This is a genomic window from Streptomyces sp. NPDC059201 (assembly GCF_042754585.1).
Lineage (GTDB): Bacteria > Actinomycetota > Actinomycetes > Streptomycetales > Streptomycetaceae > Streptomyces.
Genome location: NZ_JBHZBB010000014.1, coordinates 55,229 through 167,267, shown reverse-complemented (window position 1 = coordinate 167,267; position 112,039 = coordinate 55,229). Strand labels below are relative to the sequence as shown.

At 72.9% G+C, this 112,039-nt stretch carries 105 protein-coding genes (1 of these 105 only partly in view); 57 read left to right on the top strand and 48 right to left on the bottom strand.

Translation table 11 applies throughout. The annotated features are described in order from the left end of the window. Positions 1-17: 17 nt before the first annotated feature. Genes ACFXMG_RS34485 through ACFXMG_RS34470 form a run of 4 tightly spaced genes read right to left on the bottom strand, consistent with a single transcriptional unit; the run spans position 18 to position 5,011 of the window. Complete coding sequence (locus ACFXMG_RS34485; RefSeq protein ID WP_383827948.1) at positions 18-1,358, bottom strand: O-antigen ligase family protein; 1,341 nt, start codon at positions 1,356-1,358, stop codon at positions 18-20. Between the two features lie 2 nt (positions 1,359-1,360). Continuing rightward, the gene (locus tag ACFXMG_RS34480) at positions 1,361-2,818 is read right to left on the bottom strand and encodes a sugar transferase (RefSeq protein WP_383827950.1); all 1,458 of its coding nucleotides are present in this window, start codon (positions 2,816-2,818) and stop codon (positions 1,361-1,363) included. After that, positions 2,815-3,987, bottom strand: a complete 1,173-nt coding sequence (locus tag ACFXMG_RS34475) for a glycosyltransferase (protein WP_383827952.1) — start codon at positions 3,985-3,987, stop codon at positions 2,815-2,817. The genes ACFXMG_RS34480 and ACFXMG_RS34475 overlap by 4 nt, the downstream gene beginning before the upstream one ends. Then, the gene (locus ACFXMG_RS34470; protein WP_383827954.1) at positions 3,953-5,011 is read right to left on the bottom strand and encodes a DUF3344 domain-containing protein; all 1,059 of its coding nucleotides are present in this window, start codon (positions 5,009-5,011) and stop codon (positions 3,953-3,955) included. The genes ACFXMG_RS34475 and ACFXMG_RS34470 overlap by 35 nt, the downstream gene beginning before the upstream one ends. 379 nt (positions 5,012-5,390) lie before the next feature. On the opposite strand from ACFXMG_RS34470, the gene ACFXMG_RS34465 reads away from it, so the two are divergent. The 6 genes from ACFXMG_RS34465 to ACFXMG_RS34440 all read left to right on the top strand — a co-directional run bounded on the left by ACFXMG_RS34465 (position 5,391) and on the right by ACFXMG_RS34440 (position 9,701). Further along, positions 5,391-5,630, top strand: a complete 240-nt coding sequence (locus tag ACFXMG_RS34465) for a chaplin (protein WP_383827956.1) — start codon at positions 5,391-5,393, stop codon at positions 5,628-5,630. A gap of 274 nt (positions 5,631-5,904) precedes the next feature. Further along, positions 5,905-6,711, top strand: coding sequence for a hypothetical protein (locus tag ACFXMG_RS34460; protein ID WP_383827958.1), 807 nt, complete (start codon positions 5,905-5,907; stop codon positions 6,709-6,711). 243 nt (positions 6,712-6,954) lie between these two features. Beyond that, positions 6,955-7,227 (top strand): hypothetical protein, encoded by a 273-nt coding sequence (locus ACFXMG_RS34455; protein ID WP_351844552.1) that lies wholly within the window; start codon positions 6,955-6,957, stop codon positions 7,225-7,227. 161 nt (positions 7,228-7,388) lie between these two features. Beyond that, positions 7,389-8,441, top strand: a complete 1,053-nt coding sequence (locus ACFXMG_RS34450; RefSeq protein ID WP_384120185.1) for a hypothetical protein — start codon at positions 7,389-7,391, stop codon at positions 8,439-8,441. A 123-nt stretch (positions 8,442-8,564) separates the two neighbouring features. Beyond that, positions 8,565-9,077, top strand: a complete 513-nt coding sequence (locus ACFXMG_RS34445; protein ID WP_383824271.1) for a hypothetical protein — start codon at positions 8,565-8,567, stop codon at positions 9,075-9,077. 348 nt (positions 9,078-9,425) lie between these two features. After that, positions 9,426-9,701 carry a chaplin gene (locus ACFXMG_RS34440; RefSeq protein ID WP_383824269.1) on the top strand — a complete coding sequence of 92 codons (276 nt, stop codon included), beginning with the start codon at positions 9,426-9,428 and terminating at the stop codon, positions 9,699-9,701. 82 nt (positions 9,702-9,783) lie between these two features. Here ACFXMG_RS34440 and ACFXMG_RS34435 read toward each other — a convergent pair whose 3' ends face one another. Continuing rightward, positions 9,784-10,650 carry a tyrosinase family protein gene (locus ACFXMG_RS34435; protein WP_383824266.1) on the bottom strand — a complete coding sequence of 289 codons (867 nt, stop codon included), beginning with the start codon at positions 10,648-10,650 and terminating at the stop codon, positions 9,784-9,786. Continuing rightward, positions 10,634-11,026, bottom strand: coding sequence for a tyrosinase family oxidase copper chaperone (locus ACFXMG_RS34430; RefSeq protein ID WP_383824263.1), 393 nt, complete (start codon positions 11,024-11,026; stop codon positions 10,634-10,636). Before ACFXMG_RS34430 ends, ACFXMG_RS34435 begins: the two co-directional genes overlap by 17 nt. Positions 11,027-11,175: 149 nt before the next feature. Here ACFXMG_RS34430 and ACFXMG_RS34425 point away from each other — a divergent pair, with 149 nt between their 5' ends. The 3 genes from ACFXMG_RS34425 to ACFXMG_RS34415 are packed head-to-tail and all read left to right on the top strand — an operon-like array spanning position 11,176 to position 13,374. Continuing rightward, on the top strand, positions 11,176-11,679 hold the full coding sequence (locus tag ACFXMG_RS34425; RefSeq protein ID WP_383824260.1) for a DUF5949 family protein: 504 nt from the start codon (positions 11,176-11,178) through the stop codon (positions 11,677-11,679). 17 nt (positions 11,680-11,696) lie between these two features. Then, a complete protein-coding gene (locus tag ACFXMG_RS34420; RefSeq protein ID WP_383824258.1) occupies positions 11,697-12,356 on the top strand; it encodes a vitamin K epoxide reductase family protein in 660 nt (219 codons plus the stop codon). Between the two features lies 1 nt (position 12,357). Further along, the gene (locus ACFXMG_RS34415) at positions 12,358-13,374 is read left to right on the top strand and encodes a glycoside hydrolase family 26 protein (protein ID WP_383824255.1); all 1,017 of its coding nucleotides are present in this window, start codon (positions 12,358-12,360) and stop codon (positions 13,372-13,374) included. Here ACFXMG_RS34415 and ACFXMG_RS34410 read toward each other — a convergent pair. Further along, positions 13,340-13,936 carry a TetR family transcriptional regulator gene (locus ACFXMG_RS34410; protein ID WP_383824252.1) on the bottom strand — a complete coding sequence of 199 codons (597 nt, stop codon included), beginning with the start codon at positions 13,934-13,936 and terminating at the stop codon, positions 13,340-13,342. The two genes, ACFXMG_RS34415 and ACFXMG_RS34410, sit on opposite strands and share 35 nt — an antisense overlap. 17 nt (positions 13,937-13,953) lie before the next feature. Continuing rightward, entirely contained in the window at positions 13,954-14,652 is a 699-nt protein-coding gene (locus ACFXMG_RS34405; protein WP_383824249.1) for a hemolysin III family protein, read from the bottom strand. A 197-nt stretch (positions 14,653-14,849) separates the two neighbouring features. Here ACFXMG_RS34405 and ACFXMG_RS34400 point away from each other — a divergent pair, with 197 nt between their 5' ends. After that, positions 14,850-16,667, top strand: coding sequence for a phosphoenolpyruvate carboxykinase (GTP) (locus ACFXMG_RS34400; RefSeq protein ID WP_383824247.1), 1,818 nt, complete (start codon positions 14,850-14,852; stop codon positions 16,665-16,667). Between the two features lie 137 nt (positions 16,668-16,804). On the opposite strand, the gene ACFXMG_RS34395 is transcribed toward ACFXMG_RS34400, so the two are convergent. The 6 genes from ACFXMG_RS34395 to ACFXMG_RS34370 form a co-directional block, all read right to left on the bottom strand. Then, positions 16,805-17,395: a hypothetical protein gene (locus ACFXMG_RS34395; RefSeq protein ID WP_383824245.1), complete on the bottom strand. Its 591-nt coding sequence runs from the start codon at positions 17,393-17,395 to the stop codon at positions 16,805-16,807. Continuing rightward, positions 17,382-18,953 (bottom strand): substrate-binding domain-containing protein, encoded by a 1,572-nt coding sequence (locus ACFXMG_RS34390; RefSeq protein ID WP_383824243.1) that lies wholly within the window; start codon positions 18,951-18,953, stop codon positions 17,382-17,384. The genes ACFXMG_RS34395 and ACFXMG_RS34390 overlap by 14 nt, the downstream gene beginning before the upstream one ends. Further along, positions 18,950-20,206: a toxic anion resistance protein gene (locus tag ACFXMG_RS34385; RefSeq protein ID WP_383824241.1), complete on the bottom strand. Its 1,257-nt coding sequence runs from the start codon at positions 20,204-20,206 to the stop codon at positions 18,950-18,952. Before ACFXMG_RS34385 ends, ACFXMG_RS34390 begins: the two co-directional genes overlap by 4 nt. Then, a complete protein-coding gene (locus ACFXMG_RS34380; RefSeq protein WP_383824238.1) occupies positions 20,203-21,327 on the bottom strand; it encodes a hypothetical protein in 1,125 nt (374 codons plus the stop codon). The genes ACFXMG_RS34385 and ACFXMG_RS34380 overlap by 4 nt, the downstream gene beginning before the upstream one ends. A gap of 155 nt (positions 21,328-21,482) precedes the next feature. Then, positions 21,483-21,872, bottom strand: a complete 390-nt coding sequence (locus ACFXMG_RS34375; protein WP_383824235.1) for a hypothetical protein — start codon at positions 21,870-21,872, stop codon at positions 21,483-21,485. Between the two features lie 123 nt (positions 21,873-21,995). Then, positions 21,996-23,207 carry a pyridoxal phosphate-dependent aminotransferase gene (locus ACFXMG_RS34370; RefSeq protein ID WP_383824232.1) on the bottom strand — a complete coding sequence of 404 codons (1,212 nt, stop codon included), beginning with the start codon at positions 23,205-23,207 and terminating at the stop codon, positions 21,996-21,998. Positions 23,208-23,369: 162 nt separating this feature from the next. On the opposite strand from ACFXMG_RS34370, the gene mptB reads away from it, so the two are divergent. After that, on the top strand, positions 23,370-24,770 hold the full coding sequence (gene mptB, locus ACFXMG_RS34365; RefSeq protein ID WP_383824230.1) for a polyprenol phosphomannose-dependent alpha 1,6 mannosyltransferase MptB: 1,401 nt from the start codon (positions 23,370-23,372) through the stop codon (positions 24,768-24,770). Here mptB and ACFXMG_RS34360 read toward each other — a convergent pair. Beyond that, on the bottom strand, positions 24,767-26,392 hold the full coding sequence (locus ACFXMG_RS34360) for an amidohydrolase family protein (RefSeq protein WP_383824227.1): 1,626 nt from the start codon (positions 26,390-26,392) through the stop codon (positions 24,767-24,769). The two genes, mptB and ACFXMG_RS34360, sit on opposite strands and share 4 nt — an antisense overlap. Before the next feature lie 13 nt (positions 26,393-26,405). Next, positions 26,406-27,674, bottom strand: coding sequence for an alanine racemase (locus tag ACFXMG_RS34355; protein ID WP_383824225.1), 1,269 nt, complete (start codon positions 27,672-27,674; stop codon positions 26,406-26,408). 141 nt (positions 27,675-27,815) lie between these two features. Here ACFXMG_RS34355 and ACFXMG_RS34350 point away from each other — a divergent pair, with 141 nt between their 5' ends. The 4 genes from ACFXMG_RS34350 to ACFXMG_RS34335 are packed head-to-tail and all read left to right on the top strand — an operon-like array spanning position 27,816 to position 30,610. Then, on the top strand, positions 27,816-28,913 hold the full coding sequence (locus ACFXMG_RS34350; protein WP_383824222.1) for a sugar kinase: 1,098 nt from the start codon (positions 27,816-27,818) through the stop codon (positions 28,911-28,913). Beyond that, the gene (locus tag ACFXMG_RS34345; RefSeq protein ID WP_383824219.1) at positions 28,910-29,683 is read left to right on the top strand and encodes an IclR family transcriptional regulator; all 774 of its coding nucleotides are present in this window, start codon (positions 28,910-28,912) and stop codon (positions 29,681-29,683) included. The genes ACFXMG_RS34350 and ACFXMG_RS34345 overlap by 4 nt, the downstream gene beginning before the upstream one ends. Continuing rightward, the gene (locus ACFXMG_RS34340; protein WP_383824217.1) at positions 29,680-30,102 is read left to right on the top strand and encodes a RidA family protein; all 423 of its coding nucleotides are present in this window, start codon (positions 29,680-29,682) and stop codon (positions 30,100-30,102) included. The genes ACFXMG_RS34345 and ACFXMG_RS34340 overlap by 4 nt, the downstream gene beginning before the upstream one ends. 43 nt (positions 30,103-30,145) lie before the next feature. After that, a complete protein-coding gene (locus ACFXMG_RS34335) occupies positions 30,146-30,610 on the top strand; it encodes a hypothetical protein (protein ID WP_383824214.1) in 465 nt (154 codons plus the stop codon). Positions 30,611-30,617: 7 nt separating this feature from the next. Here ACFXMG_RS34335 and ACFXMG_RS34330 read toward each other — a convergent pair whose 3' ends face one another. Both ACFXMG_RS34330 and ACFXMG_RS34325 read right to left on the bottom strand, forming a co-directional pair. Continuing rightward, positions 30,618-31,961 carry a M14 family metallopeptidase gene (locus tag ACFXMG_RS34330; protein WP_383824212.1) on the bottom strand — a complete coding sequence of 448 codons (1,344 nt, stop codon included), beginning with the start codon at positions 31,959-31,961 and terminating at the stop codon, positions 30,618-30,620. Positions 31,962-32,202: 241 nt separating this feature from the next. Then, positions 32,203-33,942, bottom strand: coding sequence for a chitinase (locus ACFXMG_RS34325; RefSeq protein WP_383824210.1), 1,740 nt, complete (start codon positions 33,940-33,942; stop codon positions 32,203-32,205). A 426-nt stretch (positions 33,943-34,368) separates the two neighbouring features. Between ACFXMG_RS34325 and ACFXMG_RS34320 the strand changes: the two genes are divergently transcribed. From ACFXMG_RS34320 to ACFXMG_RS34265, 12 genes are all read left to right on the top strand, one after another. Further along, a complete protein-coding gene (locus tag ACFXMG_RS34320) occupies positions 34,369-35,097 on the top strand; it encodes a hypothetical protein (RefSeq protein ID WP_383824277.1) in 729 nt (242 codons plus the stop codon). Positions 35,098-35,133: 36 nt separating this feature from the next. Continuing rightward, the gene (gene cpaB / locus ACFXMG_RS34315; protein WP_384119906.1) at positions 35,134-35,847 is read left to right on the top strand and encodes a Flp pilus assembly protein CpaB; all 714 of its coding nucleotides are present in this window, start codon (positions 35,134-35,136) and stop codon (positions 35,845-35,847) included. A gap of 9 nt (positions 35,848-35,856) precedes the next feature. Further along, entirely contained in the window at positions 35,857-37,116 is a 1,260-nt protein-coding gene (locus ACFXMG_RS34310) for a CpaE family protein (RefSeq protein ID WP_384338831.1), read from the top strand. A gap of 3 nt (positions 37,117-37,119) precedes the next feature. Continuing rightward, the gene (locus ACFXMG_RS34305; protein ID WP_383824205.1) at positions 37,120-37,488 is read left to right on the top strand and encodes a TadE/TadG family type IV pilus assembly protein; all 369 of its coding nucleotides are present in this window, start codon (positions 37,120-37,122) and stop codon (positions 37,486-37,488) included. Continuing rightward, positions 37,485-38,033 (top strand): TadE/TadG family type IV pilus assembly protein, encoded by a 549-nt coding sequence (locus ACFXMG_RS34300; RefSeq protein ID WP_383824202.1) that lies wholly within the window; start codon positions 37,485-37,487, stop codon positions 38,031-38,033. Before ACFXMG_RS34305 ends, ACFXMG_RS34300 begins: the two co-directional genes overlap by 4 nt. Beyond that, positions 38,030-39,385 (top strand): CpaF family protein, encoded by a 1,356-nt coding sequence (locus ACFXMG_RS34295; RefSeq protein ID WP_383824199.1) that lies wholly within the window; start codon positions 38,030-38,032, stop codon positions 39,383-39,385. The genes ACFXMG_RS34300 and ACFXMG_RS34295 overlap by 4 nt, the downstream gene beginning before the upstream one ends. Positions 39,386-39,394: 9 nt before the next feature. Beyond that, complete coding sequence (locus ACFXMG_RS34290; RefSeq protein ID WP_383824196.1) at positions 39,395-40,336, top strand: type II secretion system F family protein; 942 nt, start codon at positions 39,395-39,397, stop codon at positions 40,334-40,336. Positions 40,337-40,351: 15 nt separating this feature from the next. Further along, a complete protein-coding gene (locus tag ACFXMG_RS34285) occupies positions 40,352-41,239 on the top strand; it encodes a DUF5936 domain-containing protein (protein ID WP_383824274.1) in 888 nt (295 codons plus the stop codon). 184 nt (positions 41,240-41,423) lie between these two features. Continuing rightward, positions 41,424-41,621: a Flp family type IVb pilin gene (locus ACFXMG_RS34280; RefSeq protein ID WP_383824193.1), complete on the top strand. Its 198-nt coding sequence runs from the start codon at positions 41,424-41,426 to the stop codon at positions 41,619-41,621. Positions 41,622-41,623: 2 nt separating this feature from the next. After that, positions 41,624-42,277 carry a pilus assembly protein TadG-related protein gene (locus ACFXMG_RS34275; protein ID WP_383824190.1) on the top strand — a complete coding sequence of 218 codons (654 nt, stop codon included), beginning with the start codon at positions 41,624-41,626 and terminating at the stop codon, positions 42,275-42,277. Between the two features lie 14 nt (positions 42,278-42,291). Continuing rightward, positions 42,292-42,864, top strand: coding sequence for a hypothetical protein (locus ACFXMG_RS34270; RefSeq protein WP_383824188.1), 573 nt, complete (start codon positions 42,292-42,294; stop codon positions 42,862-42,864). Between the two features lie 15 nt (positions 42,865-42,879). After that, positions 42,880-43,500: an OmpA family protein gene (locus tag ACFXMG_RS34265; protein ID WP_383824185.1), complete on the top strand. Its 621-nt coding sequence runs from the start codon at positions 42,880-42,882 to the stop codon at positions 43,498-43,500. Between the two features lie 38 nt (positions 43,501-43,538). On the opposite strand, the gene ACFXMG_RS34260 is transcribed toward ACFXMG_RS34265, so the two are convergent. From ACFXMG_RS34260 to ACFXMG_RS34245, 4 genes are all read right to left on the bottom strand, one after another. Continuing rightward, a complete protein-coding gene (locus ACFXMG_RS34260) occupies positions 43,539-44,384 on the bottom strand; it encodes a hypothetical protein (RefSeq protein ID WP_383824182.1) in 846 nt (281 codons plus the stop codon). A 119-nt stretch (positions 44,385-44,503) separates the two neighbouring features. Next, positions 44,504-44,845 (bottom strand): hypothetical protein, encoded by a 342-nt coding sequence (locus ACFXMG_RS34255; RefSeq protein WP_383824179.1) that lies wholly within the window; start codon positions 44,843-44,845, stop codon positions 44,504-44,506. Positions 44,846-44,847: 2 nt separating this feature from the next. Beyond that, positions 44,848-45,384: a DUF6232 family protein gene (locus ACFXMG_RS34250; RefSeq protein ID WP_383824176.1), complete on the bottom strand. Its 537-nt coding sequence runs from the start codon at positions 45,382-45,384 to the stop codon at positions 44,848-44,850. A 67-nt stretch (positions 45,385-45,451) separates the two neighbouring features. Beyond that, positions 45,452-46,351 carry a hypothetical protein gene (locus ACFXMG_RS34245; protein WP_383824173.1) on the bottom strand — a complete coding sequence of 300 codons (900 nt, stop codon included), beginning with the start codon at positions 46,349-46,351 and terminating at the stop codon, positions 45,452-45,454. Between the two features lie 229 nt (positions 46,352-46,580). Here ACFXMG_RS34245 and ACFXMG_RS34240 point away from each other — a divergent pair, with 229 nt between their 5' ends. The 3 genes from ACFXMG_RS34240 to ACFXMG_RS34230 all read left to right on the top strand — a co-directional run bounded on the left by ACFXMG_RS34240 (position 46,581) and on the right by ACFXMG_RS34230 (position 49,278). Continuing rightward, entirely contained in the window at positions 46,581-46,922 is a 342-nt protein-coding gene (locus ACFXMG_RS34240; RefSeq protein ID WP_383824170.1) for a hypothetical protein, read from the top strand. A gap of 96 nt (positions 46,923-47,018) precedes the next feature. Then, positions 47,019-48,077: a hypothetical protein gene (locus ACFXMG_RS34235; RefSeq protein WP_383824168.1), complete on the top strand. Its 1,059-nt coding sequence runs from the start codon at positions 47,019-47,021 to the stop codon at positions 48,075-48,077. A 43-nt stretch (positions 48,078-48,120) separates the two neighbouring features. Further along, entirely contained in the window at positions 48,121-49,278 is a 1,158-nt protein-coding gene (locus ACFXMG_RS34230) for a hypothetical protein (RefSeq protein ID WP_383824165.1), read from the top strand. On the opposite strand, the gene ACFXMG_RS34225 is transcribed toward ACFXMG_RS34230, so the two are convergent. Next, entirely contained in the window at positions 49,250-49,651 is a 402-nt protein-coding gene (locus ACFXMG_RS34225; RefSeq protein WP_383824163.1) for a DUF192 domain-containing protein, read from the bottom strand. The genes ACFXMG_RS34230 and ACFXMG_RS34225 overlap by 29 nt on opposite strands. 29 nt (positions 49,652-49,680) lie before the next feature. Here ACFXMG_RS34225 and ACFXMG_RS34220 point away from each other — a divergent pair, with 29 nt between their 5' ends. Then, the gene (locus tag ACFXMG_RS34220) at positions 49,681-50,418 is read left to right on the top strand and encodes a prepilin peptidase (protein ID WP_383824160.1); all 738 of its coding nucleotides are present in this window, start codon (positions 49,681-49,683) and stop codon (positions 50,416-50,418) included. Positions 50,419-50,752: 334 nt separating this feature from the next. On the opposite strand, the gene mgrA is transcribed toward ACFXMG_RS34220, so the two are convergent. Beyond that, positions 50,753-51,790, bottom strand: coding sequence for an L-glyceraldehyde 3-phosphate reductase (gene mgrA, locus ACFXMG_RS34215; RefSeq protein WP_383824157.1), 1,038 nt, complete (start codon positions 51,788-51,790; stop codon positions 50,753-50,755). Positions 51,791-51,919: 129 nt separating this feature from the next. Between mgrA and ACFXMG_RS34210 the strand changes: the two genes are divergently transcribed. From ACFXMG_RS34210 to ACFXMG_RS34190, 5 genes are all read left to right on the top strand, one after another. Then, complete coding sequence (locus tag ACFXMG_RS34210; RefSeq protein ID WP_383824154.1) at positions 51,920-52,681, top strand: isoprenyl transferase; 762 nt, start codon at positions 51,920-51,922, stop codon at positions 52,679-52,681. Between the two features lie 288 nt (positions 52,682-52,969). Continuing rightward, positions 52,970-54,295 carry a PhoH family protein gene (locus tag ACFXMG_RS34205; protein WP_383824152.1) on the top strand — a complete coding sequence of 442 codons (1,326 nt, stop codon included), beginning with the start codon at positions 52,970-52,972 and terminating at the stop codon, positions 54,293-54,295. 398 nt (positions 54,296-54,693) lie between these two features. Beyond that, complete coding sequence (locus tag ACFXMG_RS34200) at positions 54,694-55,431, top strand: transglycosylase SLT domain-containing protein (RefSeq protein ID WP_383824149.1); 738 nt, start codon at positions 54,694-54,696, stop codon at positions 55,429-55,431. Between the two features lie 100 nt (positions 55,432-55,531). Next, a complete protein-coding gene (locus ACFXMG_RS34195; RefSeq protein ID WP_383824146.1) occupies positions 55,532-56,995 on the top strand; it encodes an AI-2E family transporter in 1,464 nt (487 codons plus the stop codon). Next, on the top strand, positions 56,992-57,666 hold the full coding sequence (locus tag ACFXMG_RS34190) for a hypothetical protein (protein WP_383824143.1): 675 nt from the start codon (positions 56,992-56,994) through the stop codon (positions 57,664-57,666). The genes ACFXMG_RS34195 and ACFXMG_RS34190 overlap by 4 nt, the downstream gene beginning before the upstream one ends. A 66-nt stretch (positions 57,667-57,732) precedes the next feature. On the opposite strand, the gene ACFXMG_RS34185 is transcribed toward ACFXMG_RS34190, so the two are convergent. Together ACFXMG_RS34185 and ACFXMG_RS34180 are read right to left on the bottom strand one after the other, a co-directional pair. Continuing rightward, the gene (locus ACFXMG_RS34185) at positions 57,733-58,266 is read right to left on the bottom strand and encodes an alkyl hydroperoxide reductase (RefSeq protein ID WP_383824141.1); all 534 of its coding nucleotides are present in this window, start codon (positions 58,264-58,266) and stop codon (positions 57,733-57,735) included. A gap of 2 nt (positions 58,267-58,268) precedes the next feature. Further along, positions 58,269-58,823, bottom strand: coding sequence for a peroxiredoxin (locus tag ACFXMG_RS34180; protein WP_362472773.1), 555 nt, complete (start codon positions 58,821-58,823; stop codon positions 58,269-58,271). Positions 58,824-58,956: 133 nt separating this feature from the next. Here ACFXMG_RS34180 and ACFXMG_RS34175 point away from each other — a divergent pair, with 133 nt between their 5' ends. Beyond that, the gene (locus ACFXMG_RS34175) at positions 58,957-59,931 is read left to right on the top strand and encodes a LysR substrate-binding domain-containing protein (RefSeq protein WP_383824138.1); all 975 of its coding nucleotides are present in this window, start codon (positions 58,957-58,959) and stop codon (positions 59,929-59,931) included. A 110-nt stretch (positions 59,932-60,041) separates the two neighbouring features. Here ACFXMG_RS34175 and ACFXMG_RS34170 read toward each other — a convergent pair whose 3' ends face one another. Genes ACFXMG_RS34170 through ACFXMG_RS34160 form a run of 3 tightly spaced genes read right to left on the bottom strand, consistent with a single transcriptional unit; the run spans position 60,042 to position 63,597 of the window. After that, entirely contained in the window at positions 60,042-62,405 is a 2,364-nt protein-coding gene (locus ACFXMG_RS34170) for an ABC transporter permease (protein WP_383824135.1), read from the bottom strand. Then, positions 62,393-63,076 carry an ABC transporter ATP-binding protein gene (locus tag ACFXMG_RS34165; RefSeq protein ID WP_383824132.1) on the bottom strand — a complete coding sequence of 228 codons (684 nt, stop codon included), beginning with the start codon at positions 63,074-63,076 and terminating at the stop codon, positions 62,393-62,395. Before ACFXMG_RS34165 ends, ACFXMG_RS34170 begins: the two co-directional genes overlap by 13 nt. Next, positions 63,073-63,597, bottom strand: a complete 525-nt coding sequence (locus ACFXMG_RS34160; RefSeq protein WP_383824129.1) for a PadR family transcriptional regulator — start codon at positions 63,595-63,597, stop codon at positions 63,073-63,075. Before ACFXMG_RS34160 ends, ACFXMG_RS34165 begins: the two co-directional genes overlap by 4 nt. Before the next feature lie 326 nt (positions 63,598-63,923). On the opposite strand from ACFXMG_RS34160, the gene ACFXMG_RS34155 reads away from it, so the two are divergent. Further along, positions 63,924-66,230, top strand: a complete 2,307-nt coding sequence (locus ACFXMG_RS34155) for a transglycosylase domain-containing protein (RefSeq protein ID WP_383824126.1) — start codon at positions 63,924-63,926, stop codon at positions 66,228-66,230. Positions 66,231-66,301: 71 nt separating this feature from the next. On the opposite strand, the gene ACFXMG_RS34150 is transcribed toward ACFXMG_RS34155, so the two are convergent. The 3 genes from ACFXMG_RS34150 to ACFXMG_RS34140 form a co-directional block, all read right to left on the bottom strand. Next, positions 66,302-68,251: a SpoIIE family protein phosphatase gene (locus ACFXMG_RS34150; protein ID WP_383821671.1), complete on the bottom strand. Its 1,950-nt coding sequence runs from the start codon at positions 68,249-68,251 to the stop codon at positions 66,302-66,304. Between the two features lie 309 nt (positions 68,252-68,560). Beyond that, complete coding sequence (locus ACFXMG_RS34145) at positions 68,561-69,235, bottom strand: DUF402 domain-containing protein (protein ID WP_383821668.1); 675 nt, start codon at positions 69,233-69,235, stop codon at positions 68,561-68,563. Positions 69,236-69,334: 99 nt separating this feature from the next. Further along, positions 69,335-70,738 carry a class II fumarate hydratase gene (locus ACFXMG_RS34140; RefSeq protein WP_383821665.1) on the bottom strand — a complete coding sequence of 468 codons (1,404 nt, stop codon included), beginning with the start codon at positions 70,736-70,738 and terminating at the stop codon, positions 69,335-69,337. Positions 70,739-70,897: 159 nt separating this feature from the next. Here ACFXMG_RS34140 and ACFXMG_RS34135 point away from each other — a divergent pair, with 159 nt between their 5' ends. Then, positions 70,898-72,424, top strand: a complete 1,527-nt coding sequence (locus ACFXMG_RS34135) for a ricin-type beta-trefoil lectin domain protein (RefSeq protein WP_383821662.1) — start codon at positions 70,898-70,900, stop codon at positions 72,422-72,424. A 90-nt stretch (positions 72,425-72,514) separates the two neighbouring features. Here the strand turns inward: ACFXMG_RS34135 and ACFXMG_RS34130 are convergent, their stop codons facing one another. Then, positions 72,515-73,150, bottom strand: a complete 636-nt coding sequence (locus ACFXMG_RS34130; RefSeq protein WP_383821659.1) for a lipoprotein — start codon at positions 73,148-73,150, stop codon at positions 72,515-72,517. A gap of 103 nt (positions 73,151-73,253) precedes the next feature. Between ACFXMG_RS34130 and ACFXMG_RS34125 the strand changes: the two genes are divergently transcribed. Then, positions 73,254-73,754, top strand: a complete 501-nt coding sequence (locus ACFXMG_RS34125) for a hypothetical protein (protein ID WP_383821656.1) — start codon at positions 73,254-73,256, stop codon at positions 73,752-73,754. Between the two features lie 16 nt (positions 73,755-73,770). On the opposite strand, the gene ACFXMG_RS34120 is transcribed toward ACFXMG_RS34125, so the two are convergent. From ACFXMG_RS34120 to ACFXMG_RS34105, 4 genes are all read right to left on the bottom strand, one after another. After that, the gene (locus ACFXMG_RS34120; RefSeq protein WP_383821653.1) at positions 73,771-74,427 is read right to left on the bottom strand and encodes an HAD family acid phosphatase; all 657 of its coding nucleotides are present in this window, start codon (positions 74,425-74,427) and stop codon (positions 73,771-73,773) included. 178 nt (positions 74,428-74,605) lie between these two features. Continuing rightward, the gene (locus ACFXMG_RS34115) at positions 74,606-76,276 is read right to left on the bottom strand and encodes a fumarate hydratase (protein WP_383821651.1); all 1,671 of its coding nucleotides are present in this window, start codon (positions 76,274-76,276) and stop codon (positions 74,606-74,608) included. Positions 76,277-76,421: 145 nt separating this feature from the next. Next, the gene (locus ACFXMG_RS34110; protein ID WP_383821648.1) at positions 76,422-79,025 is read right to left on the bottom strand and encodes a S8 family serine peptidase; all 2,604 of its coding nucleotides are present in this window, start codon (positions 79,023-79,025) and stop codon (positions 76,422-76,424) included. Between the two features lie 765 nt (positions 79,026-79,790). Then, positions 79,791-80,588: a LuxR C-terminal-related transcriptional regulator gene (locus ACFXMG_RS34105; protein ID WP_383821645.1), complete on the bottom strand. Its 798-nt coding sequence runs from the start codon at positions 80,586-80,588 to the stop codon at positions 79,791-79,793. 235 nt (positions 80,589-80,823) lie between these two features. Here ACFXMG_RS34105 and ACFXMG_RS34100 point away from each other — a divergent pair, with 235 nt between their 5' ends. Both ACFXMG_RS34100 and ACFXMG_RS34095 read left to right on the top strand, forming a co-directional pair. Next, positions 80,824-81,657, top strand: a complete 834-nt coding sequence (locus ACFXMG_RS34100) for a DUF1707 domain-containing protein (RefSeq protein ID WP_383821642.1) — start codon at positions 80,824-80,826, stop codon at positions 81,655-81,657. 151 nt (positions 81,658-81,808) lie between these two features. Continuing rightward, the gene (locus ACFXMG_RS34095; protein ID WP_383821639.1) at positions 81,809-82,180 is read left to right on the top strand and encodes a WhiB family transcriptional regulator; all 372 of its coding nucleotides are present in this window, start codon (positions 81,809-81,811) and stop codon (positions 82,178-82,180) included. A 113-nt stretch (positions 82,181-82,293) separates the two neighbouring features. Here ACFXMG_RS34095 and glpX read toward each other — a convergent pair whose 3' ends face one another. Next, positions 82,294-83,325 (bottom strand): class II fructose-bisphosphatase, encoded by a 1,032-nt coding sequence (glpX, locus tag ACFXMG_RS34090; protein WP_383821636.1) that lies wholly within the window; start codon positions 83,323-83,325, stop codon positions 82,294-82,296. A 126-nt stretch (positions 83,326-83,451) separates the two neighbouring features. Between glpX and ACFXMG_RS34085 the strand changes: the two genes are divergently transcribed. Next, the gene (locus ACFXMG_RS34085; protein ID WP_383821633.1) at positions 83,452-83,976 is read left to right on the top strand and encodes a DUF4245 domain-containing protein; all 525 of its coding nucleotides are present in this window, start codon (positions 83,452-83,454) and stop codon (positions 83,974-83,976) included. Between the two features lie 85 nt (positions 83,977-84,061). Here ACFXMG_RS34085 and ACFXMG_RS34080 read toward each other — a convergent pair whose 3' ends face one another. The 4 genes from ACFXMG_RS34080 to ACFXMG_RS34065 form a co-directional block, all read right to left on the bottom strand. Further along, positions 84,062-84,652, bottom strand: coding sequence for a malonic semialdehyde reductase (locus tag ACFXMG_RS34080; protein WP_383821630.1), 591 nt, complete (start codon positions 84,650-84,652; stop codon positions 84,062-84,064). Positions 84,653-84,816: 164 nt separating this feature from the next. Then, on the bottom strand, positions 84,817-85,050 hold the full coding sequence (locus ACFXMG_RS34075; RefSeq protein WP_383821684.1) for an exodeoxyribonuclease VII small subunit: 234 nt from the start codon (positions 85,048-85,050) through the stop codon (positions 84,817-84,819). Positions 85,051-85,106: 56 nt separating this feature from the next. Beyond that, positions 85,107-86,312, bottom strand: coding sequence for an exodeoxyribonuclease VII large subunit (gene xseA / locus ACFXMG_RS34070; RefSeq protein ID WP_383821627.1), 1,206 nt, complete (start codon positions 86,310-86,312; stop codon positions 85,107-85,109). Between the two features lie 119 nt (positions 86,313-86,431). Beyond that, positions 86,432-87,811: an APC family permease gene (locus ACFXMG_RS34065; protein WP_383821624.1), complete on the bottom strand. Its 1,380-nt coding sequence runs from the start codon at positions 87,809-87,811 to the stop codon at positions 86,432-86,434. A 54-nt stretch (positions 87,812-87,865) separates the two neighbouring features. Between ACFXMG_RS34065 and ACFXMG_RS34060 the strand changes: the two genes are divergently transcribed. Then, positions 87,866-88,903, top strand: a complete 1,038-nt coding sequence (locus ACFXMG_RS34060) for a 4-hydroxy-3-methylbut-2-enyl diphosphate reductase (RefSeq protein WP_383821620.1) — start codon at positions 87,866-87,868, stop codon at positions 88,901-88,903. A gap of 29 nt (positions 88,904-88,932) precedes the next feature. After that, a complete protein-coding gene (ppgK, locus tag ACFXMG_RS34055; protein WP_383821617.1) occupies positions 88,933-89,688 on the top strand; it encodes a polyphosphate--glucose phosphotransferase in 756 nt (251 codons plus the stop codon). Between the two features lie 24 nt (positions 89,689-89,712). On the opposite strand, the gene ACFXMG_RS34050 is transcribed toward ppgK, so the two are convergent. Next, positions 89,713-90,408, bottom strand: a complete 696-nt coding sequence (locus ACFXMG_RS34050) for a DUF6542 domain-containing protein (protein ID WP_383821614.1) — start codon at positions 90,406-90,408, stop codon at positions 89,713-89,715. 190 nt (positions 90,409-90,598) lie between these two features. Here ACFXMG_RS34050 and ychF point away from each other — a divergent pair, with 190 nt between their 5' ends. After that, a complete protein-coding gene (ychF, locus tag ACFXMG_RS34045) occupies positions 90,599-91,687 on the top strand; it encodes a redox-regulated ATPase YchF (RefSeq protein ID WP_383821612.1) in 1,089 nt (362 codons plus the stop codon). A 57-nt stretch (positions 91,688-91,744) separates the two neighbouring features. Here ychF and ACFXMG_RS34040 read toward each other — a convergent pair whose 3' ends face one another. Together ACFXMG_RS34040 and ACFXMG_RS34035 are read right to left on the bottom strand one after the other, a co-directional pair. Continuing rightward, the gene (locus ACFXMG_RS34040; RefSeq protein ID WP_383821609.1) at positions 91,745-92,008 is read right to left on the bottom strand and encodes a type II toxin-antitoxin system RelE/ParE family toxin; all 264 of its coding nucleotides are present in this window, start codon (positions 92,006-92,008) and stop codon (positions 91,745-91,747) included. Continuing rightward, entirely contained in the window at positions 92,001-92,270 is a 270-nt protein-coding gene (locus ACFXMG_RS34035; RefSeq protein WP_383821607.1) for a type II toxin-antitoxin system Phd/YefM family antitoxin, read from the bottom strand. The genes ACFXMG_RS34040 and ACFXMG_RS34035 overlap by 8 nt, the downstream gene beginning before the upstream one ends. Positions 92,271-92,453: 183 nt before the next feature. Here ACFXMG_RS34035 and ACFXMG_RS34030 point away from each other — a divergent pair, with 183 nt between their 5' ends. From ACFXMG_RS34030 to ACFXMG_RS34015, 4 genes are all read left to right on the top strand, one after another. Then, positions 92,454-95,111, top strand: coding sequence for a BTAD domain-containing putative transcriptional regulator (locus tag ACFXMG_RS34030; RefSeq protein ID WP_383821682.1), 2,658 nt, complete (start codon positions 92,454-92,456; stop codon positions 95,109-95,111). A gap of 113 nt (positions 95,112-95,224) precedes the next feature. After that, positions 95,225-95,968 carry a DUF4232 domain-containing protein gene (locus tag ACFXMG_RS34025; RefSeq protein WP_384120208.1) on the top strand — a complete coding sequence of 248 codons (744 nt, stop codon included), beginning with the start codon at positions 95,225-95,227 and terminating at the stop codon, positions 95,966-95,968. 355 nt (positions 95,969-96,323) lie between these two features. Next, the gene (locus ACFXMG_RS34020) at positions 96,324-97,898 is read left to right on the top strand and encodes a S8 family peptidase (RefSeq protein WP_383821603.1); all 1,575 of its coding nucleotides are present in this window, start codon (positions 96,324-96,326) and stop codon (positions 97,896-97,898) included. A gap of 214 nt (positions 97,899-98,112) precedes the next feature. Continuing rightward, positions 98,113-99,303 carry a DUF4190 domain-containing protein gene (locus tag ACFXMG_RS34015; protein WP_383821601.1) on the top strand — a complete coding sequence of 397 codons (1,191 nt, stop codon included), beginning with the start codon at positions 98,113-98,115 and terminating at the stop codon, positions 99,301-99,303. A 243-nt stretch (positions 99,304-99,546) separates the two neighbouring features. Here ACFXMG_RS34015 and ACFXMG_RS34010 read toward each other — a convergent pair whose 3' ends face one another. Beyond that, entirely contained in the window at positions 99,547-100,893 is a 1,347-nt protein-coding gene (locus ACFXMG_RS34010) for a glycoside hydrolase family 18 protein (RefSeq protein ID WP_383821598.1), read from the bottom strand. A gap of 236 nt (positions 100,894-101,129) precedes the next feature. Here ACFXMG_RS34010 and ACFXMG_RS34005 point away from each other — a divergent pair, with 236 nt between their 5' ends. The 5 genes from ACFXMG_RS34005 to ACFXMG_RS33985 all read left to right on the top strand — a co-directional run bounded on the left by ACFXMG_RS34005 (position 101,130) and on the right by ACFXMG_RS33985 (position 106,128). Further along, the gene (locus tag ACFXMG_RS34005) at positions 101,130-101,882 is read left to right on the top strand and encodes a GntR family transcriptional regulator (RefSeq protein WP_383821596.1); all 753 of its coding nucleotides are present in this window, start codon (positions 101,130-101,132) and stop codon (positions 101,880-101,882) included. Positions 101,883-102,169: 287 nt separating this feature from the next. Further along, positions 102,170-102,346 (top strand): SPOR domain-containing protein, encoded by a 177-nt coding sequence (locus tag ACFXMG_RS34000; RefSeq protein WP_383821594.1) that lies wholly within the window; start codon positions 102,170-102,172, stop codon positions 102,344-102,346. A 21-nt stretch (positions 102,347-102,367) separates the two neighbouring features. Then, the gene (locus tag ACFXMG_RS33995; RefSeq protein WP_383821591.1) at positions 102,368-102,814 is read left to right on the top strand and encodes a (deoxy)nucleoside triphosphate pyrophosphohydrolase; all 447 of its coding nucleotides are present in this window, start codon (positions 102,368-102,370) and stop codon (positions 102,812-102,814) included. Positions 102,815-102,975: 161 nt separating this feature from the next. Continuing rightward, positions 102,976-103,398, top strand: a complete 423-nt coding sequence (locus tag ACFXMG_RS33990) for an ATP-binding protein (RefSeq protein ID WP_383821588.1) — start codon at positions 102,976-102,978, stop codon at positions 103,396-103,398. Positions 103,399-103,542: 144 nt separating this feature from the next. Then, entirely contained in the window at positions 103,543-106,128 is a 2,586-nt protein-coding gene (locus ACFXMG_RS33985; RefSeq protein ID WP_383821584.1) for a SpoIIE family protein phosphatase, read from the top strand. Positions 106,129-106,151: 23 nt separating this feature from the next. Here the strand turns inward: ACFXMG_RS33985 and ACFXMG_RS33980 are convergent, their stop codons facing one another. Beyond that, positions 106,152-106,862, bottom strand: a complete 711-nt coding sequence (locus ACFXMG_RS33980) for a PspA/IM30 family protein (RefSeq protein WP_383821581.1) — start codon at positions 106,860-106,862, stop codon at positions 106,152-106,154. Positions 106,863-106,897: 35 nt separating this feature from the next. Then, positions 106,898-108,982: a TPM domain-containing protein gene (locus tag ACFXMG_RS33975; protein ID WP_383821678.1), complete on the bottom strand. Its 2,085-nt coding sequence runs from the start codon at positions 108,980-108,982 to the stop codon at positions 106,898-106,900. Between the two features lie 45 nt (positions 108,983-109,027). On the opposite strand from ACFXMG_RS33975, the gene ACFXMG_RS33970 reads away from it, so the two are divergent. Both ACFXMG_RS33970 and ACFXMG_RS33965 read left to right on the top strand, forming a co-directional pair. Continuing rightward, positions 109,028-110,167 carry a hypothetical protein gene (locus tag ACFXMG_RS33970; RefSeq protein ID WP_383821578.1) on the top strand — a complete coding sequence of 380 codons (1,140 nt, stop codon included), beginning with the start codon at positions 109,028-109,030 and terminating at the stop codon, positions 110,165-110,167. Between the two features lie 683 nt (positions 110,168-110,850). Then, positions 110,851-112,039, top strand: partial view of an ABC transporter family substrate-binding protein gene (locus tag ACFXMG_RS33965; protein ID WP_383821576.1) — the 5' portion only. 1,151 nt of this gene lie beyond the right edge of the window; only the first 1,189 of its 2,340 coding nucleotides appear in the window; the start codon lies at positions 110,851-110,853; its stop codon lies beyond the right edge, outside the window.

Sequence of the window (112,039 nt, the reverse complement as noted above, 5' to 3'; positions counted from 1 at the left end):
GCGGACCGGCCCACGGGTCACGCACCGCGCACCTCCAGCGGGCCCTCGGGGCGCGGCGCCAGCGCCCACCAGGCCGCGAGGCCGAACACCACCGACATCAGCACCGTCGACGGGCCGCCGATGTCCGCGTAGAAGAAGTCGATCAGCTGCCAGGACAGCAGCCCGCCCGCGACCAGCGCGCACTCCGCGCCGGACCGGCGCCGCCGCAGCGCGCCCACCAGCAGGGCCAGCCAGCTGCCCGCCAGCGCGAGGAGCCCGATCAGCCCCTGCTCGCTGAGGACCAGCAGGTACATGTTGTGCGGGGAGAGCAGCGGCTGCCGCTGGAAGCCCGCGCCCGCGCCGGCCGTGTCGCTGCCGGACGACAGCGCCACCGAGGCGTTCGAGTCCCGGTGGTGCGGGAAGCCCTTCAGCCCCACCCCGGTCAGCGGCTCCGAGCGCCACATCCGACCGGCCGCCGCCCACATCGTGTACCGGTCCGTCACCGACTGGTCCGGCGCCGCCGTCACCCGCGTGATGCTCGTGACCCGCTCCTTCACCATCTCGGAGCCGAGCCCGAGGCCGCCGACCAGCACCACCGCGAGCGCGCCCACCGCGAGCACCACCCGCACCGCCCGGCGCACCCCGCCCAGCAGCAGCTGGATCCCGCAGGCCAGCACGGTCGCGATCCACGCGCCCCGGCTGAAGGACAGCAGCAGCGGCACCACGAGCAGCCCCACACAGACCAGCGCGGCCGTGCGGACCCGGCCGGCCGGACTGCCGAGCGCGATCCCGGTGACGATCACGAGCCCGTACGAGACCACCGTCGCCATGCCCATCACGTCGGTCGCCCCGAAGGTGCCGACCGCCCGGATGTCCTCGCCCTGGTACGAGGCGCCGGTCCCCGTCAGGAACTGCCCGACGCCCACCGCGCCCTGGAGCAGCGCCAGCGCCACCAGCCCCCACGCCACCACCGCGAAGTCCCGCCGGTCGCGGATCATCAGCAGCACCGCCGCCGGGACCAGCACGAACACCTGGAGGTAGCGGGCGACGCCCGGCAGGCTCGACGCCGGATCCCCCGACGTCACCGCGGCCAGGCAGATCCCGAGCACCGGCAGCCCGAGGACCACCGCCGCCGTCCGGGTCAGCGGCCGGGCGCCGCCCCGCAGGAGCCGTACGAGACAGATCAGCACCAGCAGACCGGAGGCCGCGTCGGCGAGCGTGCCGGTGCCGCCCGTCCCGCCCTGCGACCCCTCGGGGCCCGGCACCAGGAGCAGCGCGATCACCGCGAGGACCGGGGACAGCACCCCGGCCCGGCGGGCCCAGTCCCGGACGTCCGGCGTCCCCGTGAGGACCGGCGCCGTCGACACGGCCGTGGCCATCCTCAGCTCCCCGTCGGTCGGACGAGCCCGGCGGCCGTGCGCACCAGGATGCAGACGTCCTGCCAGAGCGACCAGTGGTCGATGTAGTGGTTGTCGAAGCGGCAGCGGTCCTCGATCGAGGTGTCGCCGCGCAGCCCGTGCACCTGCGCCAGACCGGTCAGCCCCACCGGCATCCGGTGGCGGGCCGCGTACCCCGCGTGGATCTTGCTGAACTGGGCGACGAAGTACGGGCGTTCGGGCCGCGGCCCGACCAGGCTCATGTCGCCGCGGAGCACGTTCCACAGCTGCGGCAGCTCGTCCAGCGAGGACTTCCGCAGGAAGCCGCCCGCCGCGCTCATCCGCCGGTCCCCGGCCACGTTCCACCGGGTCGCCGACTCCGTCTCGTCGGACGGGCGGAGCGTACGGAACTTCAGCAGCGTGAAGTGCCGCCCGTGCTGGCCCACCCGCTCCTGCCGGAACAGCACCCCGGGCCCGTCCGAGAGCCGCACCGCCAGCGCGCACACCGCCAGCACCGGCAGCGCGAGCGCCAGCGCCGGACCGGCCAGCGCGATGTCCAGGGCCCGCTTGGCCAGCGCCCCGGGCCGCTCGGTCGCCGGGATCAGCCGGCGGCGGGCGTACCCCCACACGTGCTCGCCCATCGGCCCCTCGCGCCGCTCCCCGCCGACCCGCCAGGTCGCGCAGCCGTAGTGCTGGAAGAGGGTCACCAGCTCCGGCTCGTCGGAGAGGAACACCGCCTCGCGGACCGTGTTCTGGATGACCGCCCGGCGGATCTCCTCCGCCGTCGTCAGCAGCGGCAGCCCCGGCTCCAGCGGGCGCTGCTCGCCGACCGTCCCCTCCGGCAGCCCCACGACACCCACCGGCCGCATCCCGTACTCCGGGTGCTGCACGGCTGCCGCCGCGAACCGGCGGGCCGCCGCCGGCGGACCCACCACCAGGGCCGACCGGGGCCGCTCCCGGGCGATCCGCCGCCCGCGCGCGAGCAGCAGCGCCCGCAGCAGGGCCGCGACGCCGACGTGCGCGGCGTACGCCCCGCACAGCCGCAGCGGCCCGATCGCCAGCTCGGTCGACCAGGCGGCGGCAGCGGCGGCCGCCACGCACCACACCACCCCGGCCCGGGAGGCCAGCGCGGGCAGCTCGTCGAGCAGCCGGACGTGCGCCGGAGGCCGGTAGAGCCCGCCACGCCCGTCGAGGACGAGCAGCAGCGCCGCGACCGGCAGCAGCAGCCGCGGGTCCTGATGGGCGGGGGCGAGGAACGCGGCACCGGCGAGCACGGCCAGGCAGTCGACGGCCCGCAGCGTCACCGCCCCGGGGCGCGGCCGCGCGTCGGCCGGCTTGTGACGCGGCAGCGCGAGCCGGCCGGACAGCCGCCGCCGGGGGGCGAGCGAGGCCGACCCGAAGGCCGGACCCGCGACCGGCCACGGGCCGGGTGAGGAGGGAACGCTCGTACTTTCCGTGGTCACTGCGCAATCGGCTCTCTGTGCTCGGTGCCCCGCACTCCGGCCAGCTCGCGGTAGATCTCCGCGACGGCCGCGCCGGTGCGCCGCACATCGAAACTGCTGAGGACGTGCTCGTGGGCCTCACGGCCCAGGCGGTGCCGCAACTCCGGCCGGCCGAGGAGGCGGCCGAGGGCTGCGGCGAGGGCGGCCGGGTCCTCGGGCGGGACCAGGCACGGGGCTTCATGGCCGGGCGGCAGGCTCTCGCGGGCGCCGTCGACATCGGTGACGACGACCGGCCGGCCCGCCGCCATCGCCTCCAGCGGCGCCAGCGCCATGCCCTCCCAGCGGGACGGCAGCACGACGACGTCCGCCGCCCGGTACCAGGGCACGGTGTCGCCGACGGCGCCGGTGAACCGCACCGAGGGCCCGGCGGCGGCCCGCAGCGCCTCGCCGTCCGGCCCGTCGCCGACCAGCACCAGACGCGCGTCCGGCACCTCGGCGAGGACCGCCGGCCAGGCGGCGAGCAGCACGTCCTGGCCCTTCTGCCGGCAGAGCCGGCCCACGCACACCACGGTCGGCGCCGGGTTCCCGGCGGGCCCGTCGGTCGCGAAACGCGCCACGTCCACGCCGTTGTGCACCACCGACCAGGCCGCCTCGACCCCGGCCTCCTCGCCGGTACGCCGCTCCGCCCCGCTCACGCACAGGATCCGGTCGGTCCAGCGGGCGCCGAACCGCTCCCAGCGGCGGGCGAGTTCGGCGGTGGCGCCGGTGACGGCCTCGAAGGACCAGGCGTGCGGCTGGTAGACGGTCGGGATCCGGCCGCGCACCGCGAGCCGGGCGCACAGGCCCGCCTTCGCCGAGTGCGCGTGCACGAGCGCGGGCCGCACGGCCCGGACCACCCGGGCCAGGTCGCGGGTCTCCCGGACCAGCGCGCGGCCGGGGTCGCGCCCGGCCCGCCAGTCGTGGACCTCGGCGCCCTCGGCGCGCAGCTCCGCGGCGAGCGCGGTGCCGGGCGGGCAGGCGACGACGGGCCGCAGCCCGGCCGCGCGCTGGGCGCGCACCAGGTCGACGACGACCCGGGCGACGCCGCCGTCGCCGGGCTGGACCGCGTGCAGGACGGTGACGGACCCGGGGTCCGCCTCGATCGGGGCCCGCACGTCAGCGCCGTACGTCCGCCTGCAGGAAGAGCGCACCGAGCCAGACGGTGTCCTGACGGCTGCCCAGCCGGACATGGACACGGTCGGCCCCGTGGTGCAGCGCCCCCCGCAGATCGAACACGTCGGAGTCGTACCCCAGGGTGTTTCCGGCGGCGGGGAAGCGCGTGGTCCCGGCCTTGCCGAATTCGGTGATGCTGGAGTTCAGGACGTCGTTCACGGAATTGGCGGAATCGCCCAGCAGAGTGGACTTCTGACGACTCGTCCGCACCTCCAGGTAATCCCCGGAAGTTCCCCGGTCGCCGTCATAGGCGATCACTCCGAGCCGCCCCTCGGCGCCCTTCGGATATCGGTGCCCGTCGAGTGCGACGCGCAGCTCGCCGGCGCGCGGGCCGACCGTCTCGAAGCCGTCCCAGACACTCAGCCGGCGCAGTGGTTCGCCGTCCTTCTCGTACGCGGCGACCAGCGTCCAGCCGCCCCAGCCGCCCACCGCGCTGCGGCCCATGGCGACGTTCACCTGGGCGACCGTCCACTGCCCGGGCTCGGCCCACCGGACCAGTTCGGTGACGTCGGCGCTCGCCTGGAAGGCGTCGGCGCCGTCGGCGGTGCGGTGGCCGACCAGGGTGTCGGCGAGGAGCGCCTTGTACCGCCCGCCGGGCTCCGCGATCAGCACCCGCCCGTTGTCCTTCGGCGGCTTCTGCTCGCCCACCCGCAGGTTGCCGCCCCAGTAGAGCCGGGCCCAGGCGACCCGCGCCCCGGCGGGCACCGGCAGTTCGGCGCGGCTGGAGTTGTACGTGAGGGGGTCGTCGTCCACGTCGACGTAGCCGACCGACGCCCCGTCGTTGGAGGTCTCGGTGCCCTGGGCGCCCTTCGCCGAGGCGTTGGCGGCGCGCACGATCCCGCCGTGCAGTTCGGCCTGGTAGCGCGCGGCGAAGGGGACCCGGGACGCCTCCCCGGGCGCGGGCGGCGGGGCGGCGGAGGCGAGCGGCGCGGCCGTCAGAACCGCGCACGACAAGGCGCACAACACGCTGCGACGCACAGCAGGAACCGCTGAATTCCGCATACAGGTTCTCCGCTTTGATGAGAGAAGGAAGGGAAGACCCGTGAAGACCGGGGGAGGGGAAGGTGTCGTCCGCACGAAATGGGTGAACGCGCGGCGGGCCCGGAAGCAACGTTCGGGAACGTTATAACCCCGGCGCGGAGCGATAGTAAGCATTAGATGCTCGGAAACGCTAACTCCCGTATCCACGCTGCCGGTTCCTCGTTGTGCGTGTTGCGCCATTCCCCGGCCCGTCGCTCGAATGGCCCTCACACAGCCCAAAGATCGGTTGAACGTCACCCGTTCGGGAGAGCAACCGATGGAAAACCGAAGCGTTGTTGAGGGAGCCGGGCCGAACAGTCCGCGCAGTCCGAGTTGGAATTCGATCGAGGAGAACTTCTCCATGTCCCGTATCGCGAAGGCCGTAGTCCTGACCGTGGGTGCCGCCGCCGCGGTCGCCGGTGCCGCCGGTGCCGCCGCCGCCGACTCCCTCGCCGAGGGTGCCGCCGTGAAGTCCCCCGGTGTCGGCTCCGGCAACGTCGTGCAGGTCCCGGTCCACGTGCCGGTCAACGTCTGCGGCAACACCGTGAGCGTCATCGGCGCGCTGAACCCGGCCTTCGGCAACTTCTGCGCCAACTTCTGATCCCTTCACGTCGGATCGGTCCTTCCGAAGCCGGTGCGCCCCCCGTCGGGTGGGCGCACCGGCTTTTTCCCTTGCGGTCACTGGGTCGGTACTCGTTCGGACGCACCCCCGCGCGCCGCCCGGTGCAACGGCGTACGCCCCTCGGAGGGGCAGGCCGGAGGGCGGATTCACTCGAACGGAGGCGTGGCGCTCAGTAGTTCCCCGGTTGCGGAGGGCTATACCCGCAGGCACGGTGGGAGAGCAGTTGTCCGACGCATAAGGAAAAGGAACACATATGCGTCCCCTGGCTTCACGCCGATTCACCGCCCTGGCGATATCCGCCGCCATCACCCTCGGCACGGCGGGACCCGCCATCGCCGACGAACACCATCCGTCCCGCGCGGCCGACCTGGCCGCCCACGCTCCGCTCCCCGACGCGGCCGCGCTGCTGAAGCAGACGAAGGCCCTGAGTGACGTCGGCGGGGTGACGACCCCCGTGACCGAACTCGTCGCGGCGGCCCTCAAGGCCGACGAGGGTCAGGTCCCCGCCGCCGACGCGGAGGCCCTGAAGGCCAAGATCCAGGCCGCCGTCGACCAGGCCAGACAGGCCGCCCCCGCCCCGCTGCCGGAACCCCCGGTCACCCCGCCGGTGGTGGACGCGCCCGTCACCCCGCCGGCCGTGGAGGCCCCCGTGGCTCCGCCGGCCGAGCTTCCCGTGCAGCCGCCGGGCGCGCTGCCCGTCGCGGTGAAGAGCGGGAAGGCCGTACCCGCGGATCTCGTGGGCGACGCGCTCGCCACCGTCGAGAAGGCCGTCGCCGGACTGGTCGCGGCCGCCACCTCCGGGGACGCCGCCGGGGTCACCCCGCAGGTCACGGCGACGCTGACCTCCCTGGTCAACCTCGCCGTCGCCGCCGTGCTCGGCAGCGGCCTGCCCGCGCCGGACCTGGCGGGCCTGCCCGCGCTGCCGGCGCTGCCGGTCGAGGCACCGGAGCTGCCCGTCGAACCGCCGGTCGAGGCGCCGGAGCTGCCGGTCGACGCGCCGGTGAAGCCGCCGGTGGCCGCGCCCGAGCTGCCGGTGAAGCCGCCGCTGCCGGTCCGCTGAGCAGAGCGCACCACTCCCGACCCGTACCGGTCCGGCCTCCCGCCGGGCCGGTACGGGCATGTGTGCGCCCGGTCATCCGGAAATAGCACTGGTCGCCTTCGATCGGGTGCCTTGTCGAGAAATCCTTCCTCCTGGAGTTTCCGGGGAGCGAACCTCTCGTTACAGAAGACAGAACGACGCACGGGAATTCCCAAGAACCCTGTGTGGAACGCGAGTTGAAAGTACAGAGGAAGGATTCTCCCCATGAAGCCCACCAAGGTCGCCGCGGTCGTCGCCGGTTCGCTCATGGCCCTGGGCGCCGCCGCCCCCGCCATGGCCCAGCAGGCGCTGACGCCGACCAGCCTGAACGGCGGCCTGGAGGCGATCGCCGCCAACGGGCTGAAGTCGGACGTGCTCAGCAGCACCACCGAGGGCTCCCCGGTCAAGTCCGTCACCGACACCGCGACGCAGCTGAACCAGACCGGGAAGGGCCTCCCGCTGGTCGGCGGTCTCCCGGTCAACCCGCTCGGCGGCTGATCGAATGATTTTCTGACCGGTCGCCGTGTGGCCTCGACTCCACACGGTGTGCCGCTCCCTACTCTCGGGACCGTCCCACGCGAACCGTCAGCGGGGACTCGGCCGGACGGAGCGAGGGGGGATCCTCGCCGGTCTCTCCCTTTCTCCCGAGGAAGAGCGGTATGCGGTCCATCATCAGCAGGAAAGTACTCACCGCGGCGGCAGCGACCGGCTTGCTGTCGCTGACCGGCGGCTTCGCTCTGGCCGCGAACGCGCAGCCCGGCTCGGGCGACACACCCGGACCCGGCAACGGCCAGGCCCACGCCCCCCTCCCGCCGGAACTCTGCGGCGCGGGCATGGACGTGAGCGGATACGTGGCGTCGGCCGTCGGAGACCTCTGCGCCCACGCGACGGAGGAACCCGACGGCGGCTACGGCGAGGAGCCCGGGGAGCCGTCCGAGCCCCCCACGCACCCGCCGACGAAGCCCCCCACGCACCCGCCGACGAAGCCCCCCACGCACCCGCCGACGAAGCCCCCCACGAAGCCGCCCACGACGCCCCCCACGCATCCGCCGACCGAGCCGCCGACGACCACTCCGCCGACGACGACCCCGCCCACGACCACTCCGCCCACCTACCCGCCGGGCGAGTGCGAGGCGCCGGCGCCGGGCGAGGAGCCGGAGCCCGGGTGCGAGGAGCCGACGGAGCCGCCGACCACGACTCCGCCGACCACTCCGCCCACGTCCCCGCCGTGGACCCCGCCCACGAACCCGGACGAGCCCCCCGAGTGCGAGGAGCCCGAGCCGGGTGAGGAGCCGGAGCCCGGGTGCGAGGAGCCGACGGAGCCGCCGACCACGACTCCGCCGACCACTCCGCCCCACACGACTCCGCCGACCACGACTCCTCCGCACACGACCCCGCCCACCACCCCGCCGACGACTCCGCCGACGTCCCCGCCGTGGACTCCACCCACGAACCCGGACGAGCCGCCCGAGTGCGAGGAGCCCGAGCCGGGTGAGGAGCCGGAGCCCGGGTGCGAGCCCACCGCGCCGACCACCACGCCTCCGACCACGGCCCCCACCACCCCGCCGCACGGGCCCGACAAGCCCGAACTCCCCGACACGGGCAGCGATCCCGCCCTGTGGGGAGCGGCCGCCGTCAGTGCCGCCCTCATCATCGGCGGCACCGTCGTCCAGCTCCGGGGCGGCCGCCTCGTCCGGAGCCGTCGCCACTGACGTACCGAAAGAGCTGATGAGGCGTCAATCCAGGCCCCCGCCGTGACCGGTGGGGGCCTGGGGCGTTGCTGCACATGGGGGAAGCAGGCGCGACGTTTCGGCCAAGAGGCTCGTTCACACGGCATGACTCTGCGCTCTCACGCCGGCATGGGACTCCTCATGACCGCGCTCGCCTCCGCCGCCATGGCCGTTCCGGCCGCCGCCGTCGAGGCTCCGGTGATCGTCCCCCTCCAGGGCCTCGACCCGGTCCTGCCGATGGACGCCCCCACCGTCGCGTCCGGCGTCCCGGTGCCGGTCCCCGGCGCCCCCACCGGCTTCCAGAAGGGCCTCGGCGCGCTGCCCGACGTGACCCTGCCGAGCGTCCCGCTCACCGGCACCCTGCCCGAGACCGTCGTGGACGCGCCGCTCCCCGAGGTCCTCGACGGCAGCCGGCCCGGCCGGGCGCTCTTCGCCAGCCCGCACTCCGAGATGCGGGCCTCCACCCCCGGCGCCACCCTCGGCAACCCCGTCGAGGCCCCCGGCGGCGACGGCCTGGCCGGTCTGCCCGACCTGCACGCGCCGGAGCTCGGCCTCGCCTCCCCGATGCTCAGCGGCGGCCTCGACTCCCAGCTCGGCCTCGCCCCCGAGGCGCGCTGACCCGAACCGCCTGCCACAATCCGCGCCGACGACCCCCATTTCGGAATTCTGTGCGGGAGCGGTCCGCGCGGGTGAAGGCACGATTCTTCCCCGCTACCGCACGGGCTTTTCGTCGTTGCACCGGAAGGCTTGTCGCATGGCCGCGGCCCGCGGTCCGGTGGGTCGCCCGTCGTATCCGACGGCGGGCGGTCACCGGGCCGCGGACCATCCCCTTCCCCACCCCTCGCGGGATTTTCCGATTTCCCCCTCCCGTTCGGCCCAAAGGCCGTGACCCGGCCCGTGGTACGGCGTTGAACGGAAGTGACGGCCGTGATCCCTGCGGTCGCTCGACCCATTCAAGGAGTTCTGATGTCTCGCATCGCCAAGGCTGCCGCCGTTCTGGCCGGCACCGGTGCCGTCGCCCTCACCGGAGCCGGCCTGGCCGTCGCCGACTCGGGCGCCGAGGCCGTCGCCGCCCACTCGCCGGGCGTCGCCTCCGGCAACGCCGTCCAGGTCCCGGTCCACGTCCCGGTCAACCTCTGCGGCAACACCGTCAGCGTCATCGGCCTGCTGAACCCGGCCTTCGGCAACAGCTGCGCCAACATCGACACCCCGCACCACCAGGACGGCGGCTACGGCGGCTGACCCGGCCCCCGCGCAGCCCCGGACGTCCCCCCGGCCCCACCAGGGCCGGGGGGACGTCCACGTCCGGGGGCCGCCCGCCCCGTCAGGCGTACCGGTAGATCCCGCTGTGGTCGAACATCTCCGCCGGCGTCACGCCCCACGGCGCCATCGGCTGGTGCCGCGCCACCACCTTCCGGTACTGGGCGTCGCCCAGCGGCGGCGGCTCCGCCGGCAGGTACGCGGCCCCCGGATTGCGCTGCTGCCACCGCGACCACACCAGGTCCACGAACGAGTGGTGCAGCCAGAACACCGGGTCGTTCACCGAGCCGCCGCCCAGCATCAGACCGCCCACCCAGCGGTGCACCCGGTTGTGGATCCGGAACCGCTCGTTGCCCGAGCCCGGCGCCCACCCCTCCAGCCGGTTGCGGAAGCCCGAGGCGCTGGTCGAGTTCCAGGGCGCCGTGTCGTACGCCCGCTCCCGCATCACCTCGTCCAGCTGGGCCGCGGTCGGCAGCGCGACCGGATCGCGCGGGCGGCCGAAGTCCCTGGTCAGGTACGAGATTTCGGTCATGGCGTGCTTCACCGTCCACTTCCCCCTGGCGTACGCGAAGGGGCCGGTGGTCACCTGGAGGTCCGAGCGGCGCCCGTTGCCGCCCAGGAAGTCCTCCGCCCAGAGCGAGGACGCCGGGGTGGAGTCCCGGGTCCAGTCCCAGTACGGAACCGTCACCGCCGCGTCGACCAGGCGCAGCGCCCGCTCGAACTCCAGCAGGAACTTCCGGTGCCAGGGCAGGAAGCTCGGCGCCATGTGCGCGGTCCGCAGCCGGCCGGCGCCGTCGGCGGTGTAGTGGTCGATGTGCGTGCGGACGAACTCGTCGTACGTGCCGCGGCGCTTCAGTTCGAGCACCGCGGCCACGAACCTTCGGCGCTCGGCCGTCGTCAGGTCGCGCTGGTTCTTACGCGTGTACACCACGCGGGTTCCCTCCCGTCGGGTCGGAGTGGAGGCCGTGCCCCGCCGCGTACCGGGACAGCGGGGCCGGTCCCGCCGCGTCCACGGCCGCCCGGGTGGCGGCGAGCGGGGTCGGGCAGGACTCGTAGTGGTCGAGCGGGGTCACCCAGCCGCCGTCGGCGCACCGCATCAGGTGCAGCGGCCGGCCGTCCACCAGGGCCACCGGCTCACCCCCCGGACCGGTGAGCCCGCGGATGCGGCGGCCCGCGTACATCTCGTCGAAGGCGTACGGGTCCGCTGCCGGGGAGCGGGCGGCGATCCGGCCGAGGGCGCCGCCGGTGGCGGCGGTGACGGCCAGCGCGAACAGGGACCGGAGGGCGACACGGCGCGGGAAAGGCATCGGCGATCTCCTGGCGTCGACAAGGGGCCTCAGGGCACAACGATGAAAACCCGTGTTCGTTGCGGCCGGGAGTTCGAGCGGGCGAATGTCGGCCGGATGAGTGAATTCGGTACGGGGAAAGGGTGGTTGCCCCACTAGCATCCCCTTCCATGACCACTCCCCACGTCCTTTCCGAGGCGCGCAGCGTCTCTCCGCTGGGCACGCTCACGGTGATTCCGTGGTCCAGCGAAGTCACCGAAGACTCCGCCGGCACGCCTTTCCTCATGGCGTATTCGCTCGGCGACGGCCGCGACGGGCCGGAAGCCGGTCAGCAGGCGATGCGCGCGGCCCTGGAGTCCATGGGCCTCTCCGTCGGCGACCGGCTCTTCGACCTGGAGAAGGACGCGGGGATCAGCGCCACGCTGCTCGTCGAGGCCGGTACCGCGGTGCTCACCCTGCCCTTCCTCAAGGTGCAGTGTCCGGTGCCCGCCGAGTGGCAGACCGCCGCCCGCGAGACCGGCAAGGTCTACTTCCTCTGCTCGGTGCGCCCCTGGGCCGAGGGCGTCCCCGGACAGCCCGTGGACGAGGACAAGCTGCGCGCCTTCGTCTCTGACGAGGAGATGCTCGGGGACTGCGCCCACGTCCTGATGCCCGTCCGGCGCGTGCAGGGCTGAACGGAAGGGGCGGCGCGATGACGACGCTCGGGGTACGGGGCGGTGTGCCCGGCCAGCGGCAGCAGGACGGGCCGGCGGAGACGGGGCGGCGGGAGGACGGGACGGTCGGCGCGGGCCGCGGGCTCGGCTGGCTGCTGGTCGTCACCGGCGCGGCCGGGATCCTGGCCGCGTGGGTGATCACGATCGACAAGTTCAAGCTCCTGGAGGACCCGGGCTTCCAGCCGGGGTGCAGCCTGAACCCGGTCGTGTCCTGCGGGAACATCATGAAGAGCGAGCAGGCGGCGGTCTTCGGCTTCCCCAACCCGCTGCTCGGCCTCGTCACGTACGGCGTCGTCGTCGCCGTCGGTGCCGGGCTGCTCGCGGGGGCCCGGCACCGGGGCTGGTTCTGGCTTGGGCTGAACGGCGGGATGCTCTTCGGCGTCGGCTTCTGCACCTGGCTGATGCAGCAGTCGCTGTACGAGATCAACGCGCTCTGCCTGTGGTGCTGCCTCGCCTGGACGGCGACCATCACCATGTTCTGGTACGTCACCGCGCACAACGTGCGGACCGGGGTGCTGCCCGCCCCGGCGGCCGTGCGGGGCTTCCTCGGCGACTTCGCCTTCGCCCTGCCCGTCCTGCACCTCGGGATCATCGGGATGCTGATCCTGACCCGCTGGTGGGAGTTCTGGACCAGCTGACGTGAGCCGCCTCCCCTCGTGGCCGCGGGCCGCACTCCTGGTGCTGCTCGCGGCCGTTCTCGCGCTCCTGGTGGTGCCCGGCCGGCTCGCGCCCGGCGAGCGGCACACCGGGACCGGCGCCGTGCCCGAGCCCTCGCCGCTGCCCGGGGTGCCGTCCGGTTTCTTCACCGGCTCCGACGAGGAGGGGGTGCGGCGGATCTCCGGGGTGGAGGCGTGGCTGGGCGGCGGCGAGCTGACGGTCGGGCACACCTATCTGCCGGGCGACCAGTGGTCCAACATCGAGGGCCATCCGGCGCTCTTCGCGCCCTGGGCGCGGTGGAAGGCGGAGCGCCCGGGGCGGCTCTTCGTGCTGAACGTGCCGATGATGGACCGCAACGAGGCCGGGCTGACCGACGCGGAGGTCCGGGACGGGCTGCGGCGCGGCGCGGCCGGCGCGTTCGACGGGCACTTCGAGACGCTGGGCCGGGGGCTGGTGGAGCACGGTCTCGGGGACGCGATCCTGGTGCTCGGCTGGGAGATGAACGGCACCACGTACGGGCACCGCTGCGGGCCGGACCCGGCGGCCTGGAAGGCGTACTGGCGCATGGCGGTCGGGGCGCTGCGCGGGGTGGAGGGGCAGCGCTTCCGCTTCGACTTCACGCCGAGCCGGGGGCGGGACGCGGTGCCGTGGCCCGAGTGCTATCCGGGGGACGACGTCGTCGACATCATCGGGATGGACGCCTACGACCAGCCCGAGGGCGTCTCCTTCGAGGAGCAGGTGAGCGAGGAGTACGGGCTCGCGCACCACGTGGCCTTCGCCGCCGAGCACGGCAAGCCCATCTCGTACCCGGAGTGGGGGCTCTTCCGGAACGGGGACAACCCGGCGTACGTACGGGGGATGCTCGACTGGTTCGCGGCGCACCGGCCCGTCTACCAGACGGTGACCGACTACTGCCCGCACGGGGTGTGGGGGTGCCGGGACAATCCGCGCTCGGCCGAGGTGGTCAGGGGCGCGCTGGGAGCGCCGGCCCGGCCTTGAGGGTGTCGACCGTGCGGTGCAGCAGCGCCGTCAGGTCCTCGGTGAGGCCGCGCTCCGCCCAGTAGAGGGTGGCCTCGCGCAGGGCGCCGAGGACGGCGGCGGCGAAGACCCGTACCTCCAGGTCGTCGGGGGCGCGGCCGGTGCGGTCGGCGAGGGCGCGGGCGAGCCGGCGGCCGGTCTCGGCGGTGGTCTCGGTGAGCCGGGCGCGGACGGCGGGGGTGCCGGCCATCAGACGGGCGCGGAGCCGGAACTCCTCGGGGTCGGCCTCCAGGGCCGTGCCGACGGCCTCGACGAGGACCGCGCGGAGGGACTCCAGGGGCTCCTCGCCGGCCGGGCGGGCGCGCAGCAGGGCTTCGAGGTGCTCGTCGTTCTCGTCGGTGAGGACGATGTCCTCGCGGACGGGGAAGTAGCGGACGACGGTGGAGGGGGAGACCTCGGCCTCGGCGGCGATGCGCTCGATGGTGGCCGCCTCCCAGCCGTGGGAGGCGGCGATGCGGCGCGTGGCCCGGCGGATCGCCGCGCGGGTCCGTTCCTTCTTCCGTTCCCTCAAGCCCTTGGACATGGGGTCATTCTGCCTGGTCAGGACTGGTAGGCGACGAGCGAGATGCCGACGTAGTGGACGATGAAGGCGGCCAGGGTGAGCGAGTGGAAGACCTCGTGGAAGCCGAAGTAGCGCGGGGACGGGTTCGGGCGCTTCATGCCGTAGATGATGCCGCCGGCGCTGTAGAGCAGGCCGCCGACGACGACGAGGACCAGGACGGCGATGCCGCCGGTCCGCATGAAGTCGGGGAGGAAGAAGACGGCGGCCCAGCCCATGGCGATGTAGCAGGGGGTGTAGAGCCAGCGGGGGGCGCCGACCCAGAAGACGCGGAAGGCGATGCCGGCGAGCGCGGCGGCCCAGACCGCCCACATGAGCGGCTTCGCGGTGGAGTCCGGGAGCAGCAGCAGGGTGAGCGGGGTGTAGGTGCCCGCGATGATCAGGAAGATGTTGGCGTGGTCGAGGCGGCGCAGGACGGCCTCGCCGCGCGGGCCCCACTCGCCGCGGTGGTAGAGCGCGCTGATGCCGAAGAGCAGGCAGGCGGTGAGGACGTAGATCCCGCAGGCGATGCGGGCGCGGGGCGTGTCGGAGAGGGCGACGAGGACCAGTCCGGCGACGATCACGGCGGGGAACATGCCCGCGTGCAGCCAGCCTCTGAGCCGTGGCTTGATCGGGAGCGACGGGGCCTGGGCGGTCGTGTCGGGCTCGACCGGGGTCACTTCCGGTGTGGCTGCAGTCATGACACCGCATCGTACCTACGCCCCCGTAGGTCCCGGATATGAGTGGCGATGCTCACGTGTGCACCCCCCTGGACATATGGGCGTTTCCAGCGCATGATCAAATGAGTGCGGTCGGCACCGGATGAGCAGCTACGACGCATCCGGGTCGCAGCCCCCACGGGGCATACAGAAATAAAACCCCTCAACAAGGAGCAATCGTGGCGCGCGACAACGCGGCTCCCCTTCCCACCCAGCACCAGGAGCTCGTCTCCTGGGTGAACGAGATCGCCGAGATCACCCAGCCGGACAGCATCGTCTGGTGCGACGGCTCCGAGGCCGAGTACGAGCGCCTGTGCGAGGAACTCGTCGCCAAGGGAACGTTCACGAAGCTCGACCCGGTGAAGCGCCCGAACTCGTACTACGCCGCCTCCGACCCCACCGACGTCGCCCGCGTCGAGGACCGCACCTTCATCTGCTCCGAGAAGGAGCAGGACGCCGGCCCGACCAACCACTGGAAGGCGCCGGCCGAGATGAAGGAGCTCTTCGCGGGCTCCGACGGCATCTTCCGCGGGTCGATGAAGGGCCGGACCATGTACGTGGTCCCCTTCTGCATGGGTCCGGTCGGCTCCCCGCTCTCCGCGATCGGCGTCGAGATCACCGACTCCGCCTACGTCGCGGTCTCCATGCGCACGATGACCCGCATGGGCCAGGCCGTCCTCGACGAGCTCGGCACCGACGGCTTCTTCGTGAAGGCCGTCCACACCCTCGGCGCCCCCCTCGTGGAGGGCCAGGAGGACGTGCCGTGGCCGTGCAACTCCACGAAGTACATCTCGCACTTCCCGGAGACCCGCGAGATCTGGTCGTACGGCTCCGGCTACGGCGGCAACGCGCTCCTCGGCAAGAAGTGCTACGCCCTGCGCATCGCCTCCGTCATGGCCCGTGACGAGGGCTGGCTCGCCGAGCACATGCTCATCCTCAAGCTCACGCCGCCGCAGGGTGAGGCCAAGTACGTCGCCGCCGCCTTCCCGTCGGCCTGCGGCAAGACCAACCTCGCCATGCTGGAGCCGACCATCCCCGGCTGGACGGTCGAGACCATCGGCGACGACATCGCCTGGATGCGCTTCGGCGAGGACGGCCGCCTCTACGCGATCAACCCCGAGGCCGGCTTCTTCGGCGTCGCGCCCGGCACCGGCGAGCACACCAACGCCAACGCCATGAAGACCCTGTGGGGCAACTCCGTCTTCACCAACGTCGCGCTCACCGACGACGGCGACGTCTGGTGGGAGGGCATGACCGAGGACGAGCCCAAGCACCTCACGGACTGGAAGGGCAACGACTGGACGCCGGAGTCCGGCACGCCGGCCGCCCACCCGAACGCTCGCTTCACCGTCCCGGCCGCCCAGTGCCCGACGATCGCCCCCGAGTGGGAGGATCCCAAGGGCGTCCCGATCTCCGCGATCCTCTTCGGCGGCCGCCGCGCCTCCGCCGTGCCGCTGGTCACCGAGTCCTTCGACTGGAACCACGGCGTCTTCCTCGGCGCCAACGTGGCCTCCGAGAAGACCGCCGCCGCCGAGGGCAAGGTCGGCGAGCTGCGCCGCGACCCCTTCGCCATGCTGCCGTTCTGCGGCTACAACATGGGCGACTACATGGCCCACTGGGTCAAGGTCGGCGCCACCGCGGACGCCGCCAAGCTGCCGAAGATCTACTACGTCAACTGGTTCCGCAAGAACGACGCGGGCAAGTTCGTCTGGCCCGGCTTCGGCGAGAACAGCCGCGTCCTCAAGTGGATCGTCGAGCGCCTCGACGGCAAGGCCGAGGGTGTCGAGACCCCCATCGGCGTCCTGCCGACGAAGGACTCCCTGGACACCGACGGCCTGGACCTGGCCGACGAGGACCTGGAGTTCCTGCTCACCGTCGACAAGGACGTGTGGCGCGAGGAGGCCGGCCTGGTCCCCGCGCACCTGGAGACCTTCGGCGAGCACACCCCGAAGGAGCTGTGGGACGAGTACAAGGCGCTGGTCGAGCGCCTCGGCTGATCCCGTAGCGGCACCGAGACTCGTGGTGGGCTGCCCCGACATACCGCCCTGACCAGTGGGGTCACGACGGTCCATCACGACGCATCCGGCCCCGGAGCCCCCTCAGGCTCCGGGGCCGGCGCATGTCCCCGTACGGCTCAGGTGCCCCGGTCCTCCAGATAGCGGGTGTGCGCCCGCTGGCGCAGCTCCTCCGCCTCCTGGAGCGCCGAGGCGATCTCGCCCGCCTCCTCGCGCAGGGCGGCCAGCTGCCGCTCCAGATGCCGCTCGGGCGGCTCCGAGCCCGGGTTCACGCGGGACCACCAGCGGGTGCGTACGAAGGCGTCGACCGCCTCCGGCACGTCCTGGCGCACCGCGCGGGCCAGCACGTGGAGGTGCTCCGGGTCGCTGACCCAGCCCGGCTCCAGCAGCGCCTCGAAGAGGGTGTCCAGCTCGTCGAGCCGCTTCCGCGCCGCCTCCGGCAGCTCGACCTCGGCCAGATACTCCCGCAGGGTGACGTGGTCCGCGCGCAGCGACTCCAGCTGCTCGTCGGCGCTCGGGAAGTCCGGGGTGTCCGGCCGCTCGGGCGGGGCGATCAGCGCGCCAGCGCCGTACAGGCCGAGCACCACCAGCGGCCAGAGGCCGCCGGCCGCGCCGGTGAGGCCGATGCCGAGACCGGCCAGACCGCAGAGGCAGCCGGTCAGGTTCTTGCGGGACTCCGCGTAGCGGAGCACGGGGTTACTGGTAGCCACGGATCTCCTCGAAGGCGCCGTTCAGGGAGCCCTTCGTCGCCTCGAAGAGCTTGCCGCCGGTCAGGTCCGCGATGTGGTCCAGCTCGACCCGGTCGGAGTCGCCGAAGAGGATCGGGAAGACCGGGGTGCGCCGCTCCTCGGCGGGCAGGGCGGCGAAGAAGGCGTCGAAGCCGGCGGCCCGCATGCCGTCGGTGTTCTCCCCGTCCGTCATGAGCACGACCGAGGTGAAGGTGTCGCGGGGGGAGGCGCCCAGGCTGCGGTACGCCTCGGTGAGGCTGGAGTAGATCGCGGTGCCGCCGGAGGCGGTGAGCTTCCCGGCCTCGGCGCGCAGCGCGTCCCGGGCCTTCGCCGGGTCCTTCGGGTCGACCGTGTACGTACGCACCTCGCCGGTCTTCACCGCGCCGCCGAAGGGCATCAGGGTGACCTCCTCGCGGTCCCGGAAGTCCTCGGTCAGTTCGGCGATGGCCTCCTTGAGGCGGGCCAGCCGGTCGCCGGCCATCGATCCCGAGGTGTCCAGGACGTAGACCGTGCGGGAGGGCCTGCGGAGCGTGTTGTCGTACGCGTCGAGCAGGCCGTCGGCGACGGACCGGCTGCCGGGGAAGGGCAGTTCGCGCCGCAGACCGCGGTCGAGCCGGGGCGAGGGGGCGACGCCGGCGACGACCGGGCGGCGCAGGGTGGTCTCGGTGATCCTGCGCTGCGCCTCCGGGGTGCGGAGGTAGGTGGTGAGCCGCTGGGCGGAGTCCTTGGCGGCGGCGGAGGCGGCGGTGAGGAGGGTGAGGGGGTAGTCGGCGGTGACGACGCCGTCGGAGGGGCGGATCACGGTGAGTTCGCCGGGCGTGGAGAGCAGTACCGACTCGTAGTTGACCAGCGCGTCGATGTCGGTGCGGCGGCTGTAGGCGGCGGCGAGCCAGCCGGAGGAGCCGGAGGTGAGCTTCTGGCCGGTGAAGAACGCGCGGAGCTTCGGCGTCGCCTTCTCCACGTCCTGGTCGCTGAGCGCGGACTGGGCGCCGGAGAGTCCGGAGGCGACCGAGACGAGCGCGGCGAAGCCGGAGTTGGAGCGCTTGGGGTCGGTCATGCCGTACGTCAGCTTCCCCGCGGCGACCGCCTCGTGGAGCTGCGACCAGGTGACCTTCGCCGGGTCCCAGCCGAGCCGGGTGACGACCTCGGGGCGGACGCCGAGCGCCACCGGGGAGGTCATCACCGGGGTCTCGTTGGTGATCCGGCCGGAGGTGTCGGGGCGCAGCCGGAGGTAGTCGTTGGAGGAGAGCCAGACGGCGTCGTACTCCTTCTCGGCGCGGCCCGAGGCGATCTGCTCGACGGCGTCGAGGGTGCCCGCGTAGGTGGTGCGGACGGTGACGCCGGTGGCCTCGCGGGCGTCCTCCAGGACCGGTGCCATGTCGGCGAGTTCGGAGGAGGCGAGGACGCGGAGGGTGCCGGGCGCGGCGGGCGCGGGGGTGGGGCTCTTCGCCGGGGTGTCGTCGGGCGAGCAGGACGCGGCGGTGGTGGTGAGGGCCAGGCCGAGGGCGAGGGCGGTGAGCAGTCTCGTACGGGTTCTCATGCCGAGGGGCCGCCTTCCAGTGCGCTCGTGCGGCGGCTGCGGTCCAAGTGGGCGCTCGCTTCCTGGAGTTCGCTCGTGAGGGAGGAGACGGTCGCGGCCATCGCCTCGGTCGCCCGGACCTTGTAGGTGTCGATGGCGTCGAGCGTGCGGTAGATCTGCTGGAAGGCGGTGCGCAGGGTCTCGGCGCCGACCGCCGGGTCGGCGGCGATCCGCTGGATCTCGCCGGCCTGGGTGGAGAGCATCTCGGCGTTGCCCCGGATCAGGTCCTCGGTGGTCGAGCGGAGCACGTTCACCTGCTCGGTGACCTTGCGCTGGTTCTCCAGGGCGGAGGCGAGCATGACCGCGATCCGCAGCGCCGACAGGGTCGTCGTCGCGGCCCGGTCGACGCCCTTGATCAGCTCGTCGTTGTTCCGCCGGACGACGTCCATCGCGAGGTAGCCCTGGGCGCAGACGGCGAGCTGGGTGAGGAGGTCCTGGTGCTTCTGGCGGACCGGGAAGAGGACGTCGGCGCGCAGCGCGTCCGCCTGGGCCGCGTCGGGGGTCTCCGCGATCCGCTGGGCCACGGCCGCGTCGAGGGCCTCGGTGAGGACGGCGAACTCCTGGAGCTTGCCCATGGTCTCCCACAGCCGGGCCCGCTCGGTCTGCAACGCGGCGTTGTCGCGCCGCAGTTCGTCCTGGCCGCCGCGGAGCGAGCCGACGATGCGGTTGAGGGTGGCCTGGGAGGAGGCGTACTTGGCGACGTGGTCGCGGAACCGGTTGCCTCCGGGCAGCTTGGCGAGGAGGCGCCGGGCGCCGCGGCCGGGGGTGTCGCGCGGGTCGAGGTCCTCGACGGTGCGGCGCAGCTCCACCAGGGAGGAGCCGACGCGGGACGGGGCGTCGCCGCCGCCCTGGCCGAGGGAGCGGACGGTGCGGTCCAGCATCCGGTTCGACTGCTGCGCGGCGGCCCGCATCTCTCCGGAGCCGAGCCCGGCGATCTCGCCGATGCGGCCTGCGAACTCGGGGGAGCGCGGGTCGAGTCCGGCGAGCGAGCCGACGTACTCCTCGGCCCGGCGGGACATCTCGGTCCGCACCGACGCGTCCAGCGGCACAAGCCCGGACGCCTGCTCGGCGCGGACCACCGGGGCCGGTGCGGGCGGGGTGAGGACGAGCGGGGTGTCGTGCTCGGGCGGGGTCAGGAGGAAGGTGCTCTCCGGCGGGCCCGCGTACGGGTTCCGGGGCTGCCCGCCGGCCCGCGGGTCGGTCTGCTCGGTCATGCGGTGCCCCCCTGGTCCCGGGCCCGGCGCGCCATGTCGCGCAGCACCGCGCCGGTGGGCACGGGCGCCTGGCGGACTCCGGTGAGTGTCTGGTTGAGGTATTCGCCGTACTGGTTGGTGGCCTCGGTGAACTCGGGCGCGGCGCCCTGCGGCCGGAAGCCGTGCCGGACGGCGAGGCGGCGCAGTTCCGGGTCCTCGGAGAGCAGCCGGCCCAGCTCCTTGCCGCCCTCGGAGAGGGGGACGAGGGTGTGGTCGCTGTTGACCGTGGTGTCCGGGTAGAGCACGACGAGGTCGCCCATCGGCCGGCCGGCGAGGAGCTGGGACGCGACCTGGGACTCGTAGACGAGGACCAGCGGGTTGCCGACGCCGCTCACGAAGTCCCGGAAGGGGGCGTCGGAGCCGGTCTGCTGGGCGCCCTGCACCTGGGTCAGCTTGCGCAGCAGCGGGGCGGTGCGGCCGACGGCCGCCTTGCCGTCGGCGACCCGGCCGCCGTCGGCGACGTAGCTGGCGGCGGCGAGGTAGAGCGCGCCGGAGTTGGAGGCGACCGGGTCGGTGGAGGTGATGAAGAGGGTGCCGCTCAGTTCGGCGTGCTTGTCGGCGCCCTTGAGCTGCTGCCAGGTGCGGTCGGCGCGGACGGCGGCCAGATAGGCGTCCATCCTGAGGATGCCGCTGGTGCCGCGGGCGCCGAGGGTGGCCAGGCCGTTGCCGGCGAGGACCCGGGCGGCGTTGCTGTGCGCGACCACCACCAGCGGCGAGTAGAAGGGGCGCAGCGGCGCGCCGACGGCCTTGCCCGCTGCCTTGGCGCGCAGCTCGTCGGCCGGTCCCTTCGAGGACGGGAACGCGAAGTCGTAGCCCTCCAGGGGCAGTTGCTCCATGTCCCAGGACCCGGAGGTCTCGGTGCTCACGGTGAGGCCCTTGGCGCGCAGGGCCTTCACGACGTCGGGGTCGGTGAAGAACTCGCTCTTCTCCGAGCCGATGACTCCTCGCACGGTCTTCGTTGCCGTGCCCTTGTCCTGATCGCCGCCCGTCACGAGGACGGCGGCTACGCCGCCGAGGAGCAGGACGGCCAGGACGATTCCCAGAATGCGTCTCACGCGGGCAGAGTGCTCGCGGAAACCCACATTCCAGGGGGAGTTGGGTGGACGGGCGGTGAAGGACCGATCCCGGTAGGGAACCGGAGGGGGACCCGCCGGAACGGCCGGGTGGCGACCGGGTGGAGGGCGGCCGGGTGGAGGGCGCCCGGGCCGCGCGGTTCGTGCCGCGCGACCCGGGGCCGTCAGGGGGCGGCGACCAGGGGGGTCCCGGTCAGGGCCGCGGTGTGCGCGTCCATCCGCTCGGCGGCGAGGATCGCGGCGGAGGTGTCCGCGCGGGAGGCGGCGACGACCAGGGCGCGGCCGGCCAGGGCGTGCGCCTTGCGGTGCAGGTCCTCGGGGGTGGCGCCGCTCAGTCCGGCGTGGCGGGCGGGCGGCGCGCCGCGCAGCCGTGCCACCTGCCGGGCGATGAGCTCTCCGCCCTCGCCGTCGCCGAGCTCGTCGGTCACGGCGAGCAGGGCCGAGAGGTGGCCGGCGAGCTGGATGTCCAGCTCCTCCTCGCGGGAGCGGTGCGGATACCCGCCGGGGTCGGCGCCCGTCGTGTGGACCGACTTGGTGCGGATCGGTTCGTACATGGGGACGGCCTCCTGACTGCTCGAAGGCCATCCTAGCTTAGATTCTGTCTAAAGTTGATGATCGTCCGGTTCAAGTGCGGGTCAAGGCTCGCCGCGCGCGGGTCCAGGCCGTCCGCGCACGGGTCAAGGCTGGCTGTAGCCGTCCAGGAAGCGGCCGATCCGCGTCACCGCGTCCGTGAGGTCCGCGACCGACGGCAGCGTCACGATCCGGAAGTGGTCCGGCTCGTGCCAGTTGAAGCCCGTCCCGTGCACCACCATGATCTTCTCGGCCCGCAGCAGGTCCAGGACCATCTGCCGGTCGTCCTTGACCTTGTAGACGTTCGGATCCAGCCGCGGGAACAGGTACAGCGCGCCCTTCGGCTTCACGCAGGTCACGCCCGGGATCGAGGTCAGCAGCTCGTACGCCGTGTTCCGCTGTTCGAGCAGCCGCCCGCCCGGCAGCACCAGGTCCTCGATCGACTGCCGCCCCTGGAGCGCGGCGGCCACCGCGTGCTGCGCCGGCATGTTGGCGCACAGCCGCATGTTCGCCAGGATCGTCAGGCCCTCGATGTACGAGGAGGCGTGGTGCTTCGGGCCGCAGACCGCCAGCCAGCCCGAGCGGAAACCGGCCACCCGGTAGTTCTTGCTCATCCCGTTGAAGGTCAGACAGAGCAGGTCCGGGGCGATCGCGGCGGTCGGCGTGTGGGTCGCGCCGTCGTAGAGGATCTTGTCGTAGATCTCGTCCGAGCAGACCACGAGCCCGTGGCGGCGGGCGAGGTCCGTGAGCCCCCGCAGCATCTCGTCGTCGTAGACGGCGCCCGTCGGGTTGTTCGGGTTGATGATCACGATCGCCTTGGTGCGGTCGGTGATCCTCCGCTCGATGTCCGCCAGGTCCGGCATCCAGTCCGACTGCTCGTCGCAGCGGTAGTGCACCGCCGTACCGCCCGCGAGGGAGACCGAGGCCGTCCACAGCGGGTAGTCCGGGGCCGGGACGAGGACCTCGTCGCCGTCGTCGAGCAGCGCCTGCATCGACATCTGGATCAGCTCGGAGACGCCGTTGCCGAGGTAGATGTCCTCGACGGACAGGTGGATGCCCTTGGTCTCGTAGTGGCTCATCACCGCGCGGCGGGCCGCCAGCAGCCCCTTCGCGTCGCCGTAGCCGTGCGCCTCGGAGAGGTTCCGGAGGACGTCCTCCAGGATCGCGGGCGGGCACTCGAAGCCGAAGGCGGCCGGGTTCCCGGTGTTCAGCTTGAGGATGCGATGACCCGCGGCTTCGAGCCGCATCGCCTCTTCGAGCACCGGGCCCCGGATTTCGTAACAGACGTTGGCGAGCTTCGTGGACTGGATCACCTGCATGACGAGAGCTTACGGCGGGGGGCCGCGCGATGCCTCGTGTTCTCGGACACGTCGGGCAGCTCGGGCACGCCCGGAACACCGGGATACGCCCGGCGTACGCCCGGGGTACGGCGGGGTACGGCCGGGTCCCGGACGTCCGCGCGAAGGGTAGGTTGGCTGCTCATGTGGGTTTTTCGTGCCGCCGGGTGCCGGTGGCTGGGGGCGGGCGGATCGCTCGCCGTGGCCGCCGGGGGATACGCGGCCGGGGCGCTGCCCGTCGTCGGCGGAGGCTCCCTGTGGGCGCCGCGCGGCTCCGCCGCCGAGACCGCCGGGGCCGTCGTCGCCGCGCTCGGGCTGACGCTGCTCGTCGCCGCCTGGTGGCGGTACGGCGTCCTCCTCGCGCGCGGGGCGGCGGACGGCGTCCTCGGGACGCTCGCCGCCTGGGGCGCGCCGCTGCTCCTCGCGCCGCCGCTGCACAGCGCCGACGTGTACAGCTACATCGCGCAGGGCGCGATGGTCCTGGAGGGGTACGACGTCTACGGCGCCGGGCCCTCGGTGCTCGGGCCCGACCAGCTCGGGGCGGACGCGGCGGCCAGCGTCGGCGGGAACTGGACCGACACCCCCGCCCCGTACGGCCCCGTCTTCCTGCTGATCGCCGAGGCGGTGGTGAAGCTGACCGGCGGCGCCGTCGTCCCGGCCGTCCTGCTGCTGCGGCTGGTCGCGGTCGGCTCGCTGGCGCTCATCGTCTGGGCGGTGCGCGGCTTCGGGCGGGGCGACGGAGCCCTGTGGCTCGCCGCGCTCAACCCGCTGCTGCTGATCCACGTCGTCGGCGGCGTCCACAACGACGGGCTCATGATCGGACTGATGCTCGGCGGGGTGCTGCTCGCCGTGCGCGGCCGGTGGGTCCTGGGCAGCGTGCTCGTCGGCTGCGCCGTCATGGTGAAGTCGCCGGCCGCCGTCGCGCTCCTCTTCATCGGCGTCCTCGTCGCCCGGCGGGCCGGCGGCGGGCCGCGCGGGATCGCGAAGGGGCTCGTGCTGCCGGGGGCCGTCGCCGGGGCGGTCGCCGCCGGGGCCGGCCTGCTCTCCGGGACCGGGTTCGGCTGGCTGGGCACGCAGTCCGTCGCCGGGGCCATCCACACCCCGCTCTCGCTCACCAGCGACCTCGGGCTCGCGCTCGGCACGCTGGTCGCGGACGACCCCGAGCCGGTCAAGGCCGTCGTCCAGAAGCTGGGCCTGCTCGCCGCCGCCGTGATCATCGCGGTCCTCGCGCTGCGCGCGTACCGGGGCCGCCTCGACCCCGTCCTCGGGCTCGGCTACGGGCTCCTCGCGCTGGTCGCGCTCTCGCCGATGGTGCAGCCCTGGTACCTGCTGTGGGGCACGGTCGTCGTCGCGGCCGTCGCCTGGCACAGCCGGGCCGGGCAGGTGCTCGCCGTGCTCTCCGCCGCGCTCGTGTACGAGACCCAGCCCTCCGGCAGCACCCCCTGGTACGGCTTCGTCGCCGCCGGTCTCGTCCTCGCCCTCGGCGCCCTCTGGCTCCGGCGGGACCGCTGGCCCGCCGCGGCCCCGCTGCCGGACCGGCCCTAGCGGGGCTCCGGCGGGCCTTCGCCCCGGACGGGTGTCCGGCGGATCGCGCGGCCCGCGAGGACGTCCGTGCGGCGGCCGTCCTCGATCACGAAACGGCCGTCGATCAGGACGTGCGGGATGCCCGTCGGGAGGGTGCGCGGGGAGTCGTACGTGGCTCCCGCCGCGACCGTCGCCGGATCGAAGAGCACCAGGTCCGCCACGTACCCCTCCCTCACAAGCCCCCGGTCGGGCAGCCGCAGCCGGGCCGCCGGGCGCGAGGTCAGATGGGCCACGCACTCCTCCAGGGAGAGCACGCCCTCCTCGCGGACGTAGCGGCCCAGGTACTCGGGGAAGGTGCCGTAGGCGCGCGGATGCGGCTTGGCGCCCTGGAGGATGCCGTCCGAACCGCCGGTGTGGACCCGGTGCCGCATGATCGCCCGCACGTTCTCCTCGTGGCCGACGTGCTGGAGGATCGTCGAGCCCAGCCGGTCCGCGAGGAGCAGCGCCCGCGCCTCCTCCCAGGTGGCGAGCCGCCGGCCCACCCGCTCCGCCAGGGACGGGTCGGAGGTCCCCGAGATCTCGATCGTCGACCAGTCGACCGGCACCCCGTGGCAGCCGTCCGAGCCGGTCACCTCCAGGTCGTGCCGGATCCGCTCCGCCGCCGCCCCGTCCACGAGCCGCGCGAGGACCGCCTCCGGACCGCCCTCCTGCGCCCACGACGGCAGCAGCGCGAGCAGCGTCGTACAACCGGGGGTGTACGGATACGTGTCGAGGCTGAGGTCGGCGCCCGCGTCGAGCGCCCGGTCGAGGAGCGCCAGCAGCTCCGGCGCCCGGCCCTCGTTCTCGCCGAAGTTCAGCGTGGCGTGGGCGAGATGGAGCGCGCAGCCCGCCTCCCGGGTGAGCGCGATCATCTCCTCGTACGCGCGCAGCGCCCCCGCCCCGTAACTGCGGTGGTGCGGGCAGTAGTAGCCGCCGTACCGCGCCACCACCCGGCACAGCTCGGTGAGTTCGGCGTCGGGGGCGTACATGCCGGGGGTGTACGTCAGCCCGGAGGACATGCCCACCGCGCCCTGCGCCAGGCCCTCGGCGACCAGCCGGCGCATCCGGTCCAGCTCGGCCGGGGTCGCCGGGCGGTCCTCCCAGCCCATCGCGTACATCCGGACGGTGCCCTGCGGGACGAGGTACGCGGCGTTCACCGCGATGCCCGCGCCGCCGTGCGCCCCGTCGAGCCGGTCGAGGTACCCGCCGACCGTCCGCCAGTCCAGGTCCAGATCGGAACCGTCGCCGTTCCAGCCGGTGATCGCCCGCCGGACCTCCTCGCGGGTGCGGTCGTCCACCGGCGCGTACGACAGACCGTCCTGGCCGAGGACTTCGAGCGTCACGCCCTGCGCGGCCTTCGCGCTGTGGTCCGGGTCGCGGAGCAGCGCGAGGTCGCTGTGGGCGTGCATGTCGACGAAACCGGGGGAGAGGGCCAGGCCCTCCGCGTCGACGGCCCTCCTGGCCGTCGGCCGCTGGCAGCCCGCCGCCGCGGCCTCCTTCACGATCGAGACGATCCGGCCCCCGGCCAGGGCCACGTCGGCCCGGTAGGAGGGCGCGCCCGAGCCGTCGACGACCTCGGCGTCCCGGAGGACGAGATCCATCATGCCCCGGCCCCCGTCAGAAGAAGGTGCGGACGTAGTCGACGACCGTGCCGTCCGCCTCGACCAGCGGGATCAGCTGCCACTTGTCGAAGGACGTGCACGGGTGCGACAGGCCCATCCCCACCCAGTCGCCGACCTCCACGTCCGCGCCGTCCTCGGTGCTCAGCCACGCGTGCTGGTCGGACAGGGCGGTCACGGCGACCCCGTCGGCCGGGCGGACCTCGCCGGTCCGGGCGGAGCGCACCACCTGCGCCTCCGGCAGGTGGAGGTCGTACGCGGCGTCCCGCTTGCCCGCGTTGGTGAACGCCTGCCCGGCGGACGGGCGCGACACCACCTGCGACCAGAGCCGGAACGCCGGCTGGAGGACGCCCTCCTCGGGGACCCGGTTGAACGGCGTCTTCTCGCGGTACTGCCCGTCGTCGTGCGACACGTACGCGCCCGAGCGCAGCAACTTCAGCACGGGGAGCGAGAGTTCGGGGATCTCCGCGAAGACGTCGGCGACCGCGTCGAACCAGGCGCTGCCGCCCGCGCTCACCACGATCTCGCCCACGGACGCGTCGAAGCGCCCGTCCTTGTCGAAGGCGGCGGCGAGCCCGGTGAGCCGGCGCAGCCAGCCGCGGACCGACTCCGCGTCGGCGCCCGGCACCTCGGCCTCGTAACCGGCGACACCGACCAGCCGGAGGGTGGTGGTCGCGGCGATCGCGTCCGCGACGGCCGCGCACGCGGCCTCCGTACGGGCGCCGGTACGGGCCCCCTCGCCGGCGCCCAGCTCCACCACCACGTCCAGCGGGCGCCGGGCCCCGGCCGCCCGCAGCGCCTCGTCCATCAGCTCGACCCCGCGCACCGAGTCGGCGTAGCAGACCAGGCGGAACTCCGGGTGCGCGTCCAGCTCGGCGGAGAGCCAGCGCAGCGCCACCGGGTCGACGACCTCGTTGGCGAGGAAGATCCGGTCGACGCCGTGGGCGCGGTAGACGCGGACCTGGTGGGGGACGGCGGCGGTGATGCCCCAGGCGCCGTGCTCGATCTGGCGGCGGAAGAGGACCGGCGCCATCGAGGTCTTGCCGTGCGGGGCGAACGCGAGGCCGTGCCGCTCGGCGTACTCCTCCAGGGCGCGCAGGTTGTGCTCGACGGACTCGGCGGAGAGGGCGAGGACCGGGGTGGTGAAGCCGCCGGTGAAGAGGGAGCGGCGCTGGGCGGCCAGCTCGCCGACGGTCAGGCCCTCGGCGTCCGGCGGCAGGCCCTTGAAGCGGTGGTCGACGCGCTCGTCCGACAGGTCGGTCGGCATGATCCCTCCTCCAGGGCGTTGCATGGTGTGCAACACCCATTGCTTATATCGCTCACCGCTGTCTAACATCCGGGCCGAGGCCGGGTCAATGGACACGGGCCCTGACGACCTTCAGCCCCGATGACCCGCAGGAGCGTGACCATGGCCGGACCACCGCCCGAGGTCGTCTGCGTGGGCGAGTCCATGGTGACCTTCCTGCCCTCCCGGCCCGGCCGCCTCGCCGACGTCCCCGCCTTCACCCGCGCCATCGGCGGCGCCGAGTCCAACGTCGCCTGCGCCCTCGCCGCCGCCGGACACCGCACCCGCTGGGTCGGCCGGGTCGGCACCGACGGCTTCGGCGACCACCTGCTCGACACCATCGCAGCGTACGGAGTCGACACCCGCGCGGTCCGCCGCGACCCGCACCGGCCCACCGGCGTCTACTTCCGCACCGACGCCGACCGGGCCACCGACGCCCACGAGGTCGTCTACTACCGGGCCGGCTCCGCCGCCTCCGCCATGTCCCCGGACACCGTCCCGTACGCCACCGTCGGCGACGCGAGGATCCTGCACCTCACGGGCATCACCGCCGCGCTCTCCCCCGACTGCCGGGCCCTCCTCTACGCGCTGACCGAACCCCGCCCCGACCGCCCCCTCGTCTCCTTCGACGTGAACCACCGCCCCTCGCTCTGGCGCGACGACCGCGCCCCCGAGGTGCTGCGCGAGCTCGCCCGCCGCGCCGACCTCGTCTTCGTCGGCGCCGACGAGGCGGAACGCCTCTGGGGGGCCACGGACCCCGCCGCCGTCCGCGCCCTGCTGCCGGAACCGGCGGTGCTGGTGGTCAAGGGCGGCGAGGGCGCGGTGGTGGCGTACGAGAGGCTGGGAGCGACGGACGAGGGGGAGCGGCGGGTGGACGAGGCGAGCCGGGGGGTGGACGAGGCGAGTCGGGGGGCGGACACCGTGACCAGCGTGCCGGCGCCCCGGGTGGACGTCGTCGCGGCCGTCGGGGCCGGGGACGCCTTCGCCGCCGGGCTCCTCTCCGCCACCCTCCGCGGACTCGGCACGCGCGCACGCCTCCGCCACGGGCACCTCGCGGCCGCCGCCGCCCTCACCGTCCCCGGGGACCTCGCCGCCCCTCCCCGGCGCGCCCACGCCGACCGGCTCGCCGCGCTCGACGACGACGCCTGGGGGAGACTGCACCTCGGCCCCGGCTGGACGTCGGCCGACACGGAGGCCGACCAGGAGGTACGTACCCGATGAGCCAGACCGTCGACCGCGCGCTCAGCATCCTGCCGCTGCTCGCGCAGGGCCCCGCCGACCTGGGCCAGGTCGCCGAGCGCCTCGGCGTGCACAAGTCGACCGCCCTGCGGCTGCTCCGCACCCTCCACGAGCACGGCCTCGTCTACCGGCAGCGGGACCAGCGCTACCGCCTCGGCGCCCGCCTCTTCGCCCTCGCGCAGGAGGCCGTCGAGAACCTCGACGTCCGCGAGATCGCCCACCCCCACCTCGCCGCCCTCAACGAACGCACCGGCCACACCGTCCACCTCGCCGTCCACGAGGACGGCGAGGTGCTGTACATCGACAAGGTCGAGAGCCGCTACCCCGTCCGCATGTACTCGCGCATCGGCAAGCCCGTCGCGATCACCGTCGCCGCCGTCGCCAAACTGCTCCTCGCGGACCTTCCCGAGCCCGAGCGGCGCGCCCTCGCCGCCCGGCTCGACTACCCCCGCTACACGTCCCGTTCGACCCCCGACGCCGCCGCCTTCCTCCAGGAACTGGCCACCGTGCGCGACCAGGGCTGGGCCACCGACCTCGGCGGCCATGAGGAGTCCATCAACTGCGTCGCCGCCCCGATCCGCGGCGCCGACGGGCGTGTCGTCGCCGCCATGTCGGTCTCGGCGCCCAACGTGGTGGTCACGGCCGAGGAACTGCTCGCCCTGCTGCCGCTGGTGCGCCGTACGGCGGAGGCGGTCAGCCACGACTACTCCGGCACCACCCCACCGAAGGAAGACGAGGAAACCCCCGCATGAGCGACCGCACGACCGAGAAGACCGCGATCACCCCGGCCACCCACACCACCCCGCCCGCGAAGTTCTCGCACGGCGTGCGCAAGGGGAACATCCTCCAGGTGGCCGGCCAGGTCGGCTTCCTCCCGGCCGTCGAGGGGCAGCCGCCGACGCCCGCCGGGCCGACGCTGCGCGAGCAGACCCTCCAGACCTTCGCCAACGTCAAGGCGATCCTGGAGGAGGGCGGCGCGGGCTGGGACGACGTGATGATGATGCGCGTCTACCTCACGGACGTCGACCACTTCGCCGAGATGAACGCGCTCTACAACCAGTACTTCGAGGAGCAGGAGCTCAAGGCCCCGCCCGCCGCCCGCACCACCGTCTACGTCGGACTCCCCAAGGGACTCCTCATCGAGATCGACGCGCTCGCCGTCCTGGACTGAGCCCGCTTGCCCCGCTCACAGGGGCGTCGGCCATACTGCCGCCGTGGAGCAGAGCAACGGACCCATACAGCAGCCCCTGCGCGCCGCTTCGGCCGACCCGGGATCCATCCCCGGCATCACGGGGGTGACGGTCGCGTCCGAGGACGCCACCGAGGACATCACGGACGACGTCACCGAGGACGCGCCTGAGACCGAGGAGGCCGAGTCCAAGGCCGAACCGGCCGACGGTCCCGTCTTCGAGGCCGCCGACCGGCGGGGGCGGATCGTCGCGGACGCCGAGGGCGTCCGGCTGAGCTACGACGAGGAGGCGTGCGAGTTCCGCTGGGACGAGCTCGCCGCCGTCGAGAGCGAGAAGGGGCGGTTCGGGAAGAAGTTCACCGTCACCGTGCACACCCCTGACCGGCGCTGGTATCCGATCGAGATCGTCGCGCCGGACAGGGGGCACATCGCGGGCTGGGAGACGGAGCTGGACGCGGTCCTCGACGCCTACTTCGACGAAGCGTCCTGACTGTTCGTCAGTTCGTGCAGTACTGCGCCTGCTTGCCGATCGAGCGGTACATGCAGTCCGCGTTCTCCACGAGCTGGAGGACGGCGTCGCGGTTGCGGCTCGTCTCGCGCTCGATCACCTCGTCCGGCGGGTAGAAGCCGCCGCCCCCGGACGAGGCCGGATACATCTCGAAGGTGTACCCGAAGATCTTGTGCGCGCCCCAGAGGTAGTCGTCGATCGACCCGTCGGTGATGTAGAGGTCGCTCGACTGCTCGGCGGTGTAGCCGTTGCTCGCCGCCATGCTCCGGCCGACCGCGGCGAAGGCGTTGCGGTCGTCCTGGGTCATGCCCGGCGCGGTGTCCGCGTACGTCCAGCCGAACGGCCACAGCACCAGCTCGCTGTACGTGTGGAAGTCGACGCCGGCCTTGATCTGCTGCTTGCCGCCCACGACCCGCGAGCGGACGAAGTCGGCGACGACCTTCACCTCGGGGGCGGACTCGGGGGCGGTGCCCCGGTAGGTGTCGGAGCTCTTGGAGCCGGAGGAGCCGCCGCAGCAGCCCCACTTGTAGTCCCAGTTCCGGTTCATGTCGGTGCCGATGGCCGAGGAGCCGGAGTTGGGCTGCCGGTTCTTGCGCCAGCTGCGGTAGGAGCCGGAGGCGATGTCGTACTCGCCGCCGTCCGGGTTGAGGTCCGGCACGATCCACAGCTCGCGCCCGTTGACGGCGTTGGTGATCCGGGAGTCGGAGCCGTATCCGGCGCCCAGCTCGCGCAGCAGGTACAGCGCCATCTCGACGGTGAGGTGTTCGCGGGCGTGCTGGTGGTGGGTGAAGAGGACCTCCGGCTCGTTCTCGTCCACGGCCACGTTGTCGCTGATCTTGATGGCGACGATGTCGCGGCCCTGGTAGCTCTTGCCGATGACCCGCTTGCTCATGATCGACGGGTACGCGGCGAGCCGCTGGTCGATCTCCGCCGTCATCTCGGCGTAGTTGTGGTACTTGGCGTCGGCGGAGGGGAAGTCGAGCGGGCCGAGGGAGGACCGCGCGGCCTCGCCCCGGTCGGGCGGGCCGGGCAGGGCGACCGCCTGGTAGCCGAGGGCCTGGAGCCGGCCGAGCTGCCGTGCGTCGGCGCTGACCACGACCGACCGGGCGTCGACCTCGTCGATCGAGACGCCGGTGGCGGCGAGCGCGGTGCGGGCGGCGGGGGTGGAGGGGCCGGCGATCTCGTACTGCCGGATGACCTCCTCGCCGCCCCTGGAGGCGGTCGGCTGGTCGGCTCCTGCGGGTGAGGAGAGGGCGGAGAGGGGCGCCGCGAGGGCGAGCGCCACGAGGGCCGCGAGGGTGGCGGACTTTCTGCCGCGTCGGGGACGTCGCATGGTGTCTCCTGGGTGGGGAGTGTGGGGGAGTGCGACAACAGGTGCGGGTGTCCGGGGCACATGGTGGGGCCATGTCATGGACGGGTCAAGAGAGGGGGTTCGGCCATGATCGGCCCACGCTAGGCGACGCGGGTCCTGGACGCGGCAAGGCGCCGCCGGAAGTCCGGCGGCGCCTCGGGGGAAGGGTCCGTAAGGGTTACGGCAGGGGCCGTGAGCGATACGGGGTCGGGGTCACCGCGGGTTACGGCAGGCCGTGGACGTGCGGGCCGACCGCGTTCGACCAGGCGTTGCCGGCCGTCGCGTCCCAGTTGGTGGACCAGGTCATCGCGCCCCGGAGGGTCGGCCACGCCTGGGCGGGCTTGAAGGTGCCGCAGCCCGTCAGCTTGGTGAGGCAGTCGATCGCGTTGTTGACGACCGACGGGGCGACGTAGCCGCTGCCCGCGCCGCGGGTGGAGGCGGGGACGCCCAGACCGACCTGGGACGGGTCGAGACCGCCCTGGATCTGGATGCAGGCGAGCGCGGTGAGGAAGTCCACCGAGCCCTGGCTGTAGACCTTGCCGTCGCAGCCGAGCATCGAACCGCTGTTGTAGTACTGGGTGTTGATGACCGTGAGGATGTCCTTCACGGCGAGCGCGGTCTTGAAGTACTCGGTGCCCGTGTTCTGCATGTCGATGGTCTGCGGGGCCATCGTCAGGACCATCTGCGGGCCCGCCAGGGCGGACAGCTGGCGCAGCGCCTTGGTCAGGTACGTGGAGTTGATGCCGTGCTCGAGGTCGATGTCGATCCCGTTGAAGCCGTACTCCTGGAAGAGCGCGTAGGCGCTGTTCGCGAAGGCGGTGGCGCTGGCGTCACTGTTGATCGTGACGTTGCCCTTCTCGCCGCCGACCGAGATGATCACCGACTTGCCGGCCGCCTTCTTGGCCGCGATGTCGGCCTTGAAGTCGGCGACCGAGGTGTAGCCGACGGCCGGGTCGAGGTTGAAGACGATCTGGCCGGGCGTGGCCGTCGAGTCCGCGAAGGAGACGGCGATGATGTCGTACGCGGCCTGCACGTCGCGCAGCTTCTGCTTGGTCGCGCCGTTGTCGAAGTTCTGCCAGTAGCCGGTGACCGCGTGCTTCGGGACGGCCGGGTTGTCGCCGCCGCCACCGCCGCTCTTGGCCGTACGGGCGCTCACGGCCGTCGACTTGGCGGACTCGCCCGCCGAGTTGGTCGCCGCGACCTGGAAGGAGTACGCGGTGTCGGCGGCGAGGCCGGTGACCGTGGTGGAGGTGCCGCTCACGGTCGCGGCGAGGGCCCCGTCCCGGTACACCTTGTAGCCCGTCGCGCCGGAGACCGCGCCCCAGCTCAGCGGGACCGCGCTGGTGGTGGGCGTGCCGGCGGCGAGCCCGGCCGGGGTGGCGGGGACGACCGGGTCGGGGTCCTGGCCGCCGCCCCCGTCGGGGCCGAAGACGCTCACGTCGTCCACGAAGTAGGCGGCCGTGCCGTACCACCCGTGGGTGTAGATCTGGACCGAGGAGGTCGCGGCGCCGGTGGTGAAGGTGGTGGTCAGCTGCTTCCAGGACGGGGAGTCCGGCGTCCAGGTGGAGACCGTGCCGGTCCCGGTGCCGGTGCCGCTCGCGCCGAGGTAGGCGTAGCCGCCCTGGACCCAGGCGCTCAGCGTGTAGGTGGAGTTGGGCTTCACGGCCACGGTCTGCACGCACTTGGCGTTGTCGAGACCGGCGGGGAGGGCCTTGAGCGCGCCGGCGCCGGTGCGGGCCGGGGTGGCGACGGCGGTGCCGGTGCCGGCCGAGCACGACCAGTTGGCGAGGCCGTTCTCGAAGCCCGCGTTCCGGGCGTTGTTGACGTCGGCGGCCAGGGCGGTGCCGGCGCCGCCGACCAGGGCCAGGCCGGATCCGACGGCGAGCGCGAGCGCTCCGCCGATCCAGCGGCGCGCGGCGGTGCGGCCGGCGACCGGGCGGGTGGTGGTGCGGTCCACGTGCATCCTCCGGTGGGGGAGTCGGGAGCTGGAGGTGCCGTACGTCGTCGTACGGGGGAACTGCGGTCAGGGATGGGGCAGAGATGGGGATCAGGAGGTGGCCACCGCCGTCGTCGCACCAAGTTGGTCCAGACCAATTGTGTTGTCAAGACCTCCGGCAAGTGGAACTCGTACGTCCGGCCGAGGAACTGGGGGGCGGGAGTTGACGGATTGCGGGTTCATCACCACGGTCCGCGTGGATAAGGTGCAGAGCAGGCGTGACGTGCGACCCATGGGGAAGGGGGAGCACGGGAAGACGGGGGGTCCGGCGTGTCGACAGCGGTCGTGGTCACCGGGGGGGACCTTGTGCTGCCGCCTGGTGATCCCGCTACGCCCAACGCCGCTGTGCTGGCCGACCCCGGGGCGCGTAGCCTCGACGACTCCGTGACCGAGATGCGGCGGCTCGTCGACCGGTTCGGGTATGTGCTCGTCGTCTGTCCTTCCTCCGCGCCGGCCGCCGTCGCGCACCGGCTCCACACCGTTCGGGGGCTGCTGGAGAGCGACCGGATCGCGCTGGTCAGGACCGATCTGCCGCCGCTCGGTGCCGCCGTCCTCGTCCGGCAGTTGCGCCAGTTGTCCGCCTGTGACATCAGCCCCGGCGTCCTCGCCTCCGCCGCGCGGCTCCTCGCCCACTACATCTACGCGGGCGCCGTCCTCGGGTCCGTCTCGCGCCTCGACCGTGTGCCCGTCACCCTCGGGTCGCACCTCAAGGGGTGGTTGCCTGGCGCGCAGTTCGCCGTCCTCGCCGGGCCCACCCCTCGGATCGTGCGCGTCGGAGCCGACGAATCCGGCTTCGAGGGGCCCGAGTTCACCACCCGCCTGCTGATCGCGCGCGGCCAGCTCGCCACCGAGTGGCCGACCGCCACCCTCGCCCCCCGCTGGGCCGTCGGCGGCCCCGTCGAGGAGACCGCGCTGCCCGCCTCCTCGCCCGCCTGGTGGGGCACGCCCAAGCTCACCGAGTTCGCCGCCTACCTCCCCGACCTGCCCGTCCTCCACCAACTCGTCGCATCCGTACGCCGCGAGACCTGCCACTGGTGCGGCATGGACCTCATCGGCGACCGCTGCGGCTTCTGCGCGGCCCCCCTGGCCGGCCCCACCGCCCCGGCCCAGGCGGGCCGGTGACCCGATGAACGGCGACCCGATGAACGAGGAAACCCGATGAACTCCCGCCAGCGCCGCGGCGTCATCCTGCTGCTGCTCTCCGTCCTCTGCGCGCTCGGCGCCTTCGCCGGCGTCCTCGCGGTCATCAGCGACGTGAACTCCAAGGTGGGGCCGGAGACCACGGCGTACCGGGTCACGGGGAACGTCGAGCCCTACCAGCCGCTGACGGCAAAGCAGTTCGAGAAGATCTCGATGCCCGAGCGCTGGCTCCCCGAGACCGCCGTCACCGACCTCGCCCAGATCAACGGCAAGATCGCCGTCACCCGGCTCAAGAAGGGCTCCCTGCTCCAGAGCGACATGATCGTCGCCCGCCCCGCGCTCAAGCCGGGCGAGCAGGAGATCGCCATCATGATCGACGCGGCCACCGGCGTCGCCGGAAAGATCACCGCGGGCGCCACCGTCAACATCTACGCCACCTTCGCCGGCGAGAAGAAGGACGAACCGAGCCAGTCCCGCCTCCTCGTCTCCTCCGCCCGCGTCATCGACGTCGGCGTCCTCACCCCCTTCTCCAAGGCGAAGTCCGGCTCCCGCACCACCGCCGAAGCCGTGCCCATCACCTTCGCGCTCTCGCCCGTCGACACCCAGCGCGTCGCCTACGCCGAGTCCTTCGCGGAGCACGTACGCCTCGCCCTCGTCGCCCCCTCCGCCGACGGCGCGCCCGCCCCGCCCGCCCCCGGCGACCGCTCGTACACGCTCGACAAGGACAAGTGAGGCCCGGCCATGCCCACCAGGATCCTGCCGGCCGTCGGGGACCCCGACGCGGCCCGGGCCGTCGTCACCCTCCTCGGACAGCTTCCCGACACCGAGCCCGCCCCGCCCGTCCCCGACTCCACCCAGCTCGTCGACACCCTCGCCCGGCTCGCCGCCGAGTCGCTCGACGCGCTGCCCGAGGTCGTCCTCGTCCACGAGCGGATCGGCCCCGTCCCCGCGCTCGACCTCGTCCGCGAGGTCGCCCTCCGCTTCCCCGCCGTCGGCGTCGTCCTCATCACCGCCGACTCCGGACCCGGCCTGCTCTCCGCCGCCATGGACTCCGGCGCCCGCGGCCTCGTCTCCCTCCCGCTCGGCTACGAGGAGCTGGCCGGCCGCGTCCAGGCCGCCGCCCAGTGGTCCGCCGGCTTCCGCCGCCACCTCGGCGGCGGCGCCGCCGAACTCCACGCGGGACCCGGCGGCACCGTCGTCACCGTCAGCGGCGCCAAGGGCGGCGTCGGCACCACCCTCACCGCCGTCCAGCTCGCCCTCGCCGCCCGCGCCGCCGGCCGCACCGTCGCCCTCCTCGACCTCGACCTCCAGAGCGGGGACCTCGCCTCCTACCTCGACGTCCAGTTCCGCCGCTCCGCCGCCGACCTCGCCTCCATCGCCGACATCTCGCCCCGCGTCCTCCAGGACGCCGTGTACGTCCACGAGACCGGCCTCTCCCTCCTCCTCGCCCCCGCCGAGGGCGAACGCGGCGAGGAGGTCACCGACCGCGCCGCCCGCCAGATCGTCAGCGCCCTGCGCGGCCGCCACGACGTCGTCGTCGTCGACTGCGGCTCCCGCCTCGACAGCGCCAACGCCGCCGCCGTCGAGATGGCCGACACCGCCCTCCTCGTCACCACCCCCGACGTCATCGCCGTCCGCGCCGCCAAGCGGACCGTACGCATGTGGGAACGGCTCCAGGTCCGCAAGGCCGAGACCACCGTGACCGTCGTCAACCGGCACTCCCGCGCCACCGAGATCCAGCCGCCGCTGGTCCAGAAGATCACCGGCACCCGGATCGCCGGCGTCACCGTCCCCGCCGCCTACAAGGAGCTCCAGGCCGTCGTCGACGCCGGCCGCCTCCACGAACTCGACGCCCGCTCCACCGTCAAGCAGGCCCTGTGGGCCCTCGCCGGCGAACTCGGCCTCACCGGCCCCCCGGCCGGCGCCCCCGCCCCCGGCAAGCAGCTCGCCCGCGCCGGCGACCGGGGCTCGCTGGGCCTGCGGCGCCGCGGGGGACGCTGACCGATGCGCCGGCTTCGGGGGAGGGGCGACCAGGGCCAGGTGGCCCTGGAGTTCGCCGGCATGGTCCCGCTCATCCTGCTCACCCTCGCCCTGCTCTGGCAGGTCGTCCTCGTCGGATACGCGTACACCCTCGCCGCCAACGCGGCGGACGAGGCGGTACGGGCCTGCGCGGTCGACGGCGACGGCACGGCGGCCGGCGAACGGCACTTCGACGGGGCGTGGACGGGCACGGCCGTGTGCGGCGGGCCCGCGGACGGGATGGTCACGGCCGTCGCCACGGTCGAGATCCCGGTCCTCTTCCCCGGCACGGCCGGCTTCGCGGACGCGACCGCGACGGCGGGCGCCGTCCACGAGAGGCCGGTGGCGCCGTGAGGGACGCGAGGGAGACCAGGGCGGGGAGGGGCGGTGCGCGGACGGGCGGTACGGGCCTGCCGGGCGACGCCCCTCGGAGCCGTACCGCATCCTCCCGTCCCGGCCGGGGCGACCGCGGTACGGGCCTGCCGGGCGATGCCCCTCGGAGCCGTACCGCATCATCCCGTCCCGGCCGGGGCGACCGCGGCCAGGTCGCTCTCGAATACCTCGGCTTCCTGCCCATCCTGCTGATCGTCGGGCTCGCCGGGCTCCAGCTCGGGCTGGCGGCGTACGCGGCGCAGCAGGCGGGGACGGCGGCGCGGGCGGGGGCGCGGGCCGCGTCCAGCGATGACGAGGAGACCCCGGACGCGCTGACGGCCCAGCGGGCCGCCGTGAGCGGCTGGCTGGATCTGACCCCCGGCCTGCCCATCGAGGGGGACGGGCAGGTGACGGTCACCGCCGTCGTCCGCATCCCCGAGGTCGTCCCCTTCTGGGACTTCGCCCCGGTCCAGAAGACCGCCACCATGCCCCTGCCCCAGGCCCCGGAGGAGGACGACCTGCCATGAGTCTGCGCGCCCGCATCCACCACTCCGGCGACGACCCGCGCGCCCTCGGGCCCGGCGGGGGCCGGGAGGACGGCCATCTCGTCGCGTCCTTCCGCGCCAAGCTCCTGGAGGAGATCGACCTCACCGAGATGTCCGCGCTGGCGGCGGCCGAGCGCCGGGCCCGACTCGAACGCGTCCTCGGGCACATCATCAGCCGCGAGGGGCCCGTCCTCTCCACCGCCGAACGCGGCCGGCTGATCCGCCGCGTCGTCGACGAGGCCCTCGGCCTCGGCGTCCTCGAACCGCTCCTGGAGGACGCCTCCATCACCGAGATCATGGTCAACGGCCCCGACCAGATCTACATCGAGCGCGGCGGCCGGGTGGAACTCCTCCCGCTCCGCTTCGCCTCCCACGACCAGCTGATGCAGACCATCGAGCGGATCGTCTCCACCGTCAACCGCCGCGTGGACGAGTCGAATCCGATGGTCGACGCCCGGCTGCCCTCCGGCGAGCGCGTCAACGTGATCATCCCGCCGCTCTCCCTCACCGGCGCCACGCTCACCATCCGCCGCTTCCCCCGCGCCTACACCCTCCACGAGATGATCGGCCTCGGCTCGCTCGACGAGCAGATGCTGCTGCTCCTCTCCGGACTGGTCCAGGCGAAGTTCAACATCATCGTCTCCGGCGCCACCGGCACCGGCAAGACGACCCTCCTCAACGCCCTCTCCGGCCTCGTCCCCGACGGCGAGCGGATCATCACCATCGAGGACTCCGCCGAGCTCCAGCTCCAGCAGTCCCACGTCATCCGCCTCGAAGCGCGCCCGCCGAACATCGAGGGCCGCGGCCAGGTCACCATCCGCGACCTCGTCCGCAACTCCCTCCGGATGCGCCCCGACCGGATCATCGTCGGCGAGGTCCGCGGCGGCGAGACCCTCGACATGCTCCAGGCGATGTCCACCGGCCACGACGGCTCCCTCGCCACCGTCCACGCCAACTCGGCCGAGGACGCGCTGATGCGCCTCCAGACCCTCGCCTCCATGTCCGAGGTCAAGGTCCCCTTCGAGGCGCTGCGCGACCAGATCAACAGCGCCGTCGACGTCCTCGTCCAGCTCACCCGGCACCCCGACGGCACGCGCCGCGTCACCGAGATCGCGATCCTCGCCTCGCACGGGCGCGAGCGCTTCCTCCTCGCCACCATCTGCCACTTCCAGGCCGAGCCGCTCTCCGCCGACGGGCGGGTCCACGGCCGGTACGTCCACCACCCGCTCCCGCGCCGCGTCGCCGAACGCCTCTACATGGCGGGCCAGCCCATACCGCCGGTCTTCGGCATCGCCGCCGCCGACACCGAGCTCGCCACCCGAGAAGCGACGTAGGAGCGCCTGATGACCGACCCCTTCTGGCTGACGACCGGCGTGGCGCTGCTCGCCTGCGTCCTCGGCGTCACCGGCGTCCAGGTGTACGCGAACGGGGCGCGGCGCCACGCCGCGCTCGTCGCCCGCCTCGACGACACGGCCGCTCCCGAGGCGACCGGCCGCCGCAGGCGCCGCTTCCCGGGCCTGGACCGGCGCGTCCGGGCCACGGCGCTCGGCCGGAACCTGGAGCGCCGGATCTCCGCGACCGGGCTCGACGTGACCCCGGGGGAGTTCACGGTCGCCCTGGCGGCGTCCGTGGCCGTCCTGTGGATCATCGGCCAGGCGGCCCTCTCCCCGTTCTTCGGGCCGATCTGCGGGCTGATGGGGATATGGGTGGCGCTCGGCTACCTCGGCTGGCAGCGGCAGAAGCGCATCGAGAAGTTCATCAACCAACTCCCGGAACTCTCCCGCATCCTGGCCAACGCGACGCAGGCTGGTCTCGCCCTCCGGATGGCGATCAGCCTCGCGGCCGACGAGATGGAGTCGCCGGCGGGCGACGAACTGGAGAAGGTGGCGCAGCAGTTGGCGGTCGGCACGCCGCTGGACGACGCGCTCGCGGAGCTGGCCGAGCGGCTGCCCTCCCGCGAACTGGTCGTCCTGGTCACGACCTTGGTGCTCGCCAACCGCGCCGGCGGTACGGTCGTCTCCTCGCTCCGCAACCTCACGGAGACGCTGGAGCAGCGCAAGGAGACCCGGCGCGAGGTCCGCACCCAGCTCTCCCAGGTGAGCATGACGGCGTACGCGGTGCCGGTCATCGGCTTCGGCTCGCTCCTGCTGATCGACAACATGCAGCCGGGCGCGCTGGACCGGATGACGGGCTCGCCGCTCGGGCAGGGCGCGGTGATCGCGGCGTGCGCGCTGTACGTGCTGGGCTTCGCGGTCATCCGCCGCATCTCGAAGATCGACGTGTAGGGGCCGGTACGCATGCTGGAACTCGCCATCGCCCTCCTCGCGGGCCTCTCCGTCGCCGGCTTCGCGTACGGCCTCCGGCTGTACCGCGCCGACGCGCGCCTCCCCGACGACCTCCGCCTCGCCCTGGAGGTGGGCGCGACCCGCACCGGCGCGGTGGACTCGGCGGTGGACCGCCTCGGCATGCGCTGGTCGCCTGCGGTGCTGCGCTGGATGGGCCCGAAGCGGGTCGGGTCGGTGCGGCGCCGGATCGACCTGGCGGGGAACCCCGGGGGGCTCACGATCGACCGGTACGGGGCGCGGCGGGCCGTCTACGGCTTCCTCGGGGGCCTGGGCGGGCTGCTGATGCTGACGAAGGGGTCGTACGTCACGGCGGCGCTCCTGTTCGCCTTCGGCGCGTTCTGGACGGAGGTCGGCATCTGGTCGGCGGTCCGGATCCGCAAGGACCAGATCGAACGCACCCTCCCCGACTTCCTCGACGTCCTCGCCGTCGTCGTCTCGGCGGGTCTCGGCTTCCGGCAGGCGCTGGAGCGGGTGGCGGAGAAGTACGAGGGGCCCTGGTCCGACGAACTCCGCATCACGCTGCGGCAGATGGACATGGGCGTCACGCGCCGCCAGGCGTTCGACGAGCTGCGGCGGCGCAACGACTCGGAGCAGGTGGCGCAGTTCGTGACGGCGCTTCAGCAGGGGGAGGAGCTGGGGGCGCCGATCGTGGACACGCTGATCCAGATCGCGGAGGACATGCGGCGGACGGACGCGCAGAACGCGCGGCGGAAGGCGGCGAAGGCGGTGCCGAAGGCGACGATGGTCATCACCACGCTGATGGTCCCGGCCACGATGATCCTGCTGGGCGCGGGCCTGTTCCTGGGCACGGGCACGGATCTGGGCTCCCTCTCGGGCGAATGAGGCGCCGCCCCGATGAAACTTCCCCCAACTCCCCACGAGCCCCCCACCCCAGGCCATACCCTGCCGGAGTACAAGGTCCCGCCCATGACCCGATCTGACGAACCAGCCCAGGGACCCTGTGCACCACAGGGACCACGGGCGTACCGTGCGACTGCGCAAGCGTCAGACCGCGGAGGGGACCACGATGAACGACGCGCTGCTGAAAGCCCTGACCAGGACCAGACTCATCCTGACGTCCCGGGGCGACCGGGGGCAGACGGCGGTGGAGTATCTGGGGATCATTGTGGTGGTGGTGGCGATCGTTGTGGCCATTACGGGCACGGATATCGGTACCACGATCTTGACGGCGATCAAGAACAAGATTGCGGACCTGACCGGTTAGCGATGAGGCGTGGCTGGCGCGATTCTGGTCAGGCATTCCCCACCTACATCGCGGTGATTGCCGGGCTGCTCTTTCTCGCTTTCGCGTACTTTGCGGTAGGCCAGGCTGCCGTCCTGCGTAACGGGGCGCAGACAGCTGCCGACGCGGCCGCCTTGGGGGCTGCCCAGGAAGCCCGAGATCAGCTACGGGAGGGGTGGCTCGGTGTGATCGGGGATTCCTCTCAGTGGCCACTCTTCGTCGACGGCGGTGCGAACGTCGACAACGGGCTGGCTTGCCAGCGCGCGGCTGACCTCGCTGCCAGCAACGATGCCGTGGTCGATGACTGCCTGGCGGCGACTCTCCGCTTCAGCGTGGCTGTGCGCAGCAAGGGCACGGTCGGCGAGTCGATCGTCCCCGACACGGAGGCCCAGCAGGCCGTAGCCACCGCGACGGCGGTGATCGAACCCCAGTGCTCGTTCGACGCCCCGGAGCCCACGGAGGAGCCAACGGAGGAGCCCACGGAGGAGCCGACCGCAACGCCTTCCGCTGAGCCCGAGCCCGAGCCGATCCTTGGGCTCGTTTGCGACGGCGAGGCCCTGGCCATTGATCCGGAGGATCCCCTCCTTCCCAGCGCGGGTGATCTCTTCCATGTTCGACTGACCGGCGACCACGAGTAAAGGAAGCGGACTTCATGAACGTCTCGTATGTGAGAGGGGGGTTCATCGCCCTGGCGGTGTCAGCTTCGTTGACCGTTGCTGGCTGCGGAGCCGATGCCGAGCCTTCGGCATCCCAGAAGCCGAGTGCGACGACCCAGCCCTCTCAGCAGTCCACCCCTGCGCAGGCGGAACAGACCGCCGAGGAACCGGTGGAACCGCTCGTCGTCGCAAAGGGGCAGGATGGTTTCGAGCTGGCCATCGGATCGGCCGAGCGCGACGCGGGTGGATTCCTGACGGTGAAGGGAATCCTGAAGAACACAGCGGAGAAGGGACGCGCGGTCCCCGACGCCGTGCGCGGCAACGAGACAGAGGTGCTGAAGCACGGTACGTCGCTCGGCGGTGCCACCCTCGTAGACGGCTTGGCCAAGAAGCGCTACTACGTTCTGCGTGACACGGACGGCCGCCCCCTGGCGACATCGGGCTTGAGCATCATCGCGGCAGGGAAGTCCATCGATGTCTTCATGCAGTTCCCCGCACCCCCCGCCTCCACCAGCGAGGTCTCGTTTCAACTGCCCACGTTCGAACCTGCCACGCTCAAGCTTTCCTGAGGCGGCGCCATGACGATGACAGGACGACGACGCAGGCTGGTCGCGCTCGTGGTGGTGGTGGCTGTGGGGTGGCCGGGGGTTTCGGGGGTGGCTTACGCCGACGACCCGCCGGGCAGCACCAGTTCCTCCCCTCCCCCCGCCATCGACTCCAACTCACCCGGCCTGATGCTCCCCGACGGCGCCACCCTCGCGCCCGCCAAGGTGCTGGACATCAAGCAGATCGTCGAGGAGGAGGGCGGCGAGCAGCGGCGCGAGGACACGAACGTCGACGTGACGTTCGCGCTCCAGGCGGAGGTGCTGTTCGCGAAGAACAGCGCCAAGCTCAGCCCCGCCGCCACCGCCAGGATCCGCGCCATCGCCGGCGAGGTCCGGACGCAGGGGTCCGGCAAGGTGCGGGTCTTCGGCTTCACCGACAACCTCGGGACGTACGAGCACGGGCTCAAGCTCTCCAAGGAGCGCGCCGTCGCCGTCCAGCAGGTGCTCGCGCGCGAGCTGGACCCGGGGACCTCGTACGAGATCCGCGGCTACAGCGAGGACTACCCGATCGCCGACAACCGCACCGAGGAGGGCCGCAAGAAGAACCGCCGCGTGGAGATCTCCTTCCCCCGCACCGCACCCCCCGCCGCCGCCCCCTGACCCCGGCGCCCGGACCCTTCCGGAACCTCGACCGGCCGTCAGTCCTTCGGCTTCCAGAGGGTGACGCGGAGGGAGATCTGGGTCGGCGGGTCGGTGAGGCCGTCCTTCTTGCCGCCGATGAAGCCGGTGATGGTGACGCGGGCGACGTTGCCCTGGTCCGTGAGGACGCACAGGACCGTCCCTGCGGGCAGCGTCCAGTCGTCCATCTCCGCCTCGGTGAAGCCGCCGACCTGCGCCGACCGCGCGCAGTCCGCGGCTTCCTTCGAGGGGTCGGTGGGCTGGAGCTGGGCGGCGTTGCGGCCGTTGCGGAGGGAGAGGAAGCCCGCCTCGGTGCTCTGGTAGGTCAGGTCGGCCAGGACGGGGACGCCGGTCTGGTCGGCCTTCTCCTTCTCGACCGTCCACTCCTCCTCCGTGAAGCGGCGGGTGGCCGGCACGTCGAAGTCGATCGAGCCGAGGTCGTCCCCGGGCGGCAGGCCCAGCGCCATCGCCTGGTCCTGGTAGAAGGCGGTGTACGTCCGGCCCGCCGGCGGCGCCGAGACGGGCGCCGTGCCGTCGGTCGGCGGGGTCGTCGGATCCGGCGTCGGCTCCGTGGTGGGAGGTGGAGTGGGCGTCTCGCTCTGTGTCGACGACGACGGCGATGACGTCGGCGGCTTCGCTTCGTCCCGGGTCCTGCCGTCGTCGGAGGACAGCAGGGGAGGGACGACAGCGGCCGCCAGGGTGCAGACGCCGACGATCACGGCTCCGACGACGGTGACCTTCCCGCCCTCGCTCAGGTTCCCGAACCACCCGCGCCGCCGCGGCGGTTGCGGGGGCGGCGGCGGGGTCGCCGGTGAACTCGGGTACGAGTGGGGCGGGTTGTTCGGTGGCGTGGGTGCCGTGGACACCGGTGCTCCTTGCTCCTCAGGGACGGCGGTCGCGCGCAGGCCCACGGACTTTACCGCGCGTCGCCTGGAACCTCCGTCCGGTTACCGCGAGGGCGGACGGAGGCCCCGAGCAGGGGAGTTCAGCCGGCGAGGGCGGCCAGGAGGGCCTGGACGGCGGCCACGACAGGGCCGCCCACCGCGCCGACGAGGGCCGCGATGCCGGCGATACGGGTGAGGGGGCCCTCCAGCTCCGCGCGGGTCGCGTCGGGGCGGAGGTCCGCCGCCGCCTCGTCGAGCTCCGTGCGGCGGTTCTCGTCGAGATGCGTCCGCAGGCCCTCGATGGCCGCGAGGAGGTCGTCGAGCGCGGTGGTCGGGGTGGCGGCGCCGACGGTCTTGCCGCCGGCGACGATGTCGCCGGAGCCGGTGTGGCTCGCCTTGCCGATGCTTCCCGCGCCGTACTGGTGGATCTGATCGCTGCTCATCGTCAACCTGCCTGGATGTTGCCGTGGCCGAAGTGGGTGGCCTGTCCGATGCTGTTGGCGCCGTACTGCTGGATGATGTCGCCGTGGTGCACGGCGTGCTGGACGTAGAAGACCTTCTGCGCGTCGTCGGGCTTGCCGATCGCCTTGGTGATCTCCAGGACCAGGTGGTCGATCTCGCTCTTCTCGGTGCTCCACACGGTGTCCCGCTGGGTGCCGGCCGTGTTCACGATCAGGCCGTAGAGGACCGGGAGGTCCGGCTGGCGCACCTTGACGACGAGGCGCCAGATCATCAGGCCCAGGACGACGAGGACGGCCACGTAGAGCAGGTTGTTCCGGAGGCTGCCGGCGATCAGCGTGCCGACGACGCCGACGAGCCAGATACGGGCGATGCCGACGATGAGATCCTTGGTGATCTTCTTCTTCACGGGCACCAGCCGGCGCTGTCCCACGTGCGAGATGTTCCGCAGGGGGTACGCGTCACCGCCGACCCATAAAGACCCGGTGTGGATCTGCACCTCTACCGGGCTGTGGCGTGACATGTCGCTTTCCCCTTTCCCAGGAAACCGGTGCTTCACTCTAGCGGAGTAAAGCCCCGTCCCAGGGGTCTCAAAACCCAAGCAAAACCCGGTTATTGGCGTCTCGCGCGAGCTCCGTGAGGGCCGTGTGGATCGTTGTCGTCATGCGGTGCGGGTGGGTGAAGACCTCTTGGGCGGTGAAGCGGAGTACGCGGCGGATCTCGGGGCAGGACTGGAGGGCGTTGAAGCGGGCGATGTCTCGTTCGTGGGCGCGGCGGGTGCCGTGGAACGCGTAGCCCTCGACCTCTACCGCCAGGCCCGCCTCCCGGAAGAGGAAGTCGGGGTGGAGGGGGCGGCCGTCGGGGGTTCGCAGGAGGGGCTGGCATTCGGGGGACAGGGCCGCGTCCGCCATGCGTAGACGGGCCACCGTCTCCGCCGGGGAGCCCGCTGCCGGGTCGGCCAGCCGGAGCCAGGCGCGGGCGCGCGGTGCGCCGGGGCGCCGGAGGGACAGCTGCGCGACCAGTTCCTCGTACCGGACCGGCGGGTCCCTTCGTACCCCTCCCACCACGCGGCGGGACAGCGCCGAGTCCGCCGTCACCACCGCCTCCTCCCTGCTCCCGGAGGCCCGTATCAGGTCCGCGACCGTCCGCGCGGCCGTCGTCACCCGCAGGCCCCGGCGCAGGCAGACGTCCTCCGGCGGGAGCGAGGCCCGCGAGACCTCCGCCGTCCGCACGCTCGCCAGGACCTCGATGCGGTGCAGCCGCGCCGCCGTGCCGTGGCGGCAGACGCGCTGCGGGCGCAGCAGCTGGAGCGCGGTCTCCCGGACCCGCCAGTCCGTCTCCTTCCCCGGCACCGCCCACGCGCCCCGGCAGATCCGCTGCCAGCCGTCCCGCCGCAGGCGCGCCGCGAGGCGGCTCGGCGGCCAGCCTGCCGCGAGGGCCCAGACGGTGAGGAGGACCCCGCCCCGGGCGAGGATCGCCAACTCGTACATGTGCGCAACGATCCACGGAAGGGCGACACTTCGCACCCCCTGTGGAAAACACCCCGAAAGTTGTCCCCAGGAAAGTGCAAAAGTGTCAGGACGGAACCTCGGGGGAGGAGCATTCTGGACCGAAACACCACACCGCTCCGGGGCAGGGTCGCCGATGCAGCACACCAGTCCTCACGTCATCACTCCTCTACCCACGAGTCCCACGGGTCCCACGAGCGCCACGCCCAGCGTGCAGCTCGTCCATGACCTCCTCGTCCACGTGCCCGGCTTCCAGGGCGCCTACGAGAGCCATGTCTTCCGGCAGGGCGGGGTCCTGCCGCACGTCTTCTTCTGGGACGTCGTCCAGGGCACCGTCCGCTCCTTCCTCGCCGTGGAGGGGGAGCCCGACTGGCGCCGCACCCTCGACTTCCTGGAGGAGCGGAGCAGCCGGGGCGACATCGCCGTCGACGAGGTGATCGTCACCTCCTTCCTCGGCGACCTGCCGTCCCCGCACGAGCCGGGGCACGGCATCGTCGAGCAGCTCGGTCCCGTCATGGCCGCGAAGTTCGGCCGCATAAGGCCCCGTGGCTGAAGACGGCTGAACAGGGCTTCGCTCGCAGGCCAGTTGGGTAGTTCTCTCCCCGGGATCGACCGAAGGTGACAGTCACGGTGCCGGGGAGGCGCGAGCGTGCTGAGCGATGACGACGTCCTGGCGGCGGTGCGGCGCAGCCTCGGGGGAGACGGGGCGTACTTCCCCGCCCAGGGCGCCCGGATCACCCGGCACCTCCTCGTCGAGGGCAGGATCGTCCGCTGCATGGAGACCCGCAAGGAGACGCAGCGTTTCCACAAGGGCGCCCGCGACCTGTCGGCCCTGCCCGAGTACGACGTCGACCTGGACCGGCACCCGATACCCGCCCCCGACGACCCCGAGGCCGGCTCGACCCTGCGCCTGGTGCGGCGCGGCTCGGTGGACCCCCAGGTGTGCACGGGCTGCACGAACGGACGGCGGCACTGCGAGCGCTGCCAGGGCGGCGGGGACCTGGTGTGCCGGAAGTACACGCCGTGCGAGGCGTGCGCGGGGATCGACTGCTGTCTGAGCTGCGACGGCACCGGCACCCGCGCCCGCGAGGCCGCCGCGCGGCCGGAGGGGGAGCAGACGGCGCGCGTCCGCTGCCGGCCCTGCGGGGCCGAGGACGTGGCGTGCCCGAAGTGCCGGGGCCTCGGCAAGAGGAAGTGCCCGGAGTGCGGCGCCACCGGCTTCCGCCCCTGCCCCGACTGCCGGCGGAAGGGCACGGTGGACCACGACTTCTGCGGGGGCACCGGCAGGTTCGTGCGGTGGACCGAGGGGGTCATCGCCCGGACGCCGCTCGTCGACGAGCTCAAGGAGTCCTCCGGGCTGTCGGGCCGGGCCTTCGGGTGGACGAACGAGTCCGACGCCTGGGGCCGCGTCGACGCCGAGGGCGAGGAGGCCGTCCCGGCGGACGACACCGACGAGAAGGTCGCCGCCTACCTGAAGCCCCGGCTCCAGGTCCACGCCGGTGAGGTCGGCCGGCGCATCGGCCTGCGCCACCTGTCGCTCGCCCGCGTCACCCACATCGACCACCGCCACCGCGTGTACGTCGTGATCCCCGGCCCCACCGCACCCCGTGTCCTCCCCCTGCGGTCCGGGCGCCGCATCTGGCAGCTCGTGGGCATCGGGCTGCTGGTCCTCGCGGGCGCCGCCGCGCTCTTCCACCTCCTCGGCTAGGACCCCGGACGGGGCGCCGGAGCGCCCCGGGATAATCGACCGCATGCCCGCGCCGTCCCGACCCGCTCCGCCCCGACCCGCTCCGCCCCGTCCCGCTCCGCCGACCCCGCCGACCGGCCGTTCCCCGCTCCTCCTCGCCCTCGGCGGCTACGCCGTCACCCGGGTCCTCGGGCTCGCCGTCCTCGCCGTCGCCGCCGCCGCGACCGGCAAGGACGGCTTCCACCGGCTGAGCGGGCGCTGGGACTCGGTCTGGTACGTGCGGATCGCCGAGCACGGGTACGGGTACCAGGTCACGCTCCCGAACGGCGACGTCCACTCCGACCTGGCGTTCTTCCCGCTGCTCCCCGCCCTGGAGCGGGCCCTGGCCGCCGTCCTGCCGCTCGACGCGGCCGGCGCCGGACTGCTGGTCTCCTGGACCGCCTCCCTCGCCGCGGCCTGGGGCATCTTCCGGTGCGGCGAGCACGTCGTCTCCGCGCGCGCCGGGATCGTGCTGGCCGTGCTGTGGGGCGCGTACCCGACCGCGTTCGTGCAGTCGATGGCGTACACGGAGACGCTGTTCACCGCGCTCGCCGCGTGGTCGCTGTACGCGGTGCTGCGCGGGCGCTGGATCCTCGCCGGGCTGCTCTGCGCGTGCGCGGGGCTCACCCGGCCGACCGCCGCCGCGCTGATCGCCGCGCTCGGCGTCACCGCCCTCGTGGCCCTGGTCAGGGACCGGCGGCTGCCCTGGCGGACGGTCGCCGGGGTGCTGCTCGCGCCGCTCGGCTGGCTCGGTCACGTCGTGTACGTCGGCGTCCGCGAGTCGAGCGCCACCGCGTACTTCGACGTCCAGGCGGCGTGGGGGAACTCCATCGACGGGGGCGTCGCCCTCGCGCGTTTCATCGCCTCGCTGCCCTGGCCGGCGGCGCTCGGCCTGTGCGCGGCCCTCGCGCTCCTGGCGTGGCTGGTCGTGCTCTGCGTCCGGCAGCGCCAGCCGCTGCCGCTGCTCGTCTACACGGTCGGCGTCGTCGTGGTGTCGCTCGTCGGCGCCGCGTACTTCGGCTCCCGTCCGCGCCTGATGATGCCCGCGTTCGGCCTGCTCCTCCCGCCCGCCGCCGCCCTCGCCCGCCTCCGTACCGGCCCCGCCGCCGCGATCCTCGCCGGGCTGGCCCTGGCCTCCGCCACCTACGGCGCCCTCACTCTCCTGGGCCCGGGCCCGCCGTGACCCCGGGGCTCCCGTCCAGGCCCGCCGTGACCGTCACCCGCACCCCCGCCCGTACCCCCCACCCCGCCAGCGCGCCCGCCTCCGCCTCCAGGACGTGGCGGGCGCGGGGGCGGAGCAGGCCGAGGCGGCCGGGGGGCATGGTGACCGACGCGAGGACGCGCAGGTGGCGGTCGAGGTAGGCGACGTCGATCGGGAAGCGCATGCCGAAGGTGTGGACGCTGTTCGCCGGGGTCAGGAGCATCGCGCCGGTGATGCCGTCCCGGCCGAGCAGACCGCGCCGCCGGGCGCGGTACGAGGCCGCGATCTCCACCGGCACCGCCGCCCCGCCCGGCACCACCAGCGTTCCCGCCCCGTCCCGCCAACTCCGCCCCATGGCCCCGACCTTAGACCTAGGGTCGGCCCGTGTACGCCTCGCTGATCGTTCTCGCCGCCCTCTGGGGCGCCGCCGTCGGGCTGCTCGTGCCGCGGGCCGCGTACCGGCTGTCCGTGGAGCCCGAGGAGCCGTGGCGGGAGCTGTGCCCGGCGGGGCACCGGCTCGCGGGGCCGGCGCGCGGCTGGCTCGGCGGGCCGGGGCGCGCCGGGTGCGCGACGACGCCGGTGCCGTCCGCTGTGCCGGTGCTGACCGCGCTCGTCTGCGCGCTGCTGGCCGCCGCCACCGGCGGGCCCCGGCCCGAGCTCGCGGTGTGGCTGCTGGCCGCGCCCTTCGGGGTGCTGCTCGCGTGCGTCGACGTCCGCGTGCAGCGGCTGCCGGACGGGCTGACCCTGCCGCTCGCGCTCGCCGTACCGCTGCTGCTGGGGGCCGCGGAACTCCTCCCGTACGACGCCGGGTCCTGGTCGCACGCCCTGCTCGGGGCCCTCGCCCTCGGCGGCGGCTATCTGGCGCTGCACCTGATCAGCCCGCAGGGGCTCGGCTTCGGCGACGTGAAGCTCGCCCTGCCGCTGGGCGCCGCGCTCGGCTGGTACGGCTGGGGCGTCCTCTTCGCCGGCGCCTTCCTGGGCTTCCTGCTCGGCGCGGGCTACGGCTTCGGGCGCGTCCTGACCGGCCGGGCGGGCCGCTCCTCGGCGATCCCCTTCGGCCCCTTCATGCTCGGCGGCGCCCTCCTGGGACTCGCCCTCGGCGCCTTCACCGCCGCGCCCTGAACCGGCGGACCGGCCGCCTCCGCTCCGCCACCGGCCGGTCGCGGAGCGCCACTCCACCCGCGTCCACCAGGCGGGTCGTCAACGTGGCGCCGGTCGGGGGCGTTCCCCCGTGGGAGGGACGGAAGTCCGCCGCCACGCCGGGGCGCAAAACCGCCACAGGGGCCCGGAGCCCTTGTGCCGCCTGGGATCCGGGGAAATCGGGCCGCTTCGTTCGGCGCACGTGGCGCGCGGCCCGACTATCGAAGGGTTATGGTGGAACCCCCCCCTCGGGCCGGTCCGTATCCCCCCCACGGACCGGCCCGTTTTTCTTTCCCCGCTCTCCGGGGAGGGGGGCTCAGCCCCGGCCGGCCCAGATGTTGGTGCCCGCCGTGTCGACGGCGAAGGAGTCGATCTCCTTCAGCTCCTCGTCCGTCAGCGGCGCGGAGGCCAGGGCCGCCACGTTCTCCTCCAGCTGCCCGACGCTCGACGCGCCGATCAGCGCCGAGGTCATCCGCTCGTCCCGCAGCACCCACTTCAGAGCGAGCTGCGCCAGCGACTGCCCGCGCCGCTCGGCGATGTCCGCGAGGCCGCGCAGCCGGCGCAGCACCTCGTCGGAGAGCAGGTTCGGGTCGAGGGACTTGCCCTGGGTGGCGCGCGAGCCCTCCGGGACGCCCTTCAGGTACTTGTTCGTGAGCAGGCCCTGGGCGAGCGGCACGAAGGAGATGCAGCCCATGCCGGCCGTCTCCAGGGTGTCGAGCAGGCGGTCGTCCTCGGTCCAGCGGTTGATCATCGAGTACGAGGGCTGGTGGATCAGGGCCGGGACGCCCATCTCCTTCAGCAGGCGCGCGGCCTCGGCGGTCTGCTCCGCGTTGTACGAGGAGACGCCGACGTACAGCGCCTTGCCCTGCCGGACCGCGGAGGCGAGCGCCCCCATGGTCTCCTCCAGCGGGGTCTCCGGGTCGAAGCGGTGCGAGTAGAAGATGTCGACGTAGTCGAGGCCCATCCGCTTCAGGGAGGCGTCGAGCGAGGACAGCAGGTACTTGCGGGAGCCCCACTCGCCGTACGGGCCGGGGTGCATCTCGTAGCCGGCCTTGGTCGAGACGATCAGCTCGTCCCGGTAGGGCGCGAAGTCCTGGGCGAAGATCTTGCCGAAGTTCAGCTCGGCCGAGCCGGGCGGCGGGCCGTAGTTGTTCGCCAGGTCGAAGTGGGTGACGCCGAGGTCGAAGGCGCGGCGCAGGATCGCCCGCTGCGAGTCGAGCGTGCGGTCGTCGCCGAAGTTGTGCCAGAGGCCGAGGGAGACGGCGGGGAGCTTGAGCCCGCTGCGGCCCGAGCGGCGGTACTCCATGGACTCGTAGCGCTCCGCGGCGGCGCGGTAGAGGGGGGAATCAGTCACGTATCTCTGCTTATCACGGACTTGTGACACTCCCGTGGGGACTTGTGACACGCCCGGACTGGGACCCTTCATCCGACCGCAGTAGTGTGGCGGCTTGCGAACCGCCCGCCCATGGAGGGGTTAAGAACAGTGAACCTGCGCGACCTGGTGTACGGGCTCTACGCACGCCGGGTGGAAGGCCGACTCGACCACGATCAGGTGCCCAAGCACATCGGGGTCATCCTCGACGGCAACCGTCGCTGGGCCAAGGCGTCCGGCGGGACCCCCGAGCAGGGACACAAGGCCGGCGCCGACAAGATCCGCGAGCTGCTCGGCTGGTGCGCGGAGACCGACGTCGAGGTCGTCACGCTCTGGATGCTCTCCACGGACAACCTGAACCGCCCCGAGGAGCAGCTCGTCCCGCTGCTCGGCATCATCGAGGGCGCGGTGAAGGCGCTCGCCTCCGACGGGCGCTGGCGGGTCCACCACGTGGGCACCATGGACCTGCTGCCGGCCAGGACCCAGACGGTCCTCAAGGAGGCCGAGGAGTCCACCCGCCGCAACGCCGGGATACTGGTCAACGTCGCCGTCGGCTACGGCGGCCGGCAGGAGATCGCGGACGCCGTCCGCTCCCTCCTCCTGGACCACGCCGAGCGCGGCACCAGCTTCGAGGAGCTGGCCGAGACCGTCTCCATCGACCTCATCTCGGAGCACCTGTACACGCGCGGGCAGCCCGACCCGGACCTGGTGATCCGCACCAGCGGTGAGCAGCGCCTGTCCGGTTTCATGCTGTGGCAGAGCGCGCACTCCGAGTACTACTTCTGCGAGGTCCACTGGCCGGCCTTCCGCAAGGTCGACTTCCTGCGCGCGCTGCGCGACTACGCCGCCCGGCACCGGCGCTACGGCTCCTGAGGTCCCCGGTCCCGGGGGAGTCACCGCACGTTCATGAACACGCCGTCATATGCCGTGGCATGGCGGGGAGTGTTCGAGGGCATAAACCTGGTGAAGTGAGCGGCACGGAGACCGCCACCCGGGAGGCCCCTTGCACCAGGACGACCGTGCGGGACACGTACGGGAGAAGCGGAGGGCCGGTGTTCGGCCCGCGCAGGGCGGTCCGATCCCGGTCCCATTCCGCAGCGACAACGGTGATTCCGTCGCACCCCGGCCTCATACGGGTCTTCTGAGGGGGTCTGTCCTTCCGTGGTGACCAGCACGAAGCGCCGCCTTTCCGACCGGCGCACCTATGTTCTCGACACCAGCGTCCTGCTCGCCGACCCCAAGGCGATGTCCCGCTTCGAGGAGCACGAGGTCGTGCTCCCCATCGTGGTGGTGACCGAGCTGGAGGCGAAGAGGCACCACCCCGAACTCGGCTACTTCGCCCGCCAGGCGCTGCGCCTGCTGGACGACTTCCGGGTCCGGTACGGACGTCTCGACGCCCCCCTGCCCATCGGGGATCTCGGCGGTACGCTGCGGGTCGAGCTCAACCACTCCGACCCCGGCGTCCTGCCGGCCGGCTACCGGCTGGGCGACAACGATTCCCGGATCCTCGCCGTCGCGCGCAACCTCCAGGCGGAGGGGTACGACGTCACGGTGGTGTCCAAGGACCTGCCGCTGCGGATCAAGGCGTCCTCGGTGGGCCTGCTCGCCGAGGAGTACCGGGCCGAACTGGCCATCACGGACACCAACGGGTGGACCGGGATGTCCGAGCTCGGCCTCTCCGCCGAGCAGATCGACCTCCTGTACGACCAGGAGCGGCTGTACGTGCCGGAGGCGTCCGAGCTGCCCGTGCACACCGGTCTCGTGCTCCAGTCCGAGCGCGGCAAGGCGCTCGGTCGGGTCGGCGCGGACGGGAACGTGCGGCTGGTCCGCGGCGACCGGGAGGCGTTCGGGATCCGGGGCCGCAGCGCCGAGCAGCGGATCGCGCTCGACCTGCTCCTCGACCCGGAGGTCGGGATCATCTCGATGGGCGGCCGGGCCGGCACCGGCAAGTCGGCGCTCGCGCTCTGCGCGGGCCTGGAGGCGGTCCTGGAGCGCCGGCAGCACCAGAAGGTGATGGTCTTCCGTCCGCTGTACGCGGTCGGCGGCCAGGACCTCGGCTATCTGCCGGGCAGCGAGTCGGAGAAGATGAGCCCCTGGGCGCAGGCGGTCTTCGACACGCTCTCGTCGGTCGCGGGCCGCGAGGTGATCGAGGAGGTGCTGTCCCGGGGGATGCTGGAGGTCCTTCCGCTCACCCACATCCGGGGCCGCTCGCTCCACGACGCCTTCGTCATCGTCGACGAGGCCCAGTCCCTGGAGCGGAACGTCCTGTTGACCGTTCTGTCCCGAATCGGGGCGAATTCACGGGTGGTTCTCACCCATGACGTCGCCCAGCGGGACAACCTGCGGGTGGGGCGGTACGACGGAGTCGTCGCCGTGGTCGAGAAGCTGAAGGGGCATCCGCTCTTCGCCCACGTCACCCTGACCCGCTCCGAGCGGTCCCAGATCGCGGCCCTCGTGACCGAGATGCTGGAGGACGGACACCTGTAAGGAGCAGGCATCCGGCTTGTACCCATTGGCTCCCGTACGGGAGTTGGCGCCGCCCGGCGAAGCGCAGGAGCTTAGCCGGGCGGCGCCCCCATGTCCCCGACATCCGTGAAAACACCGGGGACTGGTGAGGTGTGAGCTTTCACACGCAACACGGAATTGCCTTGCGGCGTCCGCGTCCGGCAGAGTCTTGCTTCCGTCAGGCCCCGCATACGGCACCCGTGCACCCTCGATCCGTTCGACGGCGCACACAGCACCGCACAACTCCACAAACGTCGCCGTATGCCGCCCACAGCACCACGGGCCCGTGTCTTCTGTGACCCGGTACGACGAAGACCAGCGCGAGGGGCACGATTTCGCCCGCGTGGTCACCGCTGCGGGTGATGTTGGAAGGAAACCGTGTGAGCCGGATCTCGGTCCGGGGATTCGCGGTGGCGTCTGCCACCGCGGTCACCACCGTCGGCGCCGTCGTCGGAGTTGCCACGGGCAACGCCGCCCAGGCCACCTCTGACGACAACTTCGAGGCCGCCGCGGCCGACAGCACGCTGCTCGCGGACATCCCCGCCGGCGCGCAGGCGCAGGTACAGGTCGCCTCCCTCGCGGAGCAGGCCGACGTCCAGGCCGCCGCCGCGGACGCCTCCGCCCGCAAGGGCGCCGAGGAGGCCGCCCGCTTCAAGGCCGCCAAGGACGCCGAGGCCAAGAAGAAGGCCGCGGACGAGAAGGCCGAGCAGGAGAAGAAGGAAGCCGAGGAGCGCGCGGAGCGCGAGGCCCGCGAGAAGGAGGCGGCCGAGCGCGCCAGTCGCGACAGCGTCCGCGACGCGTCCAGCTTCTCCGCGCAGGGCTCGTACTCGATCTCCGAGGTCAAGGCGATCGCCCGCCAGATGATCCCGTCCTCGCAGTTCCAGTGCTTCAGCAACATCGTGGACCACGAGTCCGGCTGGAACTACCGGGCGCAGAACCCGTCCTCCGGCGCCTACGGACTCGTCCAGGCGCTGCCGGGCACCAAGATGTCCTCGGCCGGCGCCGACTGGCAGAGCAACCCCGCCACGCAGATCAAGTGGGGCCTCAGCTACATGAACGGCCGCTACGGCAGCCCCTGTGGCGCCTGGTCGTTCTGGCAGGCCAACCGCTGGTACTAGCCCGGCGCGCGCTCAACCCCGGGGAGCCCCGCACCGTCCTACGGTGCGGGGCTTCCTGCGTGTAGGTTGCCAGGGACCGAACGGGGGGAAGAGGAACGAGATGTCGAGACTGCCAGGATGGCTGAGCCGACTCGGCGAGGGCATCAGCCGCATCGGGACGGAGCTGGACGCCCGGCGCGCCGAGGCCGAACGGCGCGGGCCGGACGGAGCACCGTACGAGCGGCCGGTGACGCCCGCTCCGGAGGCACCGCCCGAGGAGAAACCTTCCGGTGGCCCGGCCGCCGGGCCCGCCGACGGCTCCGCGCCCGGTTCAGCGGCAGGCTCTCCCGATGCCTCCGCCGCCGCCGGTGAGGCCGCCGGGGCGGTCGTCGTCGTCCCCGCGCCGCCGGCGTACGCCCCCGACGTCCCCGCCCGGCCCGATCCGGTCTCCGCCATCCCGTGGGGGATAAGGGTCGCCGCCGAGGCAGGCTGGCGGCTGCTCGTCCTGGCGGGCACGGTCTGGGTGCTGATGCGGGTCATCAGCTCCGTCCAGCTCGTCGTCCTCGCCTTCGTCGCCGCGCTCCTGGTGACCGCGCTGCTCCAGCCGACCGTCGCCCGGCTGCGGTCCATGGGCGTGCCGCGCGGGCTCGCCACCGCCCTCACCGCCACCGCCGGCTTCGTCGTGATGGGGCTGGTCGGCTGGTTCGTGGTCTGGCAGGTGATGGACAACATCGACAACCTCACCGACCGGGTCAGGGACGGCATCGAGGAGCTCAAGCGCTGGCTCCTGGACAGCCCCTTCCACGTGACCGAGCGCCAGATCAACGACATCGCGAAGAACCTCAGCGACACCATCGGCTCCAACGCCGAGCAGATCACCTCCGTCGGACTCCAGGGCGTGACCGTGATCGTCGAGACCATGACGGGCATCCTGCTCGCCATGTTCTCCACCCTCTTCCTGCTGTACGACGGGAAGAAGGTCTGGGAGTGGACGCTCAAGCTCGTCCCGGCGCAGGCCCGTCCCGGGGTCGCCGGTGCGGGTCCGCGCGCCTGGCGCACCCTCACCGCCTATGTGCGCGGCACCGTCCTGGTCGCCCTCATCGACGCGGTCTTCATCGGCCTCGGCCTCTACTTCCTCGACGTGCCGATGGCGGTCCCGCTCGCCGTCTTCATCTTCCTCTTCGCCTTCATCCCGCTCGTCGGTGCCGTCATCTCCGGCGCGCTCGCCGTGCTGGTCGCCCTCGTCACCAACGGCGTGTTCACCTCGCTGATGGTGCTCGTGGTGGTCCTCGCCGTGCAGCAGATCGAGGGCCACGTCCTCCAGCCGTTCATCCTCGGCCGGGCCGTCCGCGTCCACCCGCTGGCCGTGGTCCTCGCGGTCGCCGCGGGCGGTCTGACCGCCGGCATCGGCGGCGCCGTCGTCGCCGTCCCGCTCGTCGCGGTCGCCAACACCGTCGTCGGCTACCTGAAGGCGTGGAGTCACGAACCGGCGCTGCTCAGCGCCCCCGAGCCGCGCGGCGCGACCGCCTTCGAGGTGGCCCCGACACCGGCGCCCGGCTCGCCGGAGCGGAAGGGGCAGGCGTGATATCCGAGCCCGAACTGGTGGGCGGCGCCCCCTTCGAGACCGCCGAGCTGCTGACCGAGGCGCGGGAGCCGCGCCCGCCGCGGGCCCGCCGCCCCTGGCTGTGGGCGCTCGGCGGCGCGGCGGTCGCCTCGGCGGTGTGGGGAGCGGGACTGTACGCGTACGACAGCGGCCGGCAGAGCGAGGGCGTCGACCTGGGCGGGTACGAGGCCGTCGAGGAGCTGTGCGAGCGGGCCGAGCTGAAGGGCCTGGCGATGGTCCTCGGCGACCCGGCCGGCACGGGTCCCGGGCCCTTCCTCGACGAGCCGGCGCTGAGCGAGAGCTCCTGCTCGTCCAGTTTCGGCGAGGACGACACCATGCAGAGCGTCGAGATCCGGTACACCCTGCACAAGGAGACCGACCCCGGGGCGGAGTTCGCCGCGCGCGCCAAGCAGGAGGACCTGATCGTGCCGATCGCCGGCGTCGGCGAGCAGGCGTTCTTCGGCGACCGGGGCGAGGACGGCGGGTCGCTGCGGGTGCTCGACGGGCAGGCGGTCGTGCAGATCGACGTCTACCGCAGCTACTACGAGACCGAGGAGGGCGTGGCCGTCGCCGAGGGCGCGCCGGACCTCTCCGGCATCGACGTCCCGATGACCCAGGACGCCCTCGCGCTGCTCGCGGCGCTCAGGAAGTAGCTCGGGCACGGGAAAGGGCCCCGGAGCACTCGGCTCCGGGGCCCTTCCCATGTCACTACGCGCCGGTTACTCGGCGAGGACGGCTTCCGCGTCCAGGGTGACGGCGACCGCCTGGATCACCGCGGCGATCTTGACCGCTTCCTGCACGGTCTCGCGGTCGACGCCGGCCTTGCGCAGGACCTGCTCGTGCGAGTCCAGGCACTGGCCGCAGCCGTTGATCGCGGAGACGGCGAGCGACCAGAGCTCGAAGTCGACCTTCTCGACGCCCGGGTTGCCGATGACGTTCATCCGCAGACCGGCCCGCATCGTCCCGTACTCGGGGTCCGACAGCAGGTGCCGGGTCCGGTAGAAGACGTTGTTCATCGCCATGATGGCGGCGGCGGACTTGGCGGCCTGGTACGCCTCGGGCTTCAGGTTCGCCTGCGCCTCGGGCTCCAGCTCCTTGAGCACCTTCGGCGAGCGCGAGGCGATCGCGCAGGCGAGGACGGTGCCCCAGAGCTGCTGCTGCGGCAGCTCGCTGTTGCCGATGACCGAGCCGAGGTTCAGCTTCAGGTCCTTGGCGAAGTCCGGTATGGCGGACTTCAGCTCATCGAGGGCCATGCTCACTCACCGGCCAGGAGCGCGCCGGCGTCGAGGGTGTCCTCGCCCTTGTTCCAGTTGCAGGGGCAGAGCTCGTCGGTCTGGAGGGCGTCGAGGACCCGCAGGACCTCCTTGGGGTTACGGCCGACGGAGCCGGCGGTCACCATGGTGAACTGGATCTCGTTGTTCGGGTCCACGATGAAGACCGCGCGCTGGGCGAAGCCGTCCTCGCCGCGCACGCCGCAGTCGCTCATGAGCTCGTGCTTCGAGTCGGCGAGCATCGGGAAGGGCAGGTCACGCAGGTCGGCGTGGTCCTTGCGCCAGGCGTGGTGGACGAACTCGGAGTCGCCGGAGACGCCGAGGATCTGGGCGTCACGGTCGGCGAACTCGTCGTTCAGCTTGCCGAAGGCGGCGATCTCGGTCGGGCAGACGAAGGTGAAGTCCTTCGGCCAGAAGAACACCACGCGCCACTTGCCCTCGTAGGACTTGTGGTCGATCTGCGCGAACTCCTTGCCGCTCTCCAGCGACACGCAGGCGGTCAGGTCGTAGGTGGGGAACTGGTCACCGACAGTGAGCACGCGCTCTCCTTGCAGAGTGGAAGGGTCCCTTTTGGGGGCTTCCGTGAGGGGTTGGACGGATCACAGCATGGCACGCAGTGCATTGATCAGGGAAATAGCTAGAGTGGGTCGTGTTGATCGAAGGTGGTTATCAGTGGCTTCCCCCTACAGCCCCCCGCACGGCCCCCAGCGCGCCAAGCAGCCCAGCCTTTCCCAGCTCAGAGCCTTCGCGGCGGTCGCCGAGCATCTGCACTTCCGGGACGCGGCGGCCGCCATCGGCATGAGCCAGCCCGCGCTCTCGGGCGCGGTTTCGGCACTCGAAGAGGCACTCGGTGTCCAGCTCCTGGAGCGGACCACCCGCAAGGTGCTGCTCTCGCCCGCCGGGGAGCGGCTCGCGGTCCGCGCCCGGGCCGTGCTCGACGCCGTCGCCGAGCTGATGGACGAGGCGGAGGGCGCCCGCGCCCCCTTCACCGGGGCGCTCCGCCTCGGCGTCATCCCGACCGTCGCGCCCTACCTGCTGCCGGCCGTGCTGCGCCTGACCCACCGCCGCTACCCCGACCTCGACCTCCAGGTCCACGAGGAGCAGACCTCCTCCCTCCTGGAGGGACTGGCCGCCGGCCGCCTCGACCTGCTGCTCCTCGCCGTGCCGCTCGGCGTGCCCGGGGTCACCGAGCTCCCGCTCTTCGACGAGGACTTCGTGCTGGTCACCGCGCAGGGGCACCCGCTGGCCGGGCGGGACGACATCCCGCGCGAGGCCCTCAAGGAACTGCGGCTGCTCCTCCTCGACGAGGGGCACTGCCTGCGCGACCAGGCCCTCGACGTCTGCCGCGAGGCCGGACGGGAGGACGGCGCCGAGGTCACCACCACCGCGGCCGGGCTGTCGACCCTGGTCCAACTGGTGGCCGGCGGCCTCGGCGTGACCCTGCTGCCGCGCACCGCCGTCACCGTCGAGACCGCCCGCAACACCGCCCTGTGCACGGGCTCCTTCACCGCCCCCGCGCCCACGCGCCGGGTCGCCCTAGCGATGCGCGCCGGAGCGGCCCGCCAGTCCGAGTTCGAGGAGCTGGCCGAGGCCCTGCGCGAGGAGCTGGAGGCGCTTCCCGTACGGGTGCTGGGCGCGGGCACCTGAACCGGCGGCGCTTCTCGTACGCGGACGGGGCGCGGGCTCCCGACACCCCCCGGTGCCGGGAACCCGCGCCCCGTGGCGCGTACACCCGCCTCGTACACCCGCTCGGCGGGTTACTCCGTGCGCAGGCCGTCCGCGCGCATCAGCCGCCACAGCAGCGGCAGGCTGAGCAGCGTGACCGCCGCGATCAGCGAGGCGCCGACGCCGACGATCGGCAGGAAGACCCACCAGTCCTGCACCCGCTGGCCGGTCATCGCCAGGAGCACCAGGCCGAGGCCGAGGCCGCCCGCGACCGCGAGGGTCAGGCCGACGGTGATGGGCACCGCCGTCTGCCACAGCACCGACCAGCCGAGGGTGGTGCGGCGGGTGCCGAAGGCGACCAGGGAGGAGAGCAGCCGCTTGCGGTCCCGCAGCTGTTCCAGGGTCGCGACCAGCAGCGAGGCCGCGACGAGCAGCATCGTCAGGGTGGAGCCGACGAGGATGCCGGTGCGGACGCTGAGGAAGCGGGAGGACTGCTCGGTGTCGCTCAGCCCGCGGACGGTGGCGGTCGGGTCGATCGCCAGGGCCGCGTTCCGTACCAGCTCGGGGGCGTCGGGGACGGCCGGGTCGAACCGGACCATCACCTCGGCCTGAGGGTCCTCCAGGCGGGCCGCGTCGATGGCCTTCGGGGTGGCGAGGACGCCGTAGCGGTGCATGCCTGCCGGGTCGGGGCGGGCCGTCACGGTCCGGGTGTCGGCGGGGATCCGCCACAGCGGCACGGTCCCCTTGTGCTCGACGGGGTCGCGGAGCGCGACCTGGGCGCCGGGGCGGGCGGTCTCCTTGATCCAGTCGGCGTCCGGGGCGTCGGTCGCGCCCTTCGGCGGCAGGACGACGAAGACGTCCCCGTCCGCGCAGGAGGGCAGCACGGCGTACTCGCGCAGCGAGGAGCAGTCGCCGACGGAGAGCGCGGTGATCGGGGCGAACTCCTCGCCCGGCTTCAGTGGACCGGGCCGGAAGACGTGCGCGTCGGTGGTGCCGATCACTCCGGTGACGCCCTCGACTGCGGAGAGCCGGTCGATGGTCCGGCGGGCCTCGTCGCCGTCCCGGGCGTCCAGCGTGGTCTGGAGCTGGGCCCGGGTGGTGTCGTGGCCGGTGTTCGAGGTGAAGTCCCGCTCCATCGCCTGGAAGAGCATCTGGAGCGCGATCGCCCCGGCCGCCGCGACCACGATGCCGCTGACCGCGCGGGCCGCGGTGCCGCTGGACAGCTGGAGCCGGCGCACCGCGAGCTGCCAGGAGACCGGGCCGCCGCGCAGCCGTTTCACCGCCGCCTCGACCAGCCACGGCAGCAGACCGGTCAGGCCGATCAGGACGAGGACGGTGCCGGAGCCGATGGTGGCGGTGTCGATGGCGGTGTCCTCCATCCGGATGCCGCCGACCGTCGGGACGAGCAGCGCGGCGCCCGCCGCGAGGATCAGCAGCCGCCACCACAGCCGGCGGCGGCGCGGGGTGGAGTCCCGCACCACGCCCAGCGGCTCGATCGCCACCCCGCGCAGGGCGAGGAGGGTGACCACGACCGAGGCGACCGGCACCACGGCGAGGACCAGCAGCGCCAGGAGGGTGTACGGGACGACGTCGCCCGGGAAGGCGTTGACGTCCCAGATCTCGACGGCCCCGGCGAACTGCCGGGCGACCAGGAAGAGTCCGGCGCCGACGACCAGGCCGAGCAGGGCGCCCGCGAGCGACTCGCCGGCCGCGACCCGCCGGGTCGTGGCGTTGTCCGCGCCGACCAGCCGGAGCGCGGCGAGCCGCCGGTCGCGCTGCTCGCCGCCGAAGCGGGCGGCGGTGGCGATGAAGACGAGCACCGGCAGCAGCAGCACCACATAGGCGATGACGACGAGGAGGAGCAGGAAGGCGTTCATCGGCTCCTCGGGCACCGACCAGCCGTAGCGCACCCCGCGCCCGTCGTAGTTGTCGGTGGTGAGGAACGGGGCGTGGGCGACGTACCGCAGCTCGTTCGGGCCGATCAGCCCGGCCTCGCCGATCGTCCCCACGACCTTGTACGGCAGGCGTTCCTTGAGGAGGGCGCCGTCGGGGGAGTCGAGCAGCCGGCCGAGGGCGGGGGAGACCAGCATCCCGCCCGCGGCGGGCACCCCGTCCGTGCCGGGCGGCACGGCGGGCTTCGCGTCCTCCGGCTTGAGCAGGAGGCCGGTGAGGCCGGTGCCCCGGTAGGAGCTGTGCTGGGTGTAGTGGAGGAAGGTCCCCGGGCCGGGCTCCTCGATCATCCTCTGACTGGCGTCGGGCGCGCGGGCCGCCTCCCTGACCTCCCGCTGGAAGAGCATGTTCGGCAGCGAGGAGGCGAGGAGCAGCAGGGCCACGCCGAAGCCGACGCCGGCCGCGGTGAGCAGTGTACGGAGCACTCCGGAGCGGCCTCCGGTGGTGGCGAAGCGGGCGCCGAGCGCGAGGTCGCGGGCCCAGACGCGCGGGTTCACGCGGCCCACTCCGTGTCGCGGACCGAGCCGTCGCGGACGACGACCTCGCGGTCGGACCAGGCGGCGACGCGGGCCTCGTGGGTGACGAGGACGACGGCGGCGCCGGTGTCCCGGGAGGCGTCGGTGAGCAGCCGCATCACGCGCTCGCCGTTGAGCGAGTCGAGGGCGCCGGTCGGCTCGTCGGCGAAGATCACGCGCGGGGCGGTGACGAGGGCGCGGGCGACGGCGACCCGCTGGCCCTGGCCGCCGGAGATCTCGCCGGGGCGCTTGCCCGCGGTGTCGTCGACCTCCAGGCGGGCCATCCACTCGACGGCGCGGGCCTCGGCGGCCTTCCGCTTCTCGCCGTTCAGCCGGAGCGGCAGGGCCACGTTCTCCGCGCAGGTCAGCTCGGGCACGAGCTGGCCGAACTGGAAGACGAAGCCGAAGTCGGTACGGCGCAGGGCGCTGCGCGCGGTGTCGGAGAGGGCGGTGAGGTCGCGCCCGTCGTAGGTGAGGGTGCCCGCGTCCGGGCGGACGATGCCGGCGAGGCAGTGCAGCAGGGTCGACTTGCCGGAGCCGGAGGGGCCCATGACGGCGACGACCTCCCCCGCGCGCAGGGCGAAGTCCGCACCGGAGAGCGCGGGGGTGGAGCCGTACGCCTTGGACAGTCCGGCGGCCCTGAGGAGAGGCGCGGCGGTCATCGGCGGACCTCCTCGGCGAGCCGGTCGAGCCGGGCGGCCGTCAGCTCCAGCCAGCGCAGGTCGGCCTCCAGGTGGAAGAGGGCGTGGTCGCAGATGAGCTGGTCGGCGAGGTCGCCGTCCTTCTTGCGGCGGGTGAGCTCGCGCATCAGGCGCAGGTGCTCGGCGCGCTGGGTGTCGAGCAGCTCGGCGGCCCCGCGGCCGGTCATCAGGGCGAGGACGACCTTGGTGTAGAGCGTGGACTGGAGGTACGGCTCCGGCTTCTCGGGCGTCGCGAGCCAGTCGGCGACGTCGGTGATGCCGGCGTCGGTGATCGCGTACCGCTTGCGTTCGGGGCCGCCGCCGGGCTCGATGCCCTCGACGACGACGAGGCCGTTCTTCAGGAGGCGGGACATCGTCGAGTAGACCTGGCCGTAGTGGAGCGGCCGGTCGTGGCCGAACCGCTCGTCGAAGGCGCGCTTGAGGTCGTAACCGTGGCGCGGGCCTGTCTCGAGGAGGCCGAGAAGGGTGTGACCGATGGACATGGCGCCACTGTACACGGGGTGTATACGCACGTTGTATAGCCGGGTGGCATCACGGAGGGAGGGCGGAGAGAGGGAGGGGAGAGGGCGGGGAGGGGGCGGCGAGGGGGCGGGGAGACGGCGCGCACCGAAACGGAACCGGTCCTTCACGCAACCATCACGCCCTCCGGAACGTCGGTTCCCCTGGGGGTGGGTGCTGATTCTCACGTCCTGAAAAGACGTGATCGGTTGTCCTATGTCCGCACTGTCGGTGTTAGCTTGCTGAGCTGATCCGGCGCCTCGCCGGGCCGGGGACGACGGGACACACGACGAGCGGAGCGACGCGACACATGGGCCGACCCGAGAAGAAGGCGAAGAAACGGGGCATACGCCGCCTCTTCACCTGGAAGAAGATACTGGGCACCTTCTTCGTGGTCTGCCTGCTCGGCATGGGCGGTCTCTACACCGTCTACCTGCTGGTCCCCGTGCCCACGGCCAACGCCGAGGCGACCATGCAGAGCAACATCTACAAGTACTCCAACGGCAAGATCCTCGCCCGCACCGGCGAGATCAACCGCGAGATCGTGGGCCTGGAGAAGATCCCGCTCCCCGTCCAGCGGGCCTTCGTCGCCGCCGAGAACAAGACCTTCTACAACGACAACGGCGTCGACATCAAGGGCACCACCCGCGCCGCCTGGAACACCCTCACCGGCAAGGGCAAGCAGGGCGGCTCCACGATCACCCAGCAGTTCGTCAAGAACTTCTACCTGAGCCAGGACCAGACGGCGACCCGCAAGCTCAAGGAAATGGTCATCGCCGTCAAGGTCGACCAGGAGATGACCAAGAGCGAGATCCTCGCCGGCTACATCAACACCAGCTACTACGGCCGCTCCGCGTACGGCATCCAGGCCGCCGCCCGCTCGTACTACGGCACCGACGCCTCGAAGCTCACCACCGCGCAGGGCGCCTACCTCGCCGCGCTGCTCCAGGCCCCCAACCAGTACGACTGGACCTCCGCCAACGCCACCGGCCGCAAGCTCGTCGAGGACCGCTGGCACTACGTCCTCGACAACATGGTCGAGGAGGGCTGGCTCTCCCCGACCGAGCGGGCGGGCATGAAGTTCCCCGCCCCGAGGGAGCCCAAGCCGCTCCCCGGCATGGAGGGCCAGACCGGATACCTCGTCGAGGCGGCGAACCAGGAGCTGATGCGCCAGGGCGTCAGCGAGGAGGACATCAAGGCCGGCGGCTGGACGATCACCCTCAACATCGACGAGCAGAAGCAGAAGGACCTCGTCGCGGCCGTCGACAAGCGCCTTGAGGACAAGATCGACCGCAAGGGCGACAAGAAGGCCGCCACCGTCCAGGCCGGCGCCACCTCCGTCGACCCGAAGACCGGCGCGGTCGTCGCGATGTACGGCGGCATAGGCGCCACCGAGCACTGGATGTCCAACGCCACCCGGCGCGACTTCCAGCCCGCCTCCACCTTCAAGCCGATCGTCCTCGCCTCCGCCATCGACAACCAGTCGGTCACCCAGGACGGCCGCGAGATCGGCCTGAACACCGTCTATGACGGCGACAGCAGGCGCGAGGTCGTCGGCAGCGACATCGAATTCGCCCCGCAGAACGAGAACGACCGCTCGTACGGCTCCGTCACCGTCCAGAAGGCCACCAACAGCTCGATCAACTCGGTCTACGCCCAGATGATCGTCGACGTCGGCCCCGCCAAGACCAAGAAGACCGCCCTCGCCCTCGGCATGAAGGACGGCCAGGACTTCGGCACCACGCCCGCCATGTCGCTCGGCACCATGGGCGCCTCCACCCTCGACATGGCCGGCGCCTACGCCACCCTCGACAACCACGGCAAGAAGGTCACCCCCGCCGTCGTCAAGGAGATCCAGCACCGCGACCGCCAGGTCGACATCGTCCGGCAGTCCGGCGAGCAGGTCATCAGCCGCGAGGCCGCCGACACCGTCACCCAGGCCATGATGGGCGTCGTCCAGAACGGCTCCGGCGCCAACGCCGCGGGCGACTACGAGGCCGCCGGCAAGACCGGCACCTCCGAGAACAACCGGTCCGCCTGGTTCGTCGGCTACACCCCCGAACTGGTCACCGCCGTCGCCCTGTTCGGCGAGGACACCTCCGGCAAGATCGCCCAGCAGGTCACCCTCACCGACTCCATCGAGCCCGGCCGCGCCAACGGCGGCGGCTTCCCGGCCCGGATCTGGGGCGAGTACACCGAGCGCGCCCTGAACGGCGGCTCGGACGCCCGCTTCGAGCTGGAGACCGAGGGCGGCAGCGGCGGTGGCGGCGCCACCGAGCCGACCCCCACGGACAGCGCGACCCCGACCGACGAGCCCACCGAAGAGCCGACGACGCAGGCGCCGACGACCCCGCCGACCAGCACCTTCACCGTGCCGCCGCCGCCGACGACCTCGACGGCCACGGTCCCGCCGCCGCCCACCGACAAGCCCACCACCGTCCCGCCGCCGCCGACCGAGGAACCCACCGAGGAGCCGACGAACACGGAGACCGTCCAGCCGCCCGACACCGGGGGCCCCGGCGGCGGTGACGACGGCAGCGGAGACTCCGGCGGGGGCGGCGGAGGCGGCGACGAGAGCGTCACCGCACCCGGCAGCGCCACCCAGCAGCCCCGCTGACACACCCGCATATGCGGAAGGCCGGTCCCCAGGAGGGGACCGGCCTTCCGCATGTCATCGGCAGTGCGTCATCAGCCCCGCGTCGCCAGCTCGAACCAGACGACCTTGCCGCCCGACAGCCGGGTCGCGCCCCACCGCCGTGCCAGCCGGTTCACCAGGAACAGGCCGCGCCCGCCCTCGTCCGTGTCACGGGCCCGCCGCTGCCGGGGCAGCTGCGGGGAGTCGTCGCCGACCTCGCAGCGCAGGACGTCGGTCTTGAGCAGCCGCAGGGTGACCGGCCGTTCCGCGTACCGCACCGCGTTGGTCACGACCTCGCTGATCAGCAGCTCGACCGAGTCCGTCAGCTCCTCCAGGTCCCAGCGGGCCAGCGCCCGGCGGGCCAGCCGGCGGGCGCGGCCCGGGGCCGCGTCCTCCGGTTCCAGGAACCAGTACGCCACGTCGCTCGGCGCGATCCCGTCGAAGCGGGCCGCGAGCAGGGCGATGTCGTCGTCCCGGTCGCCCGGCCCGAGCATGTCGAGCACGTCGTCGCAGAGGGCCTCCAGCGGCGGCGCGTGGTCGGGCCCGGTCAGCTGGGCCGCGGCGGCGAGCCGCTCCCGCAGCTGCTCGATCCCGGTCCACACGTCCCGCAGCCGGGACTCGACCAGGCCGTCCGTGTAGAGGAGCAGGGTCGCGCCGGCCGGGGCGTCGAGCTCGACCGCCTCGAAGTCGACGCCGCCGACGCCGATCGGGGCGCCCGCGGGCACCCGCAGCACCTCGGCGTGCCCGTCCATGTGGAGCAGTATCGGCGGGGGATGCCCGGCGTTGGCGACCGTGATCCGGTGCGAGACCGGGTCGTAGACCGCGTACAGGCAGGTCGCCATCCGGTTCTCGCCGAGCCGCTGGGCCTGCTCGTCGAGGTGGTGCAGCACCTCCTGCGGCGGCAGGTCGAGGCCGGCCAGGGTCTGCGCGGTGGTGCGCAGCTGGCCCATGATCGCGGCGGAGGTCATGGAGTGGCCCATGACGTCGCCGACGACGAGGGCGACCCGGCTGCCGGGCAGCGGGATCGCGTCGTACCAGTCGCCGCCCACCCGGGCCGTCTCGGCGGCCGGGAGGTAGCGGGAGGCGAGCTTGACGCCGGTCGGCTGCGGCAGCGAGTCGGGCAGCATCGTGCGCTGGAGCTCGTCGGCGATGTACGCCTCGCGGCCGTACAGCACCGCCTTGTCGATGCCGAGCGCGGTGTGGGTGGCCAGCTGGGCGCCGACGAGCAGGTCGTCGGGGTCGAAGGCGGGCTGTTCGGCGCGCCGCAGGAAGACGGCGGCGCCGATCACCCGGCGTCGGCCGCGCAGCGGCGCGAGTATCGCCCGCAGCCCTCGGGGGAGCGGATGCTCGGGGCCGAGGAGTTCACCGAGGGCCGTCCGGGCCGCGGCGGAGTCGCCGAAGACCGGCCGGACGCCGCGGAGCACCTCGGAGAGGGCACTGCCGGAGCGCACCTCGCAGAGTTCGGCCGCGGGGGTCGGGTCGGGATCGGGTACGAGGACGAGCTCGTCGCCCTCCAGGTCCGTTAACCGCAGCCGGTCGGTGCGGCGCAGGCGCAGCACGAAGGGCGCCACCGGACGCTCGTCGCCCACCGGCAGCGGGTCGCGGAGGTAGACGAGGATCTCGTCGGAGAAGGTGGGCACGGTGGCGCGGCACAGGCCGAGGACGATCTCGTCCAGGTCGAGGCCGCGGGCGATCCGCCGGGTCGCGGCGCCGACGAACCGCAGCCGGTCGCCCTCGCGGCGCGCTGTCGGCGCCGTGCCGCCCTCCCCGCCCGGGGGCTTGGGGGAGACGGCGACGGCGACCGCCGGCGCGGAGGGCCCGGGCGGCTGCGGCGCGGGCTGCGGCGGAGCCTCGGGGGCCTGCGCTGCCGGCTGTGCGGTCGGCTGTGCGGGGATGTCGGAGGGCAGGCCGGCGGGCGCGGCCTCCTGGCGGGGCCGCGTCTGTTCCTGGGGCCGGTCGGCCAGGGGCTGCCGGCCTTCGTGGGAGGTGGGATGCTCCGTCACGCGTGGGATTCCGTCCGTCCGGGCCGGTGGTGCGATGCACTCGCTCTTCTCGCCGATGCCGCGCCTCCGGCGGGGGTAAACCCCTCGGAGGCGGTGTTCGCGGTGGATACGGACGATCCGCGGACGGCGGCAGGGGCGGGGGGTGCGGCGGCCGGGCACAGCTCGGGCACTGCTCTCCCCCTCATCGATGACGTGCGGTGACGTGTGGTCAGTTGCTGCGCTGCGTTCGGTCGGTGACGTCGTGTCCGCCCGGTGTCGGCCGTGCGGAGGACGATCCTACGTTTCGACCCCGGGGGCGCATCAAGGGTCTCATGGCGCCGTGTGCGCCGGAGTGCGATCCCAGTCCGCCGGCAGGGCGGGGACGGTCCAGGCGGGATCGGGCCGCCACTCCTCCCAGCCGTCCCGGAAGGGCGTCCCCCACTCCTCGACGAGCCGTACGGCCGCCGCTCCGGCGTCCTTCACCCGGGCGGCCTGGGCCGGGTCCATCAGCCCGGAGGACTGGGCCTGGGCGAACTCGTCCTCGTCCCGCCAGAGCCAGCTGCGGTCGGGGTAGACGGAGATGTCGAGGAAGTGGTCCTCGGAGTCGACGCCGCCGGCCCAGCGGCGGCGCGGTTCCTCCAGGTTCACGTACCAGCTGCGGAAGCGCCAGCCGCGCTCCCAGAACAGCCAGACCGACCAGGGCTCGCCGGGCCGGGCCAGCTTGAGGACCCCGCTGCCGGCCCAGTGGGCGCGCTCGGTGGTGCGGGGCGCGGTGTAGCGGGTGGCGAGGGGCTCGTCGTGGACGGAGGTGCCGTCGGCGAGCACCGGCCGGACGCACTCGGTGCCGGGCGCCATCCACACGGCGAGCAGGTCCGGGGTGTCGCGGACGACGGTCACCGGCCGGCAGATGTGCACCTCTTCGGTGCCGATGCCGCGGTAGCGCCAGAGGATGTGCTCCCCCGGCGCCCAGTGCTGGAAGTCGCCCGAGCCGTCCGATCCTGTCATGCGCAGATCTTAGGGGCGCGCTCCCACCCGCGCTGCGGTACAGGTCACGGTTGAGTCATGAGCCGGCCGCCGTAGGTTCACGCCTGCGCCACGACGGGATCAGGGCCGGGTCATGCGCAGCACGTCGAGCGCCTCGTCGAGCTGTTCGAGGGTGAGGTCGCCGCGGTCCACGTAGCCGGACTCCAGGACGACCTCGCGGATGGTCTTCCGCTCGGCCAGGGACTTCTTGGCGACCTTGGCGGCCTCCTCGTAGCCGATGTACTTGTTCAGCGGGGTGACGACGGAGGGGGAGGACTCGGCGTACTCGCGGGCGCGCTCCGCGTTCGCGGTGATCCCGTCGACCGTGCGGTCGGCGAGCAGCCGGGAGGCGTTGGCCAGGAGCCGTACGGACTCCAGGAGGTTCTTGGCCATCACCGGGAGCATCACGTTGAGCTCGAAGTTCCCCGCGGCGCCGGCCACCGCGACGGTGGTGTCGTTGCCGGTGACCTGGGCGGCGACCATGAGGACCGCTTCGGGGACCACCGGGTTGACCTTGCCGGGCATGATCGAGGAGCCGGGCTGGAGGTCGGGGAGGTTGATCTCGGCCAGTCCGGTGCGGGGACCGCTGGCCATCCAGCGCAGATCGTTGGCGATCTTGGTGAGGGAGACGGCGATGGTCCTGAGCTGGCCGGAGGTCTCCACCAGGCCGTCCCGGGCGCCCTGGGCCTCGAAGTGGTCGCGTGCCTCGGTGAAGGGCAGGCCGGTGGCGCGGGCGAGCTCGGCGATGACGGCGGCCGAGAAGCCGGGCGGGGTGTTGATGCCGGTGCCCACGGCGGTGCCGCCGAGGGGGAGCTCGGCGAGCCGGGGGAGGGAGGCGCGCAGCCGTTCGATCCCGTACCTGACCTGGGCCGCGTAGCCGCCGAACTCCTGGCCCAGGGTGACCGGGGTGGCGTCCATCAGATGCGTACGGCCGGACTTCACGACCGCCGCGAAATCGGCCGATTTTCGCTCCAGGGCGGCGGCGAGGTGGCCGAGGGCGGGGATCAGGTCGCGGGTGACGGCGGCGGTGGCGGCGATGTGGATGGAGGAGGGGAAGACGTCGTTGGACGACTGCGAGGCGTTGACGTGGTCGTTGGGGTGGACGGCCCGGTGGGCCGGGAGCCGCTCGCCGGCCAGGGTGGCCAGGACCTCGTTGGCGTTCATGTTGGAGGAGGTGCCGGAGCCGGTCTGGAAGACGTCGACGGGGAAATGGTCGTCCCAGCGGCCCTCCGCGACCTCCCCCGCGGCGGCCGCGATCGCCTCGGCCCGGTCCCGGTCGATCACGCCGAGCTCGGCGTTGACCGTGGCGGCGGCGGCCTTGATCCGGGCCAGCGCCTCGATGTGGGCGCGCTCCAGGCGCTGCCCGCTGACCGGGAAGTTCTCCACCGCACGCTGGGTCTGGGCCCGCCACTTGGCGTGCGCGGGGACCCGTACCTCGCCCATCGAGTCGTGCTCGACGCGGTAGCCCTCGACGTCGTCGTTCATGGTCCCTCGTCCTCCTGAACGTGCTCGCTGACGTGCTCGCCGGACGTGCTCGGCCGCCTCAACGTCCTCAAAAAGATGAGCACTTGTCTTGTTCGATGTATTCCCAAGGCGTGTACCGGCCAGTAAAAACCGTGGGTAACCCCACTTCCAGGAGGCGCAATGAAGCGCACCAGGTACAGACTCCGGTGGCCCATCGCTGCCGTCGCGGCCGCCGCCGCCGCACTCGGCTCCCTCACCGCCGCCCCCGCCGGAGCGGCCGAGACCGGTACGAAGGCCGCCGTCGCCTCCGTACCCCTGCCGCCCGCGCTGGAGACCATCCGGGCCGCCGAGGCCACGAAGATCTACGGCAGCCCCGAGGAACGCCCCCTCGGCCAGCGGAAGACCGGCCTGATCTCGCTCGGCGACAGCGAGATCTCCGGCGAGGGCATCGGCAGTTACGAGCCTCCCACCAACGGCCCCACCAACTGGTGCCACCGCTCGCCCGACGCCGCCATCCACCGCACCGGGATCGCCGCCGACCTCACCTTCAACGTGTCCTGCTCCGGCGGCTACACCGGCAACATCAAGATCGGCGGCAGCAAGCAGTACGCGGACGAGCTGGTCCAGAGCGACAACCTCGCCATCAAGGCCCGCAACACCCGCATCAAGATGGTGCTGCTGGTCGCCGGGGCCAACGACGACCTCCAGTTCGGCCCCGTCATGACCGACTGCGTCACCCGGTTCGTGCTCAGCCAGGGCACCTGCGAGCCCAAGTACGCCCCCGGCTGGCAGGCCCGCGTCGACGCCCTCGTCCCCAAGGTCGAGCAGACCGTCCGCGACCTGAAGACCGTCATGCGCGACGCCGGGTACGCCGACGGCGACTACAAGCTCGTCGTCATGGGCTACCCCAGCCCCATCGGCCCCGACTTCCGCGACAACCCCGACTTCCCCGGCAAGCTGGCCTGCGGCGGCATGGGGTACGACTCCGACACCGTCTGGGGCCGCAACACCGCCGTCCCCGCCTTCGAGCGCGGCATGCGGAAGGTCGCCGCCTCCACCGGCGCCGTCTACCTCGACAACTCCCGCCTCTTCCACGGCCACGAGGTCTGCATGGAGGACACCTGGGCCCGGGGTCTCTACATCGACCTCTCCAAGCCCGGCGGCATCGACGAGAACTCGACCCGCCAGTCCTTCCACCCGAACAAGAGCGGCCACGCCGCCTTCGCCTCCTGTCTGACCCAGCTCTACGCCTCGGGCCTGCGCGAGGCGAGCTGCGCCGACGTCAACTCCTCCGGCACGCCCACGCTCTTCCCGGTCGCCTGGGACGACGTCTACAAGCCGCTGCGGAACGAGGCGACCGGCAACTGCCTCGACGTGAACGCCTCGGCGTCCTCCAACGGCACCGGCGTCCTCGGCTGGGACTGCCACGGCGGCCGCAACCAGGGCTGGTGGTACGACTCCGCCCGCCAGACCCTCCACACCGAACTCACCCAGGACCGCTGCCTGGACGTGCCCGGCGCCGCCTACCAGGCCGGCAAGGCGCTCATCATCTGGAACTGCGGCGGCGCCGCCAACCAGAAGTTCGTCCGCGACGGAGCCACCCTCCGGCCCGCGGCCGCGACCGGCCTCTGCCTCACGCAGGGGGCGGCGAAGGAGCCCGTACGGCTCCAGACCTGCAACGGCTCGGCGAACCAGAGGTTCGCGTAGCCGCGGCGGGACCGAGAACGCCGTGGCCCTCCGTCCGGTGCGGGGCGGGGGGCCACGGCCCTGTCACGAGACCCTTGCAAGCCACCCTCTTCACGTCACCTTGAGCGTCGACTTCGCCCGTTCGTACGCGGCGACCATGTCGTCCTCCCCGGCGTCGAGGCCGCCGAGCTCGACGACGACCACGCCCCGGGCGGTCTGCACCGCGAAGGACCGCCCGTCCCGCCATTCCTCCATGAGCTCGCCGTAGACGGAGTAGCGGGCCTCCACGGCGGGTCGGCCGCCCACCTTGAGGTCCGTCAGGGCGAGTCCCTTGATCTTGTCGGCCTTCACGAAGGCCGCCAGGGTCGTCCGCGCCGGGCCCTTCGGCGCGGTCCACACCCGCAGGAAGCCGACGTACGGGGTCCCCTCCGCCTCCGCCTCGCACACGATCGTGGCCGGGCCCTGCTTCACCAGCGCGGCGAAGTCGGGGTCGGCGGGCGGGTCGACCTTCTCCGGCTCCCAGCCCTCGGTGAGGGAGAACGAGACGGGCAGGACGCACGCGGAGCCGGGCCCGCCGAGGGTCTGCGCGGCCTCAGGGGCCTTCGTCGTCTCCGTCGCCTTCGTCGCCTTCGTCGTCTTCGGGGCCGCGGACCTCGGGGTGTCGTCCGGCGTCGGAGTCGTACCGCAGGCGGTCAGCAGGGCGGCCGCGAGCAGGGCGGTACCGAGAAAGGGGGCTCTACCTGGCATGGCCTCATCATCCCTGACCGGAGTGCGTCACCCGGACGGCGGCCCCACAATATGAGGACGGCCCGAAGGGGGGAGGTCCCGTACCCCGCCAGGGAGGCAGTCCATGACCCGCACCTTCAGGAGGATCGGCGCCCTCGGCGCCGCGACCCTCGCGGCCGTCGCCTTCAGCGCCGCCGCTCCGGTGGCCGCCGCGCCCGCCGCCGACGGGTTCGAGTTCACCCTCTACGCCAAGGAGATCCCCAGCGACGAGGGCGGCGAGGAGACCGGACAGGCGCCCGAGGTCGGCGACTCCTTCGCCTTCGCCGACGACCTCTTCCGCACCAAGGGCGGCGAGGCGGCCGGCCGGGACGGCGTCAGCTGCACCGTGGTGCGCGCCGGCAACCCGGCCGACCTGCAATGCGTCGGCACCTTCGTCCTGAACGGCGGCCCTGGCGGCCAGATCGCCGCGCAGACGCTGTTCTCCGCGGACCCCGCCGACGACACCCCGGCCGCCTTCGACATCGCGGTCACCGGCGGCACCGGCGACTTCAAGGACGTCCGCGGCTGGATCCGCTCCACCCCCGACGGGGAGTACGCGAAGCTGGAGTTCCACCTCACCCGCTGACCGGGCGGGCGGGCGGTCAGGACAGCTTGCCGTAGTCCGGCAGCTTGAAGGCGCGCTCGGCGTGACCGCCGACGACGTCGGTCGTGTTGTTCCCGATGTTCGCGATGATCGTGTAGCCCTTGGCCTCGATCTCGGCGCGCTTCTCCGTCTTGTACGCGCTCACCTCGGCGAACAGGTCGGGCAGCGAGCGCACGTACAGCCCGTCCACCGGGTAGCCGACCTTCTTCAGGTTCCACTCGGTGAGGGAGTGGATGATCCCGGGGCGGGCGGTCACGAAGAAGACCTTCACGCCGCGCGCGTGCGCGTCCCGGACCAGCGCGTGGATCTCGGGGATGGCCGGGGTGGGCAGCTCCCAGAACGGGTGGAAGTCCGTCTCCAGGGAGCTGTTGTCGATGTCGAGGACGATCGCCTGCTTCTCGGTGCCGGCGTCCTCGGCGCGCTCCTCGATGTACGGGCGGGCCTGGGCGACCACGGCGGCCACGTCACGGCGCCAGGTCGGGTAGTCGACGCCCTCGATCGCGGCGGCCGAGGCGAGGTGGGTGTCCGGGTCGGCCGCGGAGGCGGCGGGCGCGGGCCCGGCGACGAGCAGGGCGGTGAGGCCGAGGAGGCCGGTGGCGGTGGCCGCGGTCCTGGCGGAGGGCTTGGGGGGCTTGGGCAGGAGGGGCTTGGGCATGGGGGGCTCCCGAGTGGTCGACCGTCTCAGTGGTTGACATGCTCGCGACCCATACTGACCAGTAAGTGTCCGGCTGACTACCGGTCGGTAGCGACTTTCCGTGCGGGAGGTGCCGACCGGGAACGACGCCGCCCCCGGTCCGCGGGGGACCGGGGGCGGCGTCAGGTACTACCGCGGGTTACGCGAGCTGGGAGCCCTGGCGCACCGGGATGTGCGTGAACGTCGGCTCCGGCGCGGGGTTCTGGAAGAAGTCGTTGCCCTTGTCGTCGACGACGACGAACGCGGGGAAGTCCTCGACCTCGATCTTCCAGACGGCCTCCATGCCGTCCTCCTCGTTGTCCAGGACCTCGATCTTCTTGATGCAGTCCTGGGCGAGGCGGGCGGCCGGGCCGCCGATGGAGCCGAGGTAGAAGCCGCCGTGCGTGCCGCACGCGTCGGTGACCTGCTGCGAGCGGTTGCCCTTGGCGAGCATCACCATCGAGCCGCCCGCCGCCTGGAACTGCTCCACGTACGAGTCCATCCGGCCGGCCGTCGTCGGGCCGAAGGAACCGGAGGCGTACCCCTCGGGGGTCTTCGCCGGGCCCGCGTAGTAGACCGGGTGGTCCTTCATGTACTGCGGCATGTCCTCGCCGGCGTCGAGCCGCGCCTTGATCTTGGCGTGCGCGATGTCGCGCGCCACGACCAGCGGGCCGGTGAGGGAGAGGCGGGTCTTGACCGGGTACTTGGTCAGCTCGGCCAGGACCTCGTCCATCGGCCGGCTGAGGTCGATCCGCACGACGTCGCCCGCGTCCAGGTGGGTGTCCTCGGTCTCCGGCAGGAAGCGCGCCGGGTCCGTCTCCAGCTGCTCAAGGAAGACGCCCTCGGCGGTGATCTTCGCGACGGCCTGGCGGTCGGCCGAGCAGGACACGGCGATCGCGACGGGCAGCGAGGCGCCGTGGCGCGGCAGGCGGACCACGCGCACGTCGTGGCAGAAGTACTTGCCGCCGAACTGCGCGCCGATGCCGATCTTCTGCGTCAGCTCGAAGACCTTCTCCTCCAGCTCCTTGTCCCGGAAGCCGTGGCCGGTGGCGGCGTCGCCCTCGGTGGGCAGCTCGTCCAGGTAGTGCGCGGAGGCGTACTTCGCGGTCTTGAGCGCGAACTCGGCGGAGGTGCCGCCGACCACGATCGCCAGGTGGTACGGCGGGCAGGCGGCCGTGCCGAGCGAGCGGATCTTCTCCTCCAGGAACTTCATCATGCTCGCCTCGTTGAGGACGGCCTTCGTCTCCTGGTAGAGGAAGGACTTGTTCGCCGAGCCGCCGCCCTTGGCCATGAAGAGGAACTTGTACGCGCCGCCGTCGGTCGCGTACAGCTCGATCTGCGCGGGCAGGTTCGAGCCGGTGTTCTTCTCCTCCCACATGGTGACCGGGGCCATCTGCGAGTAGCGGAGGTTCAGCTTGGTGTACGCGTCGTAGACGCCCTTCGACAGGGCCTCCTCGTCACGGCCGGACGTGAGCACGTTCTGCCCGCGCTTGCCCATGACGATCGCGGTGCCGGTGTCCTGGCACATCGGGAGCACACCCGCCGCGGCGATGTTCGCGTTCTTCAGCAGGTCGAGCGCGACGAACTTGTCGTTGCCCGACGCCTCCGGGTCGTCGACGATCTTCCGCAGCTGGGCCAGGTGGGCCGGGCGCAGGTAGTGCTGGATGTCGTGGATGGCCTCGGCGGCCAGCTTGCGCAGCGCCTCCGGCTCCACCTTGAGGAACGTACGGCCGTCGGCCTCGAAGGTGGAGACGCCCTCGGCGGTCACCAGGCGGTAGGGCGTGGTGTCCTCTCCCAGGGGGAGCAGATCGGAGTACGCAAACTCTGGCATGACGGCAGCCATTCCTCACTCGGCAGACAGCAGCGCGCCGCCTCCATTGGCGGGCGCGCCCTCCAGCGTAGAACGAGGGCGCGGCCCCGATCCTGTGAGGTAAGGCTCACCAGGGACCGGCACCGCGCCGTTGTGGAGTGTTCCGCTACGAGACGGCCGCCGTCAGCGTGTACGGGTTCGACCAGAGCGGGCTCGTGCGGCGGGCCTCCACGACCAGCTCCCAGACGCCCGCGGCGGGGTCGGCGTACGTCCGCGTCCTCGGGTCGCAGCCGTAGCCGTCGAGGTAGCCGTTGTAGCAGTAGATCGTGCCGGCACCGGACTTCTCACCCGAGACGCCGGTCGGCCGGAAGGCCCACCAGCGGGTCTGGCTGCCCTCGTCCAGACCGTCCATGGAGACGGTCAGCGCCTTCGCCCCGGCGGGCACGGCCACGGTGTAGTGGACGGTGTCGTTGCGGTGCGTGACGCCGGTGACGGTCAGCGGGGTGCCGCCGATCACCAGCGGGACCGCCGCCTCGACCGCGAGCATCACGTGGTGCTCGACGGCGCGGGTGTCCTCGTCGTCGAGGACGAGGACGGCGGAGTGGACGCCCTGGACGCCCGTCCGCGCGGTGACCTTCACCGTCGTCGGGACGCCCTTGGCGAGGACCACCGAGGACGGCACGGAGAAGCTGTCGTCGTCGCCCTTGAGCCCGAGCTCGTACCGTACGGGCCGGTCGGAGCCGGTGGTGCGGGTCACCGTCAGCTCGTACGTCCGCCGCTCGCCGACCGCCTGGCCGCCGGCGCCGGGGGCGCAGCTGTTGAACAGGCCGCTGCCGCGGTGCGGGGTGACGAGCCGGCCGGAGAGCGGGGTGCAGACGGGGGCGGAGACGGTCAGCGCGTCCGCCGTGGCCGCCTTGCCCTTCCCGAGGACGGACCACGCCTTCGGGACGTCGAACTGGCCGCGGCCCTGCGCGATGGCGTCGGCCCTGCCGTTCCAGCGGGCGCTCGTGTAGATCGCGGAGCGCAGCTCGGCGGGGGTGGCGGAGACCCCGGCCTGGCGGGCGGCGGAGAGCAGCAGGGCACCGGCGCCGGCGGCCTGCGGCGAGGACATCGAGGTGCCGTTCATCATCGAGTAGCCCGGCGGCAGCTGGTAGCCGGTCTCGGGGACCGAGGCGGGCGCGATCCAGTCCGGGGTGGTGGAGACGGCCGCGCCGGGCGCGGTGATGTCCGGCTTGAAACCGCCGTCCTCACGCGGGCCGCGCGAGGAGAAGGGGAAGATGGCGCGGGAGTCCTTCGTCCGCGAGCCGTAGTTCGCCCACCAGGTGTCGTCCGAGACGGCGGCGCCGACGCTGACGACCTTGTCGCCGCCGGTCGGGTCGCCGAGCGTGTTGGTGCCGGCGCCGGAGTTGCCGGCGGAGATGAAGAGCTGGACGCCGCTGCTGTCGATCAGGCGGTTGTAGACGAGCGCGCGGGCGCTCTGCCCGTCGTTGAACTCGGGGCTCGCGCCGATCGACATGTTGACCACGTCCACGCCGTACTTCGTGACGAGGTCGATCATGCCGTCGGTGAGCGCGGCCGAGGAGCAGCCGAAGTCGTGGCACGCCTTCATGGAGACGAGCTTGGCGCCGGGCGCCTGGCCGTCCATCGCGCCGCCGTACATCCCGTTCGCGGCGGTGATGCCGGCGACGTGGGTGCCGTGGGCCTCGGTGATGATGTTGACGTTCACGCCGACGGTCGTCGCGGTGACGCGCTTCGTCTGGACGGTGAACGGGATCCGCTCGTTGAGCGCGGTGGCGGGGTCGTCCGTCCCCAGGTACGCGATCTGGCGCCGCTCGCCGAAGCGGCGCAGCGACTCCTCGTCGGTGAAGTCGAAGTCGCCGTCGGTGTCGACCCAGACCGCGTCGTCGGAGTCGCGGTAGAGCACGCCGAGCTTCTTCGTGGTGCCGCCGGGCATGGCGGTCGCCTTGTACGTGACGCGCAGGCCGGGGCTCGCGGGGGCGGTCCAGGTGTTGCCGCTGCTGTCCGTGACGACCGGGCCGGTGGTGGTCCGGTTCAGCAGGAACCAGCTGGAGTCGAAGAGCAGGTCGATGAAGTTGTTCGGGTCGCTGCCGGTGACCGACTCGACCAGCTTGTCCTCGCCCGTCGTCGTCTTCGCGAGCGCCGGGTGGGTCGGGTCGACCCCGGTGTCCATGATGCCGATCGTGACCCCGCGCCCGTCGTAGGTCGGGTGGGAGCGCTTGAAGTCCGTCGAACCGGTCTCACGCGTCGGCATGTACGGATTGGAGTCAGGCGTCCGGGAGGACGGCGCGGCCGGCAGCTCACCGCCGGCCTTCGGCCCCTCGGCGCCCCCGTCCGCCCTGGTCTCCTCGACCTTCAACAGCTCGTCGAGGTCCACCGCGACGACGGAGTCGAGGGCGGCGACCGTCTCGACGAGCGCGAACGGCACGTTGGCCTTGAGGTAGCCGACGGAGGCGTCGGTACGCGACGCCTCGACGCCCAGCCCGGCGAGCGCCGCCTCCGCCTCGGCGGTCCGCCCGTCGGCGGTGGCGACGAGCAGCGTCGCGAAGTCGGGTGCGGTACGCCCGCTCCGCTCGCTCCGCGCGGTGGCGTGCTGCCGCTCGTACTGCGCGAGCAGCGCCCGGTCGTGCGAGCCCAGCTTGTCGACCGGGGTCGGGTCGGCGTCGGCCGAGGCGGGGCCCACGGTGAGGGCGAGGGAGGCGGCGGCGAGGGCGAGGGCGGTGGATATCGCGGTGGATCTGCGACGGGACATGGATGTGTCCTTCCGGCATCCAGAGTTACGAACGGCGCACACGCTGCCACGCCCCCCGCCCCCCACACCCCCTTCCCCCCTGTCGCCTTACCGCCCTGACGTAAACCCGACACCCCCCGGCACCCGCCGTTTCGTTGCGGGCAATCGCCCCGCTGGGCTGGCGCCCCCGCTCCGCTGCGCCCCGCCGGGCCGACGCCCACCCCCGCCACGGGCTGCGCCCCACCGTTCCGCTGGGGCCGACGCCCCCCGCACCCCGTTGTGGGCAATCGTTCCGCTGGGGCGGAACGGGTGGGCACAACGGAACGGCGCCCTTCACCGGGCCTAGGTTCCCGTGCCTGAACGCCCCGCACATGTGCGGCCGCACCGTGGGTGTGCCCACCCGTTCCGCCTTGCGGAACGCCTGCCCACACGGTGGTGGGGGGCGGACGAGGGGGCGCAGCCCGTACGGGCGGGGGCGGAAGGCCCGCGTGGTGGCGGGGCGAAGCGGGTGCAGCCCGCGCGGGCGCGGGTGGAACGCACGCGTGGTGGCGGGACGAAGCGGGCGCAGCCCGCACGGGCGGGGGCGGAGGCCCGAACAGGCTCGGGCGGAAGGCCCGTACGGGCGCGGGCGGAGCACCCCGGGGCGCAGCCCGAACAGGCGCGGGCGCGAGGCCCGTACGGGCGTGGGCGCGAGGCCCGCACGCGGGTGCGAGGGCCGCACGGGGCGGGGCCCAGGGGGGTGGGACGCGCCCCGCGTGGCGCGGTGCGGGCCGTCGCGGGTGGGGGTCAGAGCCAGTGGTGGTGGGCGGCGTGCCAGCCCAACTGGAGGCGGCTCCGCGCACCCGCCAGCGCCAACAACCGCCGCACCCTCCGCTGCACCGTCCGCTCCGAAACCCCCAGTTGGGACCCGATCGCCTGATCCGTGTACCCGTTCAGCAGCAGCGTCAGCAACCGCCGATCCTCCGCCGTCAACGGCCCGTCCACCACCGCCGCGATCGCCACCGGCACCGGCAGCGCACTGTCCCAGACCCGGTCGAAGATCCAGCCGAGCGCGTCGAGCAGCGGCCGCGACCGCAGCACCGTGGCGTACGGCTCGCCGCCACCCTCCCCGCCCGCGAGCGGGACGACGAGCGCCCGCTCCCGGTCGACCAGCACCAGCTTCAGCGGCAGCCCGAACGCCACCCGCATCTCCTCCCCGAGCGACGCCCAGTGCTCCAGCAGCGGCGGCGTGTCGCCCTCGGTGAGCGCGAGCGCGTCCCGGTCGTACACCACCCGATACCGCACCCCCGCCCGCATCGCCTCCCGCTGCCCGGAGTTGTCGGCGGCCGACACCGCGACCACCGGCCCGGCGGACAGCGCCAGGATCTCGCGCCGCGCCGAACGCTGGAGCGCCTCGTACCGTTCGGCGATGCCCTCCGCCCCCGTGACGACCTCCACGTCCGACGCCGCCGGTACCGGCACCGGCACAGGCCCAGGCTCCGCCCCGGCGATCCGCAACGCCCGCCGGATCTCGTCGAGCCGTTCCAGAACGAGCCCCTCGAACGCGTCGGAGCCCCGCCGGTACCGTTTCTGACCTCCCGTCACGCCCCGCACTCCTCCCGCCCGTCCCCGTACCGATCCACCGATCCACCGATCTTGGCGGAGGCGACGGCGGCAAGGGCGCCCGAACCCCGGCGGATTCCCGCCGCGACGCAACCCGCCACCACTCCCGCCCCCGTCCCCACCGACGCAACCCTCCCCCCACGCAACGCGTCCCCTAGGGGAGAGATGGGGGATTCCCTCCCTGGTCGCGATCTATCGCGTGTGTCAGGGTGGAGACGTGGACTTCGAAAAGCAGCCCGACCCCGCGCAGCAGCCCGCACCCGCCGACGGGTCGGACCGCCTGTCCGCCTCCGCCCCGGAAGCCCCCGCACCCCCGACCCCTCCCGCGGCCCCCGTCGCCCCCGCGCCCCCGACCGCTCCCACCCCTCCCGCACCCCCGGCCGCTCCCACTCCTCCCGTCGCCCCCGCGTACGCCGACCCGCAGGGCGCCCTGCGGGCCTCCGACGCCGATCGGGACCGGGTCGCGGACATCCTGGCGGAGGCGCTGGCGATGGGGCGGCTCGACGCGGAGGAGCACGCGGAGCGGGTCGAGGCGGTCTACCGGGCGAAGACCGTGGGCGAGCTGGAGCCGATCGTGCGGGACCTGCCGGCCGCGGACGGCGGCCCGGCCGCCCCCCGCACCGCCCCCGCCCCGGCCGCGTACGGCCCGGAGGACGCGGAGGGGAACGCGGACCAGCTCCTCGCCGTCTTCTCCAGCACCACCCGCAAGGGCCGCTGGCGCGTCGCCCGCCGCACCAACGTCTTCGCGATCTTCGGGAACGTGGAGATCGACCTGACCGAGGCGATCTTCGCCCAGCCCCTCACCACCATCAACGCCACCTCGATCTTCGGGAACGTCGAGATCCGCGTCCCGGAGAACATCAGCCTGCGCGGCTCCGGCGCCGGCATCCTCGGGAACTTCGAGGTCACCACCCTGGAGGGGGTCGACCCGCAGGCACCCCTGGTCGTGGTCAACGGCTACTCGGTCTTCGGGAACGTGGAGGCGAGACCCAAGCGCGGCAAGTGGGTCATCGACCTCCAGAGCAAGGTCCGCAAGCACCTCGGCCACTGATCCCCAGCGGGTATCGGCCATGAGCTGACCGGAATGCGTCACCGGTGCTCCGGACTCCGGATGCGAGCCGCACGCGGTGCATAGGCGCGCGCACAGCGGGTAGGGCTGGTGCATCGCTGCTCGCTCGCGAAGCCGTCGTCAGGAGTAGACCGTGCTGCAACTGCCGCATCAGCCCCTCCAGGTCGCCCCCGTGCCGCCCCAGCGTGCCCCGGCGCGGCAGGACGAGGACGGCCCCTGGCACGCGGAGGCGGTGTGCCGCCGGGACGAGGCAGGACTCTTCTTCGCCCCCTCCAAGGAGCCGACAGCCGCCCGGCTCGCCCGCGAGGAGGCCGCGAAACGGGTCTGCGCGCGCTGTCCCGTGATGGTCGACTGCCGTGAGCACGCGCTGGTCCAGCCGGAGCCGTACGGCGTCTGGGGCGGGCTCACCGCCGCCGAGCGGCGCGTGGTGCTGGCCCGGCGCCGGCGCCGCGAGGTGGAGCTGCGCAAGGCGGCCGCGGCCGAGCGGATCGCCCAGGCCGGCTGACGGGCCGCACCCGGTCCCGTACGGGAAGGGGCGCCCCCACCGCACATGGGGGCGCCCCTCTTCGCTGCCGTCGTCGGACCGGTGTCGTCCGGTGCCGGTCCGGTGTCGGACCGTCAGTTGGCCCGGTCGAAGTCGATCTTGCTGTAGGCGCGCAGCTTCGCGAGCCGGTGCGTGGAGTCGATCTGGCGGATCGTGCCGGACTTCGAGCGCATGACCAGCGACTGGGTCGTCGCGGTCTCGGAGCGGTAGCGCACGCCGCGCAGCAGCTCGCCGTCGGTGATGCCGGTGGCGACGAAGAAGACGTTCTCGCCGCCGACCAGGTCGGTCGTGGTGAGGACCCGGTTCAGGTCGTGGCCCGCGTCGAGGGCCTTCTGGCGCTCGGCCTCGTCCTTCGGCCACAGCTTGCCCTGGATGACACCGCCCATGCACTTGATGGCGCAGGCCGAGATGATGCCCTCGGGCGTGCCGCCGATGCCCATGAGCAGGTCGACGCCGGTGCCCTCGCGGGCGGCCATGATCGAGCCGGCCACGTCGCCGTCGGAGATGAACTTGATCCGGGCGCCGGTCTCGCGGATCTCCTTGACGATGCCCTCGTGGCGGGGGCGGTCGAGGATGACCACGGTGACGTCCTCGGCGTTCATGCCCTTGGCCTTGGCGACCCGGCGGATGTTGACCGAGGCGGGCGCGTTGATGTCGACGAAGTCGGCGGCCTCGGGGCCGGTGACCAGCTTGTCCATGTAGAAGACCGCGGACGGGTCGAACATGGAGCCGCGGTCGGCGGCGGCGAGCACGGCGATGGCGTTCGGCATGCCCTTGGCGTTCAGGGTGGTGCCGTCGATCGGGTCCACGGCGATGTCGACCTCGGCGCCGGTGCCGTCGCCGACCCGCTCGCCGTTGAAGAGCATCGGCGCCTCGTCCTTCTCGCCTTCGCCGATGACGACGACGCCGTTCATCGAGACGGTCGAGATGAGGGTCCGCATCGCGTTGACCGCGGCGCCGTCCGCGCCGATCTTGTCGCCGCGGCCGACCCAGCGGCCGGCGGCCATGGCGGCGGCCTCGGTCACCCGGACCAGTTCGAGGGCGAGGTTGCGGTCGGGGGCCTCGGGAGAGACCTCAAGCTCGGGGGGGAGGTGGTGCTCGGTCATCGGAGCGCACCTTTCTGTACGACGACGGCCGGAAAAAGGAGGGTGCTGTGACTCTATCTCCAGGTCGACATATTGAGCAGAGGGGCCCACGAATGAGCGCGAGACCTTGATGCGACCATATGGGGCGTGGCAGCTAAGCGAGGCAGGCAGACGGTACGCGGGATGTTCCAGTCCCTCGGGGTGATCATGGTCGCCGCGGGGGTCATGTATCTCTTCATCCCGCACGACGACGACGCGGAGCCGGTGAAGGCGAAGGACTACCGGGTCGAGCTGATCACGGCCCAGCGCGCGGCGCCGTATCCGGTGCTCGCCCCGGAGGGCCTCGGCGCGGACTGGAGGGCGACGGTGGTCTCGTACAAGCGCGAGCAGGGCGATGCCTGGCAGCTCGGCTTCCTCTCCCCGGACACCCAGTACGTCTCGGTGAACCAGTCGACGTCCGAGCCGAGGAAATTCGTGCCCAAGGTCACCCACGAGGCCAAGGACACCGGGAAGACGCAGACGGTGGCCGGCCAGGTGTGGCAGCGCTGGGAGGGTCCCAAGTACGACGCGCTGGTGCGGACCGAGGGCGGGGCGACCACCGTCGTCACCGGCACGGCCTCCTTCGAGACGCTCGCCGAGATGGCGGCCGCGCTCCGCTCGCGGCAGACCTGACGCCTCCCGGAGGCGCACGCGCCTCCCGGACACGACGAAGCCCCCGGTGCCGGGCACCGGGGGCTTCGTCCTGCGCGGGTCGGGCTCAGACGGTCGTGATGACGTCGTCGTAGGCCAGGCGCGGGGAGCGCGGGAACCAGGCGTCCTCGCCCGGCTTGCCGATGTTGACGACCATCAGCGGGGTGTGGTCGGCGTCCAGGAACTCCTTCTGGAGGCCGGCGAAGTCCAGGCCGGTCATCGGGCCGGCGGCCAGGCCGGCGGCGCGGACGCCCACGATGAAGTACGCGGCCTGGAGGGCGGCGTTCAGCAGCGCGGAGCCCTCGCGGACCGGGCGCTCGGCGAAGAACATGTCCTTGGCCTGCGGGAAGTGCGGGAGCAGGGCCGGGAGCTCCTCGTGGAACTCGTTGTCGGCGGAGAGGATCGCGACCAGCGGGGCGGTGGCGGTCTTCGCCGCGTTGCCCTCGGCCATGTGCTTGACCAGGCGCTCGCGGGCCTCGGGGGAGCGGACCAGGGTGATGCGCAGCGGGGTCTGGTTGAAGGCGGTGGGGCCGTACTTCACCAGGTCGTAGATCGCCTGGACCTGCTCGTCGGTCACCGGCTCGTCGGTGAACGTGTTGGCGGTGCGGGCCTCGCGGAAGAGGAGGTCCTGGGCGGCGGGGTCGAGAACGAGGGACATGCTGCGTACCTTCCGGACTGCACGGGGACCGCCCGGCGGGGAATCCCGGGCGACGTCTCGACAGTACGCCCCAGATTGGTGAAATTTCAACTATCCGATCCGGATAGTGATCCGCTTCACTCGTGTCAGTCTAACCGGACCGGATCCCCGCCTCCCACGCCGTGTCAGTCCTCGGACTCCTCCTCCGCGCGCTCCGCCGCCAGCGAGGCGTCGAGCCGGGCGCGGGCGCCCTCCAGCCAGTGCCGGCAGACCTTCGCCAGCTCCTCGCCGCGCTCCCACAGCGCCAGCGACTCCTCCAGGGTCGTGCCGCCCGCCTCCAGGCGCCGGACGACCTCGATCAGCTCGTCGCGCGCCTCCTCGTAACCGGGGGCCGCCGCCGTCTCCGTACCGCTCGCCATCTCTGCTCCGTCCTCCATGACTCTCGCCGACTCTCCTGATCCCGCGCCCGGTCCCGCTACGCGCGGCGCACCGTGAATTCGCCCTCGGCCACCCGGGCCCGCAGCTCCTCGCCCTCCGCGACCTCCTCCGCCGCGCGGACCACCGCCCCGTCCGCCCGCTGGAGCACCGCGTACCCGCGCTCCAGCGTCGCCGCCGGGGAGAGCGCCCGCACGCGCGCGCGGGTGTGCGCCAGCTCCGAGTCCGCCCGGTCGAGGAGATGCCCGAGGACCCGCCGGCTCCGCGCGAGCAGCGCGTCCAGCTCGTCCTCCCTGACCTCCACCATCCGCTGCGGGTGCTCCATCACCGGCCGGGCCAGCGCGTGCGCCAGCCCCCGCTCCTCGCGGTCGAGCAGCCCCCGGACCGTCCGCAGCGCCCGGTCCCGCAGCCCGCGCACCCGCTCCAGCTCCTCGCCCACGTCCGGTACGACCTTCTTGGCCGCGTCGGTCGGCGTGGAGGCGCGCAGGTCCGCCACCAGGTCGAGCAGCGGGGAGTCCGGCTCGTGCCCGATCGCGGACACCACCGGCGTCCGGCACGCGGCCACCGCGCGGATCAGCTGCTCGTCCGAGAAGGGCAGCAGGTCCTCGACGCTGCCACCGCCCCGGGCCACCACGATCACGTCCACGTCCTCGTGCGCGTCGAGCTCCCGCACCGCCTGGATCACCTGCGGCACCGCCTTCACGCCCTGCACCGGCACGTTCCGCACCTCGAAGCGGACGGCGGGCCATCTGCGGCGCGCGTTCTCCAGCACGTCCCGCTCGGCCGCCGAGGCCCGGCCGCAGACCAGGCCGATCAGCTGCGGCAGGAACGGCAGCGGCTTCTTCCGGTCGAGCGCGAACAGCCCCTCCGCCGCCAGCCCCCGCTTCAACTGCTCCAGTCGCGCCAGCAGCTCGCCGATCCCGACCGGCTTGATCTCCACCGCCCGCAGCGACAGCTGCCCCCGCGGCGCGTACCACTCCGGCTTCGCGTGCACGACGACCCGGGCGCCCTCCGAGACGACGTCCGCCACCGCGTCGAACACCTGCCGGTAGCAGGTCACCCCGATGGAGATGTCGTACGAGGGATCCCGCAGCGTCAGGAAGACGACCCCGGCACCGGGCCGCCGCGAGAGCTGCGTGATCTGCCCCTCGACCCAGATCGCCCCCAGCCGGTCGATCCACCCCCCGATCATCCGGGAGACCTCACCGACGGGAAGCGGCGCCTCAGCGGACGTACTCATAGCCATGCACCGAGCGTAACGGCCGCCTCCGACAACGTCACCGGCACGAAGCCCGCGAACCGCACGGCCGCCCGGGAGCGCGCCGCCGCGCCACGAGCCGCACCCCCACGCCTCACCGCCCCGAATCACCGCCCCGAAGGCGCCGGCCCCTTCCCAGCCCCCTGCACCGCGAGCACCACCAGCCCCACGCCCAGCCAGATCACGCCGACCACCTGGGCTGCCGCCGACGCCTCCACGATCACCGCCACCAGGATCGCCGCGCCGACCACCGGGAGGACCACGTGCCGGAGCCAGTGGGGTTCGCCCTCCGCGCGTTGGATAGCGAACCAGCCGACCACGCTCGCGTGCAGGAGGACGAAGGCCGTCAGGGCGCCGACGTCGACGACCGAGACCAGGTGGTCCAGGCCGTCGTCCCGGCGGGCCGCCCACAGCGCCGCGACCGTCGTCACCGTCGCCGACACCAGGAGCGCCACCCGGGGCACGCCCGAGTCGGTGCGGGCCAGCGCGTGCGGCAGCCGCCCCTCGCGGCCCATCGCGAAGAGCAGCCGGCCGCCCGCCGCCTGCCCGGCCAGCGCCGCGAACGCCGCGCCGATCGCCTTCGACACCGCGACCAGGTCGTGCAGCCAGCCGCCGACCGACGCGTCCACCGCGTCGTAGAAGGCCGAGCCCTGCCTCCCCGGATCGGCCGCCAGCTCCGCCGAGGAGACCGGTTCGAGCAGCGCCACCAGCCACGTCTGGGCCACGAAGAGGACGCCCGCGAACACCAGGCAGAAGAGCAGCGCCCGCGCCACCTTCGCCGAACCCCCGGTCACCTCCTCCGCGAAGGACGCGATCGCGTCGAAGCCGAGGTACGACAGGACCGCCACCGACACCGCGCCGACCACCGCCGCGAGCGAGAAGGTCCCGTCGCCGGTGAGCGGCGACCACCAGTCGCGCTGCGCCCCGTCGCGTACGAGCACGACCACCGCCGACACCACGAAGACCAGCAGCACCACGATCTCCATGGCGAGGACCGCGAAGCCGACCCTGGCCGCGGCCCGCACCCCCCACAGGTTGAGCAGCGTCGTCACCACCACCGCGAGCCCCGTCCACACCCACCGGTGCACCTCGGGCACCAGCGCCTCCATCGCGATCCCCGCGAAGAGGTAGGCGACGGCCGGGATCAGCAGGTAGTCGAGCATCGCCATCCAGCCGGCGATGAAACCGGGCCCCTCGCCGAGCCCCTTGCGCGCGTACGCGAAGACCGAGCCCGCCTGCGGGGCGACCCGCACCATCTGCGCGTAGCTGAAGGCCGTGAACGCCATGGCGACCGTCGCCACGACGTACACCAGTGCGACCGCGCCGTGCGACTTCGCGTCGAGCGTGCCGAAGACGCCGACCGGGGCCATCGGCGCGATGAACAGCAGCCCGTACACGACGAGGTCGCGGAAGCCGAGGGTCCGGCGGAGCCCCTCGTGGTCCGACGGCCCCGGTGTCTCCCCGTTCACCTGCGCGTTCTCAGCCATGGCGCCAGTTTCGGCCACGGCCGCGCTCCAACCGCTCACCGACGCGGCCTTACGATGGGACGCATGACTGCAACGCCCGCGCCGACGCCCGAGCCCGCCCCCGCGGACCGGACCGCGACCGACCGCCCGAAGCGTGTCCTGCTCGCCGCACCCCGCGGCTACTGCGCGGGCGTGGACCGTGCCGTGATCGCCGTGGAGAAGGCCCTGGAGCAGTACGGGGCCCCCGTCTACGTCCGCCACGAGATCGTCCACAACAAGTACGTGGTCCAGACCCTGGAGCGGAAGGGCGCGATCTTCGTCGACCAGGCCACCGAGGTCCCGCCGGGCAACATCGTGATGTTCTCCGCGCACGGCGTCGCCCCGACCGTCCACGAGGAGGCCCGCCAGGGCCGGCTCGCGACGATCGACGCGACCTGCCCGCTGGTCACCAAGGTCCACAAGGAGGCCATCCGGTACGCCAAGGAGGACTTCGACATCCTCCTCATCGGCCACGAGGGCCACGAGGAGGTCATCGGCACCTCCGGCGAGGCCCCCGACCACATCCAGCTCGTCGACGGCCCCGAGGACGTCGCCAAGGTCGAGGTCCGCGACCCCTCCCGCGTCGTCTGGCTCTCCCAGACCACGCTCTCGGTCGACGAGACCATGGAGACGGTCGACGCGCTCAAGGACAAGTTCCCGCAGCTGATCTCCCCGCCGTCGGACGACATCTGCTACGCCACGCAGAACCGCCAGATCGCGATCAAGGAGCTGGCAGGCCAGGCCGAGCTCGTCATCGTCGTCGGCTCCAGGAACTCCTCGAACTCGATCCGCATGGTCGAGGTCGCCAAGCAGGCCGGCGTCCCCGCCGCGTACCTGGTGGACTTCGCGAGCGAGATCGACGAGAGCTGGCTGGAGGGCGTGACCTCGGTCGGCCTCTCCTCCGGCGCCTCCGTGCCCGACGTGCTGGTCCAGGAGGTCCTGGAGTGGCTGGCGCAGCGCGGCTACCTCGACGTGGAGCTCGTGAAGACCGCCGACGAGACCCTCACCTTCTCGCTCCCCAAGGAGCTCCGCCGCGACCTGCGCGCCGAGGCCGCCGAGCTCGTCAAGGAGTAGGACCGCGCCCGGGCCCTTACCGTGAGTCCATGAACGTCTTCGGAGTGGACATCGGCGGCTCGGGCATCAAGGGCGCCCCCGTGGACCTGGGGCGCGGCGCGCTCGCCGAGGAGCGGCACAAGGTCCTCACCCCGCAGCCCGCGACGCCCCAGGACGTCGCGGGCTGTGTCGCGGAGGTCGTGGCGCACTTCGGCTGGAGCGGCCCGGTCGGCGTCACCTTCCCCGGCGTCGTCACCGGCAGTACGGTCCGTACCGCCGCCAACGTCGACGCCTCCTGGATCGGCACCGACGCTGGCGCCCTGATCAGCGGGGCCCTCGGAGGGCTCCCGGTCACCGTCCTCAACGACGCCGACGCGGCCGGCATCGCCGAGATGACCTTCGGCGCGGGCCGGGGCCGCACCGGCACGGTGATCCTGCTGACCCTCGGCACCGGCATCGGCTCCGCCGTCTTCACCGACGGCCGCCTGGTCCCCAACACGGAGCTGGGCCACCTGGAGCTCAAGGGCCACGACGCCGAGAAGCGCGCCTCCTCGAAGGCGCGCGAGGACGAGGAGCTGACCTGGGAGCACTGGGCGACGAAGCGGCTCGGGAAGTACCTGGCCCACGTCGAGATGCTCTTCTCCCCGGAGCTGTTCATCCTCGGCGGGGGAGTGAGCCGCAAGGCCGACAAGTTCCTGCCCTACCTGTCGGACGGCATCCGCGCCGAGATCGTCCCGGCGGAACTGAGGAACGACGCGGGGATCGTCGGCGCGGCGATGGCGGCGCGGGCGGCGGCGATCCGCTAGGGCGTATGGACGCGGACGGTACGGCTACGGGGCCGGGCGCCGGTTGCGCGTGGGGCGCGGACGGGGCCCGGGACCGGGGCCGGGGCGGGGCCCGGGTCCGGCCGGGCCGCGGGGGGCGCCACCCGCGTTCCCGGCGGCACCCGTAGTGGGCGGACGCCGTCGCCGCCCCATGTCCCGTACCTTCCGGACGCTCGCGATGACCCCGGCGATCAGGGTGCCCCCGTACAGCCAGCCGGCGTGCACGGCGAGGGCGGTGACCACGGCCATGGCCTGGCCGCCGAAGCCGCCGGTGCCGCCCGCGATCGGGACGACGCCGACGGCGAAGGCGATGGGGACGGCGATCGGCGCGGTGACCAGGTCGGCGGTACGGACCCAGAGCGCGGTGAGCGCGCTCACGGGCAGGAACAGCAGGCCGAACGCCAGCGGTGAGCCGTCCAGGAGCAGCCAGTCCAGGAAGCCGACGACGAGCATCGCGGCGGAGGCGAAGAGCCCCGCGCCGAGCCCGGTGAGCCGGGGCGAGGGCAGCCGCCGCAGGGCCTGCACCACGGGCGGCGCGGGCCGCCGCGCGGCAGCCGGGGTGCCGACCCGGTAGACGGTGGCCGCGCCTGTGCCGGCCCCCTCCACCTCCACGAGCGCGCCGGGCGGTGTGAGACCGGGCGGCGGGAGAGGGGTCTGGGGCCGTCGGCGGCCTTGCGGCTGACTTGTCCTGTGCTGCTCCACCTCACCAACGTAGGTCGGGACGCGCCGGGAGGGGTCCGGGACACGCCCTTTGGGTGACCTTGGGGCCGCAGTTCGACCGAAGTCGACCGAACTCGGCCGAAGCCCGTCCCCGGCGGCCGGTGAGGCCCGCGCCGGACCCCCCGTAAACTGGGGGATCGACCCATCATCCGTATCTAGGGAAGTCGCCACCGTGTCGCTCACGATCGGAATCGTCGGTCTGCCGAATGTCGGCAAGTCGACCCTGTTCAACGCCCTGACCAAGAACGACGTGCTGGCGGCCAACTACCCGTTCGCCACGATCGAGCCGAACGTCGGTGTCGTCGGTGTCCCCGACGCCCGCCTGACCAAGCTCGCCGAGATCTTCGCCTCGCAGCGCGTCCTCCCTGCCACGGTCGACTTCGTCGACATCGCCGGCATCGTGCGCGGCGCGAGCGAGGGTGAGGGCCTGGGCAACAAGTTCCTGGCGAACATCCGCGAGTCCGACGCGATCTGCCAGGTCATCCGCGCCTTCAAGGACGAGAACGTCGTGCACGTCGACGGCAAGGTCTCGCCGAAGGACGACATCGAGACGATCAACACCGAGCTGATCCTCGCGGACCTCCAGACGATCGAGAAGGTCCTCCCGCGCCTCCAGAAGGAGATGCGGATCAAGAAGGACACGGCGCCCAAGGTCGCGGCGGTCGAGGCGGCCCAGGCGATCCTGGAGAAGGGCGACACCCTCTTCTCGCAGGGCATCGTCCAGGGCTCGGAGAAGGCGGAGCTGCTCCACGACCTCCACCTCCTGACCACCAAGCCCTTCCTCTACGTCTTCAACGTCGACGAGGACGAGCTGACGGACGACGCCTTCAAGGCGGAGCAGAGCGCGCTGGTCGCCCCGGCCGAGGCGATCTTCCTCAACGCCAAGCTGGAGCAGGACCTCGCCGAGCTCGACGAGGAGGACGCCATGGAGCTCCTCCAGTCCGTAGGCGCCGAGGAGCCCGGCCTCGCCACCCTCGCCCGCGTCGGCTTCGACACCCTCGGCCTCCAGACCTACCTCACGGCAGGCCCCAAGGAGTCCCGCGCCTGGACCATCAAGAAGGGCGCCACGGCCCCCGAGGCGGCCGGCGTCATCCACACCGACTTCCAGAAGGGCTTCATCAAGGCCGAAGTCATCTCCTTCGCCGACCTCGTAGCCACCGGCTCGGTAGCCGACGCCCGAGCCGCCGGCAAGGCCCGCATGGAAGGCAAGGAATACGTCATGCAGGACGGCGACGTGGTGGAGTTCCGCTTCAACGTGTGACCGCCAGAAGGGGCCGACTCCTAAGGGAGTCGGCCCTTTCGTGTTCCTCGGGTGGGATCAGGTGTCGTAGACGGTGGAGCGGTGACCGACGTGGATGACCCAGATCACCAGTTCTCCGTTGTCGATCGTGTAGACGACGCGGTAGTCGCCGACGCGTAGGCGGCGTCGTTCCGGCTGGGATACGAGTGCGGTCGTGTTGAACCCGAGGGGGTCGGTCTCCAGCTCGGCCAGCTTGGCCAGGATGCGCAGCGCCATGTCGCGGGGGATCTTGCGGAGCTCGGACTGCGCCTCGGGGCGGAAGACGGTTCGGTACTCACTCACCGCGCGCCAGCGTCTCCCTCATGATGTCCTCGATCGGGATGCCGGGTGCCGGGTCGGCCATGCGCTCGTCGATGATCCGGTTGATCTCGCGCTCTTCCCACTCCTGGTACTTGCGCAACACCTCGATGGAGACGATGGCGGCTACCTGCCTGCCCCGGCGCGTGATCACGGTGGGGACGTCGTCGCGATCGGCGCGCTCCACGACCTCAGCCAGGTGGGCGCGTACGTCGCGGATGGACTCTATGGGCAGCGGCTGCGTCATGCGCTCAAGAGTACCGAGTGTCCCATGTGTACACCATGTGCGCCGGCGGGCGGGTGTGGGGGCTGCCGGTTCTTCGGTGTGTTGGTTTCGGCCTAATCGGGGGTGGCTTGGGGATCGGTGCAGGTGGGGGGTGGGGTGGCGCGTATTGTCTTGGGCGGGGGAGTGGCGGACGCGGAGGTGCGGGTGGAGTTTCGGCTGCTCGGGTCTGTCGCGGTGGTGACGGAGGGTGGGGACGTCGGGCCGGGGCCGGCCAAGCGGACCAGCTTGTTGGCGGCGTTGTTGCTGCGTCCCAATACCGCCGTGAGTGTGGCGGGGCTGCTGGACGTGTTGTGGGAGGGTGAGCCTCCTACGCATGCCAGGACCGTGCTCCAGGGGCATGTCTCGCGGCTGCGGGCGCTGCTCGCCGCGCACGGGGCGGAGGCGTACGGGGTCGAGCTCGCCACGCAGGGGTCGGCGTATCTGCTGCGGATGCCGGAATCGCTGGTCGACGCGCACCGGTTCGAGGAGCTGGTGGGGCTCGCGGGGGCGCAGCGGCATGCCGCCGACAGCGTGCGGATGTTGCGTGAGGCGCTGTCGTACTGGCAGGGGCCCGCGCTCACCGGCACCGTGCCGAGCGGGCCGCTGGAGGCCGCCGCCACCGCGCTGGAGGAGCTGCGGCTCACCTCGGTCGAGGCGTTGGCGGAGGCGTACGGGAAGCTGGGCGAGCACGGCCGTGCCGCCGCCGTCCTGCGGACCGAGGCCGTCGCGCACCCGCTGCGCGAGTCGTTGGCCGCCGCGCTCATGACGGCGCTGGCGCGGGCCGGACGCCGCTCGGACGCCCTCGACTGGTACCACCGCACCCGCCGCCTCCTCGCCGAGGAATTGGGAGTGGATCCGGGCGGGGTGCTGAGCGAGACGTACGCGGGGCTGCTGCGGGAGCCGGGGGCCGTCCCGGCGCCGGCGGCGGTTCCCGAGCCGCCGGTGCCCGACGCCGCCGTCGTCCCCGAGCTGCTGCCGCGGGCGCCGCGCGGGTTCACCGGGCGGGAGGCCGAGGCCGCGGTGCTCGACCGGGCGGCCGGCGGCGGCGATGGGCCCGTCTGCCTGGTGACCGGGCCCGCCGGGGTCGGCAAGACGGCGTTCGCCGTGCACTGGGCGCACCGGCGGCGGGCCGGCTTCCCCGACGGGCGGCTCTTCGCCGACCTGCGCGGCTTCAGCGACACCCCCGCACCCGAGACCGGCGTCGTCCTGCGCGAGTTCCTGCTCGCGCTCGGCGTGCCGCAGCAGCGGGTGCCGGAGACCGCCGTCGGGCGCGGCGCGCTCTTCCGCAGCCTCACCGCCGGCCGCCGGATCCTCGTCGTCCTCGACAACGCCCGCTCCTCCGAGCAGGTCAGGCCGCTGCTGCCCGGCGGCGAGGCGTGCGTGACCGTCGTGACCAGCCGGGACCGGCTCGGCGGCCTGATCGCCTCCGACGCGGCCCGCCCGGTGCCGCTCGACCAGCTCCCGCCGGACGCCGCGACCGCGCTCCTCGCGACCGTGCTCGGCGAGGCGCGGGTCGCCGCCGAGCCGGAGGCCGCCGCCCGCCTCGCCGGACTCTGCGACGGGCTGCCGCTCGCCCTGCGCGTCACGGCCGCCCGGCTCGCCGAACGCCCGGGCCGGTCCCTCGGCGCGATGGTCGGCGAACTCGCCTGCGAGCAGGGCAGGCTAGCCCTCCTCGACGTGGAGGACGTCGGCGTCTCCGCCGCCCTCCGCCTCACCGTGCAGCAGCTGCCCGAGTCCGCCGCCCGCGCCTTCCGCGCCCTCGGCCTGCACACCGGCTCCGACCTGGACCACTTCGCCGCCGCCGCGCTCACCGGCACCACGCCCGCGCGGGCCTCCGCCGACCTCGAACGGCTCGCCGCCGCCCACCTCCTCACCGAGGCGGTGCCCGGCCGCTGGACCCCGCACGACCTCGTCCGCCTGTACGCGCGCGGACTCGCCCCGCAGGCCGACCCGGAGGGGCTGCGCCGGCTCCTCGACCACTACCTGTACACCGGCCTCGCGGCCGACGCGGCCGCCGAACCCGGCTCGCAGCCCTGCTACGCGCTCCCCGCCGACGCCCGCCGGCCCGCCGCGATCCCGGAGTTCGAGGGGCGCTCCGCCGCCCTGGACTGGTACGTGGCCGAGCGCCCCGCCCTGGAGGGGGCCGTGGCCGCCTCCGCCGCGCTCGGGCTGCACGACCGGGCCTGGCGGCTCGCCGTCGTGGCCTGGCCGCTGATGCTCATGCGCCTCCAGGACGGCTGGACCCCGCTCCTGGAGGCGGGGGTGGCCGCGGCCGACGCGGCCCGCGACCCCGACGCGCAGTCCCGGACGCGGGCGCTGCTCGGCTGGATCCTGCACGAGGAGGGGCGGCACGAGGAGGCGCTCGCCCACCTGGAGAAGGCACCCGGGTACGCCGCCCTGGCCGGCGACCCGGTCAGCGAGGCCATCGCCGTCGTCAACCACGCCGCCGTCCTCGACGCCACCGGCGACCACGGCCGGGCCCGCGCCCTGATGACGCAGGCCGTCGCCCTCGCCGACCGGACCGGACACCCGTCCACGCAGGTGCTGACCCTCCAGCACCTGGCCGCGCACTGCCTGGGGGCGGGGGAGTACGAGGACGCGCTGGCGCACATCCTTCGCGCCGGGGAACTCGTCGCGCCCGACGCCGTCGTCGTCCAGGCCCAGTTGCGGATCGTCCGGGGCGAGGCGCTGGCCGGCATCGGACGGGTCGAAGAGGCCGCCGACCAGCTGGAACGCGCCGCCGCCGACGCCGAGGCGGCCGGTTTCCGGGAGGGCTCGGCGCGGGCGACGGAGGGGCTCGCGCGGCTGACGGCGGGGCGTTAGCGATACGCAAGCGGGACGGAAGCGCGGGAGCGGAGGCTGTACGCGGCGACGACCGACCGCCGCCGCACGCTCAGCTTCGAGCTCCGCTTCACGCTCCCCGGGGGAAGACTTCCATGCGTACGTCTCACAGCAGGACCAGGCCCAGGACCAGCTCCAGGACCGCTTTTCTCGTTGCCGTCGCCGCCGCCTCGCTCGGCCTGACGGCCTGCGGCGGCGGGGGCGAGGGCGCGAGGGACGCCGGTAGCGCGATGGCGACGCAGCAGCCGACGGGCCCGGAGACCACGACGGGCGCGGAGACCACGACGGATGCGACCGCCACCCCCACCCCCACCCAGGCCACCCCCACCCCGGCCACCCCCACCCCGGCCACCCCCGCCCCGGCCACCCCCACCCAGGGCACAGCAGGCTCCGCCCCCGACGCCAAGACGCCCGTCTGCGCCCACGGCGACGTGAAGATCACCGCGGCGAAGGCCGACGAGGTGCCGACCGAGCACATCGTCCTCACCGCCACCAACACCTCGGCCCGCGCCTGCCGCCTCCTCGGCCACCCGCTCCTCGCCTTCGGCGCGATCCAGACGGCGAAGGACGTCCCGCCGGTCGCCAAGAGCAAGCCGGCCGCCCCGGTCGTCCTGGACCCCGGCGCCCCCGCGTACGCCAACGTCCGCGTCTCCGCCGGCGGCGTGCACGAGGACAACAAGGTGGTGAAGGAGTTCACGGTGAACCTCCTCGCCGCGGACGGTCCGGCCGAGGGCAGCGTCGTGGTCGCCGCTCCCGAGGGCGGCATCGCCGTCGACGAGGCCATCGCCAAGACGGGGTACTGGACGCCCGAACTCCGCAACGGAGCCGACGAGTTCTGACCGGGGAAGGGCCGACAGGCATCCCCTCCCGCGTGTATCACGGCGGTGAATTCCCGTCCGCCGGGCGGGAGTCGGGCCCGGCGCCCCAGGCGCGGAGCTTCGCAGGTGAGGAGCCCCGCGCCCGCCCTCCCGAAGCTACCGAACAGTCATGTCCGATCTACGGCACGGGAATTGAGGCGGCGCGGTTCCTCTTGCGTGATTCCTATGGATCGGTCAATCTTTCGGCGACGACAGGGCGGCGGAGTCGTGAAGGTCCGCGCCGGACCGTACACATTCTTGTCATGCCCCTGTCGTGAGTGATGGTCACTCGGGCTCCACCCCCACGGGAGCACCCCCCACGAGGAGGACACCTCACATGGCAGTGATGCGCGCATCGCGTCGCCGGATCTCCACCGCCGCGGCCATAGCCGTCGCCGCGCTCGCCCTCGGTTCGCTCTCCGCCCTCCCCGCCACGGCCGCTCCGGCGGCCGCGGAGGGCGTCATCGAGAACGCCGGGGCCGAAGGCACCATCCCGGGCAGCTACATCGTCACCCTCCACGAGTCCGCCCCGGCCGAGACCGCCAAGGGCCGGGCGGTTCCCGGCAAGTTCGGCGCCAAGATCAAGCGGACGTACACCTCGGCGGTGAACGGGTACGCGATCGAGCTCTCCGAGGCGCAGGCCAGGAAGCTCGCCGCGGACCCGGCCGTGAAGTCCGTCGTCCAGAACCGCGTCTTCACCGTCGACGCCACCCAGCCCTCCCCGCCGTCCTGGGGCCTCGACCGGATCGACCAGAAGGCCCTCCCGCTGAACCAGAGCTACACGTACCCGGACAGCGCGGGCCAGGGCGTCACCGCGTACATCATCGACACCGGTGTACGCATCAGCCACAGCGACTTCGGCGGGCGCGCCGCCAACGGCTACGACGCCATCGACAACGACAACACCGCCCAGGACGGGCACGGCCACGGCACCCACGTCGCCGGTACGGTCGCGGGCTCCTCGTACGGCGTCGCGAAGAAGGCGAAGATCGTCGGCGTCCGCGTCCTCGACAACAACGGCTCCGGCACCACCGAGCAGGTCGTCGCCGGCATCGACTGGGTGACGCGGAACGCGGTCAAGCCGGCCGTCGCCAACATGAGCCTCGGCGGCGGCGTCGACACCGTCCTCGACCAGGCCGTACGCAACTCGATCGCGGCCGGCATCACCTACGCGGTCGCGGCGGGCAACGACAACTCCAACGCCTCCAACTACTCCCCGGCGCGCGTCACCGAGGCCATCACCGTCGGCTCCACGACCAGCACCGACGCCCGCTCCAGCTTCTCCAACTACGGCAGCGTCCTGGACATCTTCGCCCCGGGCTCCTCCATCAAGTCGGCCTGGAACACGAACGACACGGCCACCAACACCATCTCCGGCACCTCCATGGCCACCCCGCACGTGGCCGGCGCCGCCGCGCTCCACCTCGCCGCCAACCCGACGGCCACCCCGGCACAGGTCTCCACGGCCCTCACCACCGCCGCCACGCCGAACGTCGTCACCAGCCCCGGCAGCGGCTCCCCGAACAAGCTCCTGTTCGTCGGCGGGGGCGGCACCACCCCGCCGCCCGGACCGAAGTTCGAGAACACCGCCGACCACGCCATCGCCGACAACGCGACCGTCGAGTCCCCGGTCACCGTCAGCGGCGTCCCCGGCAACGCGCCCTCGACCCTCCAGGTCCCGGTGAACATCGTCCACACCTACATCGGCGACCTCCAGGTCCAGCTGATCGCCCCCGACGGCACGGCGTACACGCTGAAGGGCTTCGGCACCGGCGGCAGCTCGGACAACATCAACACCACCTACACCGTGAACGCCTCCTCGGAGGTCGCCAACGGCACGTGGAAGCTCCGCGTCACGGACAACGCGAACGCCGACACCGGCAAGATCGACTCCTGGGCCCTCCAGTTCTGACCCAGTGACCCAGTGATCCAGTGACCCAGTGACCCGGTGATCAGGGTTCCGGCCCGCTGACCCGAGTTCCGGCCCAGTGATCCGAGGGGCGGCCACCACCCGGTGGCCGCCCCTTCGGCGTGCCCCGCGTCGCCGGGGCGTCATCCGGACCACGTACGATGCGCGCGCCGCCCGATCGTCTGTTCGCCCCCGCCCCAACAGGAGCCCCGTACCCGTGGAGCCGACCCCGCCGTCCCAGCCCACCCCGCCGCCTCAGGGGCCCCAGCCGTCCGTGCCGGCGGCGCCCGCCGCGTACCCGACGCCAGGCCCGTACGCCGCGCCGGGGCCGTACACCTCACCCGGCATGCCCTACGCGGGCGTGCCGGGCCCGTACGGGCCCTACGGGCAGCCGGCGGCGACCACCAACGGGCTCGCCGTCGGGTCGCTCGTCAGCGGGATCGTCTGCTGTCTGCCGCCGCTGGGGCTCGTCCTCGGCGTCTTCTCGCTGCGGCAGATCAAGAAGCGGGGCCAGGGCGGCAAGGGGATGGCGGTCGCCGGCATCGTGCTCTCCTCGATCAGCACCCTGCTCGTCGTCCTCGGGCTGGTCACCGGGCAGATCCAGGAGGGCGTGAGCGCGTTCCGGGACGGCATGCGGGAGGCCGCCTCCGCGCGCATGCCGATGGAGCTGCGGACCGGGGAGTGCTTCCTCGACGACACCGAGGACGGCGACTACACCCTCGGCGTCCAGGTCGTCGACTGCGCCGAACCCCACGACGCCGAGGTCACCGGCCGCTTCGAGGTCACCGGCTTCGACGCGTGGCCCGGCGAGCGGAAGCTGGAGGAACTCGGCGAGAAGCGCTGCGACGCGATGATCGCCACCTATGTGCGGGACACCTGGTCGCTGACCGAGGAGACGTGGAGCCTGTACTACTTCCCTGACCGGCAGGCGTGGCGCGAGGGCGAGCACCGCATCGCCTGCGGCGTCGGCGGCGAGGAGAGGACCACGGGCTCGCTGCGCTCCGACGCGACCACGCTCGACGCCGGGCAACTGGCCTTCCTCACGCACGTGAACCCCATCGAGGAGGCCATCCTCGGGGAGCCGGAGGACGACCCGGAGGACGACATCGAGGCCAACCGCGCCTGGGCCGCCGACGTGCGCGCCGCGATCGACTCGGCCCGCTCCGGACTCCGCGGGCGCACCTGGGAGCAGTCCGCGCGCGCCCCCATGACCGCGTACCTGAAGAGCCTGGACTCCGCCTCGAAGGAGTGGGCGAAGCTCGCGCGCGCCGAGGACGCCGAGTCGTTCTGGAGCGCCTACGACCGCGCCTGGGACGAACTCCCGGAAGACGGCAGCACCGACATCCGCAAGGCCCTCGACCTCACCCACACACCCCCGCCGATCCCGGGCGACCACAGCTCCGCCTGACCGGGCGAGGACGCGGGCAGGCGTACGTGGGCGGGGCCCGGCATACGTGGACGGGGCCGGGGCTCCTTCGAGGAGCCCCGGCCCCGTCGTGTGCGGACCGGGTGGTGCCGGGGGGCGGGGCCCGGGGCGGGGACGGCGGCCCGTGACCAGCCGCCGTCCCGTGCTCCGGGGCGCCGTCGCCGGCGGTCCGGTCCGCGCCCCGCGGGGCCGCCGGGCGGGGCGGCTCCGCGGGGAGCGGGTGGTTCAGCGGCGGGTGAGGCCGCGGTCGATGGCGCCGATCAGCTCGCCGTCGGCGGTGTCGCCGTCCAGCGACCAGACCATCGCGCCGGCGAGCCCGTGGGTGCGGACCCAGTTCGCCTTGGTGCGCAGCACCGACGGGTCGTCATAGGTCCACAGGGTGGTGCCGTCGAAGAGCCAGGCGTGCCCGTTCCGGTGGCCCCGGTAGAGCTTGTACGTCCCCGAGTCCGCGAGCTTCTTGAGGTTCTTGTAGTCCTCGGAGCCGGGCGCCCAGGTCGCCGGGGCGGGCCCGGTCGCGGGCTGGCCGAGGCCGTCGCCGCCGCCGGTCACGCCGGTCCAGCCCTGGCCGTAGAACGGCATGCCGACCACGAGCTTGTGCGCCGGGGCGCCGCGCCGCAGCCAGGACTTGACGGTCCCCTCGACGCTCCAGTCGTTCTTGGCGAAGAGCGCGGACTGCTGGTTGGCGGTCGTCTCGCCGGAGACGTGGAAGTCGTAACCCTGGAGGTTCACGAAGTCGAAGTCCCGCATGATCTTGGCGACTTCGAAACCCGCGTCGATCTTGGCGGGGGCGGTGGGCACGTACGCGCTGAGCTCGTAGTGCTTGCGCTTCGGCAGCGAACGCCCGTACGCGTCCAGCTGGTTGCGGAACTCCCGTACCAGCGCGGTGAAGTTGACCTTGTCCTCGGGCCGGATGATGTTGCCCGGGTTGCCCTCGGAGCCGGGCCACTCCCAGTCGAGGTCGATGCCGTCGAAGACGCCGGCGGCCGCTCCGGCGCCGCCCCGGGCGCCGTCCTGGGGGAGGTTGCCCTTGATGTACAGGTCGATGCAGGAGGAGACGAGGGCCTTGCGCGAGGCCGGGGTGCGCACGGCGTCGGAGAAGTACGCCGAACCGCTCCAACCGCCCAGCGAGATCATGACCTTGAGGCCGGGGTGCTTGGCCTTCAGCTCGCGCAGCTGGTTGAAGTTTCCGGCGAGCGGCTGCTCCGCGGTGTCGGCCGAGCCGTCCACGGAGGTGGCGGCGTCGACCGGGCGCACGTAGTCGGCCCAGGGGTCGGAGCCCGGGACGGGTCCGATGACGCACTTGCCGGCCTTGTCGACGATGCCGAAGGCGTAGTTGATGTGGCTGAGCTTGGCCGCGGAGCCGCTCGTCTCCAGGTCCTTGACCTGGAAGTTCCGTCCGTAGATGCCCCATTGGGTGAAGTAGCCGACCCGCTTGAGGGCGTGCTCGGCGGCGGGCGGCCGGTGGTCGGGGCGGGGGTGTGCGTCGGCGGCGGGGGCCAGCGTGGCGAGGAGGCCGAGAGCGGCGGCGGCAGCCGTGCCGAGGGTCAGCTTGGTCAGGACTCTGGGACGCATGGGCTCGTTCCTGTGGAGGCGGGATGGAGCGTGCGAGGGGGAGTGCTCGGGGGAGTGCTCGGGCGCCGGTGAGGCGGTGCGCAGCAGGAAGCTATTGGTCCAGACCAATAGGGGTCAAGGGGTTGTGCGGCATCGATCGCCCTTCATCACTTCGGGTGAAACTCTGGCCCATGCTTGCGGATGGCCACAGTCGGTTGTCAGGCTGTAGCTGTCTGTCAACCTGAGGGGAGTGTCCAGTGACGTTCGGTGAGCAGCCCGCCTATTTGCGCGTGGCGAGCGATCTGCGGGAGAAGATCGCCAACGGCTCGCTCCCGCCGCATACCCGTCTCCCCTCGCAGGCGCGCATCCGCGAGGAGTACGGGGTGTCGGACACCGTCGCGCTGGAGGCCCGCAAGGTGCTCATGGCCGAGGGGCTCGTCGAGGGCCGCTCCGGCTCGGGGACGTACGTGCGGGAGCGCCCGGTGCCCCGCCGGGTCGCTCGCTCCGGCTACCGGCCCGCCGGCGGCGCCACCCCCTTCCGGCAGGAGCAGGCCGTCGAGGGCGCGCGCGGCACCTGGGACGCGAGCAGCGAGCAGGAGGAGGCGGGCGGGGAGATCGCCGCGCGGCTCGGCATCGAGCCCGGCGACCGCGTGATGCGCACCCGGTACGTCTACCGGGACGGCGGCGAGGCCATGATGGTCGCCACCTCCTGGGAGCCGCTCGCCGTCACCGGCCGCACCCCCGTGATGCTCCCCGAGGAGGGTCCGCTCGGCGGCTGCGGCGTGGTCGAGCGGATGGCGGCGATCGACGTCGTCGTGGACAACGTGGTGGAGGAGGTCGGCGCCCGCCCCGGCCTCGCCGAGGAACTGCTCGTCCTCGGCGGCGTCCCCGGCCATGTGGTCATGGTCGTCGAGCGCACCTTCTATGCCTCCGGCCTCCCCGTGGAGACCGCCGACGTGGTGGTGCCCGCCGACCGCTACCGCCTCTCGTACCACCTCCCGGTCCGCTAGGACCTGCCCGGGGCCGCGCCCCGGAGTTGACGGCACATCAGGACGACACGTCGGAACGGCACATCAGGACGGCACATCAGACGGCCCTCTCCGCCCGGCACCGCCGGGCGGAGAGGGCCGTCCGGCATGTGGCCTTCGGCCGCCTTCCGATGCTTCCCGGCCGATCCGTATCTCTTGGTGAAAATCCGTATCCGCTGTGTGAAGGTCAGGCGTAAGCTCAGGCATATGCGGATTGCGGTTTCCCGGAGATCCTTGGTGACGCCTGGCCCGGCGGAGGGAGAAGCCTGATGACCGACAGCGGCCCCGTCCATCCGTGGCTCGTGATACGGCAGGACGACAACGGCAACCGCTACCGGGTCGGCCGGTACGCGACGCAGGACGAAGCCCAGAAGATCGTGGACACGCTCGATTCCCGCGGCCACAAGCAGATCTACTGGGTCGAGCACGTCGCCCCCACCGGCTGACGCCCGGCTACCCTCGCGGGCATGACCCACAGCACTGCACACCACGGCACCGGACCCGGCCAAGGGACCGGTGCCGTGGTCGTCGTCGCGGCCGCCCTCCTCGACGGCGGCCGGCTGCTCGCCGCCCGCCGCAGCGCCCCCGCCGACCTCGCCGGCCGCTGGGAGCTGCCCGGCGGAAAGGTCGAGCCCGGCGAGCGCCCCGAGGACGCCCTCGTCCGCGAACTGCGCGAGGAGCTCGGCGTCGAGACCGAGCCCGGCGAGCGGATCCCCGGCGAATGGCCCCTCAAGCCCGGTTACGTCCTCCGGGTGTGGACCGCCCGCCTCCTCTCGGGCGAACCCCGGCCGCTGGAGGACCACGACGCGCTGCGCTGGCTCGCCCGCCACGAACTGGACACCGTGGACTGGCTCGACCAGGACCGCCCGGCGGTCGCGGAGGCGGCGCGCAGACTCCCGGTCGCGCGCCCCTAGACCCGGCGTACGCCCGGTTCCCTACGCCGTTCGTGCCACCGTGCGCCCACAGCCGCCCCCCGGGTGGATATTTCGCACCGAATAACGGGTATGTCCCCATTGGTCCCTCGGGAGAGGGTGATCCTCTTCCTGCTGAACCACGCTTGGGGAAGTGATCGGGTGTGATCGACACCGACGGCGTCCGCGCCGAGTGGAACTTCCCGGCGGAGGCCGACGCGGTGCGCACCGCACGCCACGCCGTGCGCGAGACGCTCCGCTCCTGGGAGGTCGACGCGGCCGTCGGTGACATCGCCGTCCTGCTGGTCAGCGAGCTGGTCACCAACTCCCTGAGGTACGCCTCGGGGCCCATCGGGGTACGGATCCTGCGGGCCGAGGGCGCCGCCACGGACCCGCCCCGGCACTCCGCGCTCCTCGTGGAGGTCTCCGATCCGCTTCCGGATCCGCCCACCGAGCGGCCCGCGGGACCCGACGACGAAGGGGGCCGCGGGCTCGGTCTCGTGGCCTGTTCCGCACGCCGCTGGGGGACCCGGCAGGGCAGCGCCGGGAAAACCGTATGGTTCGAGCTGGCTCTCCCTGGTGAGTAAAGAGAGAGGGACGACGATCACCGGAGCGGGTCGCGAGCCGACCGAGACCACCCTGTGATCGTGGACGTCGTGCCGCCGGGGCCCGCCGTGTTGAATACTGCGGGCATGGCCGGTCCGGTGCGGTGAGCTGGAGGGGACGGTCGCGTGAGCGAGATATCCGAGACGACGGGCGGCGTCGTGTGGCAGAGCAGCCCGCCCGGTTCGATCTACGACTACATCCGGGTCGCCTCCTTCTCCCTCGGGCCCGACGGACGCGTCGACCAGTGGAGCCGCCGGGCGGCGGACCTCTTCGGAGTGCCCGCCCAGGAGGCCAGGGGCAAGGACCCCGTCGAGGCGTTCATGCCCGCCGAGCTGCGGGATCGCGGCCACCGGCGGGTCAAGGAGGTCCTCGACGGGCGCGAGTGGACCGGCCTCGTCCCGTTCCGCATCCCCGGCCAGGCCGGGCCCCCCGGGCAGGAGTCGCCGCACGGCATCGCCGAGATGTACGTGATGCCGAGCGAGACCGAGACCGGCGAGCGGGCCGCGCTGTGCATCGTCGTCGATGTCCGGGCCCTGCGGCGGATCGAGACCGACCTCGCCGCCTCCCAGGCGATTTTCGGCCAATCGCCCTTCGGCTTCCTCCTCTTCGGCACCGACCTCACCGTCAAGCGCGCCAACCAGCGCTTCGCCGCCGTCTTCGGCGGGGACGCCGACGACCACCGCGGCCGGAACGTCCACGACTACCTCGCCAAGCCCGAGGCCGACCGGATGACCGCCGCGCTGCGCCGCGTCCTGGAGACCGGGGAGTCCGTCAACGACCTCCGGATCACCGGAGCCGCCCCCGGCGCCCGGATCCGCCGCCACTGGTCCATCAACCTCTACCGGGTGCACAGCGGCTCCGGCCGCCCGATCGGCGTCGCCGGCCTCGGCATCGACGTCACCCGCCGGCAGAGCGCCGCCCGCGAGGCCGCCAGCGCCCGCCGCAACCTCGCCCTCCTCAACGAGGCGGGAGCCCGTATAGGCAACTCCCTCGACCTGGAGGCCACCGCCCGCGAACTCCTCGACGTCGCCGTCCCCGGCTTCTGCGACCTCGCCTCCGTCGACCTCTACCAGGGCCTCCTCACCGGCGACGAGGCCCCGCCCGGCCGCTGGGGCAGCTCCCACGACGTCGGCTACGGCGCGGGCAGCGCCGAACTGCGCCGGGTCGCCTTCGCCAGCGCCGTATCCGACACCCCCCTCAGGACCGAAGAGGGCCACGGACCGGCCGGCGACGGCGGCGGACCCGTCCCCATCGAGGTCGGCGCCGTCCACCGCTATCCCTTCAACTCGCCCGCCGCCGGGGCCCTGCGCACCGGCCGGGTCCGCACCGTGCCCGGCGGCGACGGCGACCTCGTCCACTCCACCCTCGCCGTCCCGATGGTCGCCCACGACACCGTCGTCGGCCTCGTGCGGTTCTCCCGCGCCAAGGGGAGCGAACCCTTCGGCGACCGCGACCGGGCCCTCGCCGTGGAGCTGGCCGCCCGCGCCGCCGTCTGCATCGACAACGCGCGCCTCTACCGCCGCGAGCACGAGCGGGCCCTCATCCTCCAGCGCAGCCTGCTCCCGCCCGGCGACCCCGAGGCCGCCGGCCTCGACATCGCCTGCCGCTACCTCCCCGGCACCGACGCCGCCGAGGTCGGCGGCGACTGGTTCGACGTCATCGAACTCCCCGGCCACCGCACCGCCCTCGTCATCGGCGACGTCATGGGCCGCGGCCTGCGCGCCGCCGTCGCCATGGGCGAACTGCGCACCGCCGTCCGCACCCTCGCCCAGCTCGACCTCGAACCCGCCGAGGTCCTCTCCCACCTCGACGAGATCGCCCGCGGCCTCGGCGCCCCCATCGGCTCCCAGCAGTCCCGCGCGCACAAGAACCGCGGCCCCGAACTCTCCGAGGTCTACCTCGCCACCTGCGTGTACGCCGTCTACGACCCGGTCACCCGACGCTGCACCTTCGCCAACGCCGGCCACCTCCCGCCCGTCCTCGTCGCCCCCGGCGAGGAGGCGGAGCTCCTCGACGTGCCCCCGGGGATGCCGCTGGGCGTCGGCGGCGAACCCTTCGAGGAGGTCGAGGTCGAACTCCCCGAGGGCTCCCTCCTCGCCCTCTACACCGACGGACTGGTCGAATCCCGCGACCACCCCCTCGACGAGGGCCTCAGCGCCTTCCGGCGGGCCCTCGCCGACCGGGCCCGCCCCCTGGAGGACGTCTGCGACCGGGTCCTCAGCACCCTCGACACCGGCCACGGCGAGGACGACATCGCCCTCCTGATGGCCCGTATCCAGGGACTGCCCGCCGAGGCCGTGGGCGACTGGCGGCTGCCCCGCGAGCCCCGCTCCGTCGGCCGCGCCCGCGAACTCGCCCGCACCCAGCTCAACGCCTGGGGGCTCGACGGGCTCGTCGACACCGTCGAACTCCTCGTCAGCGAGCTCGTCACCAACGCGCTGCGGTACGGCGAGGGCGAGATACGGCTCCGGCTGCTGCGCGACCGCACCCTCGTCTGCGAGGTCTGGGACTCCGGCCTGGTCCAGCCGCGCCGCCGCCGTGCCAAGGACACCGACGAGGGCGGCCGCGGCCTCCAGCTCGTCGGGCTCCTCTCCGCGTCCTGGGGCTCGCGCCGCACCCCGCGCGGCAAGACCGTCTGGTTCGAGCTGGCCCTCCCCGACGGCGGGCCCACGGCGGAACCCACCGTGGACCAGCTCCTCAGCATGTTCTAGGCGCTCCGGAGGCTTCAGGTGCCTCAGGCGGCCTTGAGCGCGGCCAGCCGGGCCGCGACCTCCGCCTCGTCGCCCAGCGTGTCCAGCTGCTCGAACTGCGCGTCGAGCGAGGAGGCGGCCAGCTCCTGCTTGCCCAGCGCCCGCGCCTCCTCCCGGCGCACCTTGTCCTCGAAGCGGCTCAGCTCGCTCGTCGGGTCCAGCACGTCGATGTTCTTCACCGCGTCCATCATCGTGTTCTGCGCCTGCGCCGACCGGGAGCGGGCGACCAGCTCGTCCCGCTTGGCCTGGAGCTCGACCAGTTTGCCCTTCATCTGGTCGAGGCCCGTGGTCAGCTTGCCCACCACCTCGGTCTGGGCGGCGATGGTCGGCTCGGCCGTCCGCGCCTCCTTCTCCGACTGGAGCTGACGGCCCAGCGCGACCTTGGCGAGGTTGTCGAAGCGGTCCGCCTCCGCCGCCTGCCCGCCCGTCCGCAGCTCGTCCGCCTTCCGGCTCGCCGCCAGGGCCTTCCCGCCCCACTCGGCCGCCGCCGCCACGTCCTCCGCGTGGTCCTGCTCCATCAGCCGCAGATTGCCGATGGTCGCCGCCACCGCCTCCTCGGCCTCCGAGATGTTCGCCGAGTAGTCGCGGATCAGCTGGTCCAGCATCTTCTGCGGATCCTCCGCCTGGTCGAGGAGGGCGTTGATGTTCGCCTTCGCCAGCTGGGTGACACGGCCGAGGATGGTCTGCTTGCTCATGCGGTGCTCCTTGAAGGGTGTCGTGGACGTGGAACTCAGAAGCGGCCGCCGCCGCCCCGCCGGCCGCGCGTGCCGCTGCCGCCGAAGCTGCCCGGCCCGCCGCCGAAACCTCCGCCCCCCGAGCCGCCGCCGAAGCCGCCGCCGAAACCGCCCCCATATCCGCCCCCTCCTCTGCCGGAACCCCCGCCGAACAGCCCGCCGAGGATGATGCCGCCGAGCACGGCCCCGCCGAGCCCGCCGCCACCGCTCCCTCCCACTCCTGTTACACCGCCCAGGCCGTTCGGGTTCCCGTACCGGCGCACGTCCTGCTCCGCGAGCTCCTGCGCGCGCCGGGCGAGCGCGTCCGCCTGCCGCGCCTCCGCGAGCGCCCCCTGCGGCTCGTCCGCCGCCAGCGCGCGCGCCTTCTCCAGCCGCCGCTGGGCCTCCGCCAGCCGGGTCCTGGCCTCGCTGCCCACCGCGCCCCGATGCGTCTGGACGTAGTCCGAGGCCGCCCCCAGCTCCGAACGGGCCGTCAGCAGCGCCTGCTCCAGGAGGGCACGGGCCCGCGCGTCACCGGACTCGCGCTCCCGCGCGCCGGCCAGCGCCCCGTCGAGCGCCGCGTCCGCCTCCTCGATCCGGCGCAGCGCGTCCAGGGGGTCGTACCGCCCCGCCTCCCTCGCCCGCCGGACCTCCGCCGCCACCGACTCCGCGCGGGCGATCCGGCCGCGCAGATCGCCCGTCGCGGCGCCCTCGGCGGTCCCTTCGAGCAGGCCGCGGGCCTCGGCGAGGTCGGCGTCCGTCTCGGTGAGGACGCCCGGCAGCCGGCCGACCGCCTCGTCCAGCTCCCGCGCCCGCCGGTCCACCGCCTCGATCAGCCGGGCGGCCTGGTCGACCGCGCCCTCGGCGGCCCGTACGTGCACCGCGGCGGCGCCGGTGTCGCCGTCGTCGACGGACTGGCGGGCCTGGTTGATGTGGGTGGTGGCGAAGACCAGCCGGTCCTTGGCCTGCTCGACGTCACCGGCGACCGGGGAGGCCGCGGACTCCGTGTACCGCTCGCGCATCGCCGCCAGCGCCGCCTCGGCCCCGCCGACCCGGCCGGTCTGCCCGCGGAAGGCCGCCTCGACCGCGGCGAGCGCCTCGGGCGCGGTCCGCTCCAGGGCCCGCAGCCGGTCGAAGTCCTCGGTCTCCGCGTCGAGCCGGGCGTCCGCCTCGGCGCAGCGGCGCAGGATCTCGTCGAGCATCGCGCGCCGGGTGGCCTCGTCCTCGGGGAAGGCGTCGTCGAGCTTCTGCCGGAGCCGGAAGGAGGCGGTCAGCTGCTCCTTGGCGAAGGCCATCGCCTCCTCGAAGGGGCGGGTGGCCTCCTCGCCGAACTGGGCGGTGGCGAAGCCGAGTTCCTCCTGGCTGGTGCGGACGGCGTCGTCGGTGGCGACCAGCGTCCGCCGGGCCTCGCCGTCCAGCTCCTCCAGGGAGGGCTGGGCGGGCTGGCCCCAGCCCTGGTTCCCGCCGCCGCCGGGCGTGGTGCGGGTGGCGGTCCGCCGGCGCCGGCGGGTGTACGCGTACGCCGCGACCGCTCCGGCGCCGCCGAGGAGCGCGACGGGGAGGATCAGGTCGCTCGCGGAGGAGGATCCGGAACCGCCGGAGCCGCCGGGGTCGGCGGGGCCGGGGGTGATCTCCGGGGCGGGGACGGGACGGCCGGCGAGGACGGCGCCGTAGCCGTCGGCCGCGCCGATCGCCGCGCCCGCCCAGTCGTTCGCCCGCAGCGCCGGTTCGATCGCGGTCCTGGCCACGTCGTCGAGCTGGGCCTGGGTGAGGCGGGAGTCGGGGTCGACCGAGTAGCCGTACCGCCGGTCGTGGGTGGCGACGGCGAGCAGTACGTCGTCGAGGCCGAGGCCGTTGCGCTCGGCGGTCGCGTCGGCCCAGTCCTGGCCGGTGCGGCCGGAGAAGTCCCGTACGTAGACGACGAAGAGCTGGAGACGGCGGTCCTCGTAGAGCCGGTCGAGGGCCTCGGCGACCTCGGGGCGCCGGTCGCGCAGGGCGCCCACCCGGTCGAGGATCTGCCCGTCGGAGGGGAGGACGACGGGGTCGTCGGCGCGGGCGCCGGTCGCGGCGGGCGCGACGAGCCACCACGCCGCCACCAGCATCGCGAGCAGGGCTCGGGTGGCTATTCGGGTCACAAAGGGGAGGTTATGTACTGGTTTACGCCTCCGCGACCGGACGCGGGCCCTTCGGAAACCGACCGCCGGGGCGGCGCGTCCCTGTCAGAGCTGATCTCTATGACGCTCTGGGGGAGGGCTCGGGTGAACGGACGACTGAGAAGGATGTGGCGCAAGGGGCGCTGGTGGGTCCTGGGGCTGGTGTTGCTCCTCGTCGTGCCGCCGCTCTTCGGCGCGCTCGCCCTCCGGGTCAGTTACGCGGGCGATCTCCGCGACGACGCGCGCACGCGCGGGAGGGACGCGTACTGGATCGGCCACGCGTGGGTGGACGGCAGGAAGAAGGACGCCGACCTGGAGGCGCTCGCCGCGCGGCTGAAGGGCACCGGCATCAAGGACCTGTACGTGCACGCGGGCCCGCTCGAACACGACGGGACCCTGCCGGCGGAGCGGCATCCGCGCGTGCGGTGGCTGACCGAGGGGGTCCACCGCGTGCTGCCCGGGATCCGGGTCCAGGCGTGGCTCGGGGACATCCTCGCCAACGAGGGGCCGGTCGGTCTGCGGCTCTCCGACGCGGCCTCGCGCTCGGCCGTCGTCGCCTCCGCCCGGCAGGTGCTGGACGCGGGCTTCGACGGCGTCCACTTCGACCTGGAGCCGCTCCAGTCCGGGGACGCCGACTATCTGACGCTCCTGGACGACCTCGGGAGGCTGACGAAGGCGCGGAAGGTGCCGCTGTCCGTCGCCGCCCACCAGATCGATCCGCTGCCGGGGGCGCACTCCGCGCTCGGTCTGTTCGGGGACAACGGGAAGTGGTGGTCGCAGGAGTACTTCGGGGAGGTGGCGCGGCGGGTCGACCAGATCGCGGTGATGTCGTACGACACGTGGATGCCGCTGGAGAGTCTGTACGGCGGGTACGTCGCGCAGCAGACGGCGCTGGCGTTGGAGGTGACGCCGGAGAGCACCGATCTGCTGATGGGGCTGCCCTTCTTCCACGAGGACGATCTGGGGCATCACGAGAGCGCGGAGACGGTGGCGGCGGCGGTGCGGGGCGTCCGTCTGGGCCTCGGCCGCACGGACCCCGGCCGGGAGCGCTTCGGCGTAGCGCTGTACGTCGACTTCGCGGAGGAACCCACAGACTGGACCGCCTACCGCACGTCGTGGTCCCCCCAGAACTGACCCGCCCCCGCACCGCTGCGGCCAGCGGTGCCGCCGCGGCCGGGCCCGCCGTTTCGTCGCGGCCGACCACGCCGCTGGGGCGCTGCCCCCGCACCCCGTTTCGTTGTGGGCGGTCGCGCCGCTGGGGCGGTGCCCACCCCGCGCCCGGGCCTGCGCCGGGCGGCCGCCGTCGTTTCGTTGTGGGCGGCGTGCCGCCGCCGTTTCGTTGTGGGCAATCGTTCCGCTGGGGCGGAACGGGTGGGCACAACGGAACGGCACCCTTCGCGGGTGCTTCCGCTTCTGTTGCCTGGACCCGCACCACGAGTGCACCGACCTTCCGGTGCGGGTTCGGGCGCGGGAAGCCTTGGCCCGGCAGGGGGCGCCGTCCCTGTGCCCACCCGTCCCGCCCTGCGGGACGCCTGCCCACAGGGACGGCGGCGGCGCGGCCCGGCCGCGAGGGTGACGGGGGCGGGGCCCACAGGGACGGCGCCGGCGGGCTGGCCCGGCCACAGGGATGGCGGCAGCGGCGGGCGGCCCGGCCGCAGGGGCCGCGGCGGCAGCCGTCGGGTTGGGCCGCATGGGTGGGTTCTTGGGGGTGGGGCGTCGTGTCGGGGGGGTGGGGGGTGGGGGGTGCCGTTCAGTGGGATGAGCAATAGGTCTGATCATCTCCAAATGGCACAAAACCGGACGAAGGGGTAAAAGTCATGTCCCAGGTCGGCGCCCCCCGGGGAAGGACATGGGCCGGTCCGTCCAGGAGCCCCCGCTCCCGGACACTCCGCTCCGTAGCCACCCTCACCACCGCGGTCCTCACCGTCACCCTCCTCGCCGGATGCAGCTCCGACGAGGACGCCGACGCCCCCGCCGCCGCCCAGGACAACGCGCCCACCGCGCGCGGCATGGTCGACGACGGCGGCACCCTGCGCTGGGCGGTGGACGCCCTGCCCGCCACCTTCAACGCCTTCCAGGCCGACGCCGACGCCGCCACCAACCGCGTCGCCGGCGCCGTCCTGCCCGCCCTGCACACCCTGGACGAGCGCGGCAGGCCCCGGCTCAACCCCGACTACCTGGAGACCGCCGAGGTCGTCGAGACCGAACCCCGCCAGGTCGTCCTCTACAAGCTCCACCAGCAGGCCGTCTGGAGCGACGGCCGCGAGATCGGCGCCGCCGACTTCGTCGCCCAGTGGCGCGCCCTCAGCGGCCGCGACACCGCCTACTGGACGGCCAGGAACGCCGGCTACGAGCGGATCGAGAAGATCGAGAAGGGCAAGAACGACCTGGAGGTCCGGGTCACCTTCGCCAAGCCCTACGCCGACTGGCGCTCCCTCTTCACCCCGCTCTACCCGAAGCAGGTGATGGGCGCACCGAACTCCTTCAACGACGGCGCCCGCACCACCCTCAAGGCCACCGCGGGACCGTTCCTGCTGGGCAAGGTGGACCGGAAGTCCGGCGACCTCACCCTCACCCGCAACCCCCGCTGGTGGGGCAAGCCCGCCAAGCTCGACAGCCTCGTCCTGCGGGCCGTCCCGCGCGCCGACCGGGAGGCCGCCCTGGCCGGCGGCAAGCTCGACCTGGCCGAGATCGACCGCTCCACCGCCGAGCGGATCGCCCTCGCCCTCAAGGACGCCGACGCGGGCCGCAGCGGCGCCGAGGCCGCCCGGCTGCACGGCCCCGGCTCCGCCATCACCCCCGGCAAGGCCCTCGGCTCCTGGGCGCTCGCCCACGGCGAGGACGAGGAGCTGGCCGCCGAGGTCCAGGCCGCCCGCGCCGAGAACAAGGCCGCCGTCGCCCGCTACGCCAAGGCCCAGGACACCCTCGCCGGCTACGTCGTCCGCAAGTCCCTGGAGCCCGCCTACACCCAGCTCTCCCTCAACGGCGAGTCCGGTCCGCTCGCCG

Bases quoted from the DNA above. Each gene is read 5' to 3' on its own strand.
- ACFXMG_RS34485 (WP_383827948.1), bottom strand. From the start codon at position 1,358: ATGGCCACGGCCGTGTCGACGGCGCCGGTCCTCACGGGGACGCCGGAC.
- ACFXMG_RS34470 (WP_383827954.1), bottom strand. From the start codon at position 5,011: ATGCGGAATTCAGCGGTTCCTGCTGTGCGTCGCAGCGTGTTGTGCGCC.
- ACFXMG_RS34465 (WP_383827956.1), top strand. From the start codon at position 5,391: ATGTCCCGTATCGCGAAGGCCGTAGTCCTGACCGTGGGTGCCGCCGCC.
- ACFXMG_RS34460 (WP_383827958.1), top strand. From the start codon at position 5,905: ATGCGTCCCCTGGCTTCACGCCGATTCACCGCCCTGGCGATATCCGCC.
- ACFXMG_RS34455 (WP_351844552.1), top strand. From the start codon at position 6,955: ATGAAGCCCACCAAGGTCGCCGCGGTCGTCGCCGGTTCGCTCATGGCC.
- ACFXMG_RS34450 (WP_384120185.1), top strand. From the start codon at position 7,389: ATGCGGTCCATCATCAGCAGGAAAGTACTCACCGCGGCGGCAGCGACC.
- ACFXMG_RS34445 (WP_383824271.1), top strand. From the start codon at position 8,565: ATGACTCTGCGCTCTCACGCCGGCATGGGACTCCTCATGACCGCGCTC.
- ACFXMG_RS34440 (WP_383824269.1), top strand. From the start codon at position 9,426: ATGTCTCGCATCGCCAAGGCTGCCGCCGTTCTGGCCGGCACCGGTGCC.
- ACFXMG_RS34430 (WP_383824263.1), bottom strand. From the start codon at position 11,026: ATGCCTTTCCCGCGCCGTGTCGCCCTCCGGTCCCTGTTCGCGCTGGCC.
- ACFXMG_RS34425 (WP_383824260.1), top strand. From the start codon at position 11,176: ATGACCACTCCCCACGTCCTTTCCGAGGCGCGCAGCGTCTCTCCGCTG.
- ACFXMG_RS34420 (WP_383824258.1), top strand. From the start codon at position 11,697: ATGACGACGCTCGGGGTACGGGGCGGTGTGCCCGGCCAGCGGCAGCAG.
- ACFXMG_RS34410 (WP_383824252.1), bottom strand. From the start codon at position 13,936: ATGTCCAAGGGCTTGAGGGAACGGAAGAAGGAACGGACCCGCGCGGCG.
- ACFXMG_RS34405 (WP_383824249.1), bottom strand. From the start codon at position 14,652: ATGACTGCAGCCACACCGGAAGTGACCCCGGTCGAGCCCGACACGACC.
- ACFXMG_RS34390 (WP_383824243.1), bottom strand. From the start codon at position 18,953: ATGAGAACCCGTACGAGACTGCTCACCGCCCTCGCCCTCGGCCTGGCC.
- ACFXMG_RS34385 (WP_383824241.1), bottom strand. From the start codon at position 20,206: ATGACCGAGCAGACCGACCCGCGGGCCGGCGGGCAGCCCCGGAACCCG.
- ACFXMG_RS34375 (WP_383824235.1), bottom strand. From the start codon at position 21,872: ATGTACGAACCGATCCGCACCAAGTCGGTCCACACGACGGGCGCCGAC.
- ACFXMG_RS34370 (WP_383824232.1), bottom strand. From the start codon at position 23,207: ATGCAGGTGATCCAGTCCACGAAGCTCGCCAACGTCTGTTACGAAATC.
- mptB (WP_383824230.1), top strand. From the start codon at position 23,370: ATGTGGGTTTTTCGTGCCGCCGGGTGCCGGTGGCTGGGGGCGGGCGGA.
- ACFXMG_RS34360 (WP_383824227.1), bottom strand. From the start codon at position 26,392: ATGATGGATCTCGTCCTCCGGGACGCCGAGGTCGTCGACGGCTCGGGC.
- ACFXMG_RS34355 (WP_383824225.1), bottom strand. From the start codon at position 27,674: ATGCCGACCGACCTGTCGGACGAGCGCGTCGACCACCGCTTCAAGGGC.
- ACFXMG_RS34350 (WP_383824222.1), top strand. From the start codon at position 27,816: ATGGCCGGACCACCGCCCGAGGTCGTCTGCGTGGGCGAGTCCATGGTG.
- ACFXMG_RS34345 (WP_383824219.1), top strand. From the start codon at position 28,910: ATGAGCCAGACCGTCGACCGCGCGCTCAGCATCCTGCCGCTGCTCGCG.
- ACFXMG_RS34340 (WP_383824217.1), top strand. From the start codon at position 29,680: ATGAGCGACCGCACGACCGAGAAGACCGCGATCACCCCGGCCACCCAC.
- ACFXMG_RS34330 (WP_383824212.1), bottom strand. From the start codon at position 31,961: ATGCGACGTCCCCGACGCGGCAGAAAGTCCGCCACCCTCGCGGCCCTC.
- ACFXMG_RS34325 (WP_383824210.1), bottom strand. From the start codon at position 33,942: ATGCACGTGGACCGCACCACCACCCGCCCGGTCGCCGGCCGCACCGCC.
- ACFXMG_RS34320 (WP_383824277.1), top strand. From the start codon at position 34,369: ATGCGGCGGCTCGTCGACCGGTTCGGGTATGTGCTCGTCGTCTGTCCT.
- cpaB (WP_384119906.1), top strand. From the start codon at position 35,134: ATGAACTCCCGCCAGCGCCGCGGCGTCATCCTGCTGCTGCTCTCCGTC.
- ACFXMG_RS34310 (WP_384338831.1), top strand. From the start codon at position 35,857: ATGCCCACCAGGATCCTGCCGGCCGTCGGGGACCCCGACGCGGCCCGG.
- ACFXMG_RS34305 (WP_383824205.1), top strand. From the start codon at position 37,120: ATGCGCCGGCTTCGGGGGAGGGGCGACCAGGGCCAGGTGGCCCTGGAG.
- ACFXMG_RS34295 (WP_383824199.1), top strand. From the start codon at position 38,030: ATGAGTCTGCGCGCCCGCATCCACCACTCCGGCGACGACCCGCGCGCC.
- ACFXMG_RS34290 (WP_383824196.1), top strand. From the start codon at position 39,395: ATGACCGACCCCTTCTGGCTGACGACCGGCGTGGCGCTGCTCGCCTGC.
- ACFXMG_RS34280 (WP_383824193.1), top strand. From the start codon at position 41,424: ATGAACGACGCGCTGCTGAAAGCCCTGACCAGGACCAGACTCATCCTG.
- ACFXMG_RS34275 (WP_383824190.1), top strand. From the start codon at position 41,624: ATGAGGCGTGGCTGGCGCGATTCTGGTCAGGCATTCCCCACCTACATC.
- ACFXMG_RS34270 (WP_383824188.1), top strand. From the start codon at position 42,292: ATGAACGTCTCGTATGTGAGAGGGGGGTTCATCGCCCTGGCGGTGTCA.
- ACFXMG_RS34265 (WP_383824185.1), top strand. From the start codon at position 42,880: ATGACAGGACGACGACGCAGGCTGGTCGCGCTCGTGGTGGTGGTGGCT.
- ACFXMG_RS34255 (WP_383824179.1), bottom strand. From the start codon at position 44,845: ATGAGCAGCGATCAGATCCACCAGTACGGCGCGGGAAGCATCGGCAAG.
- ACFXMG_RS34250 (WP_383824176.1), bottom strand. From the start codon at position 45,384: ATGTCACGCCACAGCCCGGTAGAGGTGCAGATCCACACCGGGTCTTTA.
- ACFXMG_RS34245 (WP_383824173.1), bottom strand. From the start codon at position 46,351: ATGTACGAGTTGGCGATCCTCGCCCGGGGCGGGGTCCTCCTCACCGTC.
- ACFXMG_RS34230 (WP_383824165.1), top strand. From the start codon at position 48,121: ATGCCCGCGCCGTCCCGACCCGCTCCGCCCCGACCCGCTCCGCCCCGT.
- ACFXMG_RS34225 (WP_383824163.1), bottom strand. From the start codon at position 49,651: ATGGGGCGGAGTTGGCGGGACGGGGCGGGAACGCTGGTGGTGCCGGGC.
- ACFXMG_RS34195 (WP_383824146.1), top strand. From the start codon at position 55,532: ATGTCGAGACTGCCAGGATGGCTGAGCCGACTCGGCGAGGGCATCAGC.
- ACFXMG_RS34185 (WP_383824141.1), bottom strand. From the start codon at position 58,266: ATGGCCCTCGATGAGCTGAAGTCCGCCATACCGGACTTCGCCAAGGAC.
- ACFXMG_RS34165 (WP_383824132.1), bottom strand. From the start codon at position 63,076: ATGACCGCCGCGCCTCTCCTCAGGGCCGCCGGACTGTCCAAGGCGTAC.
- ACFXMG_RS34160 (WP_383824129.1), bottom strand. From the start codon at position 63,597: ATGTCCATCGGTCACACCCTTCTCGGCCTCCTCGAGACAGGCCCGCGC.
- ACFXMG_RS34155 (WP_383824126.1), top strand. From the start codon at position 63,924: ATGGGCCGACCCGAGAAGAAGGCGAAGAAACGGGGCATACGCCGCCTC.
- ACFXMG_RS34145 (WP_383821668.1), bottom strand. From the start codon at position 69,235: ATGACAGGATCGGACGGCTCGGGCGACTTCCAGCACTGGGCGCCGGGG.
- ACFXMG_RS34140 (WP_383821665.1), bottom strand. From the start codon at position 70,738: ATGAACGACGACGTCGAGGGCTACCGCGTCGAGCACGACTCGATGGGC.
- ACFXMG_RS34135 (WP_383821662.1), top strand. From the start codon at position 70,898: ATGAAGCGCACCAGGTACAGACTCCGGTGGCCCATCGCTGCCGTCGCG.
- ACFXMG_RS34130 (WP_383821659.1), bottom strand. From the start codon at position 73,150: ATGCCAGGTAGAGCCCCCTTTCTCGGTACCGCCCTGCTCGCGGCCGCC.
- ACFXMG_RS34125 (WP_383821656.1), top strand. From the start codon at position 73,254: ATGACCCGCACCTTCAGGAGGATCGGCGCCCTCGGCGCCGCGACCCTC.
- ACFXMG_RS34120 (WP_383821653.1), bottom strand. From the start codon at position 74,427: ATGCCCAAGCCCCTCCTGCCCAAGCCCCCCAAGCCCTCCGCCAGGACC.
- ACFXMG_RS34115 (WP_383821651.1), bottom strand. From the start codon at position 76,276: ATGCCAGAGTTTGCGTACTCCGATCTGCTCCCCCTGGGAGAGGACACC.
- ACFXMG_RS34110 (WP_383821648.1), bottom strand. From the start codon at position 79,025: ATGTCCCGTCGCAGATCCACCGCGATATCCACCGCCCTCGCCCTCGCC.
- glpX (WP_383821636.1), bottom strand. From the start codon at position 83,325: ATGACCGAGCACCACCTCCCCCCCGAGCTTGAGGTCTCTCCCGAGGCC.
- ACFXMG_RS34080 (WP_383821630.1), bottom strand. From the start codon at position 84,652: ATGTCCCTCGTTCTCGACCCCGCCGCCCAGGACCTCCTCTTCCGCGAG.
- ACFXMG_RS34075 (WP_383821684.1), bottom strand. From the start codon at position 85,050: ATGGCGAGCGGTACGGAGACGGCGGCGGCCCCCGGTTACGAGGAGGCG.
- xseA (WP_383821627.1), bottom strand. From the start codon at position 86,312: ATGGCTATGAGTACGTCCGCTGAGGCGCCGCTTCCCGTCGGTGAGGTC.
- ACFXMG_RS34065 (WP_383821624.1), bottom strand. From the start codon at position 87,811: ATGGCTGAGAACGCGCAGGTGAACGGGGAGACACCGGGGCCGTCGGAC.
- ACFXMG_RS34060 (WP_383821620.1), top strand. From the start codon at position 87,866: ATGGGACGCATGACTGCAACGCCCGCGCCGACGCCCGAGCCCGCCCCC.
- ppgK (WP_383821617.1), top strand. From the start codon at position 88,933: ATGAACGTCTTCGGAGTGGACATCGGCGGCTCGGGCATCAAGGGCGCC.
- ACFXMG_RS34035 (WP_383821607.1), bottom strand. From the start codon at position 92,270: ATGACGCAGCCGCTGCCCATAGAGTCCATCCGCGACGTACGCGCCCAC.
- ACFXMG_RS34025 (WP_384120208.1), top strand. From the start codon at position 95,225: ATGCGTACGTCTCACAGCAGGACCAGGCCCAGGACCAGCTCCAGGACC.
- ACFXMG_RS34020 (WP_383821603.1), top strand. From the start codon at position 96,324: ATGGCAGTGATGCGCGCATCGCGTCGCCGGATCTCCACCGCCGCGGCC.
- ACFXMG_RS34010 (WP_383821598.1), bottom strand. From the start codon at position 100,893: ATGCGTCCCAGAGTCCTGACCAAGCTGACCCTCGGCACGGCTGCCGCC.
- ACFXMG_RS34000 (WP_383821594.1), top strand. From the start codon at position 102,170: ATGACCGACAGCGGCCCCGTCCATCCGTGGCTCGTGATACGGCAGGAC.
- ACFXMG_RS33995 (WP_383821591.1), top strand. From the start codon at position 102,368: ATGACCCACAGCACTGCACACCACGGCACCGGACCCGGCCAAGGGACC.
- ACFXMG_RS33980 (WP_383821581.1), bottom strand. From the start codon at position 106,862: ATGAGCAAGCAGACCATCCTCGGCCGTGTCACCCAGCTGGCGAAGGCG.
- ACFXMG_RS33975 (WP_383821678.1), bottom strand. From the start codon at position 108,982: ATGCTGGTGGCGGCGTGGTGGCTCGTCGCGCCCGCCGCGACCGGCGCC.
- ACFXMG_RS33970 (WP_383821578.1), top strand. From the start codon at position 109,028: ATGTACTGGTTTACGCCTCCGCGACCGGACGCGGGCCCTTCGGAAACC.